This window comes from Frateuria sp. GZRR33 (assembly GCF_051900425.1).
GTDB lineage: Bacteria > Pseudomonadota > Gammaproteobacteria > Xanthomonadales > Rhodanobacteraceae > Frateuria_A.
The window spans coordinates 57348-172690 of record NZ_JBHZGK010000003.1 but is presented as its reverse complement, the minus strand read 5'-3'; the positions used below and the strand labels follow the sequence as shown (position 1 = coordinate 172690).

The following is a 115343-nucleotide window of genomic DNA, read 5'->3' as shown; positions in this document are numbered from 1 at the left end:
AGTCGAAGTTCATGCCGTCGATCAGACACACCACCTTCCGTCTCTGCGCCATCGCGGCGGGCTTGCTCGCCAGTGGCGTGGCGCTCGCGGATGCGCAGCTCGATCCGCAGTTGCTGGCGAAGATGGGGGCCGCCGCAACCGCCGAACCCTTGCAGGTGGTGATCACCTACAAGCAATCCGGGCCGGTCACGTCAGACCAACTGGCCGTGCTCGAGTCGCTGGGCATCACCCAGGGCCTGACCATGCGCACGCTGCCGATCGCCGGGGCGCTGGCGACGCCGGCAGAGATCCGTGCGCTGGCACAGCGCGACGACGTCCTCTCGATCTGGGCCAACCGCCGGCTGACCTACCTGGATGCCGAAGCGAACGGCCTCTCGGGCGCCACGCGCACCACCGCCAACCCGGCCGATTACCACCGCGCGATTCCCTTCAGCGGCAAGGGCGTGACGGTCGAGATCAACGATTCGGGCATCGACGCGACGCACATGGACCTGCAGTACGGCACCCATGTGGTGCAGAACACGCAGGCGCTGACCAACCTGGCCGCCTACGACACGACGCTGCCGATCACCTACCTCGAAGGCGTGCCGAACACCGACTGGGGCTCCGGCCACGGCACCCACTGCGCCGGCATCGTCGGCGGCAATGGCGCGCGCTCGAACGGCCTGTACACCGGCGTGGCGCCGGGTGCCGACCTGGTCGGCTATGGCTCCGGTGGCGTGCTGCTGATCCTGGATGCCGTCGGTGGCCTGGACTACGCCGCGACCCACCAGTTCAGCTTCCGCAACCCGATCCGCGTGGTCAGCAACTCATGGGGCAGCTCGGGCAAGTTCGACCCGGCCGATCCGGTCAATGTCGCCTCCTACGAGCTCTACAAGCGCGGCATCGTGAGCGTGTTCGCCGCCGGCAATGACGGCCCGGGCGAGGACACCCACAACCCCTACGCGCAGGCGCCCTGGGTGATCTCGGTCGGTGCCAGCGAGAAGAACGGCGTGCTGACCGACTTCTCCTCGCGCGGCAAACGTGGCGAGAGCGGCAGCTTCACCATGCCCGACGGCAAGCAGTGGACCTACGTCAACGAGCCGACCATCGTGGCACCCGGCGTGGACATCATCTCCACCCGGGACACCACCGGCACGCTGCCGGCGCTGGCCGCGCAGCAGGACGCGGAGGTGATCCCGGCGGCGTACCTGCCCTTCTACACGATCATGAGCGGCACTTCGATGGCCACGCCGCACGTGGCCGGCATCATCGCGCTGATGCTGGAGGCCAATCCGAACCTGACCCCGGCGCAGGTGCGCGACATCCTCGAGCGCACCGCCACCAACATGACCGGCCGGCTTGGCTGGGAGGTCGGTGCCGGCCACATCAACGCCTACACGGCGGTGGCCGAGGCGGCCGGCATCCGCGGCGGTTTCGGCGGCACGGTCAACACGCTGCATGGCTTCAACAGCAACGCGCTGGTCACTCCGGGCGCACCGCCGGTGCCGTTCTCGGTGGACTTCGCCCCGGTCGGGCCGGTCGGCGAGCAGAGCTTCACGGTCGGGCCGGAAGTGGCCTTCGTCAGCGCCCGCGCGACCATCGGTACCAACACGCTGGCGTTGGTGCTGATCGATCCGGATGGCGAAGAATACGGTTCGGCGATCTCCCTGCCGGTGCTCGGCGACACCGTCACCACCGGCGCGCCGGGCAAGCCGGGCGTGTGGAAGGTCACCGTGCGCGGTATCGGCTCGGTCTCCGGCACCGGCCTGGACCCGGCCGGCGTCACCAATGGCTACGCCGCGCCGGGCACGGTCACCGGCGAGGTCAGCTTCCTCAACAGCGGCGGCTACACTGGCCTGGGCGACATCGCCAACCACCCGGCGCGCCAGGCGATCGAGTTCGCCGTCGCCCACCGGCTGGTCGATGGCCTGGCCGATGGTCTCTACCATCCGGACGACCCGCTCAAGCGCAGTGACCTGGCCAAGTACCTGGTAATGGGCGCGAGCGTGCGCCAGTACCTGCCCTTCGACGGCCAGCCGAGCTTCACCGACCTGGGCACCGGCAAGAAGGCCTATCCCTTCGCCGAGTCGGCGATCGCACCCGGCGGCGCGCTGCGCGACACCAGCCAGCGCCAGGACGGCGTAATGAACCTGTGGGGCGGCCAGTTCCACCCGGACGACAGCGTGACGCGGCTGAGCCTGGCCTACTCGCTCGTGCAGAGCCTGGCGCTGCAGGCCGAAGCCCGCGCCTTCAGCGGACCGCTGACCGCGTTCTACGAGGGCCAGCGCATCCCGGTCGACGACGCCGGCCAGGTGCCGGCGAACCTGCGCGGCTACGTGCAGCTGGCGCTGGACCGTGGCGTGATCAACGCGCGCTTCAAGGTGACCCAGGGCCCGTATGACCTGCAGCCGACGATGCACGCGTACTTCGACCCGAACAAGGTCGTCACGCGTGCCGCCTATGCGGTGGCGGCCGGACGCTACATGACGCTCTACCAGAGCGGGCAGTAGGCGTTCCCCGGGGTCCGGTGGCTCCGCCGCCGGACCCCGCAGGGCGGGCCCAAGGCCACCCGCGTCAGGCCGGCCAGTCGAAGGCGACGTGGGTGTTGTTGAAGCGCGGGTCGTCCAGGCTGCCGCCCGGGTGCGCCACCAGCTCGCCAGGCAGGCCTTCGACCTCCAGCGGCTGGCCTTCGGCGAAGCGGGCGCCGAGCGCCTGCAGTTCCACCAGCCGTTCGCACAACATGCCGGCCTGGCCGGCGTGCGCATCGGGGACGTGACGCAGGCTCAGGTCCGGACGGCCGAACTTGCGCAGGCCGCGCGTGTGGATGTGCGAGCGCCCCTCATCGTCCGGGTTGCGCAGAATCAGCACGTGGTTGCGCGGCGGCGCGCCACCGGGCACCAGGTAATGCCGGCGCCATGCTTCGGCGTCGAACAGGGTGAGGATCTGAGGATCGAGGATCGCGACGCCGCCCACGTCCAGCAGGCCGGCCAGCACGCCCATCGTGTCGCGCAGGTAGTCGAGGCTGTCGCGGTCGGCCAGCTCGCCACGCACCACCAGTACGTCCGGGGTGGAGCGGGCCTGCTCGAAGGCGTCGGGCGCATCCTCCTTCAGCAATTCGCCCAGCGCGCCCTTGAGCGGATAGCCCTCCCAGCCACGCAGCGCGTTGTGGCCGAAGCGCTGCAGCGCCACGCCCTCGGGCAAGCCCCGGCTCGCGTAGCGCGCGGCGGGAATCGCCAGGTCCTCGGCGAAGCGGCCGAAGACGTAGAAGTTCAGCACGAGGGTTTCGTCGCTCGGCTGCCAGTAGGGGCGAGGCCAGGCTTCCGGGGTTGCGGTCATGGGGTGTCCTTCAGGAGAGGGCGCCCGGCCTGGCGAAACATCAGGGCCGGTCGTCCGGCGGCAGCACGCTCTGCTGCAGTTCGATGCGGCCGCGACCTTCGGTGATGTGCTTGAACTCGGCGCGACTGACCGAGACATAGCGGTCGTTGCCGCCGATCTCAACCTGCGGGCCTTCGGTCACCGCGCGGCCCTGCTCGTCCACCCGCACCACCATGGTGGCCTTGCGGCCGGTGTGGCAGATGGTCTTGATCTCCTCCAGGTTGTCGGCCCAGGCGAGCAGGTAGCGGCTGCCCTCGAACAGCTCGCCGCGAAAGTCGGTACGCAGGCCGTAGGCCAGCACCGGGATGTTCAGCCGGTCGACCACGTCGGAGAGCTGCCACACCTGCGCCTTGGACAGGAACTGCGCCTCGTCGACGAACACGCAGTGCAGCGCGCCGCGCTCGGCGATGTCCTGTTCCACCAGCGCGAAGAGGTCCTCGCCCGCAGCGAAGCGACGCGCATTGGCCTTCAGGCCGATGCGCGAAGCAACCACGCCCGCGCCGAAACGCTCGTCCAGCGCGGGAGTGAGGATCAGCGTGCGCATGCCGCGCTCGTGATAGTTGTAGGCGCTTTGCAGCAGCGTGGTGGTCTTGCCGGCATTCATTGCCGAGTAATAGAAGTAGAACTTGGCCATGAGGCGGCGAAGCGGTCAGCGGAAACGGCGCATTGTAGGGGACTATTCCGCGCGCGCCTGCGCCAGGCGATAGCGATGCCCCGCCCACCACTGGCGCAGGTTGGCCAGCACGGACACGCCGTAGACGATCTTGAACACGCGCAGCCTGTGCAGCACCGGCGGTGGGTCGAACAGGTCGCCGGCCAGCATCGAGATCACGCCCTGCTCCAGCTGCCAGGTGTTGCGCGGCGAGGCGAACATCCGCCGCATCACCGGCTCGTTGAAGCGGTAGATGAAGAAGGCGAAGCGCGCCATGCCCTTGCGCAGGCGCCTTTCCAGCGCGCGCTGCAGCGCCGCTTCGCGCTTCGGTTCGCGCAATGCGCCGTCGACCACCTCGACCGCGCGCTCGGCCGCGTCCATCGCCAGGAATACGCCGGAGGAGAACACCGGGTCGAGGAAAGCGAAGGCATCGCCGACCAGCATCCATCCGGGACCGGCCATGCGCGTCGAGTCGTAGGAGTAATTACCGGCTGCCCGGATCTCGTCGATCGGCTCGGCGCCCTCCAGCCGCTGCCACAGCTGCGCGTTCTGCCGGAGCGTGTCGAGCAGGAACTCGCGGGTGTCGCCGCGGCGGCGCTTGAGGTACTCCGGCCAGCACACCGCGCCGACGCTCATGCTGCCGTCCGGCAACGGGATCATCCACATCCAGCCGTGCTCGAAGCGGTAGATGCTGACGTTGCCCGCGTCCTCGCCAGGGCGCCGCGCCGCGTTGCTGAAACGGGTGAACAGCGCCGCGCTCTGGTGCTGGCGATTCTTGCGCTTGAGCTTCTTCCTGGTGGAGAGGAACGCGTCGCGGCCGCTGGCGTCGATCAGGTAGCGCGCCTCGATCGTGTAGCGCTCGCCCAGGTCGGTCTTCACCTCCAGGCGCGTCTGCCGCGCGCCGACCTGATCGACGGCGACCACCTGCTGGCCTTCACGCGCATCGGCGCCGGACTCGCGTGCGTGGTCGTAGAGCATCTTGTCGAAGTCCTGCCGCCACACCTGGTAACTGTGCGGCGGGCTTTGGCACAACGCGCGGCCGAAAGAGAACACGTTGTATCCGCGCTCGTTCTCGGCCTCGAAGTCGGCGCCGGCCTTGAACACGCCCATGGCGTGGACCTTGTCCAGCACACCGAGGCGCTCGAGGATCGGCAGGTTCATCGGCAGCAGCGATTCGCCGATGTGGAAGCGCGGGTGGCGCTCCTTCTCCAGCGCGATCACCTTGTATCCGCGTCGAGCCAGCAGCGCCGCGGCGGTACTGCCCGCCGGGCCGCCGCCGATGATCGCCACGTCGCATGATTCGATTGCCTGTTCCCGCTCCATCCGCTCCCCCGGCGAACCTGTGATGGCCGCCCGATTATGGCCGAAGCGTCCGGGTGCGCCAGAGGCGCTCTGCTACCATCAGCCTCCGCCCGTACCACCGCCCGCTCCATGCTCAATCCGCAACAACTGGCCGCCGTCGAACACTGCGACAGCCCGCTGCTGGTGCTGGCCGGCGCCGGGTCCGGCAAGACCTCGGTGATCACCCAGAAGATCGCGCATCTGATCCAGCGGCGGAAGCTCGCGGCCGGGCGCATCGCAGCGATCACCTTCACCAACAAGGCCGCGCGCGAGATGCGCGAGCGCGTGGGCAAGCTGGTCAGCAGCGAGGATGCCGCGGCGCTGACCGTGTGCACGTTCCACGCGCTGGGCCTGAAGTTCCTGCAGATCGAACACGCGCGCGCCGGATTGCGCCGCGGCTTCTCGGTGCTGGACGCCGATGACAGCGAAGGCATCGTCAAGGAGCTGGCGCCCAAGGGCGCCAAGCCGGATGTGCTGTTCGGCATCCGCAACCTGCTCAGCCGCGCCAAGAACGCCGGTCTTTCGCCGGAGGAGGCACTTGCCGCCGCCCGCGCGCCGCGCGAGCTGGAGGCGGCGACGATCTACCAGATGTACCAGCAGCGCCTGGCCGCCTTCAACGCAGTCGACTTCGACGACCTGATCCGCCTGCCGCTGCGTATCCTGGAATCGGATACCGAATGCCGCGACGCGTGGCGCGAGCGGCTGCGCTACCTGCTGGTGGACGAATACCAGGACACCAACGACGCGCAGTACCGGCTGCTCAAGGCCCTCGCCGGCGAGCGCGGCAGCATCACCTGCGTGGGTGACGACGACCAGTCGATCTACGCCTGGCGCGGCGCCAACCCGGAGAACATCGACCAGCTCGGCCGCGACTGGCCCAACCTGCGCGTGATCAAGCTGGAGCAGAACTACCGCTGCGGCAAGCGCATCCTGCGCGCGGCCAACCAGCTGATCGCGAACAACCCGCACCTGCACGAGAAGAAGCTCTGGAGCGAGCACCCGGAGGGCGCGCCGATCCGCGTGCTGGAATGCAAGGACGCCGAGCACGAGGCCGAGAAGGTCGCCGCGATCGCCACCACGCTGGCCGAGAAGCACAAGGCGCGCTGGCACGACATCGCCATCCTCTACCGCGGCAACTTCCAGGCCCGTCCGCTGGAAAAGGCGCTGCGCCTGGCACGCATTCCCTACCACCTCACCGGCGCGCTCTCGTTCCTCGACCGCGCCGAGGTGAAGGATCTGCTCTGCTACCTGCGCCTGCTGACCAACCCCAGCGACGATGCCGCCTTCCTGCGCGTGGTCAACGTGCCCAAGCGGGAAGTCGGCGCGACCACGCTGGAGAAGCTCGGCCAGCTCGCCCAGTCCAGGCACTGCTCGCTGCTGGAAGCGACCCGCAGCGACGCGGTGTTGCGCCAGCTCACGCCGCGCCCGGCCGCCGCGCTGGCGGGTTTTTCCGAACTGCTCGACGAACTGCGCAGTGCCTCGCTGCACGAAAGCGCGGCGGATCTGGTCGAGCGCATCCTCAAGCGCACCGGCTACGCTGCGCACATCGCCGCCAGCACGCCCGATGCGAGCTTGCGCGACCGCCGCATGGCCAACCTGCAGGAGCTGGCCGACTGGTTCCGCGCCATGGCCAAGGGCAACAGCGCCGGCGACCTGGCTGCGCAGCTGGCCCTGCTCAGCCACGCCGACCGCGACGAGCCGGGCAACGCGGTGCGCATGATGACCATGCACGCGGCCAAGGGGCTGGAGTTCCGCTTCGTCTTCATCGTCGGCTGCGAGGAAGGCACGCTGCCGCACGAGGGCGCCATCGACGAGGGCCGCATCGACGAGGAGCGGCGCCTGATGTACGTGGGCATCACCCGCGCCAAGGAGTTGCTCACGCTGTCCTGGTCCGCCCGCACCAGACGCTACGGCGAGATCCACACCAACCAGCCCAGCCGCTTCCTGCACGAGCTGCCGCAGGCCGACCTGCACTGGCAGGGCAAGGACCCGGAAGCCGACAAGGAAATCGTGCGCGAGACCGCCGAATCGCACATGGCAAGAATCAAGGCCATGCTGGGGTGACACATCCGGCCAGCCTGCGGTCGCCGGCTTTCACCTGACCGCGCGGGTAGCGACGGAACTGCAACACGCTCGCGCCGTCCGCACGACCTCCGCAGGACGCCAAACGCCTGTGCGCAGGGCCTCCTGAAATGGATGCCCAAGACATTATTCTTTTCTGATACCTTCACGGTTCTGTAACGCCAGTGCCACGGTTGGGGCCGCGAGCACTGCGCAAAAGGGGAGAAAACATGCGTCACACACTTCATCGGGCCTTGCTTGCAGGCCTGCTGGCCACGGCTATGGCCCAGGTCCAGGCGGCCGAGCCGGTTACCGTCGAGGCGCTCGCGCGTCTGCCCGCGCTGCAGTCGGTATCCATGAGCCCGGACGGCGAGCATCTTGTCGCCCTCATTCCTTCGCCGAAGAACCCGGATGAAACGGCCCTTGCGACGTGGGACATCGATGCCCTGTCCGCGGGCCCGAAGGTGATCACTCCCTCCGGCGAGCACATGAAGTTCATCGCCGCTTCCGCGCTCAAGGCGGACAAGATCCTGGCCATCGCACGCCAGGAGTGGACGGGCGACCTCGGCGGCTGCGGCGAGGGCAAGAGTACCGGCGCCACGCGTACCTTCATGGTCAAGGCCTACCTGACCGGCGAGCAGCAGAAGAACTTCGACGAGGCGTTCACCAGTGACGTCCGCAAGGTGGGCGTCAGCGAACAGACCCAGCGCTGCCTGGAGCTGGCCGGCACCGCCTCGCTGGTCAACATGCTGCCGCTGGATCCGGATCGGGTGATCATCAGGCAGCTGAGCGAGCTCAGCCTCACGTCGAGCTACTACCTCTACAACCTCAAGACCAAGGAAACCGACCTGCTGTTCCGCGGCGGCACCCGCGCCACGCCTGCCTTGTTCGACTCGCGCACGGGCAAGGTGCTGGCCAAGACCGAGATCGTTCCGGTCGGCGGCGGCTACGAACAGCAGGTGCAGTTGCTCAATGCCAAGACCGGCCAGTTCGAGCTGCAGGCGCCGCTGACCACCAAGCTTTCGGACCGGTACACGGTGGACGTCGTCGGCATGGACGATGCCTCGGGCAAGTTCTACCTGTTGACCGACCAGTTCTCGGACAAGGTCCAGGCGCGCCTGTACGACCCGGTCCAGCACAAGTACGACAGCGAGCCGGTCGTCGCCGACCCGGACTACTCGATCGACGCCCTGCTGTTCAGCACGCGCCGCGCGGACTTCAACCAGGTCGTGGGTTTCGCCATCAACGGCCCGCACCGGCAGGTGGTCTACGTCGACCCCATGCTCAAGGCCATCCAGGCCGGCATCAAGAACGCGTTCCCGGGCCAACAGGTCTCGATCGGCGACTACACGGACGATTTCTCGCGCGTACTGTTCAGCACCCAGGCGCCCGGTACGCCCATCGCCTACCACCTGCTGCTGGACAAGAAGATCGTCAACCTGGGCAGCCAGCGCCCGTGGCTCGAAAAGGGCCTCGCGCTGGACGAGAGCTGGGTGACCTACAAGGCCCGCGACGGCCGCGATATTCCCGCGATCCTCGACCTGCCGATCGGCTGGAAGAAGGGTGACGCCCCCGCGCCGGCCGTCGTGCTCCCGCATGGCGGTCCGTGGGCACGCGATTACCTCGGCTGGGACGTTTCCGGCTGGGTGCCGTTGCTGACCTCACGCGGCTACGCCGTGCTGCGCCCGCAGTACCGTGGCTCGTCCGGGCTCGGACGCAGCCTGTGGCTCGCCGGCGACAAGCAGTGGGGCCTGGAGATGTCCGACGACAACGACGACGCAGCCGCCTGGCTGGTCTCCCAGGGCATCGCAGCCAAGGATCGCATCGCCATCTTCGGCTATTCGTATGGCGGCTTTGCCGCCGTGGCCGCCGTCGTGCGCAACCCGTCGCCGTTCCAGTGCGCGATCGCCGGTGCACCGGTGGCGAACCTGGGCCGCTTGGGCACCTCATGGAGCGACAACCGTCTGCAGCGCATCCTGCAGGGACAGACGGTCAAGGGCATGGACCCGATGGACAACACGAGCAAGGCCCACCTGCCGATCATGCTGTTCGGTGGCGATCGCGACGTGCGTGTCCCGCCCTTCCATCCGCGAGATTTCTACAAGGCGGTCAAGGACATCGTGCCTGCGCAATACCACGTGATCGCCGACATGCCGCACAGCATGCCGTGGTACCCGCGCCAGCAGCGCGAGACGCTGAGCCTGATCGAGGGCTATCTCGCCAAGGACTGCGGCCTGGCTCGCTAACGTGACTTCTTTCGGCCGGACGGGATCGTTTGCAAGGTTCTCGCCCCGTGCGGCTACATTGGCTGAACCGCAGCCTAACGCGGTCGCAGCTTATTGCGTCAACTGGGGAAACAAGGGGAAATTTGATGAACAAGGTTGCCCAACGCGGGCTTCATCGCCTGCCGCTGGCAGTGGCTGTCATTGCTGCACTGCAAGTCATGCCCGTTTTTGCACAGGACCAGTCGCCCTCGACGACGCAGTCCACCGAATCGACCAGCCAGCCTTCCACCACGGAGAAGGCCAAGAACCTGGAAACGATCACGGTTACCGGCTCGCTGCTGAAGCGGCCTGAGTACGAGACCACCGCCCCCGTGCAGGTGATCGAGATCCAGAACAACATCGCCGCCGGCCAGTTCGATACGGCCGACTTCCTGCAGACCTCGGCCGCCGCGGCCGGTTCCACGCAGATCAACGGACAGTTCGGCGGTTACATCGTCGAAGGCGGCACCGGCGTGCAGACCGTCAACCTGCGCGGCCTCGGCGCCAACCGCACGCTGATCCTGCTCGACGGCCAGCGGCCGGGTCCGGCGGGCGTGCGCGGCCAGGTGGGCGCGTTCGACCTCAACGTCATTCCGCAGGTCATCCTGTCGCGCATCGAGATCGTCAAGGATGGCTCGTCCTCGATCTACGGCTCCGACGCGCTGTCGGGCGTGGTCAACCTGATCACCAAGAAGAACATCGACCGTCCGGAGATGACCTTCGCGGCGAGCGTCCCGGAACACGGCGGCGGCGAGCAGTACAGCGCTTCGTTCGGTACCGGCTGGAACTTCAAGAACGGCAGCGTCGTGGCTGCGGTGCAGATGGACAAGCTCGAGGCGCTTAAGCTGGGCGACCGCGACTTCCTCAAGTGCAACCAGGACATGGCCTGGGGCACGGACGGGCAGCGCATCGATCGCGAGGACCGCTCCATCATCTCCGGCTCCTCGCTCGCCGGCTGCAACAACCTCTACGCCAACTCGATCATCTGGTACCTCGATTCGCGCGTCCGTTACGTGCCCTCGCCTGACGGCAGCACGGTCGGCCCGTTCCCGGGCTACCACCCGCGTCCGTACCCCACGCCCCGTTACGACACCAACGGTGAGGCGTACTACGAGGACGTGCTGAACTATCCGTTCATGAACGACGCCTACGTCATCAACCAGCGCAAGCGCGCCAGCGCCTACGCGGCGACCGACTTCAGCTTCGGCAGCGTGAACTGGAAGACCCAGTGGCTGTTCAACCATCGCGAGAGCAAGGACCACTCCTACCGCCAGTTCTTCCCGCTGGTGTCCGATGGCCCGCTGCAGCCGGATCTTTCCAACGTGTATGAGCCGATCATGCCGTTCCCGGACGACGGCAACGAGAAGGTCGACTACCTGTACGGCACCACCAAGCTGGAAGGCCTGTTCTCCTCGACCGACAGCTGGTCGTGGGAAGTCAACGCCGGCTACAGCCGTTCGAGCGGCGATTACGCGCACCGCGACATCGACGTGTCCAAGACCGGCGACCTGAGCTATGCCGATTCGGGCGAGGCTTCGGTCGACTATTTCGACCCGGGCATCCTCAGCGGCGAGCGCATGGGTGATCTGGTCAACGCCATCGGCGTCTGGAACACCGGCCATACGCTCTACACCCAGGCCACCGCCAACGCGCTGTTGACCGGCAACCTGTTCACGCTTCCGGCGGGCGACGTTGCCTCGGCGTTCGGCGTGGAATACCGCCACTACAAGATCGACGACGTACCGAGCGATTTCACCCTCGCCTCCAGGGCCTGGGGTTACACCTCGGCGCAGCGCACCCACGGCACGGACAACGTGCGTGAAGTGTTCGGCGAAGTGGACGTGCCGCTGCTGAAGGGCCTGCCGGCGGTCGAATCGCTCTCGGTCGACCTTTCCGGGCGCGTGTTCAAGTACGGTTCGGTGGACAGCCGCGACCAGGTCTGGAAGACCGGCCTGAATTGGCAGATCACCCCGACCTTCCGCATCCGCGGCACGCTCGGCACTTCCTACCGTGCGCCGGGCCTGTACGAGCTGTACCTGGGCGACCAGACCGGCTTCCAATCCCAGACGACGATCGATCCGTGCATCCTGTGGGGCGACAGCACCAACGACCGCCTGCGTGCCAACTGCGCGGCCGCCGGCATCCCCGCCGACTATTCCGCTGGCGGCGCCTCCTCGGCCACGATCCACTCCGGTGGCGGCAAGGGCCATCTGGAAGCGGAGACCTCCCGCGCCAAGTCGCTGGGCTTTGCCTGGTCGCCGGACTTCGCCAACCTCAACCTGGCGGTGGACTACTTCGACTACGACGTGCGGGGCGAGATCACCAACCTGGATGCAGGCGACGTGATTTCCGGCTGCTATCTGTCGACGGTCTATCCGAACTCCTTCTGCGACCAGATCGTCCGCAAGCCGGCAAACGACCCGTCGACCCCGTTCATGATCACGGACGTCTACGGTTCCTACATCAACATCAACCGTGAGCGGACGCGTGGCTATGACCTGCAGGTCAACTACGCGAAGGACCTGTCGTTCGGCAAGCTGTCGGCCGATGCCCAGGTGACCTACACCGTCGAGGACACCACCCTGCTGTTCTCCACGGCCGAGGCCAGCGGCTTCAGCCAGGAGAACCAGGTCGGCTTCATCGGACGTCCGAAGACCGTCGGCATCAGCGACGTGAGCCTGGAACACGGCGACTGGACCTTCGCCTGGCAGGGCCGCTACGTGAGCACGACGTCCGCGATGGACCTGGACCGGACCTTCAACTACTCCGGCTACGAGGGTGCCACGCGCGACATCAAGGCGGGCTGGCAGCTGCTGCACAGCGTGTCCGTGGCCTACGAAAAGGGCCACTGGGGTGCGATGTTCGGCGTGCGCAACCTGTTCGACAAGAAGCCTGACCAGATCTCGGCAAGCGCGGGTACCGTGGTCGGCAACACGCCGCTCTACGCCTCGCAGTACGACTGGTACGGCCGCACGTTCTTTGCCCGGCTGAACTACAAGTTCTAAGCCAGGCCATCGAGCGAGCAGGAAAGGAGGCGACACTGTCGCCTCCTTTTTTTTGCTCCGCGTTTACTCCTGCGGTGGCGCGCAGGCGGGCGAAAGAGGCGGAGGGAAGGCCAGGCCAAGTTCCTGCGACACGGGCGAGCAGGAACCGATCGATTGCAGCTGCGGCCGCGCCGGCTCTCCCGGCAAGGCCGGAAGATCGACCGGCTCGAGCGCGGAGCCGGTCCCCATACTCAAAGCAGGTTCTCGCCTTCCAGCTCGCTCTTGAGGTAGGCGTAGTAGATCGGCGCAGCGACCAGGCCGGCCAGGCCGAAGGCCGCTTCCATCGCCAGCATGGCGATCAGCAGCTCCCACGCGCGCGAGCGGATCTGGGTGCCGACGATGCGCGCGTTGAGGAAGTACTCCAGCTTGTGGATCAGGATCAGGAACACCAGCGCGGCGATGCCCACGCCCAGGGATACCGACAGGCCCGCGATGGTCACGGCGGTGTTGGAGATCAGGTTGCCGATCACCGGCAGCAGGCCGACCACGAAGGTCACCGCCACCAGCGTCTTGGCCAGCGGCACGTGGATGTCCATCAACGGCAGCACGCCGATCAGGAAGATCGCGGTGAACATGGTGTTGATCAGCGAGACCTTGATCTGCGCGAACACGATGTTGTGGAACGCATCGGCGAGCCGGTTGCAGCGCTGGCCCAGCGTCGCCGCCAGCGGGCCGGGCTGGTGCGCCGGGCCGGCGCTGTGGCTGAGCGCCACGATCGCACCCAGCACCAGCCCGATGATCACGTGGGCGAAGCCACGCGCGGTGTCCTTCCCGGCCAGTTGCAGGCTGGCCGCATGCTTGCGGGTCAGGTCGCCGGCCATCACGCGCAGCTCGTCCACGCTGTCCGGCAGCGAGCCGACCAGCGCGGCCGGCAATTGCTCGCGCGCCTTCTCCACCAGCGGCATCAGTTGCTTGTCCCACAGCTCCTGCGGATTGCCGATCTCGCTGTGGAAGAAGCTGATCGCGCCCAGCGCCAGCAGGATCAGCAACCCCACCACCACCGCGCCGATCAGCGCCACCACCACCACGCGGGCGCGCGGGCCGGACAGGCGACGCTCCAGCAACGGGCTGATCGTCTGCACCAGCTCGTACACCAGCAGCCCGGCCAGCAGCGCCGAAAGCAGGTGCAGTTCCATCACCAGCACCAGGGCGATGCCGGCCAGCACATAGCTGGCGATCCGGGTGGCGCGCGAGGGTTCGCGCAGCAGGGACGGGTTGGGGGCCATGGGCCACGGCTTCGGGGAGGGGAACCCCAGTCTCGCAGCAGGCCGGCCCGCCTGCCAGCCTGGCGTACACTGGCCGGCCGTTCGTGCGCACAAGGATTCCAAAGCGATGACCTCGCGCTTTCCCGCCCTGGCCGCCCTGGCCGCCCTGTTCCTGCTCGCCGGCTGCACGGCCGCGCCGCCGCCCCGGCCGATAGCCGCGCCGGTGCCCGCGGACGACAACCTCAACGCCACCGCCTGGGTACAGAACGCGGTCGAGCACGACCTGATCTACCTGCAGACCTACCGCGACGCCCGGGAACACCTGGCCGCCGCGCTGGCCGACGCCCAGTGGGACGCGCTGACCCCGGTCGATCGCACCCGGCCCGCCGGCGGCTTGCCGCCGGCGGTGGTGCTGGACGTGGACGAGACGGTGCTGGACAACTCGCCCTACCAGGCGCGCCTGGTCCGCACGCACGCCCCGTTCGACCAGGCCAGCTGGGACGCGTGGTGTCGCGAGGCGCGCGCCCGTGCCGTACCCGGGGTGGTGGCCTTCACCCGTGACGCGGCTGCGCACGGGGTCAAGGTGATCTTCATTTCCAATCGCGACAAGGCGCTGGACGAGGCGACCCTGGCCAACCTGCGCCAGGTCGGCGTGCCGGTGGCCGGGCCGGATGCCCTGCTCGGCCTGGGCACGACCGTGCCCGGCTGCACCGCGCACGGTTCGGACAAGGGCTGCCGGCGGCAATGGGTCAGCCGGCACTACCGCGTGCTGATGCAGTTCGGCGACCAGCTGGGCGATTTCCTGGATATCGCGCAGAACACGCCCGCGGGCCGCGAGTCGGCGGTCAAGCCGTATCTGGACTGGATCGGCCAGCGCTGGTTCGTGCTGCCCAACCCCACCTACGGCAGCTGGGAGCCGGCGCTGTTCGGCAACGACTGGCAGCTCGCGCCGCAGGAGCGGCGCGAGCGCAAGATTGAAAGCCTGCGCGTTGAGTGATATTGAAATCAATGGTTTGCAGCACAAAACAAAACCATTGCCTTAGAAGGCGGGCCCGCGTAAGCTCTGTTTCGCCGAAACCTGCTGACCTCCTAATCGCGGGCAAGGCCATTTCCCTTCCGGCCCGGCCGGATTTCCCCCGCGCGGCTCCAGGCCCGCGGGGTTTTTCTTTTTGCGGCCCCTGGCGAACAGACATCCGCTTGCCGCCAGTTCGACGGGCCGCGTACGCCTGCGAGGCCATGCTTGCGCCTCCCGCCCCAACGCCCTCCGCAAGATGAGGTCCATGCGTCCGTCCTTCGTCCGTCGCCTCCTGCCATGCCTGGCCCTGGTCGCGCTGACCGCCTGCCATTCCGGTGAGCACGCGCCCGCCGCCAACACGGCCAGCCAGTCGCCCGAGGGGGCCGTGCAGCAATCGATCGCACTGGTGCGCGCCGGCGACTTCGCGGGCTTCTGGCAACATGCCCTGCCGCCGCACGACTACGCGATGCTGCGCGAGGACTGGGGCAAGGCGCGCACCGGCGAGACGCCGCTGACCGACGCCGAGCGCGCGCGCATCGACAGCGCCCTGCAGCAACTGGCCGCGCCGGACGCCGCGGCCACGCTCGATGCCCGGCTGCAGCCCTGGCTGGCCGACGCCCAGGCCCGCTACGGCGACCAGCTGCCGCTGCTGATCGGCATCGGACGCGCGCTGGCCGGCAAGGCGATCGAGGAGGACGCGCGCCTCACCGACACCCAGAAACGCCATGCCTCCGCGCTGGTCGATGCGCTCGGCCCGTGGGCGCAGCAAGCGCCGTGGTTCGATCCGGCCAGGGCACGCCAGGCGGTCGGCGTGGTGGTGGCCACCGCGCGCGAGCTGGATCTGCAGGACGCGCAAAGCCTGCGTGCGATGGACTTCGACCAGGCCATGCGCAGCTACGCGATCGCCTTCCACGGCCTCGAACGCATGCTCGCGATCTACGGGCTGCCGCTGGACGAGGCGCTGGCCTCCGCGCGGGTGGTGCCGCTGGAATACCACCCGCCGTATGCGCGCGTGCGCGTGGAGTACCTGCTGATGGGCACCCCGCTGTCGATCGAGTCGACGCTGGTGCAGCAGAACGGCCATTGGTACGACCAGGACCTGCTGGAAGGCGTGCGCCAGGCGCATGGCCACCTGACCGCACCGGCCACCGCGGGGACGGTCGCCGCGGTGCCCTGAGCGGTCCCGGCGGCCCACCGGCTACAATCCGCCGATGCAGAACATGACCGCGGATTCCCCCGCCCGCAGCCGCGCACCCTGGTGGTTCAGCCTCGCAGGCCAGTTGCTCGAACCCTGGGTGCGCATCCGGCGCGACCCGGCCGAACCGGCCAGCCTGCTCAGGGCCGGCGCACCGGTGTGCTACGTGATCGAACGCGACGGCTTTTCCGACGCGCTGATCCTGGACCGCGCCTGCCGCGAGGCCGGCCTGCCCCCGCCCATGCAGCCCCTTTCCGGCACCCGTCGCCGTCGCTCGGTGTTCGCGCTGGCCCGGCGCGACGGCTGGCTGTTCGGCCGCAGCCGCCAGCGCGCACCGTACGACACCCTCGACCAGCTGGTCCGCTCGCTGGAAGAACAGCCCGAGCGCGACATCCAGATCGTGCCGGTGTCGATCTATGTCGGCCGCGCCCCCAGCCGCGACACCGGCTGGTTCCGCGTGCTGTTCTCGGAAAACTGGGTGATGGTCGGCCGCTTCCGCCGCCTGCTCGCGCTGCTGCTCAACGGCCGCGACACGGTGGTGCACTTCTCCGCGCCGGTATCGCTGCGCCAGGTGCTGGACGAGGCCGGCGAAGCCCGGCCCGAACGTTTCGCGCGCAAGATCGCGCGGGTGCTGCGCACGCACTTCCACCGCATCCGCGCCGCGGTGATCGGGCCGGACCTGTCGCACAAGCGCACCGTCGCCGACGCCGTGCTCAATGCCGAGCCAGTGCGCGCCGCGATCACCGCCACCGCGGCCAAGGAACACATCTCCTACGCCAAGGCCTGGCGCCGCGCGCACAAGCTGGTGATGGAGATCGCCGCGGACTATTCGCACCCGGTGGTGCGCTCGGCCTCGTTCCTGCTGTCGAACTTCTGGAACAAGCTGTACGACGGCATCGCCATGCACCACTTCGACAAGGCGCGCGCCGCCGCGCCAGGCTTCGAAGTCGTCTACGTGCCCAGCCACCGCAGCCACGCCGACTACCTGCTGATGAGCTATCAGCTGCACGTCTCCGGCGTGGTGGTACCGCACATCGCCGCGGGCGTGAACCTCAACCTGCCGGTGATCGGGCCGATCCTGCGCCGCGGCGGCGCCTTTTTCCTGCGCCGCAGCTTCAAGGGCAATGCGCTGTACTCGGTGGTGTTCAACGAGTACATGGCGCAGCTGATCGACCGCGGCGTGCCGATGGAATATTTCATCGAGGGTGGGCGCTCGCGTACCGGGCGATTGCTGGCGCCGCGCGCCGGCCTGCTGGCGATGACCGTACGCGCGTTCCTGCGCGCGCCTCGCCGGCCGGTGCTGTTCCAGCCGGTATACATCGGCTACGAGAAGCTGATGGAGGGCAAGAGCTACATCGGGGAGCTTTCCGGCAAACCGAAGGAGAAGGAATCGCTGCTCGGCCTGCTCAAGGGCCTGAAGGTGCTGCGCCAGCGCTACGGCCACGTGGCGCTCAACTTCGGCGAGCCGATCGAGCTGACCCCGCTGCTGGACGCCGCCAGTCCCGACTGGCGCGCCGCCACCGGCGATCCGGACGCCAAGCCCGAGTGGCTGGGACGCACGGTCGACGACCTGGCCGAGCGCATCCAGGTCAACATCAACCGCGCCGCCGACGTCAATCCGATCAACCTGCTGGCGCTGGCGCTGCTGGCGACGCCCAAGCACGCGATGGCCGAGAGCGACCTGCTCGCGCAGCTGGAACTGACCCGCGCGCTGCTGGTCGAACTGCCCTATTCCGATCGGGTCACCGTCACCCCGATGGACCCGCCCTCGATCATCGCCTACGGCGAGCAGATGGGCTGGATCCGCCGCGTGCGCCATTCGCTGGGCGACGTGCTCAAGGCCGACGACGAGCCGGCGGTGCTGCTGTCGTACTTCCGCAACAACGTGCTGCACCTGACCGCCACCGCGGCGTGGGTGTCGTGTTGTTTCCTGAACAACCGGCGCATGACGCGCGCCTCGATCCTTCGTCTGGGCCGGATCATCTACCCGTTCATCCAGGGCGAGCTGTTCCTGCCGTGGGACACGGACGGCTTCGTGGCGCAGATGCAGGGCACGATCGATTTCTTCGTTCGGCGCGGCCTGCTGGAGGCCTCCGCCGACGGCCGCGTGCTCGAGCGCGGGCCGGGCCAGGACGATGCCGCGTTCCAGCTCAAGACCATCGCGCGCAGCCTGATCCAGGCCTTCGAGCGCTACTACATCACCATCGCCGCGCTGGCCAAGAATGGTCCGCACACCACCAGCGCCGCCGAGCTGGAGAACGCCTGCGCGCTCACCGCGCAGCGGCTGTCGCTGCTCAACGAGCAGTCGGCGCCGGAGTTCTTCGACAAGGCGCTGTTCCGCGGTTTCATCCAGAAGCTGCGCGAGCAGAAGATCGTGTGGACCGACGAGGGCGGCAAGCTCGACTACGACCGCGCGCTGGAGGACATGGTGCGCGACGCGCGGGTGATCCTGGCGCGCGAGGTCCGCCATTCGATCCTCAAGATCACCGGCGTGGACGGCGACATGGACGCCGCGCCGCCGAGGGCGGTCAACCACGTGCCCGCGGACAGCGGTAGCGAGGACCTGCACCGGCGCCACGTCGAGGCCGAGCACCACGAGCACGGGCGCGACGCGAACAAGGACGCCTAGTCTTCAAGCGCCCTCCCCTCAAGGGAAGGCTCCGGGCGACGGGCGCTTGAAGGAGACGGTGCCGAGCGGCGAAGCTGGGCCTCCTGCCAGAGGAAGCCGCCGATGAACCGCCGTCCCCTGCTCGCCCTCGCCGCGCTGCTCGCGGCCCCGCCCCTCCTCGCCGCCGAACCGCCCACCGAGGGCGGACCGACCGTGCTGCATTGCCCGCACTTGCTCGACCCGGCCGCCGGCAAGCTGCTGGGCGAGTCCACCGTGGTCATCCGCGATGGGCGCATCCAGTCGGTGCACGCGGGCACGAGCAGCGAACCCGGCGCCCGCGTCATCGACCTGGCGGGCCAGACTTGCCTGCCCGGGCTGATCGACGCGCACACGCACCTGACCTCGGAAACCAGCCCCACCGGCTACACCGACCAGTTCCGCTGGAACACCGCCGACTACGCGATCCGTTCCACCGTGTATGCCAGGCGCACGCTGCTGGCCGGCTTCACCACCGTGCGCAACCTGGGCGACAGCGCCAACGAGTCGATCGCCCTGCGCAACGCGATCGATGCCGGCGTCGTGCCCGGCCCGCGCATCTACACCGCCGGCGTGCCGATCGGCTCGACCGGCGGCCATGCCGACCCCACCGACGGCTACCGCCAGGACCTAGCGGGCAACCCCGGCCCGAAGGACGGCATCATCAACAGCCCGGCCGACGCCTGGAAGGCGGTGCGTCAGCACTACAAGGACGGCGCGGACCTGATCAAGATCATGCCTTCCGGCGGCGTGCTGGACGAAAGCGCCAGCGCCGACAACCCCCAGATGACGCTGGAGGAGATCAAGGCGGTGGTCGCCGCGGCGCACGACTACGGCTTCACCGTGGCGGCGCACGCCCACGGCGCCGAGGCGATCCGTCGCGCGGTGCTGGGCGGGGTCGATTCGATCGAGCACGGCACCTTCATGGATGACGCCGACATGAAGCTCATGAAGGAGCACGGCACCTGGTTCGTGCCGACCATCATCGCCGGCAAATACGTCGAGCAGATGGCCTCGACGCCGGGCTATTACCCGCCGCAGGTGGCGCGCAAGGCGAAACAGGTCGGCCCGATCATCCAGGCTACGGCGGGCCGCGCCTACAAGGCGGGCGTGAAGATCGCCTTCGGCACCGACGCGGCGGTCTACCCGCACGGGCAGAACGCGAAGGAATTCGAATACATGGTGCAGGCGGGCATGCCGCCGATGTATGTCATCCAGGCCGCTACCACGCATGCGGCCGAGCTGCTGCACAGGGCCGATGCGCTCGGCCAGATCCGGCCCGGTCGCGCGGCCGATGTGGTTGCGGTGCCCGGCGATCCGCTGGAAGACATCACTGCGCTGCAGCGGGTGAGCTTCGTGATGAAGGACGGCACGGTCTACAAGCAGGACGGCAAGCCGCTTTGAGCTCCAGCTTCCTCTTTCCTTCGGGGAGGGTCGGGGTGAGGGGCCGGGGCTCGCCAGGATGTCGATTCGGGCCGGGCATCCGTCGCCTCCGGCGAGCACCGGCCCTCGCTCACGTTTCCTCCGCTGCGTGACGCCGCCTGTTCCATGCCCTTCCGTCACGGGCGCCCCAGCCCGGCCGGATGGCATACTCGCCGCTTCCGTCACCCGCAGAGATGTCCGCATGCGTGCAATCCCCGCCCTCGCCCTCGGCGCCCTCGTCCTGCCACTGTCCGCGCTCGCGGCGGACCCGCACTCGTACGCGCAGCCGGAGCAGGTCCGCGTGACCCATCTGGATCTCGACCTGGCGGTCGACTTCCCGCACAAGGCGCTCGAGGGCACCGCCACGCTGAGCCTGGACTGGAAGAATCCGAAGGCGCCCGCGCTGGTGCTGGACACACGCGATCTCAAGATCGCCAAGGTCGAGGGCGTGGATGCCGCCGGCCGCGCCACCGCGCTGAAGTTCGCGCTGGCGCCGCGCGACAAGGAGCTGGGCAGCAAGCTCACCATCCAGGCGCCGAAGCATCCGGGCAAGGTGCGCATCGTCTACGCGACCTCGCCACAGGCCTCGGGCCTGCAGTGGCTCACGCCCGCGCAGACGGCGGACAGGAAGCTGCCCTTCATGTTCTCGCAGTCCGAGTCGATCCACGCCCGCTCGTGGGTGCCGTTGCAGGACTCCCCGGCGATCCGTTTCACCTACAAGGCGCACGTGACCGCGCCGAAGGACGTGCGCGTGGTGATGAGCGCGCTCAACGACGCCAGGCATCCGCTCGATGGCGACTTCCGCTTCGATCAGCCGCACCCGATCCCCTCCTACCTGCTGGCGATCGCCGCCGGCGACATCGCGGTCAAGGAAACCGGCCCGCGTTCGGCCGTCTATGCCGAGCCGTCCGTGGTCGGCAAGGCGGCGCACGAATTCGAAGACACCGAGAAGCTGATCGAGGCGACCGAGAAGCTCTACGGGCCCTACGCCTGGGGTCGCTACGACATTCTCGTGCTGCCGCCCTCGTTCCCCTACGGCGGCATGGAAAACCCGGACATGACCTTCGCCACGCCCACCGTGCTGGTCGGCGACAAGAGCCTGGTCTCGCTGGTCTCGCATGAGCTCGCGCACTCCTGGTCGGGCAACCTGGTGACTGCCGCGAGCTGGCGCGACATCTGGCTCAACGAGGGCTTTACCACCTATGTCCAGGGCCGCATCACCGAGGCGGTCTACGGCAAGGCGCTGGCCGACGAGGAAGCGCTGCTGTCGGCGCGCGCGCTGCAGAAGTCGATCGGGGAGATGCCGGAAAACTCGCAGAAGCTCGCGCCCGACCCGCGCGGCGTGGGTGCGGACGATTCGCTGTCGGACGTCGCCTACGACAAGGGCTCGTGGTTCCTGCGCACGCTGGAGGAGCGCTTCGGCCGCGCCACTTTCGACGAGTGGCTGAAGGCCTACTTCCACCGCCACGCCTTCACCTCGATCACCACCGAGCAGATGCTGGCCGACATGAAGGCCAACCTGTTCGACGCGCATCCAGGCAAGATGAGCTGGGACAAGGCCACCGCCTGGGTCTACCAGAGCGGCATCCCCAAGGACGCGCCGCTGCCGACATCGGCCCGGTTCCAGGCGATCGACAAGGAGCGCGCGGCGTTCCTGGACGGCACGCTGGACGCGGCGCAGCTCGATGCGAAGGGCTGGAACACGCAGGAGTGGATGTACTTCCTCGACCGCCTGCCCGACGCGCCGCCGCTGTCGAAGATGAAGCAGCTCGACGCCGCCTGGCACCTCACCGGCACGCCCAACGCCGAGATCGGCATGCGCTGGTACAGCCACGCCATCGCCGCAGGCGACCGCAACGTGTGGGAAGACGCGCGCGAGCACATGACCCGCATCGGCCGCATGTACCTGACCTTGCCGGTGTACAAGGCCTTCGCCGCCACGCCCGAGGGCCTGGCCTACGCGCAAGCCGCCTACGCCAGGGCGAAGGACGGCTACCACCCGATGACCCAGGGCGCGATCGAGTCGATCCTGCGCAAGGCCAGGCAGGGCAAGAAGTAAGCCGTTCGCTCCCTCCCCTGCTTGCAGGGGAGGACTGGGGAGGGGTGCTCTCGCTCCGAGCAAGCCCCCTCCCAACCTCCCCCGGCGCACAGGGGAGGAGCGATTTTCAGACATCCTGGATTTCACGCATGAACCCACCCGCCACCCGTCCTCTCTGGCAGCGCATGCTGTTTCGTCGCCTGAAGTTCTTCGGCGTGCTGCTGGCGCTGGTGGTCATCGTGCTCGGCGGCAGCTATCTGTTCGCGCCGCAATGGCTGCTGCGCGCACACCTGATGCGCCAGGCCATGACCGCGCACGTGGAGGAACACACGCTGCGCGCGGGCGACACCACCTGGAGCTACTACGAAGGCGGCGAGGGGCCGACGCTGGTGCTGCTGCACGGCTTCGCCGCGGACAAGACGATCTGGTTGCCGCTGGCCGAGCAACTCACGCCGCACTTCCACGTGGTGATCCCGGACCTGCCGGGCTGGGGCGAGTCCTCGCGCAACCCGGACGCGGGCTACGGCGTCGAGGCGCAGGCCCAGCGCCTGCAGGCCTTCCTCGCTGCGCTGAACCTGCAGCGGTACGTGCTGGTCGGCCACTCCATGGGCGGCGCGATCGCCGGCGTCTATGCCGCCGAACATCCGCAGGGCGTGGCGGCGCTGGCGCTGGTCGATGCGTACGGGCTCAAGGCGGAGCCGAACGATTTCGACCGCGACATCGCCGCTGGCAAGGATCCGTTCGTGTACGACGACCGCGCCGGTTTCGAACGCGCGCTGGCGCTCGCCTTCGTGCACCCGCCTGAAGTGCCCGGCCGGATCGAGGACGTCTTCGTCGCGCGCAACCGCCACGACCGTGCCTTCATCGAGCGCACGCTCGCCGAACTGCGCAAACCCGAAGACTACCTCTCGCTGCAGCAGCGCCTGGGCCAGCTCAGCATGCCGGTGCTGGGGCTGTGGTGCAGCGGCGACCGCATGATCGATCCGTCAGCGCTGGACAGCCTGCGCAACGGCCTGGTGCAGGCGCCGGCGATCAGCTCCAGCCTGCTCAACGGCTGCAACCACATGCCGATGCTGGAAAAGCCCGAGGCCACGGCACAGGTGCTGACCGGGTTCGTGCTGGGGCGTTGAACTTTCAATTAGAACAGGCCCGGCACCAGCGCCTTCACCCGCCGCATGTAGTCGATATACGCGTCGCCGAACTGCTCGCGCATCCAGCATTCCTCCAACCTCAGTTTGACGCAAAACGACACCGCCACGATGGCGAACGCAAGCAGGCCGCGCAGCTCGCCCAGCGCAAGCGCGCTGCCGAGCAGGGCCAGCAGCAAGCCGGTATAGATCGGGTGGCGCACCAGCCGGTAGGGCCCCCTCACGATCAGCTCATGGGCCTCCTTGACTTGCACTTCGGAACTCCAGTTGGCGCCGAGCACGCTGCGCGCACGACAGGCGAACAGCACGCCGACCCAAGTCATGGCCAAGCCAAGCATCGGCACCCACGCGTCGTCGGGCATGAAGCGCCAATGCAGGAACGAAGAGGGGTAGCCGCGTGGTGGCTGGATCAACATCGCTGCGGCGGCGAGCGGCAACCAATACTTGTAGAGGCGCGACCCCAGCGGTTCGCTGCGCGCGGGGCGCTTGGCCCAACGCGCGCTTGCGACCCAGTACACCAGCACGACGGCCCATGCCGCCTCGATCCATGGCCTCGTTTCAAGGCTCATCTCGTTCCCAGCCGGCTCGACAGAAACCCCAGCCTGCCCGAAGGATGCGGCGGCAGCAAGGGACGGAGATCGACGCGGCTTGGCAGGGATGCTCAATCGCCAGGCATCCGCACGCCCAGCAGGGCCAGCCGTCGCAGTCCATCGGCACTTGGCACCAGCGCGCGCCCGCGCGAAGCAGGACGCCACCAGCCGGCATCGAGCATGGCACTGGTCAGCGCCACGCCAAGCGGCCCGCCCACGTGCAGGCGGCGTTCGGTCCAGTCCAGGCATCCGCGACCGCGCAATCCACCAAGGTGGCTGGCCGCCGCAGGATCGAGGCCCGCCTGCGCCAGCGCGGCCACGCCATCGACGCGCAGGGCCAGGCCCTCGGTGGTCGTCGCCAGCAGACCGCGATCGAGCAGCGCGCCGCACAACGCCACACCCAGCTGGCCGGCGAGATGCCGATAGCAGAAGCGTGCGCGGCGCAGGTCCGCATCCCCAGTGGGCGGGGCCAGCGACGGGCGCGGCAGGGCAAGCGCTTCGAGCCAGCCGGCCACCTCGTCGCCCGCCAGGCGGTAGTAGCGGTGGCGTCCCTGCACCTGCACGGCGAGCAGGCCGCCTTCGAGCAGGCGCTTGAGGTGCGCGCTCGCGGTCGGCGCGCCGACGCCGGCTGCCCTGGCCAGCTCGCCGGCGGGACGTGCAGTGCCGTCGACCAGGGCGAGCAGCATCGACGCGCGCGCGGGTTCGGCGAGCAGGGAGCCGATTTCGGCGAGCTGGTGCGGGGTGAGCGAAGCGGGCATGCGCGGAGTCTAGTACCGGCGCTGGCGGGGACCTTTCGATGGCGAACGAAGGAAGGGGGCTTGCCGCAAGGCTGCCGCCATCCGCCCTTCGGGCACCTTCCCCCGTGGAACGGGAAAGGATCCACCCGCGTTCCGCGGCGGCCTTCTCCCGAATGCGGGGAGGGCGCAGAGAGAGGCAGGGGCGCCTTCTCCGGACCCTAGGCGGACTACGTCCCGCGCGGCTTGGCCCGGTGGGTCGGCGTGGCCGACCACGGATCGTCCGGCCACGGGTGGCGCGGATAGCGGCCCTTCAGTTCCTTCTTCACCTCCGGGTAGGTGCGTTCCCAGAAGCCTTTCAGGTCCTGCGTGACCTGGATCGGGCGACCGGCCGGCGAGAGCAGGTGCAGGGTGACCGGCACGCGGCCACCGGCCACGCGCGGCGTGTCGGCCAACCCGAACAGTTCCTGCAGTTTCACCGCCAGCACCGGCGGTTCGCCCGGCGCGTATTCGAGCTTGCGCACCTGGCCGCTGGGCACGGCCAGGCTTTCCGGCGCGTACTGGTCGAGCTGGCGGCGTTGCGCGTAGTCGAACAGCGTGGCGAGCGCCTGGGAGAGCTCGTCGGTGCCAAGCGCGTCGAGCTTGCGCTTGCCCTGCAGGTGCGGCCCGAGCCAGTGCTCCAGCGAGGCCAGCAACGCCGGATCGGAGACGTCGGGCAGACCCAGCTCGGGCATCCAGCCGGCGAGCGCCTGCATCCGCGCGCGCAGGCGGCGCGCGGTGTCGCTCCACGGCAGCGCGTCGATGCCACGGCTGCGGACGGCGGCGAGTAGTGCAGGCAGCGCGTCCTCCGGCTGCACCGGCACGCTGCGCCGTTCCAGCACGATGGCGCCGAAGCGCCGCTCCTCGAAGGCCTCCACCGCGCCACGCCCATCGTTCCAGCGCAGCGCGCGCTCGCGCAGGAAGTGCTGCGGGAAGTCCTCGTCGAGGCGCCGCGGGTCGAACGGCGCGGCGGCGAGCACCAGGCTGTCGCGCGCATCCAGCCTGAGGTCGAGCACCACCAGCCACGGTTCGCCGAACAGCGCACTGGACTCGTGCAGGCTGGCGCCACGGCCGTTGGCGAGCGTGTAGCGGCGCGGATTGGCCTCGTCCTGGCGGGCGATGCGGTCAGGCCAGGCGTGCAGCAGCAGGTCGCCGATGGCATGGCTGTCGGGCACGCCACTGGCGGCCGTACGGACGTCCAGACGTCTGCGCCAGCCCTTGGACGCTTGTTCGATGGCCGCCATGGCGCCGCTGTCGAAGCCGCCGCGTGCGCTGGCGCCCCTGGACGAACCCGAGGCGACGCGCCGGTCGCGCCAGGCATGCAAGGCGGCTACCCGGGCGCGGAAGTCGTCGCTGCGCGCCTGCTCGCCTCGCAGCGGCGAGCGTGCTTCGACCAGGGCAAGCAGATCGGCGGCCAGCGGACGCAGTTCCAGCGGCGCACGCAGCGCCATCGCGGCCAGCCGAGGGGCCGCGCCGAGTTCGAGCATGCGCCGCCCCAGTGGCGTGATGCGCTCATCGGCGTCGAGCGCGCCCAGCGCGGCCAGCAACTCGCGCGCCTGCGCCAGCGCGCCCGAAGGCGGCGGGTCCAGCCAGCGGAGTGCATCATCGCCGTCGGCGCTTACCCCCCACGCAGCCAGCTCCAGCGCCAGACCCGACAGCTCGGCCTGCGCGATCTCCGGCGTGCGCGCCGCCTCCAGCCGCCGGCTTTGCGGCCACAGGCGGTAGGCGGTGCCTTCGGCGACGCGCCCGGCGCGACCGGCGCGCTGATCTGCCGAGGCCTGCGAGATCACGACCGTCTCCAGTCGGGCGAAGCCGGAGTTGGGATCGAAACGCGGCTCGCGCGCCAGGCCCGCGTCGATCACCGCACGGATGCCAGGCAGTGTCACGCTGGATTCGGCCACGTTGGTGGCGAGGATCACCCGTCGCGTGCCGGGCTCGGCCGGAGCCAGCGCGGCCTGCTGTTCGGCCAGCGAGAGCTCGCCGTGCAGGGCGAGGATCTCCAGCTCGGCGGGGGCGGCTGAAGGTCGGGGCGGCGCGCGGCGGTGCGCCTCGCCTGAACCCTCACCCCCGGGCCCGCGCCCGAACGCAGAGGAGAGCGTGTTTTCGAGCAGCGCGTGAGCACGCGCAATCTCGCGGCGGCCGGGGAGAAATATCAGCACGTCCCCGGGGTTCTCCTCCAGCGCCTGGCGCGTGACGCGCGCCAGGTGGTGTTCGACGGTCTCCTGCGCGCGCGCGGGCGGGTGTTCGACGCGCACGGGAAAGCTGCGGCCGGGGCTGGACAGCCGCGGCGCGTCCAGCCAGTGCGCGATGCGCTCGCCGTCGAGCGTGGCCGACATCACCAGCAGGCGCAGGTCGGGACGCAGGGTCGCCTGCACGTCCAGCGCGAGGGCCAGTCCCAGGTCGCCGGCGAGGTGGCGTTCGTGGAACTCGTCGAACAGGATCGCGCCGATGCCCGACAGCTCCGGGTCGTCCTGGATCAGCCGCGTGAGGATGCCTTCGGTGACGACCTCGATCCGGGTGGCCGAGCTCACCCGGGACTCGAAGCGGATGCGGTAGCCGATGGTCTGGCCGACCTCCTCGCCTCGTTGCGCCGCCATGAACTGGGCGGCCGCGCGCGCAGCGATGCGCCGTGGCTCGAGCACCACGATGCGCCGGCCCTCCAGCCATGGGGCGTCGAGCAGCGCGGGCGGAACCTGGGTGGTCTTGCCCGCGCCCGGGGGGGCTTCGAGGACCAGGCGCGGGTGGGCGTCGAGCGCCGCGCGCAACCTGGGAAGAAGCGGGGTAATGGGGAAGTCGGCTTGCGTCATTCCCGCGGATGATAAGGGCTGGGGCGGGACTGCCCCATCCGCCCTCCGGGCACAGCCGCTGAACACAAGCACGAACCGGCCTGCCGTGCCTTCCCCGTTTACGGAAAAGCTGCCGACAGGCGGATGGGGTTGCCCCGCGGGGAAACTACTTCCCGCCTGCCATGCACTGCGCCACCCATTTGCGCGCCGTGTCCACGCCCTCGGTATCGCCCAGGTGTGTCCGCACGCTGGCGATGATCTGCCAGTTGCGCGCGCACAGCTCGCCGTGCTGCGGGCCGTTGCGCCAGGACTCCAGCGCCAGCCCCTGCGCGGCGTCGTAATCGGTCTGCCTCAGTGCCGCCTCCGCCTGCTGGTTGAGCTGCTCGGGCGTGGCCGGCGGCGTGGGCAGCGGTACGTCGGCCGGCGAGGCGGCCGGCGGCGGCGGTTCCTTCGCGCGCTCGGCGCGCAGCGGCGCGAGCGATTCGAACTTGGCCTGGTACTCGTCGGTGATGCGCTTGGCGTCGTCGCTGGAGCCAATCACCCGCGGCGTGATCAGCACGATCAGCTCGGAGCGATTGCGGTGGCGGTCGGTACTGCCGAACAGGCGGCCGATCAGCGGAATGCGGTTGAGGCCGGGAATGCCGGTGTCGGTGTTGCCCTCGTCCTGGCGGATCAGGCCGCCCAGCAACACGGTCTGGCCGCTCTGCACGCCCACCTGGGTGGCGATCTCACGCTGCTGGATGGTGTAGTTGCCGTTGGAGTCCTTGGTGCCCGGCACGCTCACCTGCTGCTTGATGTTGAGGTAGACCAGACCGCCCGGATTGATCCGCGGCTGCACGTCCAGGATGACGCCGGTGCTGATGTACTGCACCTGGCCGATGGTGGTCGGGCTGTCGTTGGTGGTGGTGCCCAGGCCGGTGGTGAAGAAGGTCTGGTTGACCGGGATTTCGTCGCCCGCCTGGATGTGCGCCACCTGGTTGTTCATCACCACCAGCGAGGGCGCCGAGAGCGTCTTGACGTTGCCGTTGGTCTCCTGCGCGTGCAGGGCGACCTGCAGGTTGTTGTTGAGGAAGGAATAGAAGAACGAATCCCCGGTCGGGTTGTAGGTCATGCCGCCCTTGCCCAGCGCCCACTGCTGCTGGTTGCCGGGCTGCCCGGGCGTCACGCCGCTGCTGTTGGCCGTGCCGCCGACCAGGCCTTCGAGATACCACTGGACGCCGAACTGGAAGGCGCCGGTGAGCTGCACTTCGAGGATGCGCGTCTCGATCTGCACCTGCAGCGGCACGTTGTCCAGCCGCTGGATCGCCCCCTCGATCTCCGCCCATTGCGACGGACGCGCACGCACCAGCAACTGGTTGTTGGCGTCGACCGAGGAGATCTTGATCGAGCCATCCGAGGAGCTGTACTGCTGGTCGTTCGCCGAACTGCTGGCATTGGCCAGGCCGCTGCTGTTGCCGAAGCCACCGCTGCCGCCGAAGCCGTTGCCCTGGCCGCTCATGCCGCTGCCGTCGTTGCCGTTGAGGCCGGACAGGCCACCGCTGCTGCCGGCGTCGTTGCCGCCCTTGAAGCTGCCCGAACCACCGGCGATCCCGCCGCTGTTGCCGAAGCTGCCGGCGGTGCTGCCCATCGCGGTGCCGTTGGCGTTGTCGGCGTTGCCCAGCGTGCCGGAGCTGAGGCCCGGGCCGACCTCGCCGCCGCTGCTGCCGCTGGCCGAGGCGTTGGTATAGATCTGCGCCAGGTACTTGGCCAGGTCCGAGGCCTTGATGTTGCGCACGTCGTAGACATAAAGCTGCGGCTCGTTGCCGCCGCCACGGTCGATGCGGGCGATCCAGTCGCCCACTTCCTGCAGGTAGTCCGGCTGCGTGCTGATCACCACCAGCGCATTGGTGCGCTCGATCGGGATGAAGCGCAGCATGCCGGCCAGCGGGCTGTCGCCCTGCTTGCCGAAGATCGCGTCGAGCTTGGGCATCAGCTCGGTGACGTTGGCCCGTTGCAGGCTGAACACGCCCACCGACATGCCCTTGAGCCAGTCGACATCGAAGGTGTGGATGGTGCGCGCGTAGTTGTCCAGTTCCTGCGGCGAGCCGGCGAGCACCAGCACGTTGCGTGCGGGATCGGCCAGCAGGATCGAATCCGGACGCGCGAACGGCTTGATCAGCTTCTGCATCTGCGCCGCGGAGATGTAGTGCAGCGGGAACAGCCGTGCCTGCATGCCGCCCTGCGGCGCCACCGCGCCAAGGCTGGGCGACACGCTGCCGGCGATCGCGTTCTTGGCCGGCATCACCACGTAGCTGTTGCCCTGGCGCACCAGCGCGTTGCCGGTCCAGGACAGCAGCGTCTCCAGCACCGGCAGCGCCTGGCTGGCGTCGATCGGCTCGGAGGTGGAGAAGGAGATGTTGCCCTGCACGCCCGGGACGATGGTGTAGTTCTTCTTCAGGAAGTCGCCGAGGATCGCCTTGACCACCGCCTGCACCGGCTGGTTCTCGAAGTTGAAGGTCACCGCGCCCTCGCCGTGCGCCGCCGGTCGGGGCCTGGCCAGCGGCTGCGGGTGGATGAACTGGCCGGTGCCGCTGTCGATCTGCGGCTGCGAGCTGGCCGCTTCGGCCGGGCCGACGTTGTTGTTGAGCGGCAGCGGCGCCGGCGCGGGCTTCTCGGTACCGGCCACGGCCTCGCGCTGCAGCGCGTAGTCGTCGCGCGGCTGCGGCATGCTGGAGCAGCCGACAAGCCAGACCGTCAGCGCAATGGCGCCGATCCGGGACAGACGGTGCAGGGCGTTGGGGAACATGGTTCAGCGATCTCCTTCTTGAGCCTTCGCGGCTGCCTGTTCGGCGCGGCGTTTCTGGATGGCAGCCTTGAGCTGGCGCAGGCGCTCGGCCTGGCGCTCCTCGTTGGTCATCTGCATGCGGGCCGGCGCACCGCCGCGCAGTGCCGGGATGGCCCCGCCGCCGCTGGGCGGCGCGTTCTGGTCACCATTGTCCTCCGGCACATCCGCGCCGGGGGGCGGCTGATCCTGCGGGTTGCCGTCCTGATCGTCCTCTTCCGGCGGCTGCAGGTGATGCGAGCGGTCGATGACTTCGTCCGGCAGCTCCGGCACGGACGAGGCTTCGGCCGGGTTGCCGCGCACCTGGTCGATCGGCACGCCGGCCGGCAACTGCAGTTCGACGCGGCCACTGGAGGAATCGAACACCGCCGAGCGGGGCTTCACCTCGACCAGCGTCCAGCTGCCGTCGGGCAGGCTGGCGCCCTCTTTCACGCGCAGTTCCTGGTTCTTGTCCGTCTCGCGCTTGTTGCGCAGCAGCGCCATGCGCAGGGTCGGCGTGAGGATGATGCCAGTCAGTTGCATGTCGCCAAGCTGGCTGCCGCCGCTGGCGGCGTGCGCCACCGGCTTGCGGTCGGGATTGAACAACGGCTGCTGCCAGACCGGCGCGTAGTGGTCCAGCGGCACCGGCGGCGGCAGCGTGGCCGCGTGCTGGGCCGGCAGCGGCGTCGCCGCGCGCGGCGGCGCCCAGTGCACCCCGCGGCCGATGCCGGCCAGCAGCGCCAGGAACAGCACGCCCAGCACCACCGTGGCGGCGACCAGCGGCACGGTCAGTCGACGTTGCGCGGCGGCGTTCATGGCGCCTCCCCGCTGTCGGCGCCGAGCGTGCTTTCGGCCGGTGCCGGCGCAGCCGCTCCCGGCCCGTGCGAGGGGCGCACGTAGCCGGACAGGGTGAACTGGATTTCCAGCACCGGCTGGTTGCCCTGTTGTGCGGCGACCGGGTTGCGGTAGATGCTGAGGTCGTCGACGAACAGGTAGGGGGTGCCCTGCTCCAGCGCGTTGAGCACCGCCACCAGCGGTTCCATGTCGCAGCGCAGGCTGATGCTCACCGCGGCCTTGCGGTAGGGGCTGGCGTCGTCGTCCGGCGGGTTGGGCAACGGCATCTTCTGGGTCACTTCGCAGGCGCCGCCGGCGGTGTGCGCGCCGACCGCGTCGACCACCCGCTGCATCAGCCCGGCCGAGGCGGCGTTGGGATCGCTCTCGGGCAGGAACGCGGCGCTGGCGGCCTGGCCGGCGCCAAGTTCGGCGATGCGCTTCTCCAGCGCCGGCTTCTCGGCGATGGCCGCCGCATAGCGGCTCTGGGTGTCGCGCAGGTCGTCCATCTGCGCGTCGACCGCGCGCAGCGGCGCGACGAACCACCAGTGGATCAGCAGGAAGTAGACCAGCAGCAGCGCCAGCACCAGCAGCAGCACGGCGGCGATGCGGCTGTCGCGCGGCTTGAGTTCCAGTTGCCTCATGGCTGGGCCTCCGAGCCGGCGCTGGCCGGCGTCGCCGGCGCAGCGCTCCCTGACTGGCGCAGCTGCGCCACCATGTAGAAGCGCTCCTTGCCGCTGGCCGGATCGGGCTGGATGCTGCCCTGGAAGTTGGGATCGCGCACGATCTTCGAGTCCTTCAGCGCGTCGATCAGCGCCGCGGCCTGCGGCGCCTGGCCCTGGAAGCCCACCTGCCCGCTCGGGTCGACGCTGAGGCGCTCCAGCCACGCGCTCTGCGGCAGCCGGCGGGTGAGATCCAGCAGCAGGTCGAGCATGGTCACGCGGTTCTGCTTGCGCCGGACCAGGAAGCTGGCCGCACCGGCGTTGTCCTGCAGCTCCTGGCGCAGCGCGGCGACCTGCTGCGCCTCGGCCTGCATGTCCTGCACCTGTGCCTGCATGGTGGCGAGCGCCTGCTCGCGGTTGGCGAGCCATTGCGCCAGTGCCAGCACCAGCAGCAGCACCGCCGCGGCGGCGAGCGCGAGGTTGAGGCGCTGGCGCGGGTTGGTGCGATAGGGCACGCGTGCGGGCGGCAGCAGGTTCACGCCGAGCCGGCCGGCCCCTTCGGCCACGTCCACGGCATCGACGCGGATGCCGGCGCCTTCGAGTTCGGCCAGCAGCGGATCGAGCGTGTCGCGCGGCACCGCCACCAGCTCGGCGAAGAAGCGCCCGGCCGGGGCCGGCGTGTCCAGTTCGAGCACCGCGTAGTAGACCTGCTCGACGCGGAAGGGCGTCTGCCGGTCCATCTCGAAGGCGCCGACCTGCTGCAGGTTGTCGGCTGCCGCACGCGGGAGCAGCAGGCGCCGGCGCAGCACCGCGCTGACCGGCAGCAACAGCGCCAGGCGCAGGTCTTCGCGGTCGGTTTCGCGTACGGCCGCCGACAGCGCGGCCTGCTCGATCGCCGCCTCGGTACCGCGCGGCCATTGCGCACGCACCTCCGACTCGCCGGTGCGGCGCAGCTCCCAGCGCCCGTCGGTGCGCTGCAGCAGGTACCACTGCGCGCCGCCGCCGAACAGCCGGCCCCACGAGGCCGGCAGCAGCGCGCCGAGTTCGCCGAACCACCAGGCGAAGAAGCGCGGCAGCGGCGAGGCGCGCCAGGCGCGGCGCGCGCGGTCCAGCTGCGGCCGCAGCGATTGCGTTGCGTTGGTCATTCGCGGTCACCCTCCCGCCAGTGCAACACCGCGTAAGGCTGCGCCCCCGGACGAACGCCCTGCAGGCGTACGGTGGCATGCAGCACGGCGCGCGTGCCGTCGGCCATCGTGGCCTCCGAGCGAATACTATGCGTCACTCCATTGCCGGCGAACAGGGCGGCGACGCCCGGCCGCGTGTTCTTTCGCGCCGCCAGCACCTGCGCGACCCGCTCGGGCGTCATGCCCGGGATCGCGGCCAGCGCGAGCGGCTGGGCGGTGTTCGGGTCCGGGCTTTCGCGCCCCGACCAGATGGTGATCGCGCCGGCGATCGTGCGGTACAGCGCGGGCGTCATGCCGGCCACCTGCTGCAATTCCTCGATGCTCAGGAACGGCGAGTGGCGCGGCTGGTAGCCGTTGGCCGCGTACACCTGTGCGCCGAGCTTGCGGCCGGCGTTGAACTCGCGCCAGTCGACCACCGCGGCGGCCATCTTCTGCGCCTCGTCCGGACGCAGGCCGGCGGCACGGAACAGGCCCTGCAGCACGATCGGCGAGGCGCTGTTCAAGTCCACCTTGCCGCCTTCGTCGACCACTCTCACCTGCACCGTGGTGCCGTCGAAGCGGAACGTGTACGGGCGGCCGTCGGCCTGCCAGCGCTCGGACAGCCGCGGGTCCTGCAGGCCGTAGACGGCACGGGAGACACCTGCCTCGGCCGCGTAGTGCGCCTGCGTCTGGGCGAACTGGAAGCGCGCCTGCAGGCCTTCCGTGCGGGCCGTCATCGCATAGCCGCCGAGCATGATCGCCAGCAGCGTGCAGGCCCACAGCACCAGCAACAGCGCGACGCCCCGCTGGCCATGGCGCGCGCTCACGGCTGCCTCCAGGCGAAGGCGGGACCGGCGGCATCCAGCATCGCGAACTGGCGCTGGTTGGCCGAGGCATCCACGCGCAGCGGCACGGTCAACTGCGGCCAGTAGCCGGCCCCGGGCAGCTTGAGGTCGATGCGCACCAGCTGCGGCAGGCGGTCGCCCTGGCGCCAGTCGCTGCGCCACGCACCGGCGCGGCCCTGCTCGTCCACGCCGCGGTAATGGAAGCCGGCGTCATGCACGTCCTCCAGCAGCACCTGCGGCGGCCCGGGCTTGAGCGGTTCGCCGCTGGGCGGCAGCAGCGCGAAGCGTACCTGCAGGCGCTGGCCGCCCTTGCCGTTGTCGACCAGTTCGAGCGTCTGCACCTGCGGCCCGAGCTTGCCGAGGTAACCGGGCAAGGGGGCGACGAAGCTCATCGAGTCGGGCTCGCCGCGGAAGAAGATCGCCTCGTCGTTGTCCGGGTTCTTGCCCAGCTGCTGGGTCATCGCCTGCGCCAGTTCACTGCGCAGGAACTGCTGCGCCGAGCGCACCGCGTCCAGCCGCTCCACCGCCGCGGTCCCCGATTGCACGCTGTGGGAGGCGGTGCGGATGCCGGAGTAGACGCCCACCAGCAGCAGCGCGAGCAGCGCCAGCGCGGCGAGCGTTTCGAGCAGGGTAAAGCCCCTGGCACGCCGAGCGCGCCTGCGACTGCGCATGCCGGATCCCGCACTCACGACCCGGCTCCCTGCGGCTGCGGGCCACCGACACGCAAGGTGCTGAAGCGCGCGCTGTAATCGTGCCCTGCGCTCTTCCACATCACGTTCAGGTCGAGCCGGTAGAGCTTGAGCGGCGAGGCTGGTGCGCGCGGCTGCGGGCCGTTCGCCTGCGCGGTGACCGGCAACTGGAACGGACGCACGTCCAGCTGCCAGCGGTAGTGCTCGTCGAAACGTCCGCTGCTCTGGCCGACGCGGATCGGCTCCAGCACGAACGCGCTGTCGAGCAGGCTGCGCGCCCACATGGCCGCTTCGCTGCGTTCGGCCGAACGCGCGGTGAGCGTGAGCGAGCTGCCGGCCACGCGCATCAGCGAGGCGAAGGTGATCGCCAGCAGCAGCACGGCGGCGATCACTTCGAGCAGGGTGAAGCCCCTGGCGCGCGTGGCGCGCCGGGAATGCCGGATGGGTGATTCCCGGTTCGAACAAATGGGCGGCGGGCGCTTGCGCGCGCTGCCGAAGCCCGGATCCCGCGCGCCCGCGATCACGACGTCACCACGCTCACCGCGCCCGTCAGCCAGGCCACGTTGACCTGCCAGCGGCGCTCGCCGCGCTGCAGGGTGATGTGGCCCCCGGTGGAACTGCCGTCGGGAAAGAAGCGGATGCGGCCGGTGTGATTGTCGGGCTGGTCCTCGCGCGCGCTGGTGATGGACAGGCGCATGCCCTTGGGCAGCGCCACCTCCTTGCCGCCAGCCGCCTGGTAGCTGGCCGATCGGGTATCCAGCGCGAAGGTCTGTTCCTTGCCCTGGACGATCGCCTGCGCACGGGTCGCGCGCAGCGCGGCGGCCAGTTCGACGCTGGCCGCACGCGTGCGTGCGCTGGCCAGTCCCTGGGTCACCGACACCGCGGCTGCCGCCGCGGCAATGCCGATCAGCAGGATCACGGCGAGCATTTCGAGCAGGGTGAAGCCCCTGGCGCGGGAAGCGCGCCGGGACATCGGCAAGGGAAAACAGGGGCTCGGCAAGGCATGCAAGCAGCCACGCGCTCCTGCGATTGCCCATTCCCGATGCCCGGTTCCCTGCTTCATTGCCAGTTACCGATGTCCTGGCTGTAGCCGTCGCCACCGGGCTTGCCATCCTGGCCGTAGAACACCAGGTCGTAGCTGCCATGCTCGCCGGGCGCCTTGTAGCCGAAGGCATGGCCGAACGGATCGACCAGATCCGACGGCTTGGCGTACGGGCCCTGCCAGTTCGGCGCGTTCGGCGGCTTCTTGACCAGCGCGTCGAGGCCTGCCGGCGGTGAGCCGTTGTCCAGTGAGTAGTTCTCGATCTTCTGGCCGAGCGCCATCAGCTGCGCCTTGCCCGCGCCGTACTTGCCCTTGTCGACGCTGCTGCCGACCTGGCGCACCACGATCGCGCCGATGATGCCGATCAGCACGATCACGGCGAGCATTTCCAGCAGGGTGAAGCCGCGGGCGCGTCGCGCGCGCATCGAGCCGGTCCGTTGGTGTTTCATTGTCACTCTCCACATCATTGAATGTTCGCCGTGAGGCTCAGCAGCGGCAGCAGGATCGCCGCCATGATGATCGCCACCAGCACCGTCATCACGATCGTCAACGCCGGCACCAGCGCAGCCAGCAGGCGGTCGATCGCGCGCCTGGATTCGAGATCGAAGGTGTCAGCGACCTTCAGCAGCATGCTGTCGAGCTGCCCGGCCTCCTCGCCGACCTGCACCATCTGCAGCGACAGCCGCGGGAAGCGCTGCGAGCGCGCCAGCGCGGCGCTCAGGCCCCCGCCGCCCTTGACCTGCTCGGCCGCCTGCGCAAGCGCATCGTCGAGCGCAGTGTTGCCGGTGACCTGGCGCGCGATGCCGATCGCGGTGAGCAGCGGCACGCTGTTCTTCAGCAAGGTGCCCAGCGTGCGCGCGATGCGCGCGGTCTCCACTTTCAGCAGCAGCGGGCCGATCACGCGCAGGGTCAGCAGCTTCGCATGCCACGCCATGCGCAGCGCCGGATCGCGCAGGCGCGCGCGCCACACGGCGATGCCGACGATCAGCACGATCATCAGCAGCCACCACCAGGTCTGCAGTACCTGGCCGATGAACAGCACCACGCGCGTGATCAGCGGTATCGGCACCTGCATGTCCTGGAAGATTGGCACGAACTGCGGCACCACGTAGGCCAGCAGCAGCACCAGCGAACCGAGCACGCCGATGAGCAGGAACGCCGGGTAGATCAGCGCGTTGATGATGCTGCCGCGCAGTTGCTGGGCGCGTTCGAGGTATTCGGCCAGGCGGCGCAGGGTGTCCTCCAGCGAACCGCCGGCCTCGCCCGCTCGCACCAGCGAGATGTACAGCTTGGGGAACACGCCGTGCTCCTCCTCCAGCGCCTGCGACAGCGTGGTGCCGCCCCGCACGCGGTCGCGCACGCGCTCGACCAGCCGCCTGGCGCGCTCGGCCTCGGGCAGTTCCATCAGGATGCCCAGCGCGCGGTCCAGCGGCTGGCCGGCGCCGAGCAGCGTGGCCAGCTGGTGGGTGAACTGCGCGAGCTGGTCGCCGGTGAACGGGCCGCGCTTGAGCAGTGCGGCGAACGCCGAGCCTTCGCCCATGGCGTCGGCGGGCCTGGCCTCCAGCGGCGTATGGCCCTGGTCCTGCAGGCGGCCGATCGCCTCCTCCATGCTCGGCGCCTCGATCTGGCCCTGCAGCATCTCGCCGGCGGCGCTGATGGCGCGGTAGCGGAACTGCGCCATGTTCAGGCCCCTCGCCGCAAGAGCAACGCGTGGCTCTGCTCCCTCTCCCCTCCGGGGAGAGGGAGTAAAGGCAGCGTCGGCTCGCATGGCATCAGCCTTCCTGCGTGACACGCAGCACCTCCTCGAGGGTGGTGACGCCGGCCACCGCCTTGGCGATGCCGTCCTCGTACATCGTGCGCATGCCTTCGGCGCGCGCCTGCCGCTCGATCTCGCTGGCGTCGGCGCGCTGCATCACCAGCCGGCGCAGCGGCTCGCTCATCACCAGGAACTCGACGATCGCACGGCGGCCGCGGTAGCCGGTCGGGTTGGCCGCGCTGCTGCCGGGCTTCCACAGCCGGATCGGGCGCTCGTCGGTGTACTTCTCCAGTTCGAACTCGGCGATCACCTCGGGCGACGCCTCGTAGGGGATCGCCGTTTCCGGATCGAGCCGCCGCACCAGGCGCTGCGCCAGGATCGCGTTGACGGTGGAACCGAGCAGGTAGTCCTCCACGCCCATGTCGAGCAGCCGCGTGACGCCGCCGGCCGCCGAGTTGGTGTGCAGGGTGGAGAGCACCAGGTGGCCGGTGAGCGCGGACTGGATCGCGATACGGCAGGTTTCCAGATCGCGCATCTCGCCGATCATGATCACGTCCGGATCCTGGCGCATGATCGAGCGCAGCGCGTTGGCGAAGTCCAGTCCGATCTGCGGCTTGACCTGGATCTGGTTGATGCCTTCGAGCTGGTATTCGACCGGATCTTCGACCGTGATGATCTTCACGTCCGGCGTGTTGATCCGCGACAACGCGGTGTACAGCGTGGTGGTCTTGCCCGAGCCGGTCGGGCCGGTCACCAGCAGGATGCCGTTGGGACGTTCGAGCACCTCCACGAAGCGCTTCTCGAACGCGGGCGTGAAGCCCAGCGAGGCGAAGTCGAACACCACCGACTCGCGGTCCAGGATACGCATCACCACCGATTCGCCATACGCGGTCGGCACGGTCGATACGCGCAGGTCCAGCTCCTTGCCCTGCACGCGCAACTGGATGCGCCCGTCCTGCGGCAGCCGGCGCTCGGCGATGTTGAGCTTGGCCATGATCTTGACGCGGCTGATCACTGCCGCAGTCGACGAGGACGGCGGCGCCTCGACCTCGTGCAGCACGCCGTCGATGCGGTAACGCACCTTCAGGCGGTTCTCGAACGGCTCGATATGCACGTCGGAGGCGCGCTGCTCGACCGCGCGCTGCAGGATCAGGTTGACCAGGCGGATCACCGGCGCCTCGGAGGCGAGGTCGCGCAGGTGCTCGACGTCGTCCTCCTCGCTGGCCTCGCCGCCGAGGTTCTCCACGATGGTGCCCATCGCCGAACGGCCGGTGCCGTAATAGCGCTCGATCAGGTCGTCGATTTCCGAGCGCAGCCCAACGCGCAGCGCGACCGGACGACCGGCAGCCAGCTCGACCGCCTGCAGCGGATACGGATCGGCCGGGTCGGCCACCACCAGCGCCAGGCCGTCCTCGCCCTCGCGCACCGGCACCACATGCTGCTGCTTGAGGAAGCGCAGGGACAGTTCGGGTTCGGCCGGCGGCATTTCCGGCGCGTCGCGCGCGGCCAGCAACGGCACGCCGAGCAGCTCGGACCAGCCTTCCGCCAGGTCGCGCTCGGACACCAGCCCCAGCCGCGCCAGCAGCGCGGTCAGGGTGCCCTCCGGCGCCTCCTCGTGGAGGCGGCGCGCGCGATGGAGGTCGCTGTCCTTGAGGTTGCCGCGCGACACCAGGAGTGCGCAGACCGCCGCTTCACGGTCGTCCACGGAGAGCGCCCAGGTGGCCGCGGGCGTTGGAACTGCCGACATGCAGTGTCTCCCGCCAGTCACGTCAACCCGTCAACACCCCCCGCGTCGACGAGAAAAAGCCATTGGTAGCACATCCCCCGGCCCGGGCGCGAGCGCGCGGCGGGAGATGCCGTGGAACTTCCGACTAACATCACGCGCACAAGTTCAGCACAACGTGAAACGGCCGGCGCCTGCATGTGCGCCGGCCGTCCGCAGACCCGTTCCGGGGTTTACCAGCCCACGCCCAGGCCCACGCCGCCGGAGGTTTCGCTGCCGCTGACCGCCGCGCCGAAGGTCAGGCTGGCGTGCGAGGACAGCTGGCGCGAATAGCCCACCGCCAGGGCGCCCTGGTTGTGGTAGCCGCCCACGCCCACGCCCAGCCGGTTGGGGCTGTTGATGCCCTGGGTGCTGAACGCCATCTGCGACATTGCCGCCCCCATGGCGCCGACCTCGTCCACGCGATCGTTGACCCCGCGGAAGCGGTCATCCATGTCGCGCCGCAGGCTGGAGACGTCGGTGCTCATGCTGGCAACCCGCTGGTCGGTGTAGGAGCGGGCCGTGGCCAGCGCCTGGTCGACCTGTCCGGTGTTGGCCGCGTCGGTGGGCGCACTGCCGGCCTGCACGTTGGTGATACGGCGCTGCTGGGTGGCGCTGCCGACCGAGACGGTGTCAGCCTGGTCAGCCACCGAGCCCTGGCCCAACGCGACGGCACCGTCGGCGGTGACCAGCGCTCCCTGACCGAGCGCGGTGCCGGACGGCGCCACGACCGTGGCGCTTTCGCCAACCGCCACCGCGTTGGTCGCGCTCGGACCGATGGCTGCATTGGCGCCCAGCGCAGTGCTGCCATCGGCCAGCACCAGGGCACCGGCACCCAGCGCGGTGTCGTTCGGGCCGGCCGCGTAGCTGCTGTCGCCCAGCGCGACGCTGGACCGGCCGTCGCTCTCGGCCCCCACGCCTGCCGCCAGCGAGTAGTCGCCGGCACTGTACGAGCCATAGCCGAGCGCGGTGGAGAGAAAGCCCTGCGCCACACTGAAGCCGCCGAGCGCCACGCCGCCGGCATCGAGCGCACCGCTGTTGAAGCCGATGGCGGTCGACTGCTCGCCCAGCGCACCGCCGGGCGCATCGGAACCTTCCTGCGATCCGATGCCCACGGCGTAGGAACCGCTGGCATTGGCGTCGGTGCCGAGCGCCGTGCTGTTGACGCCCGTCGAGACAGCGTTCAGGCCCATCGCGGTGGCGCCGTCGTTGCCCGCGAACGAGGCTGCGCCCAGTGCCGACGCGCCGGCGCCCTGCGCCCAGGCGCCGTTGCCCTGCGCGGTGGCGTTGTCGCCCAGCGCCACGGTCTGGTAGCCCGAAGCCAGTGCACCACGACCGCTGGATACGGCCAGCGAACCGAGCGCGATCGAGCCCTCGCCTTCGGCCACCGTGGCGTAGAAGCCGTTGTCCGGGTCCGGATCGCCGCCGCCGATGGCGATGGCGCCACGGTCGGTCGCCTCGGCGTTCGCGCCCAGCGCCACGCTGTTGTAGCCGTCGGCACCGGCATTGGTGCCCCCGGCGAAGGAGCCCTGGCCGGTGGCGTAGGAGAGCGAGCCCACCGCGGTGCTGTCCACGCCGTCGGCACCCGAGCCTGCGCCCAGCGCCGTGGCGCCCGAGCCGCTGGCCTCGGTGGTGTAGACCGTGCCGTCGGTATCGGTGTAGGCGCCGCCCACGGCGGTGGAACTGTCGGCGGTCGCGCTGGCATCGGAGCCGACCGCGCTGGCGCCGTTGCCGGTCGCGGTCGCGTTGGCGCCGCAGGTGAACGAGCCATCGCCTGTCGGCGTGGCCGGCACGGTGGTGGTCGTGCCATCGGTGGTGTAGGTGCAGCTGACCGGCGCGGTCTGCGCATGGACGCCCTGCGGCGCCAGCGAGCAGACCGCAGCAAGCGCTACGGCCACCGCCCCTGCGCCCAGCACACGACCGCGCTTGCCCGCCGCCGACGCCAGTTCGGAGGCGACCACCGGCGCACCGAGCGCGCGGTTCCACACTTTGCTGTAGATCTTGTTCACCAGGATTCTCCAATGCATGGGGCCTGGCGGCGTACGCGCCGCCGGCATCTCCGCAAGAAAAGGGTCAACGGCGCAGGGCCGGCGCGGGGGCCCGCGCCCCGCGGCGGGGCGCCGCGCCCCCGCCGGGGGTGCTGTTGCAGGCCACGCCGACCACGTTGAAAGCGTTGGCCACGTCGCTCACGCTGTAGCCACGATCGACGGCCGCCTGCTCGACGCCGCAGGCGCCGCCATCGAAGGTCTCGTTCGGCGCCCAGTACAGCGCGTTGGCGTCGTGGAACACCTCGAACGCCATGCGCGTGTTCCAGCCGGCGGTCCTGGCCAGCGTGCAGAACGCGCGGTTGTAGACGCCGCTGGTGTAGTGCACGTCGAGGCTGTCGTTGTACTGGCTGGCGTTGTCGATCGAGCCGCCGTCGTTGCTCGGCGTGCACATGTCGCGCAGCGCGGCCATGCCGAGCATCGGCACGGTGGCGGGCTTGACCATGTCGGCGCCGACCATGAAGTCGTTGCTGCCGCGGTCGAAGTACTTCACCGCTTCGCCGGCCATGTCGGAGAACGCCTCGTTCATGCCGCCGGACTGGCCGGTGTATTCCAGCCCCGAATGCTGTTCGGTGAAACCGTGGCTGATCTCGTGGCCGGTCACGTCCAGCACGACGAACGGGTAGAAGTACTGGTCGCCGTCGCCGAACACCATCTCGGCGCCATCCCAGAACGCGTTCTCGTAATTGGTGCCGTAGTGGACCCACATGTGCAGCTGCATCGGGCTGCCGTCGCCATTGCGCAGCGGCGGGGTGCCGAACCAGTTGCTGTACATGTCGTAGACCACGCCGCCGAAGTGGTGCGCGTCGTTGATCGCCGAGTAGGCGCCGTTCATCTCATCGCCCATGCTCGTCCAGCCGGCCGGGTTGGTGCCCGCGCAACCGAACGACCAAAGCGTCGTGCGCTGGCCGCCAGCCAGGTTGTAGGTGGCAACCTTGTCGTTCTGCAGGTAGCAGACGTTGCCGATCCGGGTCGCTTCGAGCAGTTCCTGGCCGGGACCCGAACCGTCGTACCAGTACAGGCCGGTGAGGTCGTTGCCGCCCGGGCCGTTGGCCTGGACCGCCACCGGCGTGCCGCCGGGCGGGCGCCGGCCGGTGGTCAGGCCGTCCCAGTGGCGGAGCACCTGCCCGGTGTTCGCGTCGACGATGGCCGTCGGGCGCGAGATCCGGCCGCCGACGTTGACCATGTAGGAGGTGCGGTAGACCAGGCGGGACTTGCCGTTGGACTGCGGGTACACGAACAGCTCGCTGTGCGCGTGGCTGGCCGTGTCGCGCTGCTGGCCGAGCCGGGCCTTGAGCCGGGCCTGCGCCTGGCCGCCGGTCAGCCGCGGGCGCACCGAGCGCAGCGTCGTCGCCAGGCTGCCTTCGGCCTCGCCCTCGGCGCTGACTACGTTGCCGGCGCGGTCGCGCTCGACGACGAGGCTGCGGCCATACACGGGCACGCCCTGGAAGGTCTGGCGCTCGCGCGTCTTGATCGTGCCGCGGACGGTATGCGCGTGGGCGCTGGCGGCGAAGGTGCTGCCCTTGCCCAGGCCCAGGCGCGCCGCGAGCGTGGCCGGGGCGAGATGGCCGAGACGGCCGGCATGGACGTGGACGGGCGTGGCCTGGCACAGCGACGCCGAGGCGCAGCCGAGCGCGGCGAGCAGCGCGCCGGCGAGCTTCTTGTGGAGCATGGTTTTCCCCCTACGGACGAGAGCCCCGGGCGATGCACAGGGCCTTGTTGGTGTTGCCATTTCGTGAAAATGACAACTTCGTCACGTTATGCGGGGTTGACGGGAGCGTCAATTGCGAAATTTTCCAAGGGCGCTACCCCCGGCCTTCTGTTAGAACTGGCCGGTTGTCGCGCCCAGGAAGGCCGGCGTCCAGCGGCGCCGGCCCTGCCTGGTCAGCGTGCGGCGACGTATTTGCCCACCAGGTCGACACCGCTGTAGTCGGTGCGCCCGACCAGGGTAACGAACCAGCTTCCGGCCGCCGGGTGGTCGAGCACCACCGACTCGCTGGTGCCTGCGTGGGCGGAGCGGCAGTGGTAGTCCTCGGCCGTGGCGGGGGTACCGGGGTTGACGTAGAGGGTAACGTCGCCGCTGCCGCCGCCCGTGCGCAGGCTCAGCTTGCCGGTCCCCTGGGGTACGTCGATGCGGTACACCGTGCGGCTGCCCTTGGCCCCGGACTGGTCCGACAGCGCCACGCCGTTGCCCAGCAACGTCGCCTGGCTGGTGGTCGAACCGCCGCTGGCGATGGCCATGTTCACCGCCGCGTAGGCGTCCAGGATGCCGGCGCCGATGCGATGGTCGGGCGCCACCTTGGGCGTGGCAGCGGTGCGCGTGAGGATGTCCAGCACCGCGGCGGGCGACAGCAGCTTGAGGCCGCGGGCCAGCCGGGCGGCCTGCATCAGCGCGACGGTGCCGCTGACGTGCGGGGTCGCCTGCGAGGTACCGGCATAGCCGGCGTAGTTGGAGTCGTCCGCGACCGGCCTGGTGGTGCCGCTGTTGATCGCCTGCCAGACGAAGCCGTCCGAAACCTGCTCGCCGCTGCTGCGGTCACCGGCGTAGATGCCGCCGCCCGGCGCGGCCAGGTCGACCGTGCGCCCGTAGTTCGAGTAGTAGGCACGCCGGCTGGTGATGCCGGTGGCGGCGACCGTGATGGTGCCCGGGCAGCTGGCAGGCGAGAAATTCTTCGCGTTGTCGTTGTCGTTGCCGGCCGCGACGACCACCACCGCGCCGCGCCTGTTGGCCAGGGCGATCGCCTGGCCAATCGGGTCGTCCGCGGTGCACTGGCCGTAGCCGCCAAGGCTGAGGTTGATCACCTGCGCCGGATGGGTGTTGTCGGGCACGCCGTCGACATGGCCGCCGGCGGCCCAGATGATCGCGTCGCTGATGTCGCTGTCGTAGCCGCCGCAGTGGCCGAGCACGCGGATCGGCAGCACCTGCGCGCGATAGGCGATGCCCGCCAGCCCCACGCCGTTGTTGGTGCGCTCGGCGCCGACCGTGCTGGCGACATGGGTGCCGTGCCAGGAGCTGGGCTGCGGCGGGTTGAATTCGTCCGTGCACATCGATTGCCACGGCTTGCCGGTGGTCCAGTCGCCCGGGTCCCAGCCGCCGGGGACGCGGCCGTCGGTCTTGCGGCCGGAAAGGAACGCGTCGGTGATGAAATCGTAGCCGGCGCCGGCCAGTTTGGTATTGACGTCCACGTGCGTGGTGATGCCGGTATCCAGCACGGCGATCACGATGCCCTTGCCGTCGGCGAGGCTCCATGCGGCATTGACGTGCGAGCCGCCGTAGTTGCGGTGGCCGGAGGCGGTGGCGCGGCCGCTGGCCGCCTTGAGGTCCCACTGGTAGCTGGCGTATTGCGTATCGGTCGGCCGGAACGCGCTCGGGCGCAGCGACGCGGGCGCGGCAATGTCGGCCACCGGGTGCCGCAGCACGTCCGGCGCCACGTGCAGCACGGCCGGGTCGCTGGCGATCTGCGCCATCAACGCCGCCGCTTCATTGCGGTCGAGCTTGCGCGAGGTGCGCAGCACGTCGGCGCCGATCGCCAGCCGCCGCCCATAGCTGGCCTGCACCGGCGCCTGCATCATGCCCTGCGCGCTGAACGTGGCACGCACCAGGCCGGCACGGGAGAGCGCGGCGCCCATGCTCTGCTGCATGAGCGAGGGGTTGGCCCGCTCGGCGCTGCCTGGCCGCCAGGTCACGATGAAGCGGTCGTACTGGCCGTTGGTCTTCAGCGAGCTGACGTTGTAGTGGGTGCCGCCGAGTCCGCCGGTGGTGCTGGCGGCGTGCGCCGCCATGGAGAAGGCGAAGGCCATGGAAGCGCCGAGCAGCGCCCCGATCCGCATACGTTTTGACATGAAGTGATTCCCCGGTCTTGAGCACCCGCCGCCTTGCACGGCGGGCAGTACTGCACGGAGTCCTGCAACTCCGCTTCCGTCGACGTCGGTCGCTGTGGACACGTCCTGCCGGCTGTCGCGTGACTGCATCACGAACGCCCCCACTGCTTCCCTGCCGTCGTCGGCTTGCAAGCTAGGTGGTCGTTTGTCGCCCCGATGTGACAGCGGGCTGGACGGCTGCGCGCCTTGCCAATCCGGCCCGCTCTGCAACAATGCGCGCTTTTGCGGGCAAGCCATGCAGCTGATCGACATCGGCGCCAACCTCACGCACGAATCCTTCCGCCACGACTTCGCCGACGTGCTCGCGCGAGCCGCGGCGCAGGGTGTCGCGCGGATGATGGTGACCGGCGCCTCGCGCGAGGGCAGCGAGCAGGCGTTGGCATTGGCGCAGGCGCATCCTGGCGTGCTGTGGGCGACCGCGGGCGTGCATCCGCACCACGCGATCGACTACGACGAGGGCACTGACACCCGCCTGCGCGAGCTGGCCGGCCTGCCCGAGGTGCGCGCGGTCGGCGAGACGGGACTGGACTACCACCGCAACTACTCGCCGCGCGACGTGCAGCTGCGCGTGTTCGAGCAGCAGCTCGCGATCGCCGCGGAGCTGGGCAAGCCGCTGTTCCTGCACCAGCGCGACGCCCATGCGGATTTCCTGGGCCTGCTCAAGCGCTACCGCGACCGCGTGCCGGCGGCCGTCGTGCACTGCTTCACGGACACCCGCGAGGCGCTGCACGACTACCTGGCGCTGGACTGCCACATCGGCATCACCGGCTGGATCTGCGACGAGCGGCGCGGCACCCACCTGCGCGCGTTCGTGCGCGAGATTCCCGCCGACCGGCTGATGCTGGAAACCGACGCGCCCTACCTGCTGCCGCGCACCGTGCGCCCGCAGCCGAGCCACCGGCGCAACGAGCCGATGTACCTCAGGCACATCTGCGAGGAGGTGGCGCGCGATCGCGGCGAGCCGGTCGAGGTGACGGCGGCGAACAGCACGGCGGCAGCCATGGCGTTCTTCGGGCTGTAGGGAGCGCTTCGCTCCTGGCGCAGGGAAAGGAGGCGAGCTGCAGGTGCTCTTCGTCTCTTTCCTCTTCCCCTGGCGCATCGAAGCTTGCGGGAATACGTGCGGGAGCGGCCCGTTCGTGCGTGGCCGCTCCGCGACCTGGCTCGCCTGCCGCGGGAGACCACGCAAGAGCGGGACCAACAAAGCCCACCATGCGGGAGCATTCCCGCGAGCCCCGGCCCCCCACCCAGCCCTCTCCCCGCAGGGGAGAGGGAGCCAACCCAACCCCATTCCCTGGGGGAACGAAACCTCGTCAGAGGCGGCTTACGCGAGTGAAGAACGGCCAGCGCACGGTACGTACCCTGTCGGACTCGCCCCAGGCCTGCGCGAGCGCGGGTGCCGCCACTTCCACCGGGTCGACGCCCACGCGCTCCAGATACCGCTGCGTGGCCGACCAGGAGCGCAGGTAGGCGAGGAACTGGGTGAGATTCCAGTGCGCCTGCATGGCAAAACTGGGCGTGGCCACCGGCTCGAACGGAGACGGCAGCCTGCGATAGCCCTCGTCCACCAGCGCGCGTTCAGGCGGCCAGTGGCCACCGAGCGTGTTGGCGTAGAGCTCCCACTCGACCGCATCCACCGCCCGGTCGACGCTGCAGTTGCCGTAACCGGAAACTGCCAGCAGGGCCCCCGGCCTGGCCACCCGGCGCACTTCCTCGTGGAAGGCTTCCAGGTCGAACCAGTGCAGGGCCTGCGACACGCTGACCAGGCTCACGCTGCCCGCCGCCAGGCTGCTGTGTTCGGCCGGCTCCACGCGGTAGTCGATGGCCCGGTGGGCACGGGCCTGGGCGATCTGGGTGGCGCTCGGGTCGGTCGCCACCACGCGCTCGAAGTGCGCGGCCAGCCCGAGGCTCGCCTGGCCGTTGCCGCAGCCGGCATCCCACGCCAGCGCGGTATCCGGCGCCTGCCCGGCGAGCCACTCGAACCAGTCGGCGGGCGGCAGCGGGCGGGCGTCGCGGTAGAGCGTAGCGTGGCCGGAGAAGTGGTCTTTGAAGGTGGTCATGCGCGCATGGTTCCCCGACCGCGACCTTTGCAAAAGCCCACGGGTGGGCGGTGTTTTTTTCTGACAGCCGGCGAGCAGCGGATCGCCCACAGGTGGGCTCCTACAAGAGGCGGCGGGTTTCGCCCGGCGGCAGGCCATCCAGGGCCCAGTCGCCGATGCGCACGCGGATCAGCCGCAGGGTGGGAAAGCCGACCGCCGCCGTCATCCTTCGGACCTGCCGGTTGCGCCCCTCGCGCAGGGTGACCGTGAGCCAGCTGGTGGGAATGGCCTTGCGGAAGCGTACCGGCGGGTCGCGCGGCCACAGCCAGTCCGGCTCGGCGGCGTGCCCGGCACCGGCCGGCAAAGTGGGGCCATCGTTGAGCGTGACGCCCCGGCGCAGCGCGGCGAGCGCCTCGTCGGTGATGGCTCCGTCGACCTGCACCAGGTAGGTCTTCGGTTGCTTGTGGCGCGGATCGGTCAGGCGGTGCGCGAGGCGGCCGTCGTCGGTCAGCAGCAACAGGCCTTCGCTGTCGTGGTCCAGCCGTCCGGCCGGATAGACGTCCTTCTGCTGGACGTAGCCAGCCAGCGTCGGCCGGCTGCCGTCACCGGAGAACTGGCACAGCACGCCATAGGGCTTGTTGAGCGCGAGCAGCATCCGTCACGGCGCGGAGGCCGCATGCGCGGGCGCTTCGGGTTTCACGAAGCGCAGCGTCATGCGGTCGGACTCGCCGATTGCCTGGTACCTGGCCTTGTCCTGGTCGCCCAGCGCCAGCGTCGGTGGCAGCGTCCAGACGCCCTTGGGATGGTCGTGGTCGTCCTTCGGGTTGGCATTGACCTCGCTGCGGGCGTCCAGCACGAAGCCGGCGTCGGTGGCGAGCTTGACGACGTAATCCACCGGCAGGTAACCGCTGCCCTTGACCTCGTCCAGCGAAGCGCCGGCGTCGGCGCGGTGGTCGACCACGCCGAGCACGCCACCGGGCTTGAGCACGGCGTAGAAGGCCTTGAACATCGCCTGGGCCGTGCCGTCCATCGCCCAGTTGTGCACGTTGCGGAAGGTCAGCACGCGGTCGGCCGAGCCCGGCGCGCCGAGCACCGGCGCCTTTGGATCGAAGGTCACGATGGCGGCGTGGCCGAACTGCGCCGGGTGTGCGGCGAAGAGCTTGCGCAACGCGCTGTCGTCACTACGCGCTTCGTCGTCGGCGGACGGCTGCTTCTCGGCGGCGATGTAGTGGCCGTTGTCGCGCAGCAGCGGCGCCAGGATCTGCGCGTACCAACCGCCGCCCGGGGTGATTTCGATCACCGTCTGGTCGGGGCGCAGCTCGAAGAAGCCGAGCGTTTCCTTCGGATGGCGGTACGCGTCACGCGCGCGCTGCTCGGCCGGGCGCCAGTCGCCACCGATGACCTGGTCAAGCTGCGTGGAGGTGTAGTCGCTGGCGCTGGTCGGCGGCACCAGCGCGTCGGCGGGCTGGTCCTGCGCGATGGCCGGCAGGGCCAGCAGACAGGCGGTGCAGAAAGCGGAAAGCAGCAGGGTCTTCATGGTGTCTCCTTACGGCCACGCACGGAACGGTTGAATCAGAAGGGGCGCGGGCAGACCGACTGCAATCCGTCGATGTGCTCGTGCAGGTCCGGGGCTATACCCTGCCACATCGGATCGAGGATGAAGTCGATGCCCTCGTAGCGGGCGAGCTTCGCCGCCGGGATGAAGTCCGCATCGCCGGCAACCAGGATGATCTGGTCGACCAGTTTCTTGTAGGTCAACGCCGCGATGTCGATGCCGATCTTCATGTCCACCTGGGTCTGGCGCATGTCCGGCTCGAAATGCTCGTCGCCAAGATCCTCCCACGCCAGGGTGCCTTCGCGCAGCTGCTGGTAAGCGTTGTAGCGGAGTTTCCATTCGCCGCGCTCGGCCAGTCGGCCGAGCCGCAGGGCCATCTTGCGCTGGCGGCGCAGCTGGTCGTGCAGCTCGCGGCGGAAGGCAGCCGCACCGGTGCGCGAGAAGTCCACGGCCTCGCCGCTGAGCGGTCGCACCAGCACCTTGTCCAGCGGCGGGCAGTCGTAGAAGAAGATCCGGTAGAGCTGCTCGCGCGGCCGGTCCAGCGCCTTGAGGTGCTCCAGCGCCATGCCGAACACGGTCTTGGCCACGGTACGCGCGTCGTTGGCGTCGCGCTCGCCCCAGACCTTGCGGTAACGGGCAAGGAAGAAAGCGCCGTCGACGAGGATGGCGGTGCGTTGCATGGGGATCCTTTGGGGGGAGCGCCGGGGAGGCGGGCGCATTCTAGCGGAGCGCGCCCGTCCGGGCCCTCCCCGGCCAACGCGGGGGAAGGTGCCGACAGGCGGATGAGGGCGCCTTTGGGCGGGATAAGCGGGAGAGCCTTCCGCAAGGCCTCCCCCCATCCGCCCTTCGGGCACCCCCCGTGAACGGGGGAAGGACGATCACCGCGCCGCGTGCCCGAAGCCCTCCTCCGGACAAGGCGGGCACTCCAGCCGTTCGCCTGCCTTCCGCGAGCGGGGAAAGGGTCGACGGCTCAGTAGCGGATCACCGACCGGATCACGCGGCCCTCGTGCATCGCGTCGAACGCCTCGTTGATGCGCTCCAGCGGCAGCTCCTGGCTGACCATCTCGTCGATCCGGATCTCGCCCGCCAGGTAGCGGTCGACGTAGCCCGGCAACTGCGAGCGGCCCTTGACTCCGCCAAACGCCGAGCCGCGCCACACGCGCCCGGTCACCAACTGGAACGGCCGCGTGCGGATCTCCTGGCCCGCGCCGGCCACGCCGATGATCACCGATTCGCCCCAGCCCTTGTGGCAGCACTCCAGCGCCGAGCGCATCACATCGACGTTGCCGATGCATTCGAACGAATAATCCACGCCGCCGCCGGTGAGCTCGACGATCACCTGCTGGATGGGCGTGTCCGGATAGTCCCTCGGGTTGACGCAGTCGGTCGCGCCGAGCAGGCGCGCCATCTCGAACTTGGACGGATTGGTGTCCACCACGACGATGCGCCCGGCCCTCGCCATCACCGCACCCTGTACCACCGACAGCCCGATGCCGCCCAGGCCGAACACGGCCACGCTGGCGCCCGGCTCCACCTTGGCCGTGTTGAGCACCGCGCCGATGCCGGTGGTGATGCCGCAACCGAGCAGGCAGACCTTCTCCAGCGGCGCGGCCGGGTTGATCTTCGCGACCGCGATCTCCGGCAGCACCGTGTACTCGCTGAAGGTGCTGGTGCCCATGTAGTGATGGATCATCCGGCCGTCCTTGGAGAACCGCGACGTGCCGTCGGGCATCAACCCCTGCCCCTGGGTGGCGCGGATGCGCTGGCACAGGTTGGTCTTGCCCGAGCGGCAGTATTCGCAGGTGCCGCACTCGGGCGTGTACAGCGGGATGACGTGGTCGCCGACGGCAAGCGTGGTCACGCCCTCGCCCACCTCCTCGACGATGCCGCCGCCCTCGTGGCCGAGGATCGCCGGGAACAGGCCTTCCGGATCGGCGCCGGACAGGGTGAAGGCGTCGGTGTGGCACACGCCGGTGGCGACGATGCGCACCAGCACCTCGCCGGCCTTCGGCCCGGCGACGTCCACGTCCTCGATCGACAACGGCTTGCCTGCTTCCCAGGCAACGGCGGCACGGGATTTCATGGGGCGGCTTTCCAGTAGGGGGAAGCGCCCATCATGCCGCGCGCGCGAAGGCCGGGAAACCGCCCGGCGGTGCAGCTCAGGCAGGCGACGCCTGGTCCTCGTGCAATTGCGGCATCTGCGCGCAATAGGCCTCGGCCTCGGCCAGCAACCACTGGCGGAAGACCTGCAGGCCCTGGTGTTCCTCCGAGCGCGGCGGGTAGACCAGCCAGTAGGCCTCCTGGATCGGCAGGTAGCGCTGGCCCAGCACGACCAGGCGGCCGGCCTCGATCAGCGAGCGCGAGCTGACCATCCGTCCCAGCGCCACGCCCAGCCCTTCCAGCGCCGCGTGGCGCAGCGCGTCGGTGCTGTCGAAGTGCGCCACGTAACGCCTGGGCGGCGTGCCGCCGGCCTCCGCGAACCATTCGTTCCAGCGGTCGCCCGGGTCGCCCAGCAACGGCCAGGCGCCGAGCTGGCCCGGATCGGCATCGCCCATGCGCGCGATCAATTCGGGCGTGGCCACAGGCGCCAGCCACTCGCCGAACAGCCGTTCGCTGGCCAGTCCCGGCCACTGGCCACGGCCGTAGCGCAGGGCGGCATCGACCGGCTCGCGCTCGAAATCCACCAGCGTGGTGGCGGTCTGCAGGTTGAGCTCCAGCTCCGGATGCGCCGCCACCAGCCCGGGCAGCCGCGGCACCAGCCAGCTGGACATGATCCCGGAGCTCGCGCTCAGGGTGAGCGAATCGTGCCGCCGCTCGCGGTAGCGCGCGAGTGCGTGGTCGATGCCGTCGAAATGCTCGCCGACCGCCTCGAGCAGGCCGCACCCTTCCGTGGTGAGCGTGACGCCGCGGGGGCCGCGCTCGAACAGGCGGCGGCCGAGGCGATCCTCGAGCTGGCGGATCTGGTGGCTCAGCGCGCTGACGGTGAGGTTGGCCTGGACCGCCGCGCGCGACAGGTTGCCGACGCGCGCGACACGCACGAACTGTTGCAACAGACCCAGCGGAACATGGCTCACGCGGTCGGCTCCAGGCGGCAACGCCTTGAAATCCGCTCAAGGCTGGCTTGCGAATATATCGCTTTTGGGCGCTACCGACGCGGCGTACCTTGAGCACACCCCAAGGCAATACCCCCACCGGAGGTTCCCGTGAAACCGTTCTGGAAGCAGTTGCTTTACCTGCATGGCCACGCCCTGCCTACCCAGCTCCACTGGCGCGAGGATGCCCCGGCGGCCCGCGGCCGTCATGCCGTGGCGGCCGTGAAACCGGTGCCGCCGATGCTGCGCTGGCGCGACGTGCTGCGTGCGGCGCTGATCAGCTAGCAGCCCGCCCGGACGGCAGCCCTGTCCGGGACGGCAGGGGCCCGCCGCGTCGGCGGTCATGAGGCCTGCGGTCGCGTACCGGCTCGCTCCTGCCGTTGATTCCGCCGCAAGCGCGTCCATGTTTCGACGGATGCCCATCTCCGGAGGAACCCCATGCACCTGCGCCCGCTCGGCCGCTCGCCGCTCGCCATCGCCCCGCTCGCCTTCGGCGCCAACGTGTTCGGATGGAGCGTCGACGAGAAACGCGCCTTCGATCTGCTGGATGCCTTCGTCGACGCCGGCTTCAACCTGGTCGACACGGCGGACGTCTATCCGGCGTGGGTGCCGGGCAACCGCGGCGGCGAGTCGGAAACCATCATCGGCCGCTGGCTCAAGGCCAGTGGCAAGCGCGACCGGGTGGTGATCGCCACCAAGGTGGCCAAGTGGGCCGAACACCCCGGCCTGTCGCCGGTCAACATCCGGCAGGCGGTGGAGGGCTCCCTCGAGCGCCTGCAGGTCGATTGCATCGACCTCTACCAGGCCCACGAGGACGACGCTTCAGTCCCGCTGGCCGAAACGCTGGGCGCGTTCGGACGGCTGATCGAGCAGGGCAAGGTCCGCGCGATCGGCGCGTCGAACTATTCGGCCGACCGCTTCGCGGAGGCCCTGCGGCTGTCGGTCGAACACGGGCTGCCGCGCTACGAATCGCTGCAGCCGGAATACAACCTGCTGCGCCGGGCCGCCTACGAACGCGAACTGGAACCGCTCATCCGGCGCGAGCAGGTCGGCGTGATCAGCTACTACGCGCTGGCCAGCGGCTTCCTTTCCGGCAAATACCGCAGCGAGGCGGACCTGGCCAAGAGCCGTGCGCGCGGCGCCGGCGTGCGCAAGTACCTGGATGCGCGCGGGCTGGGCGTCCTCGATGCGCTCGACCGCGTGTCCGCCGCCCACCAGGCGACGCCCGCGCAGGTCGCGCTGGCCTGGCTGATCGCCCGCCCCGGCCTGACCGCGCCGATCGCCAGCGCGACCAGCGTGGCGCAGTTGCACGAGCTGCTGGGGGCGGTGGATCTGGCCCTGGCGCCGGAGGAAATCGCGGCGCTGGACCGCGCGAGCGCCGAGCCAGGCTGACCGCGCGCCGGTCGTTACGGCGCGTCGTCTGCGCCGTCCGCGGGTTCGATGGCGTTGCCGTCGGTTGCCAGCACCTGCAGGTAGCCGTCCGGCTGCAGCGCCTCGCCGATCGGCAGCAGCGCGAAGGTGGTCTGGTTGGCAGCCAACGCACGGCGCGCCTGCGTCAGCCACGCCTGGCGCACCTTCGCCTCGACGTCGGCCAGGCCGAGCTTGCGTGCGAAGTCCGCGCCACTGACCGCGTCGCGGCAGGGCATGTCGCCCACGCCATTGGCGAGCTGGCGCAATGTCAGCAGGTCCCCGGTGGCCCACGCGTTGGCGCGCGCGCCCATGCGCGCGACGTCGGTCTGCACGCGGTCGAGCATGGCTTCGAAACACGCCACGTCGTCGAGCCGCTCGCGCTTGAACTCCTTCACCAGCGCTCTGGGATCGTCCACGCGGATCACATAGTGGGTGGGCGTGCGCTTGATGTCCTCATGCTTCGCCGCCTCGACCAGCAGGGGCACCACGCCCTTGCGGTCCATGCCGGCGTCCTTGATGGCCGATTCGTACAGCTCGAATCCGGCGAACAGCGGCCGCCACTTCTCCACCTTGCGGTCGCGGCCGATGAAGCGCGCCTTGAGCACCAGCCAGCGCGCGTAGTCCGCCGGCGGCACGCTGTCCTTGAGCAGGGCATGGTCGGGGTTGTTGCGGACGCCGATCAGCCGGGGCAGCAGCGCCAGCTTGCCGAAGAAGCCCAGCTTTGCCTTGAGTCCGATGCCCGGCTCCAGCAGCAGCTCCTGCGAGTGCATGAGTCGATCGAGCACTTCGTGTGACTGCCACTGCATGTGGCGCGGCAGCGGATCGAGCGTACCGAGCACCCACAGCACGTGGCCGTCGGGCGAGGTCACCTTCCACAGCCCGGGCCCGGGCTGCTGGCCGCTCACCATCACCGGCGCCAGCGTGGTGACTGAGGCGGGCGTCGCCGGCGCTGCCTGCTCGCTCCGGACGGCAACGGCGACCAACGCGAGGAACAGCAACAGGAAGATGCGCATCGGAGCCTCGTGGTGGCGGTACCGTCCGCGCGTACGCGCGGACGTCGCCCCGGTGGGAGCGGGCGGCGCGAGCGTTCCGCCCGGCAAAAGGAAAGGGCGCCGATGGCGCCCTTCCTGTTCAGCCCTGCAGCGTCGCCAGTGCGTCGTTGAAGGTCTTGCTCGGCCGCATCGCCGCGGCGGTGCGCGCCAGGTCAGGGTGGTAGTAGCCACCGATGTCCACCGGCTTGCCCTGGGCCCCGTTCAACTCGGCCACGATGGTCGACTCGTTGTCGGCCAGCGCCTTGGCCAGCGGCGCGAAGGTCGCCTTGAGCCTGGCGTCCTCGTCCTGGGAAGCCAGCGCCTGCGCCCAGTACAGCGCCAGGTAGAAGTGGCTGCCGCGGTTGTCCAGCTCACCGACCTTGCGCGCGGGCGACTTGTTGTTGTCCAGGATCCTGCCGTTGGCCTCGTCCAGCGCCTTGGCCAGCACACCCGCGCGCTGGTTGCCGTAGCGCTCGGCCAGGTGCTCGAAGGAGGCGGCCAGGGCGAGGAACTCGCCGAGCGAATCCCAGCGCAGGTAATCCTCCTGGACGAACTGCTGCACGTGCTTGGGGGCCGAGCCGCCCGCACCGGTCTCGAACAGGCCGCCGCCGGCCATCAGCGGCACGATCGAGAGCATCTTGGCGCTGGTGCCCAGCTCCATGATCGGGAACAGGTCGGTGAGGTAGTCGCGCAGCACGTTGCCGGTCACCGAGATGGTGTCCTGGCCCTTGCGGATGCGCTCCAGCGAGAAGCGCATCGCCTGGTCAGGCGACAGGATGCGGATGTCCAGGCCGCTGGTGTCGTGGTCCTTGAGGTAACGCTCGACCTTGGCGATCAGCTGCGCATCGTGCGCGCGCTCGGGATCCAGCCAGAACACCGCCGGGGTGCCGGAAAGGCGCGCGCGGGTGACGGCGAGCTTGACCCAGTCCTGGATCGGCGCGTCCTTGGTCTGGCACATGCGCCAGATGTCGCCCGCCTGGACCTTGTGCTCGAACACGCTGCGGCCGTCCTGGTCGCTCACGCGCACGGTGCCGTCGGCGGCGATCTCGAAGGTCTTGTCGTGCGAACCGTATTCCTCGGCCTTCTGCGCCATCAGGCCGACGTTGGGCACCGAACCCATGGTCGCCGGATCGAACGCGCCGTGTGCCTTGCAGTCCTCGACCACCGCCTGGTAGATGCCGGCGTAGCTGCGGTCCGGGATCAGCGCGAGCGTGTCCTGCAGCTCGCCCTTCGCGTTCCACATCTTGCCGGAGTCGCGGATCATCGCCGGCATCGACGCGTCCACGATGACGTCGGAGGGCACGTGCAGGTTGGTGATGCCCTTGTCGGAATTGACCATCGCCAGGCCCGGGCGCTTGGCGTATTCGGCCTCGATGTCGGCCTTGATCGCCGCCTGCTTGTCCTGCGGCAACTGCGAGAGGCGCGCGTAGAGATCGCCGATGCCGTTGTTGGCGTCGAAGCCGATCTGCTTCAGTTCGGCCGCGTGCCTGGCGAGCACGTCCTTGTAGAACTCGCGCACCACCACGCCGAACATGATCGGGTCGGAGACCTTCATCATGGTCGCCTTCAGGTGCAGCGAGAACAGCGTCCCGGCGGCCTTGGCCTCGGCGATCGCCGTGTCGACGAAGCGCGCCAGCGCGGCGCGGCTCATCACGGCCGCGTCGACCACTTCGCCGGCCTGCACGGCGACCTTTTCCTTCAGCACGGTGGTGCTGCCGTCGTTGCCGACCAGCTCGATCTTCAGGCTGCCGGCCTTGTCCATCGTGGCGGACTGCTCGGAACCATAGAAGTCGCCGGCGTCCATGTGCGCCACGCGGGTCTTCGAATCGGCGCTCCACTTGCCCATCTTGTGCGGATGCTTGCGCGCGTAGTTTTTCACCGAGGCCGGTGCGCGGCGGTCGGAGTTGCCCTCGCGCAGCACCGGGTTGACCGCGCTGCCTTTGACCTTGTCGTAGCGCGCCTTGATGTTGTACTGCTCGACGTCGCCGTGGACCTCGTCGGGGTAATCCGGCAGCGCGTAGCCCTGGGCCTGCAGTTCCTTGATCGCGCTCTTGAGCTGCGGCACCGAGGCGCTGATGTTGGGCAGCTTGATGATGTTGGCATCCGGCGTGGTGGCGAGCTGGCCGAGCTCGGCCAGGTCGTCGGCGATGCGCTGGTCTTCCTTCAGATGCTCCGGGAACTGCGAGAGGATCCGCCCGGCCAGCGAGATGTCGCGCGTCTCCACGTCGATGCCCGCGGTACGCGCAAAGGCCTTCACGATCGGGAGCAGCGACTGGGTGGCCAGGAACGGCGCTTCGTCGGTCAGCGTGTAGAGAATCTTCGGAGCTTCGGACATCGTCTGCGTGACCTCTCGTGCAAAGGCGTGCGGGGAAGCGCGGCTCAGGGCAGCCGCGCCGCGAGGAAAAGACGGCCATTTTCGCCCGAATGGCGCGCGCTGGCTATCGCACACGCATACGCGGGCGCACGGAGGGGCGACGCACGCGCGTCAGCGCGTGGCTGCGAAGCGCAGACGCAGCGAAGCGCCCCGGCTCGTCACCGAGGCGAACAGGCGGGAGGGACGCGGGCTCAGCCGCCGCTGATCGGATAGGTCTGCACGCCGCCGCTGGCGGCCGGTGCCGGCTGGGCAGCCGGGCGGGTGGTCGACGATGGGCGCGCGCTGCCGCACTGGTAGGCGCCCCATGCCTGCTCGCCATCCACGGGCTCGCCCAGCGGCTTGACCGTGTCGGCGCCCATCTTGGCCGCTTCGTTGCGGGCCATCACTTCCAGCTCGTCGCGCACCTTGATGTCGTTGCGGTCGACCGGGCCGACGCGCTCCATCACCGACACGGTGACCTTGCCCAGGTCGCGGCACTGCGACACGTCGCCGTTCCAGGCCGTGCGCACCTGCTTGCCTGCATCGTTGAGGGTGATGCCCCAGGTGCAGGCGCCGAGGAGCAGGATGGGGACGAGCAACAGCGGGGTCTTGCGCATGGAGGGGCTCCGGAGGGAAAGCTGGACGAACATCGTAGCGTGGCGCGCGGGGTGCGGGCATGCGCCGGTTGGGGCGGGTTTGCGTGCGTGCAGGAACCCCACCCCCACCCAGTCCCTCCCCTGCCGGGGAGGGAACCAGCTGACACTTTGCTACGCCCCTCAATGGAGCGAGCGTAGCGCTGCCTGGAAGCCCTCCCCTGCAAGGGGCGGTTCGGGTGGGGACGGGTGTTGCCCGTCACTTCACCGGCTTGCCGTCCGCATCGAGCACCTGCACCTTGCCCAGGTTCAACGCGCGCACCGGCGCCTCGATCTTCTTCAGGTCGCCGACGATCACCCAGGTCAGATGCTTCGGATGGATCACCTCGTCGGCGGCCGCCTGCACCTGTGGGTCCTTCAACGCCTGGATGCGCGCCTTCTCGGTCTGGACCCAGTTGTCGGGACGGTCATACAGGGCGATGTCCTCCAGCGCACCCATCACCGCGGAGGTGGTCTGGTACTCGCCGGGCAGGCTGCGCACGTCGCCTTCCTTGATCTTGGCGATCTCCTGCGCGGTCAGCGGATGCTTGCCGACGACGCCACGTGCCTCGGCCAGGATCTGCTCGGCGGACGGCGCGGTCTTGTCGGTCTGCACCGGCGCATACATCAGGAACGGGCGCTGGCCCAGCGCATCGGGCATGAAGCTGTAGGCGCCGTAGGCCCAGTGCTTGTCCTCGCGCAGGTTCATGTTCAGGCGCGAGGTGAAGGTGCCGCCGAAGGCGCCGTTCATGGTCTCGATCGCCAGGTTGTTGTCGACCTTGGTCGAAGGCGCCAGGCCGCCGGCGAGGATCAGGCTCTGCTGCGCGCCGGGGCGGTCGATCAGGTAGACGCGCGCGGCATCGGGCGCGGCCACCTTGGCGAGGTTCTTGGCCGGCACCTTTCCGGCGCCCGGCTTCCAGTCGCCGAACACCTCGTTCAACTGCGGGATGACCTTGTCCAGCGTGGTGTCGCCGGCGACCAGGATCTGGACATTGTCGGGCCGGATGAAGTCGCCCATGAAGCGGCGCATGTCACTGGCATCGAGTGACGTGATCGAGGAAACCGTGCCCGAACCGGTGAACGGGATCGCGTAGGCATGGCCTTCACCGTAGAGCAGCGGCGGCAGTGTGCGCAGCGCGATGCCGATCGGCTGGCTCTTCTCCTGCGCGATGCGCGCCAGCCACTGGCCGCGCAGGCGGGACACATCGTCGGTGCGGAAGGCCGGGTTGCGCACGATGTCGGCAAACAGCGTGAGCGACGGTTCGAGCTTGTCGTTCAACGCGTTGAGCGAGACGTTGCACGAGTCCAGCCCGCAGCCGCTGCCGATCACCGCGCCCAGGCGCTGCTCGCGCTTGGCGATCTCGACCGAATCGAGGTCCTTCGTGCCCTCTTCCAGCATCGCCATGGTGAAGCTGGAGGTGCCCAGCTTGCGGCCCTGGTCGGCGGCGTAGCCGGAGTCGAACAGCATCTGCACCTGCACCGCCGGGACCTCGTGGCGCTCGGCCAGCGTCACTTCGATGCCGTTGGCGAGCTTGCCATGCTGCAGGGTCGGGAAGGTGAGACCGGGGAACTGGGTCACCTCCGGCACACCCTTGCTGCGGTCCACCGGGCTGGGCGTGGTGTGGAAATCGCCCTGCGCGGCGAGCTTGGGCTCGGGCTTGCCCGGCTGCGCCGGACGGCCGCCGTAGGTGGCGAAGTCGGTCTGTTCGACCTTGCCCGGGGTCACCGTGACCGTGTAGTCGCCCTTGGCGATCCACCGGTTGGCCGACGCCTTGACGCTGGCCGGGGTGGCCGCCATCAGCGTGTCGAAGTCCCTCAGGTAGGCGGCCGGATCCTTCTGGTACAGCTCGCCCTCGGCCAGGATCGACGCCTGCGTGTTGACCCGTTCCAGGCCGCGCACGAAGGCGGCGCGGATGCCGGTCTTGACGCGCTCCAGCTCGTCGGCGGTGGGGCCGTCCTTGAGGAACTTCGCCCACTCGTCGGCCACGGCGGCCTCGACCTTGGCCGGGTCGGCGCCCTTCTTCACGTCGACCTGCAGCTCGAACAGGCTGGCCAGCACGTGCTGCTCGATGTCGACCGAGACGTCGTCGGCGAGCTTGTCCTTGTAGACCAGGCGCTGGTACAGGCGCGAGGTCTTGCCGCCACCGAGCACCGCCGCGGCGAGCTGCAGCTGGTTGAGCTCCAGGTCGGTGCGCGAGGGCACGTTCCACTCGCGGTAGATGCGCGTCTGGGCGACGTTGTCGGTCATCGCGCCACGGGTGGACTTGTCGCGCGGGGTGACCCACACCTGCGGGCGCGGCACCGCGGGACCGGCGCCGATGTCGCCGAAGTACTTGAGCATCTTCTCCTTCGCCTGCGCCGGCGTGATGTCGCCGGCCAGAACCACCACCGTGTTGGCGGTGCCGTAGTAGTCCTTGAACCACTGCTTGACGTCGGCCAGCGAGGCGGCGTTCAAGTCGGCCATCGAGCCGATCGTGTCGTGGTGGTAGGGATGGTTGGCCGGGAAGGCTTCGGCCTGGATCAGCTCGCTGACGCGGCCGTAGGGTTCGTTCTCGCCCTGGCGCTTCTCGTTCTGGACCACGCCGCGCTGCTCGTCCAGCTCCTTCTGGCCGATCGCGCCGAGCAGGTGGCCCATGCGGTCGGACTCCATCCACAACGCCATGTCCAGCGCGGTGGTGGGCACCGTCTCGAAATAGTTCGTGCGGTCCAGCCAGGTGGTGCCGTTCATGTCGGTGGCGCCGGCCAGCTCGAACGGCTTGAAGTATTCGTCCTTGTGGTTCTCCGAGCCCTGGAACATCAGGTGCTCGAACAGGTGCGCGAAGCCGGTCTTGCCTTTCGGCTCATAGGAGGAGCCCACGTGGTACCACACGCTCACCGCCACCACCGGCGCCTTGTGATCCTCGTGCACGACCACCGTCAGGCCGTTGGGCAGGGTGAAGCGCTCATACTTCAGCTCGGGGATCTTCTGCGCCTGGGCCGCCGGGGCATCGGCGGCCTGCCCCGGCAGCAGGGCCGGTCCAGCCAGCAGGCTGGCGGCGATCAACGCCAACGCGGTCTTGGGTGGGAAACGCTTTGCCACGGTGCAACCTCCTGTCTCACGAAAGAGGCCCGAGGCTATCGGTCCGGGGCGAACCAGCACAAGCGACAAAGGCCATGGCGCTGTCCGGACGGTGTCCGCCCGCGGACCGCGCAGTGTCCGCGGACAACCCACGCGCCTTGCGCCGCCGCAGACAAATCCCGAGGAATCAAGGGGTTCGGATCGCATCTACGGCTGGCACGAGGCTTGCCACCCAGGAGGCAGGATCCCCTCTGCCCACGGAATGTAAGCCATGAAACTCGAAACCCTGTTGCTGCGCAGCCTGTTCGCCGCCTGCCTGCTGGTGTGCGGATGGATCATGGCCTCGATGCTGTTCGTGCCCGGTCCGGTGCAACTGGCCGGTACCGATGACGGCGCGAGACTCGGCGTGCTGATGGCCGTGCCCGGTACCTGCATGCTGCCGCCCGACGGCGTGGTCTGCCCGCGGCTGGAAAGCTGAGCGCTGACCCGAGCCCCCGCCAGAGGCATCGACGGCCCGGGCGGCGGATAATGGGCGGATGCTGCATGTCATCCTCTTCCGTCCCGAGATCCCGCCGAACACCGGCAACGCCATCCGCCTGTGCGCCAACACCGGCGCCTCGCTGCACCTGATCCGCCCGCTCGGCTTCGAACTGGACGACGCGCGCCTGCGCCGCGCGGGCCTGGACTACCACGAGTACGCCCGCGTGGCGGTGCACGACGATCTTGCCGCCTGCCTGGCGGCGCTGGGCCAGCCGCGCGTGTTCGCCTTCTCCACCCGGGGCCGCGTCGCCCACGTGGATGCCCGCTATACGGAAGGCGATGCCCTGCTGTTCGGCTGCGAGACTGCCGGCCTGCCCGCCGAGGTACTCGACGCCATCCCGCCCGAACAGCGCCTGCGCCTGCCGATGCGGCCCGACAGCCGCAGCCTCAACCTCTCCAACAGCGTGGCGGTGGCCGTGTACGAGGCTTGGCGCCAGCTGGGCTTTGCCGGCGCCACGTTGTAGGAAGCCGCCTGCGGGCGATGCGCTGGCCAGCGGCATCAGGGCCAGGGCATCGCCCGCAAGCCGGCTCCCACAGGGCAGAGGACCGAGCTGGCGCTGGTGGCCGCTACAATCGCCGGATGAATGCCCCGACCCCGAACGCCTGGCTGCCGCAGCCGCTGCGCAAGCTCGCCGGCCGCGCGCTGGAAACCGCGCTCAACCACACGCTGTCGCTCGACCCGGACACGCGCCAGAAACTTGCCGCACTGGCCGGGCGCAGCATCCAGCTGCACCTGCGCGGGCCGGAACTGGCCTTGAGCGTGACCGTGGAAGGCGAGCGTCTGAAGGTCGGCCCGCCGCAGGACACCAGCCAGCTGCGCGTGGCGGCGAGCCCCGGCAGCCTGCTGGCGATGGCGCTGCGTCGCGGCGACGAGGGCGTGTCTCCGGGCAAGGTCGAGATCGCCGGCGACGCCGACCTCGCGCGCCGCCTGGAAAAGCTCGCCAGCACGTTCCAGCCGGATTTCGAGGAGGCCTTCGCGCGCAGCTTTGGCGACGTGCTCGGCGTGCCGCTCGCCCAGGCGATCGCCAAGGGCCTGCGCCACGCACGCGAAAGTGCGCAGCACCTGGGCGAGGACAGCGCCGACTGGTTGCGCGATGAAGCCCGGCTCACCCCCGCGATGGGCGAGGTGGACGAATTCCTCGATGGCGTGGACGCGCTGCGCGAGCGCAGCGAACGGCTGGAAGCGCGCCTGACGCGCCTGCGCCAGCGCGTGGGGCCGCGCGCATGACGCCGCTGAAGGTGGTGCCCGGCGTGCTGCGGGTCGCCTCGGTGCTGCTTGCCTGGCGCCTGGACGACCTGGTCGACGCCGCGCACCTGTACCGCCCGCTCAAGCTGCTGCGGCCGCTGCTGGCCCGCTCGCGCCCCAGCGCCCGCGAACTGCCACGCGGCGCGCGATTGCGCATGGCGCTGACCGAGCTGGGCCCGATCTTCGTCAAGGCCGGCCAGGTGTTGTCGACCCGGCGCGACCTCATCCCGGCGGACATCGCCGACGAACTGGCGCAGCTGCAGGACCAGGTGCCTCCGTTTCCCGGCAGCGAAGCGCGCGCCATCGTGGAGAACGAGCTGAAGGCGCGGATCGGACGGCTATACGCCCAATTCGATGAAACGCCGCTGGCCTCCGCCTCGATCGCCCAGGTCCACGCCGCCACCCTGCACGACGGCAGCGCCGTGGTGGTGAAGGTGTTGCGCCCCGGCATCGAGCAGAAGATCGCACGCGACATCGCACTGATGCGCTCACTGGGTGAGCTGGCGCAGCGCTGGCACCCCAACGCGGACAAGATCCGCCCGCTCGACGTCGTCGCCGAAGTGGAGAAAATGCTCGAGAACGAGCTGGACCTGCAGCGCGAAGGCGCCAGCGCCAGCCTGCTCAAGCGCAACTTCGAGAGCGGCGTGGACCTGTTCGTGCCGGCGGTGTACTGGGACTTCACTTCGGAGCGGGTGCTCACGCTCGAACGCGTGCACGGCGTGAGTGCGGACGACATCGTCGCCATCGACGCGGCCGGCATCGACCGCAAGGCCCTCGCCGCCAAAGGCGTGCGGGTGTTCTACGAGCAGGTGTTCCGCGACAACTTCTTCCATGCCGACGCGCACCCGGGGAACATCTGGGTGGACCTGCAGCGGCGGGAGGAACCTCGCTTCGTGGCGCTGGACTTCGGCATCATGGGTTCGCTGCCCGAGGCCGACCAGTACTGGCTGGCACAGAACTTCATCGCCCTGTTCGAACGCGACTACGCACGCATCGCCCAGTTGCACGTGGCCGCCGGGTGGATGCCCTCGACGGTCCGGCTGGACGAGCTGGAAGCGGCCATCCGCACCGTGTGCGAGCCCTACTTCACCCGCCCGCTGTCGCAGATCTCGCTGGCCGAGGTGGTGGTCAAGCTGTTCCAGACCGCGCGGCGCTTCGAGCTGACCCTGCAGCCGCAACTGATTCTGCTGCAGAAGACGCTGCTCAACATCGAGGGCGTCGGGCGCATGCTCGACCCGGACATCGACATCTGGGCGGTGGCGCACCCGGTGCTCAAGCGCATCCTGCGCGAGCGCTACAGCGCGCGGCGCACGCTGCGCGCGGTACGCCAGCGGCTGCCCGAGTGGCTGCAGGCGGCGCCGCAGCTGCCGGAGCTGGTGCGCGATGCGCTGCGCCAGACGGCCAGCGGCGAGCAGCGGCGGCTGGCTGATCCGGTGGAGCTGGCGCTGCACGCGGAGCTCGCCCTGCGCCGGCGGCGCGCGCTGCTCGGCGGCCTGTTCGGCACGGCCCTGCTCGGCTGCGCCACCCTGCTGTGGATCGCGGGCGGTCCCGATGGCTCGGACTGGGTCGCGCTCGGCTGCCTGGCCGCCGCCCTGCTCGCCTTCCTGACCAGCGCCCGCCGCTGAGCGGCGCTGCAGGAACCTCCCATCGCCGCGCAGTGCCCTGCAGGAGCGCACCGTGCGCGACCGCGCGCCTGCCGGCCCGGTGAGGTGGCGCGCACGGTGCGCTCCTGCAAGGGTTCATGAAGTTGTTGGGCTCCTGAGGAAACCATGCTCGAGATCCTCTACCAGGACGACGCCCTGCTCGCGGTCAACAAGCCTGCGGGCCTGCCCGTGCACCGCTCGAAGCTGATCGGCCCCGCCGACGCCTTCCTGGTCGACCTGCTGCGCGAACAGGTCGGCGGCGAACTGTTCCTCGCCCACCGGCTCGACCGCGCCACCAGTGGCGTGCTGCTGGTCGCCCGCTCGGCCGCCGTGGCCGCGGCGCTGGGCGAGCAGTTCATGGGCCGCGAAGTACACAAGCAGTACCTGGCGGTGGTGCGCGGCTGGCCCGAGCCGGCCGAGGGCCTGGTCGACTATGCGCTGCCCGGCTCGCGCGAGACCGGCCCGCGGCGCGAGGCGCGCACGCGCTACCGGCGCCTGGCCACGGTCGAGGTGCCGATCGCGCTCGGCCGCTATCCGCAACAACGCTACGCACTGGTACTCGCCGAGCCGGAGACCGGCCGCTTCCGCCAGATCCGCAAGCACATGGCGCACCTCCACCACCCAGTGATCGGCGATTGCCAGCATGGCCGCGGCGATCACAACCGCCTGTACAAGCAGTACTTCGCCTGCCACCGCATGCTGCTGCACGCCTGGCGTCTGCAGTTCGCGCACCCTGTCAGCGGCGCGCGCATGACGCTGCAAGCGCCGCTGGATGCCGCCTACGAGGCGTTGCTCGCCCGCTTCGCGTGGCCCCTCCCGTCCGCCTTGCAAGAGGCTGACCGCTGGCCGCATTCGCCATCAAGCCTCGTTTGACAGCATCGATGCCGGAGCCGCCTGTGGGGTGTGCCGACCCGTTCGGGCATCGCTCCATCCCGCCAGGGGCCTGCCTGGCGGGCTCCGCCCGGGCCAGGCTTCCGCCGGGGTCGCGCCGCCATGGGCCGTTGCCGGCATCGCGGGGGGGCCGGTACGGCGCGTGTCCGCGTCCGGCCTGCCTCGACATGCCGGTCGCGGGCCGGCATGCCAGCAGCAACGCCTCGCCCGCACGGACTTTCACAGGGCAGCCGCGCCTTTTTATTCATCGGCTTGCCTTAACATTGGCGCCATGCTGCAGATCAGCCGCACCCTCTCCCTCCCCGATACCGAACTGACCGAACGCTTCCTGCGTGCGGACGGGCCCGGCGGGCAGCACGTCAACCGCACCGAGAGCGCGGTGGAACTGCGTTTCGACGTGGCGACCTCGCCCTCGCTGCCCGAACCGGTGCGCGCACGCCTGCTGTCGCGGCGCGACCGGCGCATGACCGAAGAGGGCGTGCTGGTGATCCAGGCGCGCCGCTTCCGCGAGCAGGCGCGCAACCGCGACGACGCGCGCGAGCGGCTGGCCGAGATCGTGCGCGGCGCGTTGGTGGCACCGAAGAAGCGCGTGGCGACCCGTCCCACGCGCGCCTCGAAGGAGCGCCGCCTGGCCGGCAAGCAGCAGCGTGGCAAGCTCAAGCAGAACCGCTCGCGCGACTGGAGCGGCGAATGAGCGACGCCATCCTGCCGCCGCTGCCGCCGCAGGCGCCGCGGATCGACAGTCGGTTCTGGCCTTGGCTGATGCGTGGGCTGCTGCGCCTGTCCGGCTGGCGCCTGCTCGGCGAACTGCCCGACGTTCCAAAGCTGATCATCATCGGCGCGCCGCACTCGTCCTACTGGGACGGCGTGTGGGGGCTGATGATGAAAATCGCGCTGGGCGCGGACATCAAGGTGATGATCAAGCGCGAGGTGCTGGACAGCCCGCTCGGGTTGATCCTGCGGCCGCTGGGCATGATCGGCATCAACCGCAAGGCCGCGCTCAACGTGGTCGGCCAGATGGTGCGCCGCTTCGCCGACCATCCACGCATGTGGCTGGGCATCACCCCCGAAGGCACGCGCAAGCACGTGACGCACTGGAAAAGCGGCTTCCTGCGCATCGCGCACGAGGCCGGCGTGCCGATCCTGCCGGTATTCCTGGACTACCCGACCAGGACCTTCACCCTCGGCACGCCGCAGTACGCGACCGACGATCCGGACGCGGACATGGCGCGCATCCGCGCGCTCTTCCGTGGCTACCGCGGCAAGCACCGGAACACCGAGAAGGCCGAAGCGGACCCGGGCGTGTAATGGCTGCCCTGGGCATCGCGCACTTCGGCGCCTTCCTGCTCGCCTGCCTGGCGCTCAACCTCACACCGGGGCTGGATACGTTCTACATCCTCGCCCGCAGCGGTCGCGAGGGGCGCGCGGTGGGCTTCGCCGCGGCGCTGGGCATCAACGCCGGCTGCGTGGTGCACACGGCGGCGGCGGTGCTGGGCGTGTCGGCGATGCTGATGACCTCGGCGCTCGCCTTCAGCCTGCTCAAGTACCTGGGCGCGGCCTACCTGGTCTGGATCGGCCTGCGCATGCTGCTTGCACGCACGACCGCGCGCACGCCGGCCACCACCCGCGGCCAGGGCGTGGGCGCGGCGTTCCGCCAGGGTCTGCTGACCAACGTGCTCAACCCGAAGGTGGCGCTGTTCTACCTGGCGTTCCTGCCGCAGTTCATCGCCCCGCAAGGCAGCCACCCGCAACGGGCGCTGCTGGTGCTGGGCGCGAGCTTCATCGGTACGGGCCTGAGCTGGTCGCTGGTGCTGGCGCTGCTGGGCGGGCGCATCCACCGGTTGCTGCTCGCCCGCCCGCGGCTGGGCGGCTGGATGGACCGCGCCTGCGGGACGGTGCTGCTGGGCTTCGGCCTGCGGCTGGCGCTCCAGCGGCAGGCCTGATCGCTAGCGGCCGGAGTGGCCGGGCTCGTCATGCTCGCGATGGGTCAGCAGGCCGGGCTTGACCAGGTCGACGAACGCGCGCGCCTCGGCGCTGAGGAACTTGCCCTTGCGCATCACCACGCCGTAGCTGCGCTGGGGAAAGAAGCGCTTCATGTTGCGCACGGCCAGGCGGGCGCGATCGGCCTCGGTGATGCAGATCCCGGTCACGATCGAGATGCCCAAGCCTGAGGCGACATATTCCTTGATCACCTCCCAGCCGCCGACCTCGATCGCCACCTGGTAGGGGACCTGGCGCTGCTGGAACACCAAATCCACCAGCCGGTAGGTCGACAGCCGCTGCGGCGGCAGGATCAGGCCGTAGGGCGAGAGGTCTTCCAGCGCGACTTCCGCCTTGCGCGCCAGCGGGTGATCGCGCGGGGTGATCAGCATCGGGTCGTAGTGGCGAAGCGGCGCCCAGGCGATGTCGTTGGGCACATCCAGCATGGAGCCCACCGCGAAGTCGGCCTCGTCCGCGCGCAGCAGTGCCAGGCCGTCGCGGCCGGTGACGTTGGCCAGCTGCAGGTGCACCGCCGGATAGGCCTCGCGGTAGCGCCGCACGAGATCAGGCAGCAGGTACTGGATGGTCGAGGCACCGGCGGCAATGGTCAGCCGGCCCGCGGTGAGGCCTTTGACGCGTGCCTGGAAGTCGCGGTCCAGGTTCTCCCAGCCCTCGATCAGCGGGCGCGCCAGTTCGTACAGCGCCTCGCCGGCGTCGGTGAGGTTGATGCGTCGTCGCCGCCGTTCCAGCAGCGGCACGCCCAGTTCACGCTCCAGGGCCTGCAATTGCAGGGTGACGGTCGGCTGGGAGAGGAACAGCGCCTCGGCCGCCCGGGTGAGGGTTCCCAGCTTGACGATGCTGACGAAGGCGCGCAGCTGCTTGTGGCGGTTGCCCTTGTAGTAGTAGCGCTCGGCGGCTTCGACCGCCTGCTGGCCCCTCGCGGCCGCTTTTGCGGGCTTCGCCCGGCGCCCCTGAACTTTCCGGTTCACTGCCGTAGTCCTCCTCGAGGGCCGTTTTGATGCACTTTTGCGTACTACTTTAATTTTCTCAATACGAAAGATTGAAACATTCGCTTTGTCAAAGGCTGGCATGCGGGCCTAGCGTGGATGCACCCCTCCAAGGAGCTCGACCATGGCCGTCCCGCAGGAACGACTCGACCCCGGCCCGCTGACCGTCCACGGCGACACCGCCGCCTACGCCAGCCTGCTCACCCCCGATGCGCTGGCCTTTCTGGCCGATCTGCACCACCGCTTCGATGCCCGCCGGCGTGAACTGCTGGCCAAGCGCGGCGAACGCCAGGCCAGGTGGGACGCCGGCGCCCTGCCCGACTTCCGCACCGACACCCGCGCCATCCGCGAAGGCGACTGGCAGGTGGCACCGGTCCCTGCCGCGCTGCGCGACCGCCGCGTGGAGATCACCGGGCCGGTCGAGCGCAAGATGATCATCAACGCGCTCAATTCCGGCGCGAAGGTATTCATGGCCGACTTTGAGGACTCCTCGACGCCGACCCTGGTCAACCAGCTCGACGGCCAGCAGAACCTGATCGACGCGGTGGCCGGCACCATTGCGTACCGCTCGCCCGACGGGCGCGACTACAAGCTCGGCGCGAATCCGGCGGTGCTGGTCGTGCGCCCGCGCGGCTGGCACCTGCCGGAGCGGCATTTCGAGGTCGACGGCGAGCCGATGGCCGGCGCGCTGGTGGACTTCGGCCTGTTCGCCTTCCACAACGCCCGCGCCCTGCAGGCGCGCGATCGCGGCCCGTACTTCTACCTGCCCAAGCTGGAGGCGATGGAGGAGGCGGCGCTGTGGGACGACGTCATGGCGCACGCCGAGAGCCAGCTCGGCCTGCCGCGCGGCTGCATGAAGGCGACCGTGCTGATCGAGACGTTGCCTGCGGCGTTCCAGATGGACGAGATCCTGCACGCCCTGCGCGAGCGCGTGGTCGGCCTCAACTGCGGCCGCTGGGACTACATCTTTTCCTACCTCAAGACCCTGCGCGGCCACCACGACCGCCTGCTGCCCGAGCGCGGTCAGGTGCAGATGACCGTCCCGTTCCTGAAGGCCTACTCGGAACTGCTGATCAAGACCTGCCACCGCCGCGGCGCCTTCGCCATGGGCGGCATGGCCGCGCAGATCCCGATCAAGGGCGACGACACGGCGAACGAAGCGGCGTTGGAAAAGGTGCGCGCCGACAAGCTGCGCGAGGTGCACGCCGGCCACGACGGCACCTGGGTCGCGCATCCGGCGCTGGTGCCGGTGGCGCAGGCGATCTTCGACCGCTACATGCCCGAGCCCAACCAGTTGCACGTGCTGCGCGAGGACGTCCACGTCACCCGCGACCAGCTGCTGGCGCCGGCCTGCGGCACGATCACCCGCGCCGGCTTCGACAACAACGTCGAGGTCGCGTTGCGCTATACCGCCGCCTGGCTCGACGGCCTGGGCTGCGTGCCGATCCATCACCTGATGGAAGATGCGGCCACGGCCGAGATCGCCCGCGCGCAGCTGTGGCAATGGCTCCACTACGCCGGCGACGTCGTCTCCGACTGCGTGCCGCTGGAGTTCCCCGACGGTGCGCCGATCGACATGGCGCTGTTCGACCAGGCGCTTGCCGCGCACACCCATCGCCTGCGCGAAAGCACGCATCCAGGCGCCCGCTGCGCCGAAGACGCCGCCCGCCTGCTCAGCGAACTGACCCACGCCGAACAGCTCGGCGCGTTCCTCACCCTGCCCGCCTACGCGCAACTGGCCTGACCGCCCCTCTGTAGGAGCGCACCTGTGCGCGACCGCCATGCATCCCGGTCGCGCACAGGCGCGCTCCTGCAGGCAACCTCACGGAGCCTGAGAACATGAAAACCAACCTGCCGACCGCCGAACAGATCACCCTGGACTGGACCAACAACCCGCGCTGGGCCGGCGTGCGCCGCAACTACAGCGCCGAGGACGTCGCGCGCCTTCGCGGCACGGTGCCGATCGAGCATTCACTGGCCCGCCACGGCGCCGAGAAGCTCTGGCACCTGCTGCACAAGGAAGACTTCGTCAACGCACTCGGCGCGCTGACCGGCAACCAGGCGATGCAGCAGGTGAAGGCGGGCCTGAAGGCCATCTACCTCTCCGGCTGGCAGGTCGCGGCAGACGCCAACGTCGCCGGCGAGATGTATCCGGACCAGTCGCTCTACCCGGCCAATTCGGTGCCGCAGGTCGTCAAGCGCATCAACAACGCGTTGCTGCGCGCCGACCAGCTGCACCACGCCGAGGGCAGCGACGACATCGACTGGCTGGCGCCGATCGTCGCCGATGCCGAGGCCGGCTTCGGCGGCGTGCTCAACGCATTCGAACTGATGAAGGCGATGATCGAGGCGGGCGCTGCCGGCGTGCATTTCGAAGACCAGCTCGCCGCGGTGAAAAAGTGCGGGCACATGGGCGGCAAGGTGCTGGTGCCGACCCGCGAGGCGATCGACAAGCTCACCGCCGCGCGCCTGGCCGCCGATGTCTGCGGCGTGCCGACGCTGCTGGTGGCGCGCACCGACGCCGACGCGGCCGACCTGCTTACCTCCGACGTCGACGACAACGACAAGCCGTTCCTCACCGGCGAGCGTACGGTCGAGGGCTTCTTCCGGGTCAAGCCGGGCCTGGAGCAGGCGATCAGCCGCGGCCTGGCGTACGCGCCTTACGCCGACCTGGTCTGGTGCGAAACCAGCAAGCCGAATCTGGATGACGCGCGCCGCTTCGCCGAGGCCGTTCGCGGCAAGTACCCGGACAAGCTGCTGGCCTACAACTGCTCGCCGAGCTTCAACTGGCGCAAGAACCTGGATGACGCGACGATCGCGAAGTTCCAGCGCGAGCTCGGCGCGATGGGCTACAAGTTCCAGTTCATCACGCTGGCCGGTTTCCACAGCCTCAACTACGGCATGTTCGAGCTGGCACATGGCTACGCGCGCCGGCAGATGAGCGCGTTCGTGGACCTGCAGGAGAAGGAGTTCGCCGCCGCCGAGCGCGGCTTCACCGCGGTCAAGCACCAGCGTGAGGTCGGCACCGGCTACTTCGACCAGGTCACCCAGGCGATCCAGCAGGGCCAGTCCTCGACCGTGGCGCTGAAGGGCTCGACCGAGGAAGCGCAGTTCCAGCGCGCGTCGGCCGCCTGAGCCAAGGCGGCTCCATCCGCTCTTCGGGCACCTTCCTCCGCCCGATGGAGGAAGGTGCCCTGTCGATCCTTCCCCCGCGTCACGGGGGAAGGCGCCGACAGGCGGTTGGGATGTCCTTCCTCAGCCCACCGGTTCCGCCGGCGGCGTCAGCGCAATCGCCAGCCACCCAGCCTTCGGTTCCAGCAGCCGCTTGGCCGACGCCACCCGCAGGTTGCCCTTCTCATCCACACCGAACAGCAGCACCGACTGGGCGCCGTTGCGCTCGGTGAAGTCGCTCCAGCCAAACGCCGGCGTCAGGCGCGTGGACTTGATCCGCCACCCCGCCGCCAGCAACTCGCCAAAGCGCGCATGCGTCATCTCCTCGCCGAACAGCGGCGGCGCAAGGAGGTTGCCGGCGATGGCCGCGCGATCGGTCGCCTCATGCGGCGCGAGGTTGCGCAGCCGATACACCTTCTCGCGGCCGAACTCTCGCCGGTAGTGCACGCACGCCAGCGAGTTGCGCTCGCGATGCGTCGACATCGCCAGCAGCCGGCCCAGCCCGGTGAGATCGAGGTTGCGCTCGGCGTGCGGCGAAGCCGGGTTGCCAAAGAAGGTTGCCATGCCTTCCATCCGTGCCAGACGGATGCCGTCCCAGGCATCGTCCGCCAGCACCACACGGAAACCAGCGTCGGCCAGCGCCTTGCCGACCGCGCGCGCCACCTCGTCGGAGCCGTAGATCAGCACCCCGCGCGGCTCGGGCTCGGCCACGCCCAGCCAGCGCGCCAGCGGCCGCGCGGTCGCGCTCTGCAGCACCACCGTGCCGATGATCAGGATGAACACCAGCGGCACCATCGCCTCGGCACCCGCCACGCCCAGCTCCTGCAGGCGCAGCGCGAACAGCGCCGACACCGAGGCCGCCACGATGCCGCGCGGCGCTACCCAGGCAATCAGCGCCCGCTCGCGCCAGCTGAGCGAACTGCCCACACTGGCAAAGGCCACCGTGAGCGGCCGGACGACGAACTGGGCGATCAGGAACACCGCAATGCCGGCCCACAGCATGCCGTCCGGCAGCGGCCACCGCAGCCGCGCGGCCAGCAGGATGAACAGGCTGGAGACCAGCAGCGTGGTCAGGTTTTCCTTGAAGTCCAGGATGTCATCGATATGCACGTTGCGGATGTTGCCCAGCGCGATGCCCATGATGGTCACGGCGAGCAGCCCAGATTCGTGCGCGATCGTGTTGGACAGGCTGAAAGCCAGCAGCACCGTCGCCAGCACGCCGAAGTTCTGCAGGTATTCGGGAATCAGCTGGCGCCGCAGCAGCCAGGCCAGCGCCCACGCCGCCAGCGCGCCGATGATCGCGCCGCAACCGATCGTGCCCAGGAATACGCCGACGGTGTGGCCTTCCTGGTGCGAGACGATGGCCTCGTAGATCAGCACGGCAAACAGCGCGCCCAGGGGATCGATCACGATGCCTTCCCAGCGCAGCGTGTTGGCGATGCGCGCATTCGGACGCAGCGTGCGCAGCATCGGCGCGATCACCGTCGGCCCGGTCACGCAGGTAAGCGCGCCGAACAACAGTGCCACGTCCCAGCTCAGTCCCGCGATCAGTCGCGCGGACAGCGCCAGCAGCAGCAGCGCCGCGATCGCGCCGTAACTGACCAGGCCACGCACAGCGCGGCCGATGCCCGGCAGCTCGTGGAACCGCAACGTCATGCTGCCTTCGAACAGGATCAACGCGACCGCCAGCGAAACCAGCGGGAACAGCAGGTCGCCCAGCATCGCGTCCGGCCGGAATACGCCGGTCGCCGGTCCCAGCACGATGCCGGCCAGCAGCAGGAACAGGATCGCCGGCAGCTTCACGCGCCAGGCAAGCCACTGGGCGAGGAAGCCGATACCCAGCATGCACGCCAGCATCAGCCCGGGTTGTAGCGTCATCGGCCGTCCTTCGCTTCCGGGGCGCCCATTCTGCCCGAGAGCTCCGGCCGTTTCGAAAGCACGCACCCAGACGCCCCTTCCCATGGGAAACGACTCCCAGTTGCGAAAAATGACGATGCGCGCGCGGGATCCGTCCTCGTACGAGGCCGATGGCGCAGAGGAAGGCGGAGGAGACAAACAGGGATTACGCCGTGCGATCAGCGAACGGTGTATCCGAAGGAGGGGCCGGCCCCGGTATCGGGCGGGGGAGGGAGGGGTACCGATACCGGGGCGGCGGGCCGGACGCATTTAAGTACCGGCGAGTGCAGATATTAGACCGTAACCAAGGGAAGTCAATACCCGCGAGTTCAGAAAACCTCAGAAACGGCGGTATTGCAGCGCTTCAGCCAGATGCGCGCGGTCGAGCAGAGCCGCGCCTCCGTCCAGGTCGGCGATCGATCGCGCCACCCTCAGGATGCGGTGATAAGCGCGCGCCGAGAGCCCGAGCCGCTCCAGCGCGGCCTCGAACCAGCGCCGCTCCGGCTCGCCCAGCGCGCAGTCGCGCTCCAGTTCGCGCGTGTTGATCTCGGCGTTGGCCCGGCCCGCGCGGGCCAACGCACGCTCCCTCGCCTGCACCACGCGCGCACGCACGGTGGCCGAATCCTCGTCGTACACGCTGCGCGGGGCACCGAGTTCGGCCAGCGGCACGCGCGGCACCTCCACGCACAGGTCGATGCGATCGAGCAGCGGGCCGGAAATGCGCCCGCGGTAGCGCTGGATCTGGTCGGGCGTGCAACGGCAACGCTCGCGGGCGTCGCCGGCGTAACCGCAGGGGCACGGGTTCATTGCCGCGACCAGCTGGAACTGGGCGGGGAAGGTCGACTGCCGCGCGGCGCGCGAAACCAGGATCTGGCCGGATTCCAGCGGCTCGCGCAACACCTCCAGCACGTGCCGGTTGAACTCGGGGAGCTCATCGAGAAACAGCACGCCGTTGTGCGCCAGTGAGATCTCGCCCGGCCGCGGATGCGAACCGCCACCGACCAGCGCTACCGCCGAGGCCGTATGGTGCGGCGCACGGAAGGGCCGCTGACGCCAGCGCGTCGGATCCACCGGCTGTCCAGCGACCGACAGCACGGCACAGGTCTCCAGTGCCTCGGTCTCACCCAGCGGCGGCATGATGCCGGGCAGGCGCTCGGCCAGCATGGTCTTGCCGGTGCCGGGCGGACCGATCAGCAGCAGGTGGTGGCCGCCAGCGGCGGCGATTTCCAGCGCGCGCCGGGCCTGCAACTGGCCTCGAACGTCGACCAGGTCGGGCACGCCCGGATCGACCGTCTGCCCGTCGTCGGCCCGGCCTGGCAGGGCCAGTTCCTGCGCATCGCGCAGCCAGCTGCAGACGTCGGCCAGGGTATCGGCGACCAGTACATCGGCTTCCGGCACCAGCGCGGCTTCCGCGGCATTGGCCCGCGGCACCACCACGCGTCGCCCGCGCGCCCGTGCGCGCAGCAGCGCCGGCAACACGCCGGAGACGCCGCGCAGGTCGCCCGACAGCGCCAGCTCGCCCAGGAACTCGCATTCGTCCAGCTTCTCCCGCGGCACCTGTCCGCCCGCGGCGAGGATGCCCAGCGCGATGGCCAGGTCGAAGCGGCCGCCGTCCTTGGGCAATTCGGCCGGCGCCAGGTTCACGGTTACCTTGCGGTTGGGGTATTCGAACGCGGCGTTCTGGATCGCCACGCGGACGCGGTCGCGTGCTTCGCGCACCGCTGCTTCCGGCAGGCCGACGATATGCGTACCCGGCAGGCCGCCGGACAGGTGCACCTCGACCATCACCTGCGGTGCGGCGACGCCTTCCTGGGCGCGGCTCAAGGTGACGGCCAGGCTCACGGCAGCATCCCACCCGGCCAGTGCGCGGTCGTCCCTGACCGCAACGGCTGGAGAAACACGGTTGGCACATGCCACCCGACGGTGGCAGGGCGGGCGGCCGGCCGCAGGGTCGCGCATGAGGCGCGCCAGGCGTGCCGGCCGTGAACGATGGAGTCGCCAGAATGCATGGTGGAACGCGGCCCCATCAACGTCAGGCAAAAAATAACCGCCCCCGATCGCTCTCGGGGTGAGGGTGACGGATCGGGGGCGGCTCCCGGGAGCTGGCAGCTAGAGTCCGCGGGTAGCTGCGTCGGCCTCCAGTTCGGCGACGCGCTTCTCCAGTTCGTCGACCTTGGCGCGGGTGCGCGCCAACAGCTGACTCTGGACTTCGAACTCCTCGCGGGTGACCAGTTCGAGGCGACGCAATCCTTGCGTCAGGACATCGTGGAAGTTGGTTCGCAAATCCTGCTGCGCCTGTGCCAACCCTGGCGGTACCAGCGACACAAGTCGCAGGGCAATTCGGTCGATTTCCTGCCGATCCATCATGGACGGCGCCTCGAGCGGGTCGGTAGGAAGTCTAGGTAACGTGAACGTGGGTGCACCATCGGCCGGCTCCGCCAGAGAATGTAGGGATTGTCCTACACGCCCCGCCGGGGCGACAGGCCGCCGGGCGGCAGGCACAATGGTCACGGCACAAGGGGAAGCGAGCGAGGAGCATCCATGAAGCTGGTCGTGGCGATCATCAAGCCGTTCAAGCTGGACGACGTGCGCGAGGCGCTGGCCGAGGTGGGCGTCCAGGGCATCACGGTGACCGAGGTCAAGGGCTTCGGCCGGCAGAAGGGCCACACCGAGCTTTATCGCGGCGCCGAGTACGTGGTCGACTTCCTGCCCAAGATCAAGCTGGAGGTGGCCGTGGCCGACGACCAGCTCGAGCGGGTGATCGAGGCGATCCAGCAGTCGGCGCGTACCGGCAAGATCGGCGACGGCAAGATCTTCGTCAGCCCGCTCGAACAGGTCATCCGCATCCGCACCGGCGAACTGGACAACGACGCGCTGTAGCGAGGCCCGGAGGGCTCTGCCACCTTCCTGCGACGCCGACGGCGGACCGGAGCCCGCCTTGTTGCGTTGTTCAATCCCTTCGTGCCGGCCGGCGGGCGCAATGCCTTGCGCGTCCCTCAACGAGCGGTGTGCAGTCAACCGCTGGCGTTGCCGAAGTACACAATTCCAGCGAATTTGGCTGTCCAGCATTTTCCGGTCGGCTGGATATCGACCCGCGGATCGACGAAACAGCGAACCTACTTCGCCTTGCCCTGGTTGGCCACGGCGGCCATCTTCGCCGCGATGGCGTCCGCGTCGCCGAGGTAGTAGCTGCGCAGGGGCTTCATCTGGTCGTCGAACTCGTACACCAGCGGCACCCCATTGGGCACGTTCATCTCGACGATCGCCTCGTCCGAGATGTTATCCAAGTACTTGATCAGCGCACGCAGCGAGTTGCCGTGCGCGGCCACCAGTACGCGCTGGCCCGACGCCACCGCGGGCGCCAGCACGTCGTGCCAGTAGGGCAGCACGCGGGCGACGGTGTCCTTCAGACACTCGGTGTCGGGAATCATCGAGGGATCGAGCAGGGCGTAGCGCGGATCGCGCAGCGACGGATTGCCCGCCCGCTCCAGCGGCGGCGGCGGGATGTCGTAGCTGCGGCGCCAGATCTTGACCTGGTCCTCGCCGTACTTCGCGGCTGTCTCGGCCTTGTTGAGGCCGGTCAGGCCGCCGTAGTGGCGCTCGTTCAAGCGCCAGTCGGTGATCACCGGAATCCACATCAGGTCCATCGCGTCGAGCACGCCCCACAGCGTGCGCACCGCCCGCTTGAGCACCGAGGTGTGCGCCACGTCGAAGGCATAGCCCGCCTCCACCAGCAGCCGGCCGGCTTCCTTCGCCTCGGCCATGCCCTGCTCGGTGAGGTCGACGTCGGCCCAGCCGCTGAAGCGGTTGTCGAGGTTCCACTGGGACTGGCCGTGGCGGATCAGGACGAGCTTGTGCATGGCTTAAAACCTGGCGCGGAAACGCGAAATGGTGGGGCGACCCCGCGGCGGCGTCAAATCCGCCCCTGCCGAAGGTCACGCTAAACCGCGGCGGCCGACCACGCATCTGATGTCCATTCCCACGAAGGAGCACCACCATGCGCCATCTGCTCATCGCTCTTGCCCTCGCCCTGCCGCTGGCGGCGGTCGCCTCCGACAACGACATCGACAAGGTCAACGGTGACATCCGCATTGACGCGGGTCAGAGCGCCGGCGAGCTCAGCACTGTCAATGGCGACATCACGCTCGCCGACGGCGCGAGCGCGCGCAAGGCCGACACGGTCAACGGCGGGATCACGCTGGGTGAGCGCGCGACCGTCGGTTCGGTCAACACGGTCAACGGCGGGATCGAGCTGCAGGCCGGAGCGAAGGTCAACGGCGAGATCGAGGCGGTCAATGGCCACATCGACCTGGCCAAGGGCGCCGACGTGAGCGGCCATGTGTCCAACGTCAACGGCCGCATCGAACTCGACGCGGCGCACATTGGCGGCGGCGTGGAAACCGTGGATGGCGACATCGCCATCGGCGCCAACTCGCGCGTCGAAGGCGGCATCCTGGTCGACAGGCCCAACGGCGGCTGGTTCCACCACAACCGCACGCCGCACATCGTGATCGGCCCGCACGCCGTCGTGCAGGGCACGCTGGAGTTCCGCCACGACGTGGTGCTGCAGGTCAGCGACAGCGCGCAGATCGGCCCGGTGAAGGGCGCCACGCCGGTGAAGTTCAGCGGCAACCAGCCGTAGGCCCTCTGCAGCTCCGTGGGGTGGGCTTCAGCCGGCCGGTCCGGCCCGCAGGTCACGGTGGGCTGAAGCCCACCCTACGGTCTAGGCTTCGGACAGCCAGTCGCGCGGCTTGAGGTAGTCCTGCAGCCGCGCCTCTGGCGAGCCCGGCTCGGGCGTGTAGGCGTACTCGTAACGCACCCGCGGCGGCAGACTCATCAGGATCGATTCGGTGCGCCCGCCCGACTGCAGGCCGAAAAGCGTGCCGCGATCCCAAACCAGGTTGAACTCCACGTAGCGACCGCGCCGGTACAGCTGGAACTCGCGCTCACGCTCGCCGTATGGCATGTCGCGGCGACGCTCGGCGATGGGCAGATAGGCATCCAGGAAACCCTGTGCGACGTCGCGGGTGAAGGCGAAGCAGCGCTCGAAGCCGCCTTCGTTGAGATCGTCGTAGAACAGCCCGCCCACGCCGCGGGTTTCGTCCCGGTGCCTGAGGTAGAAGTAGTCGTCGCACCAGCGCTTGTAACGGGGATAGACGTCTTCGCCGTAGGGGGCGCACAGGTCGCGCGCGACCGTGTGCCAATGCCGCACGTCCTCGTCGAACGGATAGAACGGGGTCAGGTCGAAACCGCCACCGAACCACCAGACCGGCTCCACGCCCGGCTTGCTCGCCTCGAAATAACGCACGTTGGCGTGCGTGGTCGGCACGTACGGATTCTTCGGATGCAGCACCAGCGACACGCCGGTGGCGATGAAGCTGCCGCCGGCCAATTCCGGCCGGTGCGCGGTGGCGCTCGGTGGCAGGGTGTGCCCGTGCACGCGGGAGAAGTTGACTCCGGCCTGCTCGAACAGCGCGCCATCTCGCAGTACGCGGGTGCGCCCGCCCCCGCCGGCCTCGCGGGTCCAACGGTCCTCGACGAAACGCGCACCGCCGTCGAGGCGTTCGACCGCGCTGCAGATGCGGTCCTGCGCTTCCTGCAGGAAGGTTTCGGCCTGGTCGGCTTGCTGGCTCATCGAAAGGGTCGCTGCGGGGACTGCCGCAGAGCTTAGCAAGCAGGCCCGCGCCGACGCTGTGGCGCGTCGACGCGGGTGGCTGGACGGTCAGCTCGCGGTGGCGGAAACCAGCTCCAGATTGCGGCCGATGTCGCCGGAGAGGTACTGCATCCAGCCCATGTAGTTGGAATGGATCAGGTGGGTGCCGTCGCGCTTGACCTCGTACTTGAGGTTCTTGCTGTCGACATAGCGGATCTGCACGTGCCTGGTATCGAAATCGACGCGGATCTTGGCGACCCACTCGTCGCGGCTGAGCTGGGCGCTGGTGCTGCCTGGCTGCTCGTCGGTAACGGTCCAGCCACGGCCAAGCAGCGCGGCCTTGACCGCCTTGCCGACCTGCACGTCGTTCATGCCGGCGGGCACCGCGATCGGCGCGGGGTCGACCAGCGGCGACTGGCGGAACGCCATCGTCAGCAGCAGGAGCGGGAGCAGCAGGACCAGCAGAAAACGGGAACGGAACATCGGACTTCCCCTGTCTTGAGATACGCCGCGGAACGCGGCGCGGCGAGTCTGCCGCGCGCGATCCGGCCGCACAAGACGCTTCAGCTGATCCGCGCAGCCATGCGGCGGTGGCCGATCAGCCGCGCCCAGCGCACGCCCAGATCGATCCACATCAGGTAGGTCGCTTCCATCAGCAGCAGCGCGAGGTAGCGCGGCGTGCACGGCAAGGCGTCCTCGGCAGCCACGGCATGGGCGTCGAAGCCCAGCCGTTGCGCCAGCAGCAGGCAGCGTGCCAGGTGGTAACGGCTGGTCAGCAGCGCGACCGGCGGAAGCACCTCGGCGCGGTCGCCCCCCTGCAGCAGGCCGCGGGCATGGCGCAGGTTCTCCAGCGAATCGACCGATTCCTGTTCCAGTTCGACCGGCGCGCCAGCCGGCAGGCCCTGTCCGTGCAGCCACGCGTGAGCGGCCTCCGCCTCGCTCCGCGTGCCGCCGCTTCGCCCGCCGAGCAAGAGCACCCGGCTGGCCATGCCGCCACGCAACATCGCCAGCGCGCGGGTCAATCGACCGCGGTAGTCGGCCTCCGGTTGATCGGCGACCAGCTGCCGCCCGAACACCAGTACCACCCAGCGCCCCGGCAGCGTCGTCGACGCACGCCTGGCGATGTTCCACACATGAACCACATAACCCAGCCAGACGATGCCCGCGCTCAGCACCACCGCCAGGAGCGTCACCACGGCCGCGTGCAGTACGTCGGCGTCGCGCAGGTAGCGCCACGGGTTGCGTTGGGAGGTCGACGGCGGCACGGCGATCGGCGGGCAGCAAACGAACAGTGTGCGCAGCCGGCGGCTCCGCTGCAATCGGCCGCCACCCACAAGCCGCGCCCTGCGCGGATCCGACCGCTTGCCCAAGAAAGCATGAACAACGACCAGGCCACCCGAAGGCGAGGCTAGGCAAGCCCCCGGCCCGCCGCTAGGCTGGTTCGATGTTGCAACCCATCGCTCCGCTGGCGGTCAGCGCCTACACCGCCACATCCGCCCTCGGCCGCGGCCGTGAGGCGCACCGTCGTGCCATCGCCGAGGCCCGCACGGGCCTGCGCGCCAACGATTTCAGCCTCGGTCCGCTCGAGTGCTGGATCGGGCGCGTCGATGGCCTCGAACAGAACCCGCTGCCCGCCGCGCTCGCCGCCTGGGAGTGCCGTAACAACCGTCTGGCCTGGGCGGGCCTGAACCAGGACGGTTTCCTGGACGCCGCGCGAGCCGCCCGTGAACGCTACGGCGCGACCCGCGTGGCACTCCTGATGGGCACTTCGACCGCCAGTATCGGCGCGACCGAGGAGGCCTACCGCCGGCTGGATCCCGACGGCGGGTTCCCGGACGACATGCTGCGCCGCCCGATCCATGCACCGCATTCCCTGGCCGGCTTCCTCGCCGACGCGCTCGGACTGGAAGGGCCATGCCTGACCATCTCCACGGCCTGCTCCTCCAGTGCAAAGGTCTTTGCCAGCGCCGAGCGGCTGATCCGCCTGGGCGTGGTCGACGCCGCGCTGGTCGGTGGCGTCGATACGCTGTGCGAAAGCGTGCTGTTCGGTTTCAATGCGTTGGGACTGGTTTCCCCGGCGCCTTGCAAGCCCTTCGACCGCGCCCGCAGCGGCATCTCGATCGGCGAGGCGGCCGGCTTCGCGCTGCTCGAACGCGCCGTAGCTGCGCCGGAAGCGCCGCGGCTGCTCGGCTACGGCGAGGCCAGTGACGCCCACCACATGTCCACCCCGCACCCGGAAGGCCTCGGTGCCGAACTGGCCCTGCGCGACGCACTGGCACGCGCGGGACTGGAGCCGGCCCAGGTCGATTACATCAACCTGCATGGCACCGCCAGCCAGAAGAACGACGAGGTGGAGGCCGCGCTGATCGCCCGCGCCTTCCCGCCGACGACCCGTGCCAGCAGCACCAAGGGTTTCACCGGCCACACGCTCGGCGCCGCCGGGATCGTGGAGGCGGTCGTCGCCCTGCTGGGGATCGAGCACGGCCTGGTGCCCGGCAACCTCGGCGCGGAAGAGCCCGACCCCGCCTGCGGGCCGCAGTTCGCCTGGTCCACCGAGGCGCGGCCGGTCCACGTGGCGCTCAGCAACTCGTTCGGCTTCGGCGGCAACAACGCCTGCCTGGCCTTCGCCCGCGCGGAGCAGGGCGCATGAGCGCGCTGACGATCTACGTCGAGGGCGCCGGCGTGTGGTCGCCGCAACTGGTCGACTTCGGCGCCCTGCGCGCCGCCTTGCAGGGCGAGGCGCCAGCGCCGCCTTCACCGCGCCCGGCGGCCACGGTGCTGCCGGCGGGCGAGCGTCGCCGGGCGCCGGAAAGCGTGCTGCTGGCGGTGGAGGTGGCCGCCCAGGCGGTGGCGATGAGCGGGCGCGAGGCGGCTACCCTGCCCTGCGTCTTCACGTCCTCGCACGGCGATCAGGCAATCATGGACTACATGTGCACGGTCCTCGCCAGCGCGCCGTCGGAGCTCTCGCCCACGCGCTTCCACAACTCCGTTCACAATGCGCCGGCCGGCTACTGGACCATGGCCACCGGCTGCCACGCACCGTCCAACGCCGTGTGCGCGCAGCGCGCGAGCTTCGGTGCCGGGCTGCTCGAGGCGGCGAGCCTGGCGCTGGCCGATGCGCGGCCCGTGCTGCTGGTGTGCAGCGACACTGCCGGCACCGGCCCGCTGGCCGAAGTGACGGACAGTCCCGCGCCGTTCGGCTGCGCGCTGGTACTGAGCCCGCACGTCGGCCCGTCCACGCTGGGCCGACTTGTTCTGCACCTTTGTCCCGGTAGCATCGCCGCCGGACCAGCCTCATCGCCGGTACCGGCCGAGTGGATCGCCAGCAGTCCCGCGGCCGTGGCGCTGCCGCTGCTGGCGCTGCTTGCGCAGGGCGCGGGTCGCTGCCGCCTGATGGCAGCCGGCTCGCTCGCCATGGACGTCGACCTGGAGGAATGTGCGTGAAACCCAACCCGCCGCGCTGGTGCGTGCTGATCCCCTGCCTCAACGAAGAGGCGGCGATCCAGCAGGTGGTGCAATCGGCCCTGGCGCTGAACGTGCCGGTGATCGTGGTCGACGACGGTTCCGACGACCGTACCCCGGAGATCGTGGGCGCGATGCCGGTGACCCTGCTTCGCCATGCGCAGCGGCGCGGCAAGGGTGAGGCACTGCGGCACGGCTTCCGCGAGGCCCTGAAGCAGGGCTTCGATGCGGTGGTCACGATGGACGGCGACGGCCAGCACCTGGCCAGCGACATCCCGCGCATCGTCGCCGCTGCGCTGCGCTACCCGGAGCACGTCGTGATCGGTGCGCGCCTGCTCGAGCGCGAACAGCAGCCCAAGAGCCGTCGCCGCGCCAATGCGGTGGCCGACTGGGGCATTTCCTGGGGTTGCGGCCTGCCGGTCGCCGATACGCAGAGCGGCCAGCGCTGGTATCCGCGCGCGGCGCTTGAACTGGTCGATCTCCCGGCCGAAAACTTCGTGTTCGAGGCGGCGATCCTCATCGCCGCCTGCCGCGAGAAGGGTCTGGGCGTGGTTTCGGTGCCGATCGCCTCGCGCTACCACGGGGAATTCCGGCTGAGCCATTTCAGCCCGGTGCGCGACGTCGTGCGCATCACCACCTACACCTTTGGCCGCGTGGTGCATTACGGTCGCATCGTCGACAGTTATCGCCGCTCGCACGAGACGCCGCCCATCGTCATCGACGATGAAGGGTTGCTCGCGATCGAGGCAGGCGAGCCGGCGCGCGCGACCCGCTAAGCGGCCCTGCCGCGGGGGACGCGGCGGCCCTGGCGGATGCATGCGAGCGGCATCCGAGGCACCATCGACCGACCAACCGGGGGAGAGCGGCATGGCGGACGCCCATACAACGCATGATGCGGTCATTCTCGGCGGCGGCCTGGCGGGTTTGTGCCTGGCCCTGCAGTTGCGCGGCGAGTTCCCCGACATGGACATCGTGGTGCTCGAACGCCAGCGGCACCCGTTGCCGCTGGCCGCGCACAAGGTGGGCGAGTCGACCGTGGAGATCGCCGCGCACTACTTCGAACAGGTGCTGGGCCTGCACGAGCACCTGCAGCAGGCGCAGTTGCGCAAGTTCGGGCTGCGCATGTTCTTCAGCGAAGGGCAGGACCGCCTGGACCAGTGCACGGAACTGGGCGTGAGCCGCGTGCTGCCCACGCCCAGCTACCAGATCGACCGCGGCCTGTTCGAGAACTTCCTCGGCGAGGAGGCGCGGCGGCGCGGGATCGACTTCCGCGACGGCGCGCGCGTGCGTGGTTTCGAGCTGGGCCGGGACGGCAAATCCCATGGCGTCCGCTACAGCGACGAGGCAGGCGAGCATGCCCTCGCCTGCCGCTGGCTGCTCGACGCTTCCGGCCGCGCGGGGCTGCTGCGCCATCGCCTCGAGCTGACCCGGGACAACGGCCACCACGTCAACGCTGCCTGGTTCCGGCTGGACGAGCGCCTGGTTCTGGACGAATGGTGTCGCGACAACGCCGCCTGGCATGATCGCTGCGAGCCGCCGGAACGCTGGCGCTCGACCAACCACCTGTGCGGCGACGGCTACTGGGTGTGGCTGATCCCGCTGTCCAGCGGCGCCCACTCGATCGGCATCGTGGCCGACGAGGCCATCCATCCGCTGGAGTCGTTCCAGGATTTCGCGCGCGCGCGGACCTGGCTCGCACGCCACCAACCTGCGCTCTCGCGGGCGGTCGAGCGTTGCGCGGATACCCTGATGGATTTCCGCTTCCTGCGCGGCTGTTCCTACGGATGCGCGCAGGTGTTCAGCGCCGACCGTTGGGCGCTGACCGGCGAGGCCGGCCTGTTCCTCGACCCGTTCTACTCGCCCGGCGGCGACTTCATCGCGATCGCCAACACCTACATCTGCATGCTGATCGGAAAGGACCGCGCCGGCGCGCCCCTGGCACCCCACGTGCGGCTTTACCAGCGGCTGTACTTCTCGTTCTACGAAAGCACCCTGGCGCTCTACCGTGGCCAGTACCCGCTCTTCGGCAACGCCGTCGTGATGCCGGCGAAGGTGGCCTGGGACTACAGCTACTACTGGGGCGTGCTGTGCCAGTTGTTCTTCCAGCAGCGGCTGGGCGACGGCGCGCTCTTCGCCGAACTGGCGCCCCAACTGGCCGTCGCGCAGCAGTTGAACGAGCGCATGCAGGCGTTCTTCGGCCGGTGGCACGCCTGCGCGGGCCAAGACAATGCCGCTGGTCTGCTCGACCAGTGCCGGGCCCCCTGGCTGGTGGAATTGAACCGAGGCCTGCGCGACACGCTGGATGATGCGGGCATGAGGTTGCGGCTGAACGCCAATCTGGCGCTGCTGCACGAAGTGGCTGGCGCGATAGCCGCGATGGCTGCGCGCGACGGCGTCCCGGTGGAGGACCTGCCCGCCTGCACCGGCCCGGTGCCGGCGCTGTTCGATCGGGCGCCCGCGCAGGTCACCGCGGTCGCCTAGGATCCGCCAAACGATGCAGGAGCGCACCTGTGCGCGACCGGGATGGAGGGCGGTCGCGCACAGGTGCGCTCCTGCAGGGGCTTTGCTCCGGGGCGCGACCGGGACGAGGTCCGGCCGCGCCCATGGATATCAGTCCTTCGACACCGCGATCGCGTAGTCCTTCGGCGGCGTGTTGCCGGCGAGGTTGGTCACGAAGTAGTCCCAGCGCCGGCGCATGGCGTAGGCGCCCTTCTCCTTGCCGTAGCCGTGGTGCACGTTGGGGATCAGCAGCAGGTCGAAGTCCTTGTTCGCCTTGATCAGCGCATCGGCCACCAGCAGCGTGTTGGACGGCGGCACGTTGTCGTCCAGCGTGCCGTGCACCAGCATCAGCTTGCCCTTGAGCTTGTCCGCGTGATTCTGGTTGGCCTGGTCGTCATAGTTGGTGGTGCCGTCCTTGTTCACCACCAGCGGGCCCTGGTACTTCTCGGCCCAGTCGTCCTCGTAGTTGCGGTTGTCGTGGTTGCCGCTCTCGGACCAGCCGACCTTGAAGAAGTCCGGGTAGCGGAACATCGCATCCGCCGTGGCGTTGCCGCCGCCGGAGTGACCCCAGATGCCGACGCGATCCAGGTCGACCCACGCGTAGCGCTTGCCCAGTTCCTTGATGCCGGCGACCTGGTCGGGCAGCGTGTTGTCGCCCATGTTGCCGTACCAGGCATCGTGGAAGGATTTGGAGCGCCACGGCGTGCCCATGCCGTCGAGCGCCACCACGATGAAGCCCAGCTCCGCCAGCGCCTGGTTGTCCCCGCGCGCGGACAGGAAGTTGCGTCCGCGTACCGAGCCGGTCTGCGGACCGGGATAGATGTAGTCGATGACCGGGTACTTCTTGTGCGGGTCGAAGTTGGTCGGCTTGAACAGCATGCCGTACAGGTCGGTCTTCCCGTCGCGCGCCTTCACCGTGATCGGCGTCGGCGCGACCCAGCCGGCCGCGCGCAGGCGACTGATGTCGGCCTTGGCGACGGTGGCGAGCGTGTGGCCGTCGCCGCTGTCGCGCAGCACGGTCACCGGCGCCTCCGTCGGCGTCGAATACGTGTCGACGAAGGCGTGGCCGTCGGGCGAGAGCGTGATCTCGTGGTTGGCCGCCTCCGGCGTCAGCAGCACCGGCTTGCCGCCGTCCAGGCTGACCTTGAAGAACTGCTGGTAGTAAGGATTCACGCCCGGCGTGCGGCCGACGCCGCGGAACCACACGGTGCGGGTCTTCGGATCGACCTTGAGCACCTCGGTGACGTTGCCCTCGCCGGTGGTGATCGCGTGCTTGAGCTTGCCGGTCTGAAGGTCGTACAGGTACAGGTTGCCCCAGTCGTTGCGCTCGGAGAACCAGACCGCTTCGTGGCTTTCGGGCAGGTAGAACCAGTTGACCTGGCCGTTGCCGCTCTCGAAGTAGGTCGGCACGTGTTCCTCGAACACCGTGCGCACCGCGCCGGTCTTCGGATCGGCGATGCGGAACCATTCGTCCTTGTGGTAGCGCGAGGTGGAGACGAAGGCCAGCGACTTGCCATCCGGCGCCCACTTGACGTCGTCCCAGCCCCCCTCGGGGCCGCAGCTGATGTCGTCGCACAGGGTCGAGCGATGCTGGTCCGGCGCCATCTTCAGGCGCACGACCTTCTTCGAGGGTACGTCGATCACGACGCGCTCGATCATGGTCACGTTCTTGTCGCCGGCGAGCGGACCCTTCCACTGGTCGAGCTCGGAATGGCCGACCTGCGTCTTGAGCAGGTACATGTCGCCGGTCTTGCGCTCGTCCTGCTGGAAGGTGGCGATCTGCTTCGAGTCGGGCGCCCACACCAGGATGGCGTTGTCGGTGTGCTTCCAGCCCGCGTTGTCGGTCGCGTAGCCGAAGTTCTTCACGCCGTCGGTGGTGAGCTGGGTCTCCTTGCCGCTGGCGACGTCGCGCAACCACAGGTTCCAGTCGCGGATGAAGGCCTCGGTCTTCTTGTCGGGCGAGAGCACGCCCGGTTCCTTGCCGGCCTTCCTGGCCACGCACTCGCCCTGCGCCGGCTTGAGGTCGCACAGGTAGTGCTTGCCGTTGACCTGGACGTCCAGACGGCCGTCGGCGGCCACCACGTACTCGCGGATGTTCAGCTTGGCAGCGTTGACCGGCTTGGCCAGCGCCTTGCCCAGCGCGGCGGCGAGCCGCGGCTGGTCGAACGCGTCGGAGACCTTGCCGGTGGCTGCGTCCATCACGCGGTAGTGGTCACCCTTGGCATCGTGGTCGACGTACCAGAAGTGGCCGTCGTCCAGCCAGGTCACGCCCTGCAGCGCGTGGTCGACCAGCGGCGCGGTGTGGTTGCCGAGAAAGCGCTCCGCGCGTGCGTAGTCGTCCCTGGTCAGCGTGTGGCCCTGCGCCATTGCGCCGGTGGCCACCAGGGCCAGTGCCAGCGCACCCGCCAGGCGCGAGCTGCCGATCATCGTTGCCATCGTGTCTTCCCCTTCTTCAGGACTTGCGAACCGTTTCGATCCTACCCTGCCTAAAGTCATGGGACCCATGCCATTAGTGGGGGGCGTTGACGGCGCGCAGGCCGCGCCCGCACGCTCGCGCTTCCCTTCCCCGGAGCGCGCCATGGCCCTCACCGTGATCGGCAACTATGTCTCGCCCTACGTGCGCAAGGTGCTGGTGTGCATGGAGCTCAAGGGGTTGGCCTATGCGATCGACCCGATCGCGCCGTTTATCGGCAACGAGGCGTTCGAGCGCATGAGCCCCTTGCGCCGCATCCCGGTGTTGATCGAGGACGGGCGCGTGTTCAACGATTCGTCGGTGATCTGCCAGTACCTGGAGGACACCCGCCCGCAGCCGCCGCTCTATCCCGCCGACCCGGCCGATCGCGCACGCGCGCGCTGGCTGGAGGAATACGCCGATACCGCGCTGGCCGATGCGCTGATCTGGCGGCTGTTCTACCAGAAGGCGATCCGCCGCTACGTGTTCGGCGAGGCCACCGACGAGGCGGTGGTGCAGGAGACGCTGGAGCGGCACGTCCCGCGCGCGCTGGACTACCTGGAGACGCAGTTGCCCGCCGAGGGGTTCCTTTTCGGGGCGGTGTCGATCGCCGACATCGCGATCGCCTGCATGTTCAGGACGGCGGCGTTCGTGCGCTTTACGATCGATGCGGCGCATTGGCCGCGCAGTGCGGCGTTCGTGGCGCGCGTGCTGGCGCTGGAGCCGTTCTGCAAGCTGGCCCGGCTGGAGGAGGCGATGTTGCGCCAGCCGCTTTCGGAGCAGCGTGCTGCGCTTGCGGCGGCCGGGGCGCCGTTGACGACACACACCTTCGGCACCGCGATGCCGCGGCATGGCCTGCCGCGCATGTGACGTGCTCTTGTAGGGTGGGCTTCAGCCCACCATCGCGGGGTCTCGCAACGGTGGGCTGAAGCCCACCCTACGGGCCGCGGTCGCCGAACTGCAGCGCGGCCCGCTCCACCAGCCAGTCGATGAACACCCGCAACCGCGCCGGCATCTGCCGCTGCGGTGGATACAGCACCGTCATCGGCAACGCCGGCGGCCGGACCTCCGGCAACAACTCGCACATGCGCCCGTCGGCCAGCTCGTCGGCGATGCGGTAATGCGAGAACTGCGCAATCCCCAGCCCCGCACGACAGCACGCGAGATAGGCATCGGCGCCGTTCACGGTGATTCGTCCCGGCAACGTGATCTCGCGCCGGCGCCGGCCCACCACGAACTCCAGCGGCTCGGGCCGGCGCGTGGTCGGCGAGGCCCAATGCACGGCATAGTGCCCGTCCTCGAGATCGGCCAGCGTCTTCGGCTTGCCGTGTCGGCGCACGTAGTCCGCGCTCGCCACGGTGATCTGCGGCAGCGTCGCGATGCGCCGTCCGACCATGCCGGTGTCGCCCGGATCACCCACGCGCAGCGCGCAGTCCACGCCCTCGCGCACCAGGTCGACGAAGCGGTCGCCGGTGCCCACGTCCAGTTCGATCTGCGGAAAGCGCGCCAGGAACTCCGGCAACGCGGGAATCACCAGCAGACGCGCCAGCGCCGCCGACAGGTCCACGCGCAGCCGCCCGCGCGGCACGAGTGTCGCCTCGCGGAAGTTCGTTTCCACCTCGTCCACGTCGGCCAGCAGGCGCACGCAGTGCTGGTAGTAGGTCTTGCCCTCGCTGGTGACCCGCACGCGGCGGGTGGTCCGCTGCAGCAACTGCGCGCCCAGCCGCGCTTCCAGCGCCTTGATGGCATGGGTGACGGTGGCGCGCGGCAGGCCCAGGTCATCGGCTGCGGCGGTGAAGCTGCCCAGCTCCACGATGCGGGCGTACAGCCGCATGGCATGCAGGCGATCCATTGTTGTTCCAGATGGAAAGGTGTTGCCGATTATTGGGTATTTATCGGAGCACTGCCCGAACGCACGATGCGCACACCTTCCACGGCGTAGCTTCGCCATCCCACCAGGAGTAGTCCCATGGAAATGCGCACGCTCGGCCGCAACGGCCCCCAGGTTTCCGCCCTCGGCCTCGGCTGCATGGGCATGAGCGACTTCTACGGCGCGCACGACGACGCCGAGTCGATCGCCACCATCCAGCACGCACTCGACCGCGGCGTCACGCTGCTGGACACCGCCGACATGTACGGCCCGCACACCAACGAAGAGCTGGTCGGCCGCGCGATCAAGGGCCGCCGCGAGCAGGCCTTCATCGCCACCAAGTTCGGCATCGTGCGCGATCCGGCCAATCCTTCCGCGCGAGGCGTCAACGGCCGCCCGGAATACGTGCGCGCATCCTGCGAGGGCAGCCTCAAGCGGCTGGGCATCGAGACGATCGACCTCTACTACCAGCACCGGGTCGATCCGAGCGTGCCGATCGAGGAAACCGTCGGGGCGATGGCCGAGCTGGTGAAGGCTGGCAAGGTGCGGTACCTGGGCCTGTCCGAAGCCTCCGGCCAGACCTTGACGCGCGCCTGCACGGTGCACCCGATCGCCGCGCTGCAGAGCGAGTTCTCGCTGTGGACGCGCGACCCGGAACAGAACGGCATGCTTGCCGCCTGCCGCCGGCTCGGCGTCAGCCTGGTCGCCTACTCGCCATTGGGGCGCGGCTTTCTCACCGGCGCCATCCGCTCGCCGGACGACTTCGAGGCGGATGACTTCCGCCGCCACAACCCGCGTTTCCAGGGCGAGAACTTCGCCCGCAACCTGGCACTGGTCGACGAGGTGAAAAAGCTGGCCGCCGACAAGGGCTGCTCGCCAGCGCAACTGGCGCTGGCCTGGGTGCTGGCGCAGGGCGAAGACGTGCTTGCCATCCCCGGCACCCGCCACCGTTCCCGGCTGGACGAGAACCTGGGGGCGCTGGACGTGCGGCTTTCCACCACCGAGCGTGCGGCGATCGACGCGGTGTTCCCGCCCAACGCGGCAGCGGGCGACCGCTACGCCGGCCCGTCGATGCAGATGGTCAACGCCTGACTCCGCCTTGAAGCCCTCTCCCCTCCGGGGAGAGGGTCTGGGTGAGGGGCAGGGCTCGCGGGGAAATTCGTCGGCACCTGGAAGCAAAGGAACAAACTCCCCGCAAGAGCGCCCCCTCACCGCTGCCTTCCCCGGAGCGGAGAGGGAGCTAAAAGCTACAATTGCCGCATGAGCACCCCCGAACACTCCCCCCTCGGCAAGACCACCGTCTACGCCGACCGCTACGACCCGTCCCTGCTGTTCCCCATCCCGCGTGAACAGAAGCGCAGCGAGATCGGCGTGATCGATCCCCTGCCCTTCGGAGGCGTGGACATCTGGAACGCCTACGAACTCTCCTGGCTCGACGCGCGCGGCAAGCCGCAGGTGGCGCTGGCCGAATTTCGCGTGCCCGCCAACTCGCCGAACATCATCGAGTCGAAGTCGTTCAAGCTGTACCTCAACGGGTTCTCGCAGGAAAAAATCGACGCCACCGCCCTGCATCAGGCGCTGGTGCGCGACCTCTCGGTCGCTGCCGGCGCCCCGGTCGCGGTCACGCTGAGCGCGTCATCTGCCCAAGGCCATACGATCACCGACCTGCCCGGTGAGCTCCTCGACGACCAGCCGCTCGAGATCGACGACTACGGCCCGCCCAACGCCGGTTACCTGAGCGCCAACCACAACGCCGCGTCGGTGGAGAAAACCCTGCTCTCGCACCTGCTGCGCTCGAATTGCCCGGTGACCGGCCAGCCCGACTGGGGGAGCGTGCAGATCGCCTACCGCGGCGCGCCGATCGACCCGGCGGGCCTGCTGCGTTACCTGGTGTCCTTTCGCACCCACAACGAATTCCACGAGCAGTGCGTGGAGCGCATCTTCGTGGACCTGATGGCACGCTGCGCCCCGGAGCGGTTGACCGTCTACGCGCGCTATACCCGCCGCGGCGGCCTGGATATCAACCCGTTCCGCAGCACCGACCCGGCCGCCGTGCCGGCCAACCTGCGCGGCGCGCGCCAGTAGCCCCCTGGCAGATGCCGGTAATCGGCGCTTCAGATCGGGGGCGCTAGCCTTTTTCGGCTGGCCATTTCCGGCCCTCGACACTTGCAACGGTACCTGCCATGAAGATCCAGACTCGCTCGCTCGCCCTGCACGGCATGGCCCTGGCCGGCCTGCTGCTGCTTGCCGCCTGCGGCAAGCACGAGAACGAAACGGCCACCACGCCACCGGCCGCCAGCACCACCCCGGCGCCGGCCGTGGCGCACACGGCGCCGACGCCGGCTACCTCCGCACCGCTCCCGGCCGCCCCCGGCACGGCCGCTGCACCCGCGGCCGCCGGCACCAGCGCTGCCGTCGCGCCGGCCGCCACCGACGTGTTCAAGGTCGACCAGGTACAGATGGGCGAGGCGGTCACCGCCGGCTACAAGATCGCCAAGCCGATGACCTCCTTCGACGCCTCGCAGAACACCATCTACGCCAGCGTCGCGACCACCGGCACGACCGCGGGCGCCACCCTGAGCGCGCACTTCAGCTACCTGGAGGGCAAGGGCCAGGACGTCACCACGATCAGCCAGACCATCGCCACCGACGGCCCCGCCACCACCACCTTCAAGCTGCGCAACCCGAACGACTGGCCGGCCGGCAAGTACAAGGTGGATATCGCCATCGACGGCAAGCCGGTGATGAGCCAGACGTTCGAGGTGAAGGCGGCCTGAGGCCATCCAGACGGCTGTTTGCGTTCGCTTCCTCTCCCCTCCGGGGAGAGGATTGAGGTGAGGGGCCGGGGCTCGCGGGGAACCCCATCGGGCCAAGCTCCCATCCAGCATCACCGCTGGAGCGACCCCTCACCCCCAGCCCTCTCCCCGCAGGGGAGAGGGAGCAGGCCGCCAGCCCGATCAAGCATCACCGCTAGAGCGGCCCCTCACCCCATCCCTCTCCGCGGAGGGGAGAGGGCGCAGGTCGCAAGCCCGATCACGCTTCGCCGCAGGAGCTGCCCTTCGTCCCAGCCCTCTGCCGGTCGAAAGTGGGCGCAGGCCGCCAGCCCGATCAAGCACGACCGCAAGACTGACCCGCAGCCCGCACCTCTCTCCGCAGAGGGAGCGACCGAGCCCTCAGTGCGTTCGATGGGCGGCCCGCTTGAAGCTGCGCATCTGGTCATGCCCCGAGCGCACCGAACGGAGCGTCTCGGCAATCAGCGCGCGGATGGGCGGACTGACGTCGCCATCCTCCAGCGCATCCTCGAACTTGTGCTTGATGTGGTCCTCGCCGCGCTCGACCTCGTCGATCACCGCGGTCTCGTCGTGCAGGCTCTTGCGCAGGTTGGTGAACATGCGGTGCGCCGAGGCCAGCACGCTGCCGTCGTCCTCGGGCGTGCCGCCCAGCTCTTCCACTTTCTGCTGCAGGCGCGTCGCCACCAGGCGGCGCTCGCTGGCGCGCTCGCGGAAGGTCACGCTGAAGCGCGGGCTCTGCGTTTCCCGGGCGGCCTCGGCATAGCCTTCGGCGCTGTCGATGGTGGTTTCGATCAGGTCATTGAGTACGCGGATATCGTGGTTCTGCATGGGAACAACTCTCGTCATCGTTGTGGGCGGTGCGGGCTGTCGATCAACGACTGGGGATGCCGCAAGGCCATCGTAAGAACCGGCGGCGATGGCACCGTGAAGCGCCGCACCATCGCGCCATAGCCACACGCGCGGGTGCATGCTTGGCCCATGCGCGCCCATGAACCGCTCCCGCCGGTGTTCGGCATCGGCCATTCCACGCACACGCTGGAGGCGTTCATCGCACTGCTGCAGGCGAACGCGATCGACTGCGTGGTCGACGTGCGGCGCCTGCCCGGCTCGCGCCGCTTCCCGCAGTTCGACGGGCCTGAACTCGCCGCCTCGCTGCAGCCGCTGGGAATCGACTACCTGCACCTGACCCCGCTCGGCGGCCGGCGCGGCCGCAGCCTGCCGGCCGGGACGTCGCCCAACGGCTTCTGGCAGAACGCGAGCTTCCGCCGCTATGCCGACTACGCCATGGGCGAGGAGTTCCACGCCGGTTTCGCGCAGCTGCTCGAACTGTCCTCGCAAAAACGCTGCACGCTGATGTGCGCCGAGGTGCTGTGGTGGCGCTGCCATCGCCGCATCATCATCGACTACCTGCTCGACGCCGGCCGCGCGGCCTGCCACATCGGCGGCAACGGCCGGGCCGAGCCGGCGAAGATGACGCCGGCGGCCAGGCGCGCCGGCGATCACCTGGTCTATCCGCCGGAGCCTAGCGACGTCCGTTGAGCCGTCGCGCGACCACCGGATCGAGCGTGGCGAGGAAAGTTTCCACCTGCGCGGTGTAGTCGCCGGGTTGACCCAACTGCTCGTTGATTTCCCGGTGCGTGAGGTCCTCGCCCAGCACCTGCGCGCGCATGTGCAGGCCGTTGGCCTTCGTCGCGAAATTGCGCGCCTGCGGGCAGGACGCCTGCCGACGCGTCGAACACACTGCCAGGAAGGGTACGCCGCGGGTCTTCAGCTGCTGCAGCGGCGAGGCCGCGCGCCAGTACGCCGGATCGTCGCCGAACGCGGCGTCGTACAGCGGCAGGTGCGGGCCCTGCATGATCGCCACGACGTTCAGCGCGGCGCTGTCCAGCGAGACGGTACCGAGCCACGGCAGCGCGCCGCGGTCGTAGGCCAGCGCCGGCTCGGCTGCCAGCAATCCGACCAGGTGCGCGCCGGCCGAGTGGCCCATCAGGATGAAACGGTCGCGATCGGCGCCCCAGCCGGCGGCGCGTCCCTGCGCCACCGCCAGCGCGCGCGCCACGTCGCGCGCCTGCTCGATCGGGCGCGTGCCCGGCAGCATCCGGTAGTTGGTCGAGATCAGCACGAAGCCGCGCGGCACCCAGCGGGCAACCTTGTTCTGGACCACGCTGCGCATCGTCTTGTCGCCGCGCGCCCAGCCACCGCCGTGCACCATGAAGATCACCGGCGCGTGGGTGGCGCCCTGCGCCGGCAGATAGACGTCCATCCGCTGGGCCGGGTCGCCGCCATAGGGCACGTCGCGCAGCACGCGCACGCCGGGCGGAATGGTCGCGGGCGTGGTGTCCACGGCATCCAGGCCGGCGGCGGCGCGGCGCTGGGCCAGGCGCTCGCGCAGGTTGCCGGCCGTCGCGGGCAGGCAGAGGCAGGCCAGCAACACGGTCAGCAGGCCGCTGTACAGCGTGGCGTTCGTCGGTTTCATCGCATCCGCTCCCTCAGGTCACTTGCAGTCGAAGGTCTGGCCCTGCGCGTTGGTGCAGGTGCCGGTGTGGCTGAGGCCTTCGCCACGGGTGACGCTGGTCTGGCCCTGGTAGCGGTTGCCGTGGGCGCCGGTGATCGTGCTGGCGTGCTCGAGCGTGCCGTCGGCACGGGTGGTGCTGCCTTCGTAGCTGCCGCGCGCGCCGCTAGCCCGGGTCTGGCGGATCGCGATGCGCTCGCCGTCCGCGCTGCGCGTACGGTTGCCGCTCTGGCTGAAGCTGCCACCTGCCGCGCCCTGCCCGTTCACCAGGTAGCCGGTCTGCATCGAGCCATCCGGGTTGCGCTGCACGCTGCGTGCGCCCCGCACCGTTTCCCCGTCGGCGCCCTGGGCCACGACTGCGCCCTGGCGGGTGATCGTACCGTCGCTGCTCTTCCTGGTGTGGTGGCCGCCCACGATGCGGCCGCCGGCTCCGGTCACGCCGCTGGCGCGCGCGTGGCTGAGGTTGCCCTCGCCATCCCGCGCCGTGCCGCCGGCGTGCCAGGCGCGGCGGCCTTGCGGGCCGCTGGCCTGGGTGCCGTGCACGCGCGTGGCGCCACCGTCGGCCGTGCGGTGGGCCGCTGCACGGTGGCGCACGCTGGCGGGGGATGGCGGGGCGGCAAGCAGGCAGGCTAGACCGAGCGACACGATCGACAGGCGCATGGCGGACTCCTTTTCGGTTCGAAGCGTCCGGACTGGACGTGGCGCGATCCTCCCTCGCTCTGCGCGCCGCAGGTGTGTCGCGTACGCACGCCGATGTGAGCGGGTGTTGCCCCTGCCCGCGACGGAAACATCCGTTTACACATCCATCGCCCGCCCGCTTGCCGCCCGGCCAGCGCCACGCGATAGTCCGCGCCCATGGACCCGGCCCACATCCTGGTCGTCGACGACGACCTGCGCCTGCGCGACCTGCTGGAGCGCTACCTCGAGCAGCAGGGCCTGCGCGCGTTCGGCGCCGCCAACGCCGCGGGCATGCGTCGCGCGCTGGCGGCGCACCACGTCGACCTGATCGTGCTGGACCTGATGCTGCCCGACGCGGACGGACTGGAGCTGTGCCGCAGCCTGCGCGCCGAGGGCGTGGATACGCCGGTGATCATGCTCACCGCCAAGGGTGACGACGTCGACCGCATCGTGGGCCTGGAGCTGGGCGCGGATGATTACCTGCCCAAGCCGTGCAACCCGCGCGAGCTGGTCGCGCGCATCCGCGCCGTGCTGCGCCGTCGCCCGCGCGAGGCGGTCGGTGCGCCGCAGGCCGAGCAGGCGGCGGTGTCGTTTGGCCGCTTCGTGTTCGATCCGGCCACGCGCCAGTTGCTCGACGGCGAGTCGCCTGTGAAGCTGACCAGCGGCGAGTTTGCCGTGCTCGCCGCGCTGGTCGCGCACCCGTTCCAGACCTTGAGCCGCGAGCGCCTGATCGCGCTGGCACGCGGGCGCGGCCACGAGGCCTTCGACCGCAGCATCGACGTCATGGTCTCGCGCCTGCGCCGCTGCCTGGAGGACGATCCGCGCCAGCCGCGCTGGCTGCAGACGGTGTGGGGCGAGGGCTATGTGTTCGTGCTCGACGGCGGCCGTGCATGAGGCGGGCGCCGTCGACCTTCGCCCTCGTTCTGGTGCTGGTGGCCGCCGCGCTGCTGCTGGCGCTCGCGCTGTCCAGCGCCTTGCAGCGTCGCTTCGGGCGACAGGTGGTGAGCGACAGCTACGGCCGCCTGGCGCTCGCCACGGCGCTGGCCACCGACGACCTGGCCGCGCGCCCGCAGGACCCGGCCGCGCGCCAGGTGCTCGGCGCGCTGCGCCTGCTCGGCGTGCACGTGAGCGACGCCCAGCCGCCCGCACCGAGCGTGCGTCGCATCGCACCGGCGTTGACCGCCGCGGCACGCACGGCCGGCAGCCTGCTGGGCGATGCGTCACGGGTGGTCGCCACGCAGACGCCCGACTCCCAGCTGTGGGTGCGCAGCGCGCGCGATCCGGCACACTGGATCGTGCTGCGCGCACCGAGCTACCGCCCGCGCCTGCTCGATTCGGCGCTATTGCTCAGTGTGCTCGCCGGCCTGATCGCGCTTGCCGCCGCCGGCCTGGCCGCGCGCCTGCTGACGCGCCCGCTCGAACGCCTGGCCGCACAGGCCCCGGCTTTGCTGTCAGGCACACCCACCGATGCCGGCCTGGATGGCAGCCCGCGCGAGGTGCGCCGCCTGGCCGACGCCATCGGCGAAGCCGGCGAGCGCCTGCGTGCCGTCGCGCACGAGCGCGAGCTGATGCTTGCCGGCATCTCCCACGATCTGCGCACGCCGCTGGCGCGCCTGCGCCTGGCGCTGGAACTGGGCGACGCCGGCGACCCGGGGCGCCGCAGTGCCATGGTCGCCGACCTCGAGGAACTCGACCAGGCGCTCGAACAATGCCTGGCCTTCGTGCGCGAAGGCCGCGACGAAGCGTTGCAGCCGGTCGACCCCACTACCCTCGCCGGCCAGCTCCTCGCCCTGCGCCTGCAGCCGGAACACTGGCAACTGGAGGGCATCGCCGACGCCAGCCTCCGCGTCCGCCCAACCCTGCTGCGTCGCGCCCTGGGCAATCTGATGGACAACGCCGAACGCTACGGCGCGCCGCCCTTTGCCGTGACGCTGGCCCGCGAAGGCACGGCAATCGAGATCCGCGTCAGCGACCATGGCCCCGGCGCGCCGCACGAGCTGCTTGCGCGCCTGGGCCAACCGTTCCTGCGCGGCGACGCAGCCCGCGCTGGCGGCGGCAGCGGCCTGGGCCTGTCCATCGCCGCCCGGGCCACCCAACTGCACGGTGGCGAGCTGCGCCTGGCCAACCGGCCCGGCGGCGGTTTCCTTGCCACGCTTCGCCTCCCGGCCCCGCAGGCGTAGGCCACGTCTTCCGCTCTTCCCGACCCATGGCGAACCCCGCCGCCCACTAGGAAACATTCCGGGGTCGCCCCACCGGCACTGCGCGTACAATGCGGCGCAGCGACGCCGGTCCGCCGGCGCCCGCCTTGCAGGGGGAACCACCTATGAATCCTGGGACCGCGGAAGCGCCGCCCAGCTCGCTGCGCGTCATCGCGCAGCGCTTGCGCGACGGCCGGCTGGCCCGGCTGGTCGCCAGCTATGGCGAATACCACGTCTCGGTGCGGCGCGCCCTGCTGCTGGCGCTCACCCTGCTGTGGTGCCTGTACTGGCAGTACCTGGCCGGGCCGTCCCATTCGAAAATCGCGCTGACCCGCGAGGCCCTGCTGCTGCGCCCGTGGGCCGGGCTGTTCTTCGCGCTCAGCCTGGCCTGGATGGCCGCCGTGCGCCTGCGCGTGGTGCGCACGACCGAGCTCGTCGACGGCATCGGTGCGGCGATGAACGTGCTGGGCATCGGCGTGCTGCTCAGCCTGGCCTGGAACCTGTGCATCTCGATGATCACGCTGCTGCCGCTGGCGACCATCATGGTCGGCACGCGCTTCGGCCGCCGGATGTTCTTCGTCTTCATGGCCGGTTCGGTGCTGGTGCTGGGCATGGCCGCCCCGCCGCACTACTGGGTCGACCGGCCGGCTTTCGTGCCGTTCGCGCTGGTGCTGCTGGTCGGCCTGCCGCTGACCGTCTACCGGCTGCTCGGCACGATCTCGGCGATCTCGCAGTCGGCGCTGCACTCGCGCGATGCGCAGAGCCGCTTCATCGCCACCATGAGCCACGAACTGCGCACGCCGCTCAACACCGTGGTGCATGCCGCCTCGCTGATCGATACCGCCACGCTGGAGGCATCCGACCGGCAGCTGATGCACGCCCTGCGCGCCAACGCCAGTGCCTTGCTGCAGCGGGTCAACGACGTGCTCGACGTGGCGGCGATCGACGCCGGCCGCCTGCATTTCGCCCGCGAGCCCTTCCTGGTTGCCAACGTGCTCGGCCAGGTGCGCGACGTGGTCGGCCCGCTCGCTCACCAGCGGGGCGTGCGCCTGCGCACCCTGCAGGGCCGCGGGCTGGATGACGCCATGCTGGGCGACTCGGGCCGCATCGCACAGGTGCTGATCAACCTGGGCACCAACGCGGTGAAATTCACCCCGGCCGGCGGCGATGTCGCCATCGAACTGCGCCTGGCCGATAACGGCCTGATCCAGCCGCGCCTGCTTTGCACCGTCACCGACACCGGCAGCGGCGTGCCGGAGGAAATGAAGACCCGGATCTTCGAGCCGTTCTACCAGACCAGCGACGGCCTGGTGCGCCGCCACGACGGCACCGGCCTGGGGCTGCACATCGTGCGCAGCATCTGCCAGCAGATGGGTGGCCGCGTGGCGGTCGGCGACAACCCCGGCGGCGGCAGCATCTTCACCGCCGCGATGCCGCTCGAGCGCGCCGCCCCGGAGCAGGCCATCACCGAACCGCTGGATACCGTCACCGCGCTGGACGCCCACCGCGCGCGCGTCCCGGCGATCACCTGCCTGGTGGTCGACGACAACCGTTCCAGCCGCGACACCCTGGGTCATCTGCTGCGCCGCGCCGGCCATCGGGTGGTGTTCGCCGGCAGCGGCGAGGAAGGCCTGCAGGCGATGGAAGGCCCGCACCGTCCCCAACTGGTGCTGCTGGACATGCACATGCCCGACCTCTCCGGCCTGGACGTGCTCGCCCGCTATCGCCAGCGCCACCCGCAGGACGGCATGAACATCGTGATGCTCAGTGCCGACTCCGATCCGGAAGCGATCGAGGAGGCACTCGCCCAGGGCGCCAGCGCCTACCTCACCAAGCCGGTCTCCATCGAACGCCTGCTCGGGTTGCTGCGCCAGGTCGGCACGCGTGCGCCGGCTCTCCCGGCGAACACATCCCCAACCACGGCCTCGGTCCCGCCTGCGGCGCGCGATCCCGCTCCGCGCCCCGCCGAAAGCTCGCTCGCCCTGATCTGCCGCATCGCCACGCCGGAACAGCGCCGCACCTATCTGCAGAGCTGGCAGAGCGAACTGCAGAACGACAACGAGGAGCTTCTCTCGGCGCTGCGTACGCACGACCGCAGCGCCTCGGCGGCGCGCCTGCATCGATTGCAGAACGCCTTCCTGGTAATGGGCCGCAGCCAGGGAGTGGCGCTGTGCTCGCAGCTGCGCGAAGCCATCCGCGAGGAACGCGGCATGGAGCCCTCACTGGGTGCGCTCCAGGCGGAGCTTCAGGCCACCGCCTTGATGTTGCGGGACTTGCTGGCAGAAACGCCGGCTTCCCGAAGGGGCGAGACCGCAGTCAGCGCCCGTCCTGTTTAAGCGAGGCCATCGCCCCGGCGCACGCCAGTGCTCTATTCGCTTGGTGGGTGACGAGCAACGTGGTGAGGGCAGTTCGCCAGAGAAGGTGACGGCCCATCCGGAAATCTGAGAGGGTCAGCGGGGCCAAGGGTGAAACCATCGGCCAGCGCAGGCTTTCGCATTTGCAGCGCGGAGAACCGGGTCGCTCCCGATCAGCCGGGTGAAGACACGTGCGGCCAAGACCAAAGATGGCGCGCCCGGAGGGATTCGAACCCCCGACCAATGGCTTCGGAAGCCACTACTCTATCCGGCTGAGCTACGGGCGCGTGGTGTTGCGGGGCCGCGCGGGGATCGGTCGATTCCCGGCGGACGGGCAGTATAGCGGAGTTGGGTGGGGAGGTTCATGCGGTTCCCTCTTTCCGCGGGAGAGGGTGCCGGGGTGGGTGAGGTCGGGTGTGGCGGGCCTTGCGGCTCGACCGGACCCTTTCCCCAACCCCTCTCCCCGAGGGAGAGGGGCTTTGGTTCCGGCGCGGGTGGGGGCTTCGGGCAAGCCTTGGCCCCTCACCCCGGCCCTCTCCCCGGAGGGGAGAGGGCGCAGAGCGCCCTCCCGGAAAGGAGGGAGCGGAGTGGTTACAGCGGCTTGATCAGGTCGGACAGGGTGTCCGGCTTGCTGTCGTCGCGGACCAGGTGCGGGTACTTCAGGCCATCGTGGTAGTCGATGCGGACGGTCTTGTACTCGTCGAAGTTCTTCACCAGCAGCTCGACCGGCTGGCTCTTGTTCTTCGCTGCGGCGGTGACCGCGTCCTTGACGGCGTCGGCCGAATATTCCTTGCCGTTGACGGCGACGATCGTCATCGCGGGCGAGAGGCCGGCCTTGAAGGCGGGGCTGTCCCACAGCACGTCGCCGATCGAGCCGTCCTTGCCGACTGACAGGCCGAGCGAGTAGGTCAGGTCGGCCGCGTGGCGGCGCGATTCCATCGCCTTGACCGCCTTGGACGGCTTGTCGGTGTAGACCAGCTTCCAGCCGTGCGAGGCAATGCCGCCGATCAGCGGGCCGTGGTCATCCAGGCGCTTGCGCAGGTAGCTGGCCCAGTCGTACGGCGCGATGCCGTTGAGCGTCTTGACCACGTCCTCGAAGGTGTAGGTGTTGACGCCCCAGTCGCCGTTGTTCATGCCGAAGAACGCGCGCGCGAAATCGTCGATCTTCTTCTTGCCGTGCGAAAGCTCGCGCAGCTTGCCGTCGACGTCGAGCCAGATCATCGCACCGGCGGAGTAGTAGTCCTCGCTGGACTGGTAGTTGCGGTACGGCAACGGGCTGCGCTGGGCGATGGTCGGGTCGTTGGTGGTGTCCTGCACGTTGCGCCAGCTGGCCAGGCCCGGGCGGCCCTTGTCGTAGGTGGCGGCGACCAGGGCGAACATGTCCAGCGTCTCGTCCTTGTTCCACAGGCCCGCGCGCGCGGCGATGACGTTGCCCCAGAACTGGGTCTGGCCCTCGTACACCCAAAGCAGGGTGTCGCTCATCGGCACGTTGTAGTTGGGCGTGGTGAGGTCGGCACCGCGGCGGTACTTGCCGTCCCAGGAGTGGTTGTACTCGTGCGAGAACAGGTCCCGCGCGTAGACGTTCTTGTCCCACTCGGTGAAGTAGTCGGCCGGCAGGCCGTCCTCGCTGGAGCGGTGGTGCTCCAGGCCGATGCCGCTCATCTTGTCGGTGAGCGAGACCAGGAAGTCGTAGTGGTTGTAGTGGTGCGCGCCGTAGAGCTTGTACATCTGGTCGATCAGTTCGCGGTGCGGCTTGAGCTGCTCGGGCTTGATCTCCAGGTACTTCGGATCATCCGCCACCAGGTTCATGAACACCGGCACCTTGGCGCCCGGGTCCAGGTCCACGCGCTTGAAGTACTTGCCGGCGAACACCGGCGAGTCGACCAGGTTGGTGTAGTCGATCGGCTTGTAGGTGACGGTGTTGCCGTCGGTGGAGGCCACTTCGAGCGCGGTCGCGGCCTTCCAGCCGTCCGGATAGGTGGCGGTGGCCTGCGACATGATGCGGTCGGTGTTGTAGCCGGCCGGGTACAGCGACATGGCGTCCCACTGCAGGTTGAGCATCTCGGGCGTCATCACGATGCGGCCCTGGCTCTTGTCCTGCGGCGAGAGGAACTGGAACTGGGCTTCCACTTCGGTCGCGCCCTGTGGCACCTCGACGTGGAAGGCGTAGACGTTGAGCGGGTCGCGCACCCACGGCAGCACCTTGCCGTCGGCCTTGACCACCAGGCCGGCGAACTTGTCGATCGGTCCGGTCGGCGAGTGATGGCCCGGAATCCACTGCGGATAGAGCAGGGTCAGCGGACCGGGCTGGGCCGGAATGGTCTCGTGCACGCGGAACACGCGATGGGCGATGTCGGTCGCGTCCACGTTGATCTTGATCGTGCCGTTGAAGGGCACGTCGCGCGGCGGCGGCACGTCGGCGAAGGCGGGCACGGCAACCAGCGCGAAGGTGGCGGCCAGTAGGGCGGATGCGAGGGGTTTGGTTTTCACGGAAGGGGCTCTCCGGTGGTGGTGCCTCAAATGCCGTTCGTCCGGAGCGTGGGGCCGGAGTCGAAGGCTGCCCTTCGACTTCGCTTCGCCAGGCTCAGGGTGAACGGCTCTGCAATTACTTGCGCGGGGTGGTGATCACGGTCAGCAGGTCCTTGCCGCCGGCGCGGACCAGGTGCGGGTATTTCAGGCCACCGTGGTAGTCCACCTTGACGGTGGTATAGACGTCCACGTTCTTGACCAGCAGCTCGACCGGCGCCTTGCTGGTCTTCGCGGCGGAGACGGCATCCTTCAGCGCCTCGGGCGAATAGTCCTTGCCGTTGACCGCGACGATGTCCAGGCCTGGCACCAGGCCGGCCTTGAACGCCGGACCGTCCCACTGCACGTCGTAGATGTTGCCGCTCTTGGACGCGGACAGGCCCAGCGAGTAGGCCAGGTTGACGTTGTGGCGCAGCGACTCGGCTGCCTTGGTCTGTGCGTTGGGCGTGTCGGTGTAGACCAGTTTCCAGCCGCCGCGCTCGATGCCGTGCTCGGGCAGCTCAGCGCCGGTGTAATCCAGACGCGTGCGCAGGAAGGTCTTCCAGTCGTACGGCTGCACCTGGTTCAGCGTGTCGACCACGTCTTCGAAGGTGTAGGTCTTCGTGACATAGCTGCCGTCGTCCATGCCGAAGAACGCTCGGGCGAAGTCGTCCAGCGAATGCTTGCCATGGGACAGCTCGCGGATCTGCGTGTCCACGTCCAGCCACAGCAACTGGCCTTCCGGATAGAAGTCGGTACCGCGGCGGTAGTTGCCCCAGCCACCGCCGCCGTAATAGGTCAGCGGCGCGGCGTCGGCGGTGTCCTGCAGCGAGCGCCAGGCGCGGCCGGTGCGCGCGGACATGGCCGCGGCGATGTCCGCCATCGAGTCGCGGTACTGCTCGGCCGTCCACATGCCCGAGCGGGTGGTCAGCACGCCGGCCCAGTAGTCGGTCAGGCCTTCGTAGACCCACAGCAGGTCGTCTTCCTCGACGGTGTTGAAGTCCGGCGCCCACAGCTTGGCGGGGCGGCGGAACTTGCCGCACCAGGAATGCACGTACTCGTGCGGCATCAGGCTGGCCATCAGCGTGTAGGAGCTGTCGTCCGTCAGCATGTCGGCCGGCAGGCGGTCGTCGCTTGACTGGTGGTGCTCCAGGCCGAAGTGGCCGGTATGGTCGGACAGCGTGAGCAGGAAGTCGTAGTGCCCGTAGTGGTGTGCGCCAAACAGTTTCCCGGCCTGGTCGACCAGGTTGCGGTGCTGCTGGAGCTGTGCGTCGGTCAGCTTCACCTGGTCGGCCTCGTCGGCGACGACATTCAGATGGACCGGCACGTTGCCCTTCGGGTTGAGATCCACGCGGTTGAAGTGCTCGCCGGCGATCAGCGGCGAGTCGACGAAGTTGTTGAAGCTGATCGGCTTGAAGGTGGTGCTCGCGCCGTCGCGCGCCTGCACTTCCATGGCGGTGGCGAATTGCCAGCCGGCAGGCAACGTCACGGTCGGCTGGATCTGGATCTGCCGCGTGTAGTAACCGGCCGGGTAGAAGGCGACCTGGTTGAATTCCACGTCCACCAGGCTGGGCGTGGACGAGGCGCTGGCGCCGAACATGCCGCCCTCGCCCGGCGAGAGGAACTGGAACTCGAGCTGCAGCGCGCTGACGCCCTCGGGCACGGTCATGTGCAGCGTGTACATGTCGCGCAGGTCGCGGCGCCACGGCACGCGCTTGCCGTTGGCGGTGATGACCAGGCCGGCAAGGTTGTCGATCGGGCCCGAGGGCGAGTGCTCGCCGGGAATCCACTGCGGGTAGTAAAGCGTGAACGCGCCCGGCTTGGCCGGGATGGTCTCGTGCACGCGGAAGATCTTCTTTGGCGCGTCGGTGAGGTCCACCTTGAGCGTCAGCATGCCCGGATAGGGCACGTCCTGGGCCGGCACGTGGCCGGCCTGCGCACCCATCGAGAAGGCCGCGCCCAGCGCGACCACCAGCAACTTCGAACGAACGTCTTTCACTCTCGCATCCCCTGGCAAACACCGGCGGCGCGCACGTCGCGCCATCACCTGCCAGGCGGTCCGGCAACATCCGATAGCCGACATGACAGTCATCCGATGGTAGGACGAAGGTCACGCCCCTCCCCCCTGCCAGAGGTCACGGCGGAGCCGCCCTCGGCATACGAGGGTGCGGCGGCGTACCCCACTCGTGCGAAGGCCCCCGCTTTCGCGGAGGCCTTCGGCTTTGATCGAGGTGGGCGGCGTGTCAGCCGCTGGCCTTCTCGCGCCCCAGCTGGCTGTGGCGGATGCCGTAGCCGAAGTAGATCGCCAGGCCGATGCCCATCCAGATCAGGAAACGCCAGATGGTGACCATGTCCAGGCCACCGATCATGTGGAAGTGGCCTTCGGTGACCCATGGCCATCCGATGATCAGGAACAGCGAGAACACGATGCCCAGCGGCGCCAGCAGCCAGAGCGCCGGCGTACGGAAGCGACGCTCGAGGTTCGGCTGGGTGATGCGCAGGATCAGCACCGAGGCGCAGATCACGATGAATGCCGACAGCGTGCCGATGTTCACCAGCTCGGCCAGCTCGCGGATCGGCAACAGTCCCGCGGCCAGCGCGGTGAAGATGCCCAGCAGCAGGGTCGGGCGGTACGGCGTTCCGTAGGTCGGGTGCACCTTGGCGAACCAGCGCGGCAGCAGGCCGTCGCGTGCCAGCGCGAACCAGATGCGAGCGGCACCCAGCATGAAGGCGAACACCACGCTGGCGATGCCGCACACGGCGGCCAGGTCGATGATGCCGCTGACCCAGTGCAGGCCGCGCGCCTCGAACACGGCGCTGACCGGCGCCTGGCTGGCAAGGATCATCCCGGTGGTGCACTGGCCGGCCGCCTGCGTCGGGTCGACGCAGCCGTTGTAGGGCACCATGCCGGTCAGGATCAGCGAGATCGCCAGGTACATCACCATCGAGATGCCCAGCGACGCGACCACCGCCAGCGGCAGGTCGCGCTGCGGGTTCTTCGACTCTTCGGCAGCGGTGGTCAGCGTGTCGTAGCCGAACACCGCGAAGAACACGATGCTGGCCGCGGCGAGCACGCCGTCCCAGCCGTAGCGGGTGCCACCGGACGCGGCCGGGTCGTGGATCAGGTCCGGGATGAAGGGCGTCCAGTTCGACGCATGCACGAAAAACGCGCCGACCACGATGACCACGCCCACGCCGATCACCTTCATGGTCACCACAACGGTGTTGAAGCGCGCGCCGATTTCCGTGCGCATGACCTGGATCCAGGCAATGCCCAGCGCCACGATGACCGCGATCAGGTTGACCACCTTGCCGCTGCCGGGCTCCGCCGGATCGTAGGCGCCCTGCAGCCACACCGGCAGGTGCAGCCCGGTGACCTGCGTGATCAGCGATTGCAGGTAATTGGATGTGCCGGCCGCCACGACGCCCACGATCAGCGCGTACTCGACCAGCAGGTCCCAGCCGATGATCCAGGCCGGCAACTCGCCCAGCACGGCATAGCCGTAGGTATAGGCGCTGCCGGTGACCGGGATCATCCCGGCGAACTCGGCGTAGGCCAGCGCGGCGCAGGCACTGCCGATGCCGGCGACCAGGAAGCTCAGGATGATGGCGGGACCGGCATTGAGCGCCGCTTCATTGGGCGCCAGCACGAACACGCCGACGCCGACGATGGCACCGACGCCAATGGCGGTGAGCTGCCACACGCCCATGGTGCGGCGGAAATCCTTCGACCCACCGGCGTCGGACTGCAGTTGTTGGACCGACTTGCGGCGTACCAACCTGGCAAGAAATCCCATCGGGTATCCCCTTGAAAACAAGCCCCGATCATAACGTGGAGCTTGCAAGTGGCTGCAACCCGTGGTTGGGTGGTGGCGTCCGTCGGGCCGTTCCGGAAGCGCACCGGGCGCGTGGGCGGCGCCATTCCGGCGAGGCCGCAACGTCACGGCGACCTTGCAAGGGAATTCGGAGGACTCCGTTGGCTTTCGGCTCCCCTGTCGGAGCCCGCCCTGTGCGCGACCACCATGCCACGCGGTCGCGCACACGGTGCGCTCCGAGAGAGGATCCCGAACGGGCGGTATCCGAGGTTGCCGCCACGGCTGACTTCAGTGGCCCGTGGTGCCAGCCGTATGGCCTTTCGCGCTGACCCCCGGCACCGCGGCCGACGGGCGGGCCGGCGCGGCCCAGGGCAACGCCAGCGCGGCAAGGCCGAACACGACCAGCATCGCGGCCCCGCCGCGGGGATCGAGCTGGACCACGCCGAACCAGCGGCCGGTCGCCCATGGCAACAACGCGGTGGCGAGCACGCGGAGCGCCTCGAACCAGTACGCCGCGCGCCGTCCCTCCATCAGCGCACCGAGCACGGTGAGGCTGCCGACCAGGTAGGCCGCGTAAGCCAGCAGCGTCGGCAGGCTTGCGGTGGCGCTGAGGGCGAGGAAGTGAGTGGCCATGCCCAGCAGCAGCGCGAACTGCAGCAGGCAGTAGAGGGTGCGCGCGCGCGACATCGGCGGGCCGAAGCGCTCGCGGTGGATGTCGAAGGCCGGCTTGGGAAAGCGCGCCGCCACGTCCGCCGGCCGCCAGCCCGGCGGCTTGAGCCAGACCCGCAGCTTGTCGCGCCAGCGGCGCGCGTGCCACGCGTCCAGCGCCGCGGCCCAGTAGACCTCGGCGTTGGCCCACAGCGGGTTCCAGCTGCGCAGCGGGGCGCGGGTGCCGTACACCGGCGGATCGGCGTCGTCCTCTTCGACAAAGGTGCCGAACAGGCGGTCCCAGACGATCAGGATGCCGCCGTAGTTGCGGTCCAGGTAGCGGTCATTGACCGCGTGATGCGCCCGGTGATTGGACGGTGAACAGAACACCCGGTCGAACCAGCCCAGCCGGCCGACCTGCTCGGTATGCACCCAGAACTGGTAGAGCAGATCGATCAGGGCCACTACCGCGAACACTTCCGTCGGAATGCCGGCCAGCGCCATCGGCAGGTAGAACAGCCAGCCCAGCAGCACGCCGCTGCCGGTCTGGCGCAGCGCGGTGGAGAGGTTGTAGTGCTCGCTCTGGTGGTGCACCACGTGCGCGGCCCAGAGGATGTTCACCTCGTGGCCGGCGCGGTGCAGCCAGTAGTAGAGGAAGTCGTAGGCGAGTAGTGCAACCACCCAGACCACGATGCTGTCGGCGGGCAGGCTGAACGGCGCGACGTGCGTCGCCACCCAGGCATAGATGCCGATCGAGAGCAGCTTGCCGAACACCCCCACGACCTGCGAGATCACCCCCAGGCCGATGCTGCTGATCGCGTCACTGGTGCCGTAGGCCGAGTGGCCGCGCCAGCGTGCCACCAGCAGTTCCAGGCCGATCAGAGCAAAGAACACCGGCGTGGCCCAGGTGATGATCAGTTCCTGCACGTGCATGACGCTCGCGGCGAACGCCGTCCCCAAATGCGGTCCAGGCACGCATCCTACCGCGCGGGCACGGGTCCGGCGGCCAAGGCGCTGACGCACGAAAAAAAGGGCCGCAGGTAAACCTGCGGCCCCGGTGGTGCTACGGACTGCGGACAGTCCGGATGTTACTTACGACCTCAGAAGTCGTACGACACGCCGAAGCGGACGTAACGCGGAGTCTGCGAGCTGTACGGGCGCTTGTAGCTGGCGCTCGTCGAGATCGGGTAGACCTGCGTGGTCTTCTGGCTGTCGAACACGTTGTAGACCATCACGTTGAACGCGAGGTGCTTGTTCGCCCACTCCGGGCGGTACTCGGCGCTCAGGCTCAGGTTGTAGGTCCACGGATTGCGGGAGTCGCCCGGCGAGCTCGGCACACCGTTGCAGAAGTGGTAGTACGGACCGTAGCCCAGACCCGGGTTGGTCTCGTCTGCACCGTAGTAGCCGAGGCAGGTACGCGGCATGCCCGACAGGATCGCCAGGTTGCCCGACACCATCACCTCAGGCGTCAGCTGGTAGGAGCCGTACGCCTTGATCTGGTGACGACGATCGTTGGCCAGGGCGCCGTTGGCGTAGTCCATGGTCGCGGCGTAGTCCCAGTCCACCGTGGCCGACACGTCGTTCTGACCGATGTCGGTACGGACCTGGCCTTCGCTGTTGCCGTAGCTGCGCGAGAACAGGTAGTCGATCTTGCCGTACCACTTGCCGTCGAACGGATGCTCCAGGTACAGGTTCAGGCCGTAGTACTTGCGCTTCATCGTGGTGTTGAAGCCGAAGTCACCACGCCAGGTCATCGGCACCTCGTAGTAACCGCCGCCCAGCTTGGGCACCAGGAAGTTCGAGGTCGAGCCCGGGTTGATCAGGAAGCTGGCCGGGATCTGGCTGGCGTCGTAGGTGGCCGGGTCGATGCCCAGCTCGTTCATCTTGGCGATGATCGAGACGTTGTCGCCGATATCGTCGATGGCGTTGCGCAGGTTGCGGAAGGTGCCCTTGGCGCCCCAAACCCACGAGTCGCCCAGCTTCTTGTCGAAGCCCAGGATGTACTCGTCCTGGTACTCGGACTTGAGGTTGGTCGACGCGGCGGTCTTGGGATCGCGCGGGAAGCCGTACTCACCGTTGGCCGACAGCGGAGCGCCGGCGCCACGGCTGGTGTCGATCGGGGTCAGGCCGGTCGGGATGCCGTTGGCGTCGATGCCGGTGTAGGTGTAGTACACGCGGGTGTACAGCGAGGTACCGGCCGAACGCAGGGCCACGGAAGTCGGCAGCGCCAGGTAGTAGCGGCCGGCATTACCGTAGACCTTGAAGCTGGAGTCGCCGTTGACGTCCCAGCTGAAGCCCACGCGCGGCGCCCACTGCGGCGTGGTCAGACGCAGGAACGCGTCGCCGCCGCCACCGTAGTTGGTGAACTGGTCGTTGCGCAGGCCGAGCTTGACCAGCCAGCGGTCGTTGACCTGCCAGGTGTCCTCGATGTACTGGGCCTTCTGGTCCACGCGGACCGAGGCGTTGTCATGGTAGCGGTACTGGGCGACGTAGAAGCCCGACTCGCCGCCCGGCTGCGAGCCGGTGTTGGCGACCCACGGCGAGTTGCGCCAGTCGGCACCCGGCTGCGCCGTGCCCGGACCACCGACGATGTAGGTGTCCGCGTCGCCGTCCATGGTGTTGTATTCCCAGGCGTAGCCCAGGCCGGCGTCGGGGAACTTGGTGCCCGCGTCGATGTTGGCCTGCTTCTGGTTGTCGATACCGGCGGTGATCGTGTGATCGCCGATGTGGTAGCTGACGTCCAGGCGCAGGTTGGTGGTGGTCGAGCGGTGGCCCGGCAGGTTGATCGTCGACACCGTCTGGTTGTTGGTGATCGGGCTGCCGCCGTTCAGGGCCGGGTTCTGGTCCTGCGCACCGAAGATGTACGGGTTGGTCGGATCGTAGTCCGGCGTGTTGCTGTACCAGGTGCCCTTCATCTTGCCGTACATCGCCGACACGGTCAGGTCGTCGGTGATGTAGCTGGTGAACTTGGCGGAGTACATGTCCGCGCCGTTCTTGGTGTGGGTGTCGTTGCTGTTGAAGCCGCCTTCGGTCAGCGTGTCGTAATCGAAGTTGTTGTAGCGGCCTTCATACGACGACTTGCTGGACGCACCGGTGACTTCCAGGATGTTGCTGTCGTTGATGTTCCAGTCCAGCTTGCCGTACCACTTCGGGTTGTCGTAGCGGTAGTGGTCGGTGAACGGGGCAACGTTCGAGCCGGTGGACTTGCCCTGCTCGCGCTCGGCCTCGACCGCGGCGAACATGAACAGCTTGTCCTTGATCAGCGGACCGCCGACGTAGGCGTCGACCGTGGTCACCCAGGTCTTGTTGTCCTGGCGATACTGGCGAAGCGCACCGTCGGTGCCGTCGGCATTGACGTAGTGCCAGTTCTTCGGGTCGGCCTTGAGCTGGCTCGGGGTCCACTGGATCTGGCCACCGAAGTGCCACTCGTTGGTGCCGCGCTTGCCGACCTGGCTGATCACGCCGCCGTCCGAACGACCGTAGGCCGCACCGTAACCGCCGCTGAGGATTTCCTGCTGGTCGATCGCGCCGTACGGCAGGCTGATGCCGCCGAAGCCGCTGAGCGGGTCAGTCGTGTTGAAGCCGTTGATGTAGTAGGCGTTCTCGGTGACCGAGGAACCGCCGAAGGACACCACCGAGCCACCCAGCGGGCTCTGGAACAGGGAGCTGCCCTGCACCACGCCCGGGGCCAGCAGCGCGATCGCTTCGGCGCTGCGCGCCAGCGGCAGCTTGGCCAGCTGCTCGGCGGTGATGACGGTGCGCGAGTCCACGCCGGTCACGTCGATCGTCGGCAGGGCGTTGGCGCTGACGGTGATGGCGGACAGGTTCTGGGCATCAGCCGCGCCCGCCGCAGCGAACGAGACCTGCGTACCGGCACCCACGCGCAGGGTGACGTTCTTGCGCGAATCGACGTCCTGGCCGTTCTGGCGCAGGGTGACGGTGTAGTCGCCCAGCGGCAGCTGGTTGGCCACGAAGTGACCGGAGGCGTCGACCGCGACTTCGCGCGAGAAGCCGGTGTTGTTCTGGATCAGGACGGTTTCGCCCTGGGCGGCCGGTGCATCACCGAAGATGCTGCCGGTGGTCGCCTGCGCGAAAGCGAGGCCGGTGAAGCCCATGCTCAAGGCAATGGCTAGGGCCGTCCGGCGGATCGCCGGGCGATTGGCAACTTGCATGTTCATGCAATAACTCCCCAAAACCTGTTTTGGATGTAAGGACTGAGGCCATCGATAGCCCCGTGGCAACGAGCACGATCGTCCATCCGCGTCCAAAAACGGTTCACAAGGGGTGCCTGAGGGAAGCCAGCGACCGCATAGGGGGATCGGTGCTGGCGAGACAGGCTTGTGGGGAAGCGGGGCTCGTTTGACCGAACCTTAAGATGGCCACAGCAAAAATTCAACAATTGGTGTAGACGCGTCATTCACCCACTGCTGCCCGCCCCATCGCGGGATCATCGGTAAAGAAGGCGTCGATGCCGGCATCCAGGTGCGCGCGTATCTCCGCGACCGAGCCCTCCGGGTGGCGCGTGGCCGGATCGTCGCCCCGCCACAGCGCACGCGGCAGGAAGACGTTTTCCGGACGGAAGGTCCAGGCATGCACCTGCAGTCCGGCTGCATGGGCCTCGCGCACCAGCGGGGTGGGTGGACCCAGGCGGCCTTCCGCATCCAGCGGCAGGATGGCGCGCGCATTCGGGCCGATCGCGTCGGCCCAGGTCGCCACCTGGCGCAGGCCTGCCGGCGTGAGCAGGTCCGCGTAGCGCAGGCTGCCGCCCGCGACGGCCACGTCCCACGGACGTGCCTGCGGCTCGTCGACCAGCTGCAGCAGGCGCACGTTGGGCCGGTCGCCCAGGCAGGCACGCAGCGCGCGCAGGTTGGCCAGCTCGAAGGACTGGATCACCACCGGCACGCGGCGCGTGCAGGCGTGCGCGGCGAGCGTGTCGAGCAGGCGCCGCTCCATCGGCAGGCCCTGGCGCTGGAACCACGTGCCGTGCTTGATCTCCGGGATCAGTCCGACCATCCGCCCCTGGTGCGCGTTCCCGGTCGCCAGCAGCTCGATGATCTCCTCCAGCGTGGCGATCGGGTGCTGCCCGTCGTGGGCGGTACCGCGCAGCTCGGGAAGGCGTTCGCGGGTGCGCAGGGTCTTGAGCTCGGCGAGGGTGAAGTCCTCGGTGAACCAGCCTTCGACCGTCACGCCATCGATCTGCTTGCGCGTGCGCCGGGAGGCGAAGCGCGGGTGCGCAGCCACGTCGGTGGTCTCGCCGATTTCGTTTTCGTGCCGGGCGACCAGCACGCCGTCGCGGGTCATGACCAGGTCCGGTTCGATCAGGTCGGCGCCGTCGGCGATGGCGCGCGCATAGGCGGCCAGCGTGTGTTCGGGCAGGTACGCGCTGGCGCCGCGGTGGGCGATGACCTGGGGACGCGGGACGCGCGGACGTTCGCTCATGCGGGCGTGACCGTAGGGTGGATTGCAGCCCGCCGTGGCACGGATCTGGACCGGGGGGCCGGAGCCCACCCTACGCGATCGATCAGAGCTTCAGGTAGAGCCGCCGCGTGTCCATCGCCCACACGATCGCCCACCACAACGCCACGGAGGCGATCGCCCAGGCGAGCGAGGCGATCCACGGCCCGGCCAGCGGCGTGATCCAGCCGGCGAACAGGTGCCGGTAAAGCGGCTCCTGCCAGCCCAGCGCGGGCAGCGCGATCTGCATCAGTTCGGAGCCGGCGTACGCGGCAATCGCGTTCATGCCGAACCGGCGGCCCAGCGGCGGCCAGCCGCGCACGTCGACGAACCAGTGGAAGCCCAGCAGCGCGAGCATGGCCCACCCACCGGTCCACAGGACGAACGAGGGCGTCCACAGGTTCTTGTTGAGCGGCATCCACGGCGAGGCGATCGCGCCAAGCGCCAGCGCCACGACGCCTGCGAGGAGCAGGCGCCCGGATTGCCGCGCGCGCAGCCATAGCCCCGCGCACAGGCCGAGCAGGCTGCTGGCGATCGCCGGCAGCGTGGCGGGCAGGCCTTCCGGGTCGTGCACCAGGCCGGTGGCCGGATCGTGATCCCACACGTACGGCCCGAACACCGCACCGTCGATCCGGTCGACGACATTGGTCCATTTGTCCAGCGTGCCGCCTGACAGCAGCAACACGCTGTAGCCGGCCAGCAGCGCGGCGATGGCGAGCCACCACGCGCGGCGCGGCGTATGGATGGCCAACGCCGCGACCACCGCGAAGCACACGCCGATCCGCTGCAGCACGCCCGGCCAGCGCATCTCCCGTGCCGGCAACCACCACGCCGCCAGCGCATTGATCGCCAGGCCCAGTACGAGGATGCGCAGCGCCCGCCACAACGCCGCGTTGCGCAGCCGACCGGGCGCAGCCCCCTGCTCCAGCCGCGGCAGGATCGCCAGCGCCACGGACACACCCATCACGAACAGGAAAAACGGAAACACCAGGTCGGTCGGCGTGCAGCCATGCCAGGCGGCATGCTCCAGCGGCCAGTAGACGTGATCCCAGTCACCTGGATCGTTGACCAGCAGCATCGCCGCCACGGTGCAGCCGCGCAGGGCATCCACCGAGGCCAGCCGACCGGCATGGCCGCCTACGCTCACGCCTTGCCGCCGGTCGGACGCCAGGCAGGGGAACTGCCGCGGACCCTCACGGCCTGGTTTCCAGCGACACGTTTGCCAGTGCATACAGCGGGCCGTCGGTGGGCGCGGTGTAGACCAGGCAAAGGCCGTGTTCGCCCTCCTGTGCGGGCAACTTCGCACCGAGCTGGAACCGGCGCGGGCTGCGCGCCGGGTCGGGCAGCGGCATGCTGGCCAGGACCGGGCCGTCGCAGCGGTCGGCATGCACCACGAGCTCGCCGAACGGCGTGGCGTGGGGGCGCGACACGACCAGTTTCTGCTCGTGCGCCAGCGCAAAGTTGCGCGGCAGCCGCACCGCGTCCACCCGGATCGCGCCGACGCCTTCCATCAGCGTCGGCGGGAACTGCTGGCAACTGTCGAACAGGTTGACCGCGTACACCGGCTGGGTGCTCGTCGCATCGGGCGCCGGCTGCAGCAGCAGGCGGAAGTCGCTGCCCGGGCAGTTCGCCAACGCCGTTCCGGGCAGCGAAAGCAGGCTGGCGCGGTCCAGCACGCGCTCGCGCGGCGCGGCCAACGCGATGCCGCCGTTGGCGAAGCTGGCGGCGCGCACGGTGGTCGGCAGGGTCACGTTGAGCGGCGCCTGGTAGCGCGGCGATGCCAGCGTCGGCACGCTGCCATCCAGGGTGTAGTGGATCGCGCCCAAGTCGGCCTGGCTGGAAAGCCTGACCGTCGCCTTGCCCGTCGCCAGCGCCACGTTGCGATCGGTGTCGATGGCCACCGCGAAGGCGCTGTCCGCCACGTTGACGTGCTGCGCGCGGTAGCGCGCCATCTGCGCGGGCAGGCGCGCCAGGAAGCCCGCCCAATCGGAGCGGCCGGCGGGCGACCACGCCACTTCGCTGAGCGCATCGAGCCGCGGGAAGACCTGGTGCTCCACATGCGCCATGGTCGGCATGTGCTCGGTCCAGGCGTTGGCCTGCACCCCCAGCACGTGCCTCGCCTGCGCCGCGTCGAGCACGCCGGGCACGACCTGCAGCCCGTACACGTCCCGGAGCGACTCCACGCCGTAGCGACTGGCGTATTCGCCGGGCAGGTCGCTCTGCACGTGGTCGAGGTAGAGATCCGGCGAGGGCGACATCACCACGTCGTGGCCGAGCAGCGCGGCCTTGATCGCGCCATCGATACCGCGCCAGGACATCACCGTGGCGCCCGCCGGCAAGTTGTCGCCTTCGAGGATCTCGTCCCAGCCGATCAGCTTGCGTCCGTGTTTTTCCAGATACCGGCCGATGCGCCCGATGAACCAGCCCTGCAGCGCATCCTCGCTGGTGATGCCGAGCTCGCGCATCTTCGCCTGCACCGCGGGCGAGGCCTGCCACTGGTCCTTGATCGCCTCGTCCCCGCCGACATGGATGTACGTCGACGGGAACAGCGCCAGCACCTCGTCGAGCACGTTGTCGATGAAGGTGAAGGTGTCCTCGTCGACGTTGTACAGCCAGGGATTGACGCCGGAGTCCACCGACACCGCCGGCCGCTTGCCGGTGACGCCGATCTGCGGATACGAGGCCACCGCCGCCTGCGCGTGGCCGGGCATGTCCAGTTCCGGCACGATGGTGACGTGGCGCGCGGCGGCGTAGGCGACCACCTGGCGGATCTCGTCCTGGGTGTAGAAACCGCCATAGCGTTTGGGCTCGCCGTCCTGGCCCGCGTGCGGCGGGGTGCGCCATGCGCCGATCCGGGTCAGCTCGGGATAGCGCTTGATCTGGATGCGCCAGCCCTGGTCGTCGGTGAGGTGCCAGTGCAGCACGTCGAGCTTGTGTTGGGCCATCTGGTCGATCAGGCGCTCGACCTCGGCCACGCTCTGGAAGTGGCGCGCCGAGTCGAGCATCAGCCCGCGCCAGGTGAAGCGTGGCCAGTCCCTGATGGCGAGCGCAGGCACCTGCACCGCGCCCTGCCCGGCATCCGGCGTCAGCAGCTGGTAGAGGGTGACCACGCCATGGAACAGTCCCGCGTCGTCGCGGGCCGCCACCTCGATACCGCGGGCTGATACCTCGAGGGTATAGCCGCCCTCCTGCGCCACCGCGGCATGCGGGTCACGCCGCAGAACGATCGCTGGCACGCCCTTGCGCTGCCCGGCGACAGACAGCCGCAGGCCGCGCGTGCGCGCCAGCAGATCGATCAGGTACTGCGCGGTCTGCCACGTGCCGGCAGCGTCGTCGGCAAGGACCAGCGGCGTGCGTGCGTCGACGGTGAGGTGCCCTTCGGTCCACGCCAGTTGGGCGGGCCGCGGGATCAGTGACGGCTCGACCGGTGCCGCAACCGCGGCGGAAACGGCAAACGCGAGGATCAGGCCGGAAAGCAAACGGTGCATGGAGGGTGGCTCCGTCGTGCGCGGCTGGCGCCGGCAAAAAAAGCGGACCCGGCAAGGTGCAGGTCCGCAGGCGGGGAGTTTGCCAAAGGTAGGCCGAACAGGGACAGGCGAACCGGTCGCGCGGCGCATGCCGATCCGTTGGATCATGCCGCCGCCCGCAGGCGGCGGCACGTCCAGGTCCAGACAGGGCGGCGTACGGCCCGCCCGCTTGCCTGCGTCAGAACTTGAAGCGCAGGTTGAGGTAGTACTGCCGTCCGTTGACGTAGAACGCGTACGGCTGTTTCCCGTAGGCGGCATTCTGCGTGTAGTACTTGAGCTTGGGATTGTTGAGGTTCATCGCGTCCAGCGAGAGCGACATCCAGTCGGTCAGCTGCACGCCCAGCGAGGCGGCCAGGTTGCCGATGCCCTGC

The 115343-nt window shown here is 69.3% G+C and carries 90 protein-coding genes and 1 tRNA gene (2 of these 91 cut by a window edge); 37 read left to right on the top strand and 54 right to left on the bottom strand.

The features are described 5' to 3' along the window. Window positions 1-2492, top strand: partial view of a S8 family serine peptidase gene (locus ACFWZU_RS04960; RefSeq protein ID WP_439700321.1) — the 3' portion only. The gene continues 4 nt to the left of window position 1, outside the view; 2492 of the gene's 2496 nt are visible here — the last part of the coding sequence; the start codon falls outside the window, past its left edge; it ends in the stop codon at window positions 2490-2492. Between the two features lie 64 nt (window positions 2493-2556). Here the strand turns inward: ACFWZU_RS04960 and ACFWZU_RS04955 are convergent, their stop codons facing one another. Genes ACFWZU_RS04955 through ACFWZU_RS04945 form a run of 3 tightly spaced genes read right to left on the bottom strand, consistent with a single transcriptional unit; the run spans window position 2557 to window position 5332 of the window. Next, window positions 2557-3318 carry a hypothetical protein gene (locus ACFWZU_RS04955; protein ID WP_439700320.1) on the bottom strand — a complete coding sequence of 254 codons (762 nt, stop codon included), beginning with the start codon at window positions 3316-3318 and terminating at the stop codon, window positions 2557-2559. 40 nt (window positions 3319-3358) lie between these two features. Next, the gene (locus tag ACFWZU_RS04950; protein ID WP_439700319.1) at window positions 3359-3991 is read right to left on the bottom strand and encodes a thymidine kinase; all 633 of its coding nucleotides are present in this window, start codon (window positions 3989-3991) and stop codon (window positions 3359-3361) included. Between the two features lie 42 nt (window positions 3992-4033). Beyond that, complete coding sequence (locus ACFWZU_RS04945) at window positions 4034-5332, bottom strand: NAD(P)/FAD-dependent oxidoreductase (protein WP_439700318.1); 1299 nt, start codon at window positions 5330-5332, stop codon at window positions 4034-4036. Window positions 5333-5440: 108 nt separating this feature from the next. Here ACFWZU_RS04945 and ACFWZU_RS04940 point away from each other — a divergent pair, with 108 nt between their 5' ends. From ACFWZU_RS04940 to ACFWZU_RS04930, 3 genes are all read left to right on the top strand, one after another. Then, on the top strand, window positions 5441-7414 hold the full coding sequence (locus ACFWZU_RS04940) for a UvrD-helicase domain-containing protein (RefSeq protein WP_439700317.1): 1974 nt from the start codon (window positions 5441-5443) through the stop codon (window positions 7412-7414). A 227-nt stretch (window positions 7415-7641) separates the two neighbouring features. Then, entirely contained in the window at window positions 7642-9657 is a 2016-nt protein-coding gene (locus ACFWZU_RS04935; RefSeq protein ID WP_439700316.1) for an alpha/beta hydrolase family protein, read from the top strand. Between the two features lie 125 nt (window positions 9658-9782). Continuing rightward, window positions 9783-12680 (top strand): TonB-dependent receptor domain-containing protein, encoded by a 2898-nt coding sequence (locus ACFWZU_RS04930; RefSeq protein WP_439700315.1) that lies wholly within the window; start codon window positions 9783-9785, stop codon window positions 12678-12680. 230 nt (window positions 12681-12910) lie between these two features. Here the strand turns inward: ACFWZU_RS04930 and ACFWZU_RS04925 are convergent, their stop codons facing one another. Then, on the bottom strand, window positions 12911-13945 hold the full coding sequence (locus ACFWZU_RS04925) for an AI-2E family transporter (RefSeq protein ID WP_439700314.1): 1035 nt from the start codon (window positions 13943-13945) through the stop codon (window positions 12911-12913). Window positions 13946-14051: 106 nt separating this feature from the next. Between ACFWZU_RS04925 and ACFWZU_RS04920 the strand changes: the two genes are divergently transcribed. From ACFWZU_RS04920 to ACFWZU_RS04895, 6 genes are all read left to right on the top strand, one after another. Further along, a complete protein-coding gene (locus tag ACFWZU_RS04920; RefSeq protein ID WP_439700312.1) occupies window positions 14052-14921 on the top strand; it encodes a 5'-nucleotidase, lipoprotein e(P4) family in 870 nt (289 codons plus the stop codon). A 283-nt stretch (window positions 14922-15204) separates the two neighbouring features. Further along, a complete protein-coding gene (locus ACFWZU_RS04915; protein WP_439700310.1) occupies window positions 15205-16116 on the top strand; it encodes a hypothetical protein in 912 nt (303 codons plus the stop codon). Window positions 16117-16150: 34 nt separating this feature from the next. Further along, window positions 16151-18763 carry a glycerol-3-phosphate 1-O-acyltransferase PlsB gene (gene plsB, locus ACFWZU_RS04910; protein ID WP_439700308.1) on the top strand — a complete coding sequence of 871 codons (2613 nt, stop codon included), beginning with the start codon at window positions 16151-16153 and terminating at the stop codon, window positions 18761-18763. A gap of 102 nt (window positions 18764-18865) precedes the next feature. Further along, window positions 18866-20182: an amidohydrolase family protein gene (locus ACFWZU_RS04905; RefSeq protein WP_439700306.1), complete on the top strand. Its 1317-nt coding sequence runs from the start codon at window positions 18866-18868 to the stop codon at window positions 20180-20182. Between the two features lie 220 nt (window positions 20183-20402). Beyond that, window positions 20403-22259, top strand: coding sequence for a M1 family metallopeptidase (locus ACFWZU_RS04900; protein ID WP_439700305.1), 1857 nt, complete (start codon window positions 20403-20405; stop codon window positions 22257-22259). A 164-nt stretch (window positions 22260-22423) separates the two neighbouring features. Next, window positions 22424-23368 (top strand): alpha/beta fold hydrolase, encoded by a 945-nt coding sequence (locus tag ACFWZU_RS04895; RefSeq protein WP_439700487.1) that lies wholly within the window; start codon window positions 22424-22426, stop codon window positions 23366-23368. A gap of 8 nt (window positions 23369-23376) precedes the next feature. On the opposite strand, the gene ACFWZU_RS04890 is transcribed toward ACFWZU_RS04895, so the two are convergent. The 17 genes from ACFWZU_RS04890 to ACFWZU_RS04810 form a co-directional block, all read right to left on the bottom strand. Beyond that, window positions 23377-24051, bottom strand: coding sequence for a methyltransferase family protein (locus ACFWZU_RS04890; RefSeq protein ID WP_439700303.1), 675 nt, complete (start codon window positions 24049-24051; stop codon window positions 23377-23379). Then, window positions 24048-24734, bottom strand: coding sequence for an ArsR/SmtB family transcription factor (locus ACFWZU_RS04885; RefSeq protein ID WP_439700301.1), 687 nt, complete (start codon window positions 24732-24734; stop codon window positions 24048-24050). The genes ACFWZU_RS04890 and ACFWZU_RS04885 overlap by 4 nt, the downstream gene beginning before the upstream one ends. Window positions 24735-24940: 206 nt before the next feature. Further along, the gene (gene hrpB / locus ACFWZU_RS04880; protein ID WP_439700300.1) at window positions 24941-27556 is read right to left on the bottom strand and encodes an ATP-dependent helicase HrpB; all 2616 of its coding nucleotides are present in this window, start codon (window positions 27554-27556) and stop codon (window positions 24941-24943) included. A gap of 145 nt (window positions 27557-27701) precedes the next feature. Further along, complete coding sequence (gspD, locus tag ACFWZU_RS04875) at window positions 27702-30320, bottom strand: type II secretion system secretin GspD (protein ID WP_439700298.1); 2619 nt, start codon at window positions 30318-30320, stop codon at window positions 27702-27704. Window positions 30321-30323: 3 nt separating this feature from the next. Beyond that, window positions 30324-31151 carry a hypothetical protein gene (locus ACFWZU_RS04870; RefSeq protein WP_439700297.1) on the bottom strand — a complete coding sequence of 276 codons (828 nt, stop codon included), beginning with the start codon at window positions 31149-31151 and terminating at the stop codon, window positions 30324-30326. Beyond that, complete coding sequence (gene gspM, locus ACFWZU_RS04865; protein WP_439700296.1) at window positions 31148-31810, bottom strand: type II secretion system protein GspM; 663 nt, start codon at window positions 31808-31810, stop codon at window positions 31148-31150. The genes ACFWZU_RS04870 and gspM overlap by 4 nt, the downstream gene beginning before the upstream one ends. Beyond that, the gene (locus tag ACFWZU_RS04860; RefSeq protein ID WP_439700294.1) at window positions 31807-32973 is read right to left on the bottom strand and encodes a type II secretion system protein GspL; all 1167 of its coding nucleotides are present in this window, start codon (window positions 32971-32973) and stop codon (window positions 31807-31809) included. Before ACFWZU_RS04860 ends, gspM begins: the two co-directional genes overlap by 4 nt. Further along, window positions 32970-33818 carry a general secretion pathway protein GspK gene (locus ACFWZU_RS04855; RefSeq protein ID WP_439700293.1) on the bottom strand — a complete coding sequence of 283 codons (849 nt, stop codon included), beginning with the start codon at window positions 33816-33818 and terminating at the stop codon, window positions 32970-32972. Before ACFWZU_RS04855 ends, ACFWZU_RS04860 begins: the two co-directional genes overlap by 4 nt. Then, window positions 33815-34507, bottom strand: coding sequence for a prepilin-type N-terminal cleavage/methylation domain-containing protein (locus ACFWZU_RS04850; protein ID WP_439700292.1), 693 nt, complete (start codon window positions 34505-34507; stop codon window positions 33815-33817). The genes ACFWZU_RS04855 and ACFWZU_RS04850 overlap by 4 nt, the downstream gene beginning before the upstream one ends. Before the next feature lie 14 nt (window positions 34508-34521). Then, on the bottom strand, window positions 34522-35049 hold the full coding sequence (locus tag ACFWZU_RS04845) for a type IV pilus modification PilV family protein (protein ID WP_439700291.1): 528 nt from the start codon (window positions 35047-35049) through the stop codon (window positions 34522-34524). Further along, window positions 35046-35498 carry a pilus assembly FimT family protein gene (locus ACFWZU_RS04840; protein ID WP_439700290.1) on the bottom strand — a complete coding sequence of 151 codons (453 nt, stop codon included), beginning with the start codon at window positions 35496-35498 and terminating at the stop codon, window positions 35046-35048. The genes ACFWZU_RS04845 and ACFWZU_RS04840 overlap by 4 nt, the downstream gene beginning before the upstream one ends. An 86-nt stretch (window positions 35499-35584) precedes the next feature. Next, entirely contained in the window at window positions 35585-35992 is a 408-nt protein-coding gene (gene gspG / locus ACFWZU_RS04835) for a type II secretion system major pseudopilin GspG (protein ID WP_439700486.1), read from the bottom strand. Between the two features lie 38 nt (window positions 35993-36030). Further along, on the bottom strand, window positions 36031-37248 hold the full coding sequence (gene gspF / locus ACFWZU_RS04830) for a type II secretion system inner membrane protein GspF (protein WP_439700288.1): 1218 nt from the start codon (window positions 37246-37248) through the stop codon (window positions 36031-36033). A 91-nt stretch (window positions 37249-37339) separates the two neighbouring features. Continuing rightward, window positions 37340-39070, bottom strand: coding sequence for a type II secretion system ATPase GspE (gene gspE, locus ACFWZU_RS04825; RefSeq protein WP_439700287.1), 1731 nt, complete (start codon window positions 39068-39070; stop codon window positions 37340-37342). Between the two features lie 209 nt (window positions 39071-39279). After that, window positions 39280-41094 (bottom strand): ESPR-type extended signal peptide-containing protein, encoded by a 1815-nt coding sequence (locus ACFWZU_RS04820; protein WP_439700285.1) that lies wholly within the window; start codon window positions 41092-41094, stop codon window positions 39280-39282. 64 nt (window positions 41095-41158) lie between these two features. After that, window positions 41159-42802: a M4 family metallopeptidase gene (locus tag ACFWZU_RS04815; RefSeq protein WP_439700284.1), complete on the bottom strand. Its 1644-nt coding sequence runs from the start codon at window positions 42800-42802 to the stop codon at window positions 41159-41161. A 212-nt stretch (window positions 42803-43014) separates the two neighbouring features. Continuing rightward, window positions 43015-44973: a S8 family peptidase gene (locus ACFWZU_RS04810; protein WP_439700283.1), complete on the bottom strand. Its 1959-nt coding sequence runs from the start codon at window positions 44971-44973 to the stop codon at window positions 43015-43017. Window positions 44974-45247: 274 nt separating this feature from the next. On the opposite strand from ACFWZU_RS04810, the gene ACFWZU_RS04805 reads away from it, so the two are divergent. Continuing rightward, window positions 45248-46033, top strand: coding sequence for a TatD family hydrolase (locus ACFWZU_RS04805; protein ID WP_439700281.1), 786 nt, complete (start codon window positions 45248-45250; stop codon window positions 46031-46033). Window positions 46034-46322: 289 nt separating this feature from the next. Here ACFWZU_RS04805 and ACFWZU_RS04800 read toward each other — a convergent pair whose 3' ends face one another. From ACFWZU_RS04800 to ACFWZU_RS04775, 6 genes are all read right to left on the bottom strand, one after another. After that, entirely contained in the window at window positions 46323-47069 is a 747-nt protein-coding gene (locus tag ACFWZU_RS04800) for a class I SAM-dependent methyltransferase (RefSeq protein ID WP_439700280.1), read from the bottom strand. A 100-nt stretch (window positions 47070-47169) separates the two neighbouring features. Next, window positions 47170-47703: a pseudouridine synthase gene (locus ACFWZU_RS04795; RefSeq protein ID WP_439700279.1), complete on the bottom strand. Its 534-nt coding sequence runs from the start codon at window positions 47701-47703 to the stop codon at window positions 47170-47172. Window positions 47704-47706: 3 nt separating this feature from the next. After that, window positions 47707-48585, bottom strand: a complete 879-nt coding sequence (locus ACFWZU_RS04790; RefSeq protein WP_439700278.1) for a class I SAM-dependent methyltransferase — start codon at window positions 48583-48585, stop codon at window positions 47707-47709. A gap of 35 nt (window positions 48586-48620) precedes the next feature. Continuing rightward, window positions 48621-49283: an NYN domain-containing protein gene (locus tag ACFWZU_RS04785; RefSeq protein WP_439700277.1), complete on the bottom strand. Its 663-nt coding sequence runs from the start codon at window positions 49281-49283 to the stop codon at window positions 48621-48623. 290 nt (window positions 49284-49573) lie between these two features. Then, complete coding sequence (locus tag ACFWZU_RS04780) at window positions 49574-50686, bottom strand: S-(hydroxymethyl)glutathione dehydrogenase/class III alcohol dehydrogenase (protein ID WP_439700276.1); 1113 nt, start codon at window positions 50684-50686, stop codon at window positions 49574-49576. 76 nt (window positions 50687-50762) lie between these two features. Next, entirely contained in the window at window positions 50763-51677 is a 915-nt protein-coding gene (locus ACFWZU_RS04775) for a LysR substrate-binding domain-containing protein (protein WP_439700275.1), read from the bottom strand. 129 nt (window positions 51678-51806) lie between these two features. On the opposite strand from ACFWZU_RS04775, the gene ACFWZU_RS04770 reads away from it, so the two are divergent. Continuing rightward, window positions 51807-51980, top strand: a complete 174-nt coding sequence (locus ACFWZU_RS04770; protein ID WP_439700274.1) for a hypothetical protein — start codon at window positions 51807-51809, stop codon at window positions 51978-51980. 153 nt (window positions 51981-52133) lie between these two features. After that, the gene (locus ACFWZU_RS04765) at window positions 52134-53087 is read left to right on the top strand and encodes an aldo/keto reductase (protein WP_439700273.1); all 954 of its coding nucleotides are present in this window, start codon (window positions 52134-52136) and stop codon (window positions 53085-53087) included. Between the two features lie 14 nt (window positions 53088-53101). Here the strand turns inward: ACFWZU_RS04765 and ACFWZU_RS04760 are convergent, their stop codons facing one another. The 4 genes from ACFWZU_RS04760 to ACFWZU_RS04745 form a co-directional block, all read right to left on the bottom strand. Continuing rightward, window positions 53102-54118, bottom strand: coding sequence for a TraB/GumN family protein (locus tag ACFWZU_RS04760; protein ID WP_439700272.1), 1017 nt, complete (start codon window positions 54116-54118; stop codon window positions 53102-53104). Between the two features lie 118 nt (window positions 54119-54236). Continuing rightward, window positions 54237-56471: an NADP-dependent isocitrate dehydrogenase gene (locus ACFWZU_RS04755; RefSeq protein WP_439700271.1), complete on the bottom strand. Its 2235-nt coding sequence runs from the start codon at window positions 56469-56471 to the stop codon at window positions 54237-54239. A gap of 230 nt (window positions 56472-56701) precedes the next feature. Continuing rightward, complete coding sequence (locus ACFWZU_RS04750) at window positions 56702-57106, bottom strand: DUF4156 domain-containing protein (RefSeq protein ID WP_439700270.1); 405 nt, start codon at window positions 57104-57106, stop codon at window positions 56702-56704. Window positions 57107-57341: 235 nt separating this feature from the next. After that, window positions 57342-60200, bottom strand: a complete 2859-nt coding sequence (locus ACFWZU_RS04745; protein WP_439700269.1) for a M16 family metallopeptidase — start codon at window positions 60198-60200, stop codon at window positions 57342-57344. 250 nt (window positions 60201-60450) lie between these two features. Between ACFWZU_RS04745 and ACFWZU_RS04740 the strand changes: the two genes are divergently transcribed. From ACFWZU_RS04740 to ACFWZU_RS04705, 8 genes are all read left to right on the top strand, one after another. Continuing rightward, entirely contained in the window at window positions 60451-60657 is a 207-nt protein-coding gene (locus ACFWZU_RS04740; RefSeq protein ID WP_439700268.1) for a hypothetical protein, read from the top strand. A 58-nt stretch (window positions 60658-60715) separates the two neighbouring features. Next, window positions 60716-61183 carry a tRNA (uridine(34)/cytosine(34)/5-carboxymethylaminomethyluridine(34)-2'-O)-methyltransferase TrmL gene (gene trmL / locus ACFWZU_RS04735; protein ID WP_439700267.1) on the top strand — a complete coding sequence of 156 codons (468 nt, stop codon included), beginning with the start codon at window positions 60716-60718 and terminating at the stop codon, window positions 61181-61183. A gap of 116 nt (window positions 61184-61299) precedes the next feature. Further along, window positions 61300-61947: a ubiquinone biosynthesis accessory factor UbiJ gene (locus ACFWZU_RS04730; RefSeq protein WP_439700266.1), complete on the top strand. Its 648-nt coding sequence runs from the start codon at window positions 61300-61302 to the stop codon at window positions 61945-61947. After that, entirely contained in the window at window positions 61944-63590 is a 1647-nt protein-coding gene (gene ubiB / locus ACFWZU_RS04725; protein WP_439700265.1) for a ubiquinone biosynthesis regulatory protein kinase UbiB, read from the top strand. Before ACFWZU_RS04730 ends, ubiB begins: the two co-directional genes overlap by 4 nt. Before the next feature lie 144 nt (window positions 63591-63734). Further along, the gene (locus ACFWZU_RS04720; protein ID WP_439700264.1) at window positions 63735-64481 is read left to right on the top strand and encodes a pseudouridine synthase; all 747 of its coding nucleotides are present in this window, start codon (window positions 63735-63737) and stop codon (window positions 64479-64481) included. A 289-nt stretch (window positions 64482-64770) separates the two neighbouring features. Further along, the gene (gene arfB / locus ACFWZU_RS04715; RefSeq protein ID WP_439700263.1) at window positions 64771-65193 is read left to right on the top strand and encodes an alternative ribosome rescue aminoacyl-tRNA hydrolase ArfB; all 423 of its coding nucleotides are present in this window, start codon (window positions 64771-64773) and stop codon (window positions 65191-65193) included. Beyond that, window positions 65190-65807 (top strand): 1-acyl-sn-glycerol-3-phosphate acyltransferase, encoded by a 618-nt coding sequence (locus ACFWZU_RS04710; RefSeq protein ID WP_439700262.1) that lies wholly within the window; start codon window positions 65190-65192, stop codon window positions 65805-65807. The genes arfB and ACFWZU_RS04710 overlap by 4 nt, the downstream gene beginning before the upstream one ends. Continuing rightward, window positions 65807-66442, top strand: coding sequence for a LysE family translocator (locus tag ACFWZU_RS04705; protein WP_439700261.1), 636 nt, complete (start codon window positions 65807-65809; stop codon window positions 66440-66442). The genes ACFWZU_RS04710 and ACFWZU_RS04705 overlap by 1 nt, the downstream gene beginning before the upstream one ends. A gap of 3 nt (window positions 66443-66445) precedes the next feature. Here the strand turns inward: ACFWZU_RS04705 and ACFWZU_RS04700 are convergent, their stop codons facing one another. Next, window positions 66446-67354 (bottom strand): LysR family transcriptional regulator, encoded by a 909-nt coding sequence (locus ACFWZU_RS04700; RefSeq protein ID WP_439700485.1) that lies wholly within the window; start codon window positions 67352-67354, stop codon window positions 66446-66448. 256 nt (window positions 67355-67610) lie between these two features. Here ACFWZU_RS04700 and aceB point away from each other — a divergent pair, with 256 nt between their 5' ends. Together aceB and aceA are read left to right on the top strand one after the other, a co-directional pair. Then, window positions 67611-69230 carry a malate synthase A gene (gene aceB, locus ACFWZU_RS04695; RefSeq protein ID WP_439700260.1) on the top strand — a complete coding sequence of 540 codons (1620 nt, stop codon included), beginning with the start codon at window positions 67611-67613 and terminating at the stop codon, window positions 69228-69230. Window positions 69231-69325: 95 nt separating this feature from the next. Further along, window positions 69326-70621 carry an isocitrate lyase gene (gene aceA / locus ACFWZU_RS04690; RefSeq protein WP_439700259.1) on the top strand — a complete coding sequence of 432 codons (1296 nt, stop codon included), beginning with the start codon at window positions 69326-69328 and terminating at the stop codon, window positions 70619-70621. Between the two features lie 120 nt (window positions 70622-70741). On the opposite strand, the gene ACFWZU_RS04685 is transcribed toward aceA, so the two are convergent. The 3 genes from ACFWZU_RS04685 to ACFWZU_RS04675 form a co-directional block, all read right to left on the bottom strand. Next, window positions 70742-72535 (bottom strand): cation:proton antiporter, encoded by a 1794-nt coding sequence (locus ACFWZU_RS04685; protein ID WP_439700258.1) that lies wholly within the window; start codon window positions 72533-72535, stop codon window positions 70742-70744. A 357-nt stretch (window positions 72536-72892) separates the two neighbouring features. Further along, window positions 72893-74395, bottom strand: coding sequence for a YifB family Mg chelatase-like AAA ATPase (locus ACFWZU_RS04680; RefSeq protein WP_439700257.1), 1503 nt, complete (start codon window positions 74393-74395; stop codon window positions 72893-72895). A gap of 267 nt (window positions 74396-74662) precedes the next feature. Next, on the bottom strand, window positions 74663-74920 hold the full coding sequence (locus ACFWZU_RS04675; protein ID WP_439700256.1) for an accessory factor UbiK family protein: 258 nt from the start codon (window positions 74918-74920) through the stop codon (window positions 74663-74665). A gap of 174 nt (window positions 74921-75094) precedes the next feature. Here ACFWZU_RS04675 and glnK point away from each other — a divergent pair, with 174 nt between their 5' ends. Beyond that, a complete protein-coding gene (gene glnK, locus ACFWZU_RS04670) occupies window positions 75095-75433 on the top strand; it encodes a P-II family nitrogen regulator (RefSeq protein WP_439700255.1) in 339 nt (112 codons plus the stop codon). Window positions 75434-75669: 236 nt separating this feature from the next. On the opposite strand, the gene gpmA is transcribed toward glnK, so the two are convergent. Further along, window positions 75670-76413: a 2,3-diphosphoglycerate-dependent phosphoglycerate mutase gene (gene gpmA, locus ACFWZU_RS04665; RefSeq protein WP_439700254.1), complete on the bottom strand. Its 744-nt coding sequence runs from the start codon at window positions 76411-76413 to the stop codon at window positions 75670-75672. A gap of 137 nt (window positions 76414-76550) precedes the next feature. On the opposite strand from gpmA, the gene ACFWZU_RS04660 reads away from it, so the two are divergent. After that, window positions 76551-77195 (top strand): hypothetical protein, encoded by a 645-nt coding sequence (locus ACFWZU_RS04660; protein ID WP_439700253.1) that lies wholly within the window; start codon window positions 76551-76553, stop codon window positions 77193-77195. Between the two features lie 81 nt (window positions 77196-77276). Here ACFWZU_RS04660 and hemF read toward each other — a convergent pair whose 3' ends face one another. The 3 genes from hemF to ACFWZU_RS04645 form a co-directional block, all read right to left on the bottom strand. Continuing rightward, window positions 77277-78188, bottom strand: coding sequence for an oxygen-dependent coproporphyrinogen oxidase (gene hemF, locus ACFWZU_RS04655; protein ID WP_439700252.1), 912 nt, complete (start codon window positions 78186-78188; stop codon window positions 77277-77279). An 87-nt stretch (window positions 78189-78275) separates the two neighbouring features. Then, complete coding sequence (locus tag ACFWZU_RS04650; RefSeq protein ID WP_439700251.1) at window positions 78276-78689, bottom strand: hypothetical protein; 414 nt, start codon at window positions 78687-78689, stop codon at window positions 78276-78278. 80 nt (window positions 78690-78769) lie between these two features. Further along, a complete protein-coding gene (locus ACFWZU_RS04645; RefSeq protein ID WP_439700250.1) occupies window positions 78770-79471 on the bottom strand; it encodes a YdcF family protein in 702 nt (233 codons plus the stop codon). Window positions 79472-79650: 179 nt separating this feature from the next. On the opposite strand from ACFWZU_RS04645, the gene ACFWZU_RS04640 reads away from it, so the two are divergent. The 4 genes from ACFWZU_RS04640 to ACFWZU_RS04625 all read left to right on the top strand — a co-directional run bounded on the left by ACFWZU_RS04640 (window position 79651) and on the right by ACFWZU_RS04625 (window position 84149). Continuing rightward, a complete protein-coding gene (locus ACFWZU_RS04640) occupies window positions 79651-80856 on the top strand; it encodes a beta-ketoacyl-[acyl-carrier-protein] synthase family protein (protein ID WP_439700249.1) in 1206 nt (401 codons plus the stop codon). Further along, a complete protein-coding gene (locus ACFWZU_RS04635; protein WP_439700248.1) occupies window positions 80853-81650 on the top strand; it encodes a beta-ketoacyl synthase chain length factor in 798 nt (265 codons plus the stop codon). Before ACFWZU_RS04640 ends, ACFWZU_RS04635 begins: the two co-directional genes overlap by 4 nt. Beyond that, complete coding sequence (locus ACFWZU_RS04630; protein WP_439700247.1) at window positions 81647-82444, top strand: glycosyltransferase family 2 protein; 798 nt, start codon at window positions 81647-81649, stop codon at window positions 82442-82444. The genes ACFWZU_RS04635 and ACFWZU_RS04630 overlap by 4 nt, the downstream gene beginning before the upstream one ends. A 91-nt stretch (window positions 82445-82535) precedes the next feature. Continuing rightward, window positions 82536-84149, top strand: coding sequence for an NAD(P)/FAD-dependent oxidoreductase (locus tag ACFWZU_RS04625; protein ID WP_439700246.1), 1614 nt, complete (start codon window positions 82536-82538; stop codon window positions 84147-84149). Window positions 84150-84278: 129 nt separating this feature from the next. On the opposite strand, the gene ACFWZU_RS04620 is transcribed toward ACFWZU_RS04625, so the two are convergent. Next, window positions 84279-86603 carry a DPP IV N-terminal domain-containing protein gene (locus tag ACFWZU_RS04620; RefSeq protein WP_439700245.1) on the bottom strand — a complete coding sequence of 775 codons (2325 nt, stop codon included), beginning with the start codon at window positions 86601-86603 and terminating at the stop codon, window positions 84279-84281. 142 nt (window positions 86604-86745) lie between these two features. On the opposite strand from ACFWZU_RS04620, the gene ACFWZU_RS04615 reads away from it, so the two are divergent. Then, window positions 86746-87489 carry a glutathione S-transferase family protein gene (locus ACFWZU_RS04615; protein ID WP_439700244.1) on the top strand — a complete coding sequence of 248 codons (744 nt, stop codon included), beginning with the start codon at window positions 86746-86748 and terminating at the stop codon, window positions 87487-87489. Between the two features lie 67 nt (window positions 87490-87556). On the opposite strand, the gene ACFWZU_RS04610 is transcribed toward ACFWZU_RS04615, so the two are convergent. Next, complete coding sequence (locus ACFWZU_RS04610; RefSeq protein WP_439700243.1) at window positions 87557-88471, bottom strand: LysR family transcriptional regulator; 915 nt, start codon at window positions 88469-88471, stop codon at window positions 87557-87559. Between the two features lie 117 nt (window positions 88472-88588). Between ACFWZU_RS04610 and ACFWZU_RS04605 the strand changes: the two genes are divergently transcribed. The 3 genes from ACFWZU_RS04605 (at window position 88589) to ACFWZU_RS04595 (ending at window position 91266) form a co-directional block, all read left to right on the top strand. Next, window positions 88589-89581: an aldo/keto reductase gene (locus ACFWZU_RS04605; RefSeq protein WP_439700242.1), complete on the top strand. Its 993-nt coding sequence runs from the start codon at window positions 88589-88591 to the stop codon at window positions 89579-89581. Between the two features lie 168 nt (window positions 89582-89749). Beyond that, a complete protein-coding gene (gene queF, locus ACFWZU_RS04600; RefSeq protein WP_439700241.1) occupies window positions 89750-90574 on the top strand; it encodes an NADPH-dependent 7-cyano-7-deazaguanine reductase QueF in 825 nt (274 codons plus the stop codon). A gap of 98 nt (window positions 90575-90672) precedes the next feature. Then, complete coding sequence (locus ACFWZU_RS04595) at window positions 90673-91266, top strand: hypothetical protein (protein ID WP_439700240.1); 594 nt, start codon at window positions 90673-90675, stop codon at window positions 91264-91266. A gap of 396 nt (window positions 91267-91662) precedes the next feature. On the opposite strand, the gene ACFWZU_RS04590 is transcribed toward ACFWZU_RS04595, so the two are convergent. Continuing rightward, window positions 91663-92109 carry a PA2169 family four-helix-bundle protein gene (locus tag ACFWZU_RS04590; RefSeq protein WP_439700239.1) on the bottom strand — a complete coding sequence of 149 codons (447 nt, stop codon included), beginning with the start codon at window positions 92107-92109 and terminating at the stop codon, window positions 91663-91665. Between the two features lie 150 nt (window positions 92110-92259). Between ACFWZU_RS04590 and ACFWZU_RS04585 the strand changes: the two genes are divergently transcribed. Continuing rightward, window positions 92260-92820, top strand: a complete 561-nt coding sequence (locus tag ACFWZU_RS04585; RefSeq protein WP_439700238.1) for a DUF488 domain-containing protein — start codon at window positions 92260-92262, stop codon at window positions 92818-92820. On the opposite strand, the gene ACFWZU_RS04580 is transcribed toward ACFWZU_RS04585, so the two are convergent. Then, window positions 92804-93757 (bottom strand): alpha/beta hydrolase, encoded by a 954-nt coding sequence (locus ACFWZU_RS04580; RefSeq protein WP_439700237.1) that lies wholly within the window; start codon window positions 93755-93757, stop codon window positions 92804-92806. The two genes, ACFWZU_RS04585 and ACFWZU_RS04580, sit on opposite strands and share 17 nt — an antisense overlap. A gap of 18 nt (window positions 93758-93775) precedes the next feature. Then, window positions 93776-94453 carry a hypothetical protein gene (locus tag ACFWZU_RS04575; protein ID WP_439700236.1) on the bottom strand — a complete coding sequence of 226 codons (678 nt, stop codon included), beginning with the start codon at window positions 94451-94453 and terminating at the stop codon, window positions 93776-93778. 195 nt (window positions 94454-94648) lie between these two features. Here ACFWZU_RS04575 and ompR point away from each other — a divergent pair, with 195 nt between their 5' ends. The 3 genes from ompR (at window position 94649) to ACFWZU_RS04560 (ending at window position 99005) form a co-directional block, all read left to right on the top strand. Continuing rightward, on the top strand, window positions 94649-95365 hold the full coding sequence (gene ompR, locus ACFWZU_RS04570; protein WP_439700235.1) for an osmolarity response regulator transcription factor OmpR: 717 nt from the start codon (window positions 94649-94651) through the stop codon (window positions 95363-95365). After that, window positions 95362-96651, top strand: coding sequence for an ATP-binding protein (locus tag ACFWZU_RS04565; RefSeq protein ID WP_439700234.1), 1290 nt, complete (start codon window positions 95362-95364; stop codon window positions 96649-96651). The genes ompR and ACFWZU_RS04565 overlap by 4 nt, the downstream gene beginning before the upstream one ends. Before the next feature lie 143 nt (window positions 96652-96794). After that, window positions 96795-99005: an ATP-binding protein gene (locus ACFWZU_RS04560; protein ID WP_439700233.1), complete on the top strand. Its 2211-nt coding sequence runs from the start codon at window positions 96795-96797 to the stop codon at window positions 99003-99005. 228 nt (window positions 99006-99233) lie between these two features. Here ACFWZU_RS04560 and ACFWZU_RS04555 read toward each other — a convergent pair. From ACFWZU_RS04555 to ACFWZU_RS04510, 10 genes are all read right to left on the bottom strand, one after another. Beyond that, window positions 99234-99310: transfer RNA gene (locus ACFWZU_RS04555), tRNA-Arg, on the bottom strand. Window positions 99311-99614: 304 nt separating this feature from the next. Next, window positions 99615-101513, bottom strand: a complete 1899-nt coding sequence (locus ACFWZU_RS04550) for a M61 family metallopeptidase (protein ID WP_439700232.1) — start codon at window positions 101511-101513, stop codon at window positions 99615-99617. A 115-nt stretch (window positions 101514-101628) separates the two neighbouring features. Then, the gene (locus ACFWZU_RS04545; RefSeq protein WP_439700231.1) at window positions 101629-103527 is read right to left on the bottom strand and encodes a M61 family metallopeptidase; all 1899 of its coding nucleotides are present in this window, start codon (window positions 103525-103527) and stop codon (window positions 101629-101631) included. Between the two features lie 244 nt (window positions 103528-103771). Then, the gene (locus ACFWZU_RS04540; protein WP_439700230.1) at window positions 103772-105325 is read right to left on the bottom strand and encodes an amino acid permease; all 1554 of its coding nucleotides are present in this window, start codon (window positions 105323-105325) and stop codon (window positions 103772-103774) included. Between the two features lie 306 nt (window positions 105326-105631). Further along, window positions 105632-106924 carry a sterol desaturase family protein gene (locus ACFWZU_RS04535; protein ID WP_439700229.1) on the bottom strand — a complete coding sequence of 431 codons (1293 nt, stop codon included), beginning with the start codon at window positions 106922-106924 and terminating at the stop codon, window positions 105632-105634. Window positions 106925-107091: 167 nt separating this feature from the next. After that, on the bottom strand, window positions 107092-110169 hold the full coding sequence (locus ACFWZU_RS04530) for a TonB-dependent receptor (protein ID WP_439700228.1): 3078 nt from the start codon (window positions 110167-110169) through the stop codon (window positions 107092-107094). Window positions 110170-110404: 235 nt separating this feature from the next. After that, window positions 110405-111430, bottom strand: coding sequence for a glycerophosphodiester phosphodiesterase (locus ACFWZU_RS04525; protein ID WP_439700227.1), 1026 nt, complete (start codon window positions 111428-111430; stop codon window positions 110405-110407). An 82-nt stretch (window positions 111431-111512) separates the two neighbouring features. After that, the gene (locus tag ACFWZU_RS04520; protein ID WP_439700226.1) at window positions 111513-112592 is read right to left on the bottom strand and encodes an acyltransferase family protein; all 1080 of its coding nucleotides are present in this window, start codon (window positions 112590-112592) and stop codon (window positions 111513-111515) included. A 46-nt stretch (window positions 112593-112638) separates the two neighbouring features. Further along, complete coding sequence (locus tag ACFWZU_RS04515; RefSeq protein ID WP_439700225.1) at window positions 112639-114933, bottom strand: beta-N-acetylhexosaminidase; 2295 nt, start codon at window positions 114931-114933, stop codon at window positions 112639-112641. A 217-nt stretch (window positions 114934-115150) separates the two neighbouring features. Beyond that, window positions 115151-115343: the final stretch of a TonB-dependent receptor gene (locus ACFWZU_RS04510; protein ID WP_439700224.1), read on the bottom strand. The gene runs 2522 nt beyond the window's last position; 193 of the gene's 2715 nt are visible here — the last part of the coding sequence; the start codon falls outside the window, past its right edge; it ends in the stop codon at window positions 115151-115153.

Coding starts and splice junctions, on each gene's coding strand:
- ACFWZU_RS04955 (WP_439700320.1), bottom strand. CDS start 3,318: ATGACCGCAACCCCGGAAGCCTGGCCTCGCCCCTACTGGCAGCCGAGC.
- ACFWZU_RS04950 (WP_439700319.1), bottom strand. CDS start 3,991: ATGGCCAAGTTCTACTTCTATTACTCGGCAATGAATGCCGGCAAGACC.
- ACFWZU_RS04945 (WP_439700318.1), bottom strand. CDS start 5,332: ATGGAGCGGGAACAGGCAATCGAATCATGCGACGTGGCGATCATCGGC.
- ACFWZU_RS04940 (WP_439700317.1), top strand. CDS start 5,441: ATGCTCAATCCGCAACAACTGGCCGCCGTCGAACACTGCGACAGCCCG.
- ACFWZU_RS04935 (WP_439700316.1), top strand. CDS start 7,642: ATGCGTCACACACTTCATCGGGCCTTGCTTGCAGGCCTGCTGGCCACG.
- ACFWZU_RS04930 (WP_439700315.1), top strand. CDS start 9,783: ATGAACAAGGTTGCCCAACGCGGGCTTCATCGCCTGCCGCTGGCAGTG.
- ACFWZU_RS04925 (WP_439700314.1), bottom strand. CDS start 13,945: ATGGCCCCCAACCCGTCCCTGCTGCGCGAACCCTCGCGCGCCACCCGG.
- ACFWZU_RS04920 (WP_439700312.1), top strand. CDS start 14,052: ATGACCTCGCGCTTTCCCGCCCTGGCCGCCCTGGCCGCCCTGTTCCTG.
- ACFWZU_RS04915 (WP_439700310.1), top strand. CDS start 15,205: ATGCGTCCGTCCTTCGTCCGTCGCCTCCTGCCATGCCTGGCCCTGGTC.
- plsB (WP_439700308.1), top strand. CDS start 16,151: ATGCAGAACATGACCGCGGATTCCCCCGCCCGCAGCCGCGCACCCTGG.
- ACFWZU_RS04905 (WP_439700306.1), top strand. CDS start 18,866: ATGAACCGCCGTCCCCTGCTCGCCCTCGCCGCGCTGCTCGCGGCCCCG.
- ACFWZU_RS04900 (WP_439700305.1), top strand. CDS start 20,403: ATGCGTGCAATCCCCGCCCTCGCCCTCGGCGCCCTCGTCCTGCCACTG.
- ACFWZU_RS04895 (WP_439700487.1), top strand. CDS start 22,424: ATGCTGTTTCGTCGCCTGAAGTTCTTCGGCGTGCTGCTGGCGCTGGTG.
- ACFWZU_RS04885 (WP_439700301.1), bottom strand. CDS start 24,734: ATGCCCGCTTCGCTCACCCCGCACCAGCTCGCCGAAATCGGCTCCCTG.
- hrpB (WP_439700300.1), bottom strand. CDS start 27,556: ATGACGCAAGCCGACTTCCCCATTACCCCGCTTCTTCCCAGGTTGCGC.
- gspD (WP_439700298.1), bottom strand. CDS start 30,320: ATGTTCCCCAACGCCCTGCACCGTCTGTCCCGGATCGGCGCCATTGCG.
- ACFWZU_RS04870 (WP_439700297.1), bottom strand. CDS start 31,151: ATGAACGCCGCCGCGCAACGTCGACTGACCGTGCCGCTGGTCGCCGCC.
- gspM (WP_439700296.1), bottom strand. CDS start 31,810: ATGAGGCAACTGGAACTCAAGCCGCGCGACAGCCGCATCGCCGCCGTG.
- ACFWZU_RS04860 (WP_439700294.1), bottom strand. CDS start 32,973: ATGACCAACGCAACGCAATCGCTGCGGCCGCAGCTGGACCGCGCGCGC.
- ACFWZU_RS04850 (WP_439700292.1), bottom strand. CDS start 34,507: ATGCGCAGTCGCAGGCGCGCTCGGCGTGCCAGGGGCTTTACCCTGCTC.
- ACFWZU_RS04840 (WP_439700290.1), bottom strand. CDS start 35,498: ATGTCCCGGCGCGCTTCCCGCGCCAGGGGCTTCACCCTGCTCGAAATG.
- gspG (WP_439700486.1), bottom strand. CDS start 35,992: ATGCGCGCGCGACGCGCCCGCGGCTTCACCCTGCTGGAAATGCTCGCC.
- gspF (WP_439700288.1), bottom strand. CDS start 37,248: ATGGCGCAGTTCCGCTACCGCGCCATCAGCGCCGCCGGCGAGATGCTG.
- gspE (WP_439700287.1), bottom strand. CDS start 39,070: ATGTCGGCAGTTCCAACGCCCGCGGCCACCTGGGCGCTCTCCGTGGAC.
- ACFWZU_RS04815 (WP_439700284.1), bottom strand. CDS start 42,802: ATGCTCCACAAGAAGCTCGCCGGCGCGCTGCTCGCCGCGCTCGGCTGC.
- ACFWZU_RS04810 (WP_439700283.1), bottom strand. CDS start 44,973: ATGTCAAAACGTATGCGGATCGGGGCGCTGCTCGGCGCTTCCATGGCC.
- ACFWZU_RS04805 (WP_439700281.1), top strand. CDS start 45,248: ATGCAGCTGATCGACATCGGCGCCAACCTCACGCACGAATCCTTCCGC.
- ACFWZU_RS04800 (WP_439700280.1), bottom strand. CDS start 47,069: ATGACCACCTTCAAAGACCACTTCTCCGGCCACGCTACGCTCTACCGC.
- ACFWZU_RS04795 (WP_439700279.1), bottom strand. CDS start 47,703: ATGCTGCTCGCGCTCAACAAGCCCTATGGCGTGCTGTGCCAGTTCTCC.
- ACFWZU_RS04790 (WP_439700278.1), bottom strand. CDS start 48,585: ATGAAGACCCTGCTGCTTTCCGCTTTCTGCACCGCCTGTCTGCTGGCC.
- ACFWZU_RS04785 (WP_439700277.1), bottom strand. CDS start 49,283: ATGCAACGCACCGCCATCCTCGTCGACGGCGCTTTCTTCCTTGCCCGT.
- ACFWZU_RS04780 (WP_439700276.1), bottom strand. CDS start 50,686: ATGAAATCCCGTGCCGCCGTTGCCTGGGAAGCAGGCAAGCCGTTGTCG.
- ACFWZU_RS04765 (WP_439700273.1), top strand. CDS start 52,134: ATGCACCTGCGCCCGCTCGGCCGCTCGCCGCTCGCCATCGCCCCGCTC.
- ACFWZU_RS04760 (WP_439700272.1), bottom strand. CDS start 54,118: ATGCGCATCTTCCTGTTGCTGTTCCTCGCGTTGGTCGCCGTTGCCGTC.
- ACFWZU_RS04755 (WP_439700271.1), bottom strand. CDS start 56,471: ATGTCCGAAGCTCCGAAGATTCTCTACACGCTGACCGACGAAGCGCCG.
- ACFWZU_RS04750 (WP_439700270.1), bottom strand. CDS start 57,106: ATGCGCAAGACCCCGCTGTTGCTCGTCCCCATCCTGCTCCTCGGCGCC.
- ACFWZU_RS04740 (WP_439700268.1), top strand. CDS start 60,451: ATGAAACTCGAAACCCTGTTGCTGCGCAGCCTGTTCGCCGCCTGCCTG.
- trmL (WP_439700267.1), top strand. CDS start 60,716: ATGCTGCATGTCATCCTCTTCCGTCCCGAGATCCCGCCGAACACCGGC.
- ACFWZU_RS04730 (WP_439700266.1), top strand. CDS start 61,300: ATGAATGCCCCGACCCCGAACGCCTGGCTGCCGCAGCCGCTGCGCAAG.
- ubiB (WP_439700265.1), top strand. CDS start 61,944: ATGACGCCGCTGAAGGTGGTGCCCGGCGTGCTGCGGGTCGCCTCGGTG.
- ACFWZU_RS04720 (WP_439700264.1), top strand. CDS start 63,735: ATGCTCGAGATCCTCTACCAGGACGACGCCCTGCTCGCGGTCAACAAG.
- arfB (WP_439700263.1), top strand. CDS start 64,771: ATGCTGCAGATCAGCCGCACCCTCTCCCTCCCCGATACCGAACTGACC.
- ACFWZU_RS04710 (WP_439700262.1), top strand. CDS start 65,190: ATGAGCGACGCCATCCTGCCGCCGCTGCCGCCGCAGGCGCCGCGGATC.
- ACFWZU_RS04705 (WP_439700261.1), top strand. CDS start 65,807: ATGGCTGCCCTGGGCATCGCGCACTTCGGCGCCTTCCTGCTCGCCTGC.
- aceB (WP_439700260.1), top strand. CDS start 67,611: ATGGCCGTCCCGCAGGAACGACTCGACCCCGGCCCGCTGACCGTCCAC.
- aceA (WP_439700259.1), top strand. CDS start 69,326: ATGAAAACCAACCTGCCGACCGCCGAACAGATCACCCTGGACTGGACC.
- ACFWZU_RS04685 (WP_439700258.1), bottom strand. CDS start 72,535: ATGACGCTACAACCCGGGCTGATGCTGGCGTGCATGCTGGGTATCGGC.
- ACFWZU_RS04675 (WP_439700256.1), bottom strand. CDS start 74,920: ATGATGGATCGGCAGGAAATCGACCGAATTGCCCTGCGACTTGTGTCG.
- glnK (WP_439700255.1), top strand. CDS start 75,095: ATGAAGCTGGTCGTGGCGATCATCAAGCCGTTCAAGCTGGACGACGTG.
- gpmA (WP_439700254.1), bottom strand. CDS start 76,413: ATGCACAAGCTCGTCCTGATCCGCCACGGCCAGTCCCAGTGGAACCTC.
- ACFWZU_RS04660 (WP_439700253.1), top strand. CDS start 76,551: ATGCGCCATCTGCTCATCGCTCTTGCCCTCGCCCTGCCGCTGGCGGCG.
- hemF (WP_439700252.1), bottom strand. CDS start 78,188: ATGAGCCAGCAAGCCGACCAGGCCGAAACCTTCCTGCAGGAAGCGCAG.
- ACFWZU_RS04650 (WP_439700251.1), bottom strand. CDS start 78,689: ATGTTCCGTTCCCGTTTTCTGCTGGTCCTGCTGCTCCCGCTCCTGCTG.
- ACFWZU_RS04640 (WP_439700249.1), top strand. CDS start 79,651: ATGTTGCAACCCATCGCTCCGCTGGCGGTCAGCGCCTACACCGCCACA.
- ACFWZU_RS04635 (WP_439700248.1), top strand. CDS start 80,853: ATGAGCGCGCTGACGATCTACGTCGAGGGCGCCGGCGTGTGGTCGCCG.
- ACFWZU_RS04625 (WP_439700246.1), top strand. CDS start 82,536: ATGGCGGACGCCCATACAACGCATGATGCGGTCATTCTCGGCGGCGGC.
- ACFWZU_RS04620 (WP_439700245.1), bottom strand. CDS start 86,603: ATGGCAACGATGATCGGCAGCTCGCGCCTGGCGGGTGCGCTGGCACTG.
- ACFWZU_RS04615 (WP_439700244.1), top strand. CDS start 86,746: ATGGCCCTCACCGTGATCGGCAACTATGTCTCGCCCTACGTGCGCAAG.
- ACFWZU_RS04610 (WP_439700243.1), bottom strand. CDS start 88,471: ATGGATCGCCTGCATGCCATGCGGCTGTACGCCCGCATCGTGGAGCTG.
- ACFWZU_RS04605 (WP_439700242.1), top strand. CDS start 88,589: ATGGAAATGCGCACGCTCGGCCGCAACGGCCCCCAGGTTTCCGCCCTC.
- queF (WP_439700241.1), top strand. CDS start 89,750: ATGAGCACCCCCGAACACTCCCCCCTCGGCAAGACCACCGTCTACGCC.
- ACFWZU_RS04595 (WP_439700240.1), top strand. CDS start 90,673: ATGAAGATCCAGACTCGCTCGCTCGCCCTGCACGGCATGGCCCTGGCC.
- ACFWZU_RS04590 (WP_439700239.1), bottom strand. CDS start 92,109: ATGCAGAACCACGATATCCGCGTACTCAATGACCTGATCGAAACCACC.
- ACFWZU_RS04585 (WP_439700238.1), top strand. CDS start 92,260: ATGCGCGCCCATGAACCGCTCCCGCCGGTGTTCGGCATCGGCCATTCC.
- ACFWZU_RS04580 (WP_439700237.1), bottom strand. CDS start 93,757: ATGAAACCGACGAACGCCACGCTGTACAGCGGCCTGCTGACCGTGTTG.
- ACFWZU_RS04575 (WP_439700236.1), bottom strand. CDS start 94,453: ATGCGCCTGTCGATCGTGTCGCTCGGTCTAGCCTGCCTGCTTGCCGCC.
- ompR (WP_439700235.1), top strand. CDS start 94,649: ATGGACCCGGCCCACATCCTGGTCGTCGACGACGACCTGCGCCTGCGC.
- ACFWZU_RS04565 (WP_439700234.1), top strand. CDS start 95,362: ATGAGGCGGGCGCCGTCGACCTTCGCCCTCGTTCTGGTGCTGGTGGCC.
- ACFWZU_RS04560 (WP_439700233.1), top strand. CDS start 96,795: ATGAATCCTGGGACCGCGGAAGCGCCGCCCAGCTCGCTGCGCGTCATC.
- ACFWZU_RS04540 (WP_439700230.1), bottom strand. CDS start 105,325: ATGGGATTTCTTGCCAGGTTGGTACGCCGCAAGTCGGTCCAACAACTG.
- ACFWZU_RS04535 (WP_439700229.1), bottom strand. CDS start 106,924: ATGCACGTGCAGGAACTGATCATCACCTGGGCCACGCCGGTGTTCTTT.
- ACFWZU_RS04530 (WP_439700228.1), bottom strand. CDS start 110,169: ATGAACATGCAAGTTGCCAATCGCCCGGCGATCCGCCGGACGGCCCTA.
- ACFWZU_RS04525 (WP_439700227.1), bottom strand. CDS start 111,430: ATGAGCGAACGTCCGCGCGTCCCGCGTCCCCAGGTCATCGCCCACCGC.
- ACFWZU_RS04515 (WP_439700225.1), bottom strand. CDS start 114,933: ATGCACCGTTTGCTTTCCGGCCTGATCCTCGCGTTTGCCGTTTCCGCC.